This is a genomic window from Bradyrhizobium ottawaense (genome assembly GCF_002278135.3).
Classification (GTDB): Bacteria; Pseudomonadota; Alphaproteobacteria; order Rhizobiales; family Xanthobacteraceae; genus Bradyrhizobium; species Bradyrhizobium ottawaense.
Genome location: NZ_CP029425.2, coordinates 911,574 through 1,023,925 on the forward strand (window position 1 = coordinate 911,574; position 112,352 = coordinate 1,023,925).

At 61.2% G+C, this 112,352-nt stretch carries 102 protein-coding genes, 16 pseudogenes and 1 riboswitch (1 of these 119 only partly in view); of the genes and pseudogenes, 70 read left to right on the forward strand and 48 right to left on the reverse strand.

Annotation, left to right across the window (positions count from 1 at the left end; translation table 11 throughout):
- From CIT37_RS04245 to CIT37_RS40145, 3 genes are all read left to right on the forward strand, one after another.
- On the forward strand, positions 1 to 125 hold the 3' portion of the coding sequence (locus tag CIT37_RS04245; protein ID WP_011082908.1) for a hypothetical protein. Its footprint begins 1,687 nt before the window's first position; 125 of the gene's 1,812 nt are visible here — the last part of the coding sequence; its start codon lies beyond the left edge, outside the window; its stop codon occupies positions 123 to 125.
- Between the two features lie 115 nt (positions 126 to 240).
- On the forward strand, positions 241 to 795 hold the full coding sequence (locus CIT37_RS04250) for a restriction endonuclease (RefSeq protein ID WP_011082907.1): 555 nt from the start codon (positions 241 to 243) through the stop codon (positions 793 to 795).
- 5 nt (positions 796 to 800) lie between these two features.
- Positions 801 to 1,028 (forward strand): restriction endonuclease, encoded by a 228-nt coding sequence (locus CIT37_RS40145; protein WP_071908403.1) that lies wholly within the window; start codon positions 801 to 803, stop codon positions 1,026 to 1,028.
- On the opposite strand, the gene CIT37_RS04255 is transcribed toward CIT37_RS40145, so the two are convergent.
- The 4 genes from CIT37_RS04255 to CIT37_RS04270 all read right to left on the reverse strand — a co-directional run bounded on the left by CIT37_RS04255 (position 995) and on the right by CIT37_RS04270 (position 4,280).
- Complete coding sequence (locus CIT37_RS04255; RefSeq protein ID WP_109866622.1) at positions 995 to 2,284, reverse strand: SAVED domain-containing protein; 1,290 nt, start codon at positions 2,282 to 2,284, stop codon at positions 995 to 997. The genes CIT37_RS40145 and CIT37_RS04255 overlap by 34 nt on opposite strands.
- Complete coding sequence (locus tag CIT37_RS04260; RefSeq protein WP_202557271.1) at positions 2,277 to 2,726, reverse strand: type II CBASS E2 protein; 450 nt, start codon at positions 2,724 to 2,726, stop codon at positions 2,277 to 2,279. The genes CIT37_RS04255 and CIT37_RS04260 overlap by 8 nt, the downstream gene beginning before the upstream one ends.
- A gap of 6 nt (positions 2,727 to 2,732) precedes the next feature.
- On the reverse strand, positions 2,733 to 3,983 hold the full coding sequence (locus CIT37_RS04265) for a nucleotidyltransferase domain-containing protein (protein WP_011082904.1): 1,251 nt from the start codon (positions 3,981 to 3,983) through the stop codon (positions 2,733 to 2,735).
- A 75-nt stretch (positions 3,984 to 4,058) separates the two neighbouring features.
- Positions 4,059 to 4,280 carry a DUF2188 domain-containing protein gene (locus tag CIT37_RS04270; RefSeq protein WP_011082903.1) on the reverse strand — a complete coding sequence of 74 codons (222 nt, stop codon included), beginning with the start codon at positions 4,278 to 4,280 and terminating at the stop codon, positions 4,059 to 4,061.
- Positions 4,281 to 4,414: 134 nt separating this feature from the next.
- Here CIT37_RS04270 and CIT37_RS04275 point away from each other — a divergent pair, with 134 nt between their 5' ends.
- From CIT37_RS04275 to sbcB, 3 genes are read left to right on the forward strand one after another with little or no spacing between them, the layout of a single operon-like run.
- Complete coding sequence (locus CIT37_RS04275) at positions 4,415 to 4,810, forward strand: helix-turn-helix transcriptional regulator (RefSeq protein WP_011082902.1); 396 nt, start codon at positions 4,415 to 4,417, stop codon at positions 4,808 to 4,810.
- The gene (locus CIT37_RS04280) at positions 4,807 to 5,328 is read left to right on the forward strand and encodes an ImmA/IrrE family metallo-endopeptidase (RefSeq protein ID WP_011082901.1); all 522 of its coding nucleotides are present in this window, start codon (positions 4,807 to 4,809) and stop codon (positions 5,326 to 5,328) included. The genes CIT37_RS04275 and CIT37_RS04280 overlap by 4 nt, the downstream gene beginning before the upstream one ends.
- A gap of 7 nt (positions 5,329 to 5,335) precedes the next feature.
- Positions 5,336 to 6,742 carry an exodeoxyribonuclease I gene (gene sbcB / locus CIT37_RS04285; protein ID WP_011082900.1) on the forward strand — a complete coding sequence of 469 codons (1,407 nt, stop codon included), beginning with the start codon at positions 5,336 to 5,338 and terminating at the stop codon, positions 6,740 to 6,742.
- Between the two features lie 267 nt (positions 6,743 to 7,009).
- Here the strand turns inward: sbcB and CIT37_RS04290 are convergent, their stop codons facing one another.
- Both CIT37_RS04290 and CIT37_RS04295 read right to left on the reverse strand, forming a co-directional pair.
- Positions 7,010 to 7,225, reverse strand: coding sequence for a helix-turn-helix transcriptional regulator (locus tag CIT37_RS04290; protein ID WP_011082899.1), 216 nt, complete (start codon positions 7,223 to 7,225; stop codon positions 7,010 to 7,012).
- Between the two features lie 361 nt (positions 7,226 to 7,586).
- Positions 7,587 to 7,745 (reverse strand): hypothetical protein, encoded by a 159-nt coding sequence (locus tag CIT37_RS04295; protein ID WP_016839828.1) that lies wholly within the window; start codon positions 7,743 to 7,745, stop codon positions 7,587 to 7,589.
- A gap of 382 nt (positions 7,746 to 8,127) precedes the next feature.
- Here CIT37_RS04295 and CIT37_RS04300 point away from each other — a divergent pair, with 382 nt between their 5' ends.
- The 4 genes from CIT37_RS04300 (at position 8,128) to CIT37_RS04315 (ending at position 13,961) form a co-directional block, all read left to right on the forward strand.
- The gene (locus CIT37_RS04300; protein WP_026192137.1) at positions 8,128 to 9,324 is read left to right on the forward strand and encodes a hypothetical protein; all 1,197 of its coding nucleotides are present in this window, start codon (positions 8,128 to 8,130) and stop codon (positions 9,322 to 9,324) included.
- Between the two features lie 172 nt (positions 9,325 to 9,496).
- Complete coding sequence (locus CIT37_RS04305) at positions 9,497 to 11,590, forward strand: ParB/RepB/Spo0J family partition protein (protein ID WP_014490278.1); 2,094 nt, start codon at positions 9,497 to 9,499, stop codon at positions 11,588 to 11,590.
- A 62-nt stretch (positions 11,591 to 11,652) separates the two neighbouring features.
- Complete coding sequence (locus tag CIT37_RS04310) at positions 11,653 to 12,705, forward strand: DUF7146 domain-containing protein (RefSeq protein WP_014490277.1); 1,053 nt, start codon at positions 11,653 to 11,655, stop codon at positions 12,703 to 12,705.
- Between the two features lie 326 nt (positions 12,706 to 13,031).
- On the forward strand, positions 13,032 to 13,961 hold the full coding sequence (locus tag CIT37_RS04315; protein WP_011082895.1) for a DUF2493 domain-containing protein: 930 nt from the start codon (positions 13,032 to 13,034) through the stop codon (positions 13,959 to 13,961).
- 75 nt (positions 13,962 to 14,036) lie between these two features.
- Here CIT37_RS04315 and CIT37_RS04320 read toward each other — a convergent pair whose 3' ends face one another.
- On the reverse strand, positions 14,037 to 14,705 hold the full coding sequence (locus CIT37_RS04320) for a hypothetical protein (protein ID WP_011082894.1): 669 nt from the start codon (positions 14,703 to 14,705) through the stop codon (positions 14,037 to 14,039).
- 295 nt (positions 14,706 to 15,000) lie between these two features.
- Here CIT37_RS04320 and CIT37_RS04325 point away from each other — a divergent pair, with 295 nt between their 5' ends.
- Positions 15,001 to 15,423, forward strand: coding sequence for a hypothetical protein (locus CIT37_RS04325; RefSeq protein ID WP_014490276.1), 423 nt, complete (start codon positions 15,001 to 15,003; stop codon positions 15,421 to 15,423).
- Between the two features lie 48 nt (positions 15,424 to 15,471).
- Here CIT37_RS04325 and CIT37_RS04330 read toward each other — a convergent pair.
- Positions 15,472 to 16,241: pseudogene (locus CIT37_RS04330) on the reverse strand (class I SAM-dependent methyltransferase).
- Between the two features lie 434 nt (positions 16,242 to 16,675).
- On the opposite strand from CIT37_RS04330, the gene CIT37_RS04335 reads away from it, so the two are divergent.
- On the forward strand, positions 16,676 to 16,882 hold the full coding sequence (locus CIT37_RS04335; protein ID WP_014490275.1) for a cold-shock protein: 207 nt from the start codon (positions 16,676 to 16,678) through the stop codon (positions 16,880 to 16,882).
- Between the two features lie 31 nt (positions 16,883 to 16,913).
- Here CIT37_RS04335 and CIT37_RS04340 read toward each other — a convergent pair whose 3' ends face one another.
- Positions 16,914 to 17,255, reverse strand: a complete 342-nt coding sequence (locus tag CIT37_RS04340; protein WP_011082890.1) for a hypothetical protein — start codon at positions 17,253 to 17,255, stop codon at positions 16,914 to 16,916.
- Positions 17,256 to 17,962: 707 nt separating this feature from the next.
- Here CIT37_RS04340 and CIT37_RS04345 point away from each other — a divergent pair.
- Entirely contained in the window at positions 17,963 to 18,289 is a 327-nt protein-coding gene (locus CIT37_RS04345) for a DUF736 domain-containing protein (RefSeq protein ID WP_011084751.1), read from the forward strand.
- A gap of 116 nt (positions 18,290 to 18,405) precedes the next feature.
- Here CIT37_RS04345 and CIT37_RS04350 read toward each other — a convergent pair whose 3' ends face one another.
- Both CIT37_RS04350 and CIT37_RS04355 read right to left on the reverse strand, forming a co-directional pair.
- Positions 18,406 to 18,816, reverse strand: coding sequence for a hypothetical protein (locus CIT37_RS04350; protein ID WP_011082888.1), 411 nt, complete (start codon positions 18,814 to 18,816; stop codon positions 18,406 to 18,408).
- A gap of 163 nt (positions 18,817 to 18,979) precedes the next feature.
- On the reverse strand, positions 18,980 to 19,213 hold the full coding sequence (locus CIT37_RS04355; protein ID WP_016841283.1) for a helix-turn-helix domain-containing protein: 234 nt from the start codon (positions 19,211 to 19,213) through the stop codon (positions 18,980 to 18,982).
- A gap of 231 nt (positions 19,214 to 19,444) precedes the next feature.
- On the opposite strand from CIT37_RS04355, the gene CIT37_RS04360 reads away from it, so the two are divergent.
- From CIT37_RS04360 to CIT37_RS04435, 16 genes and pseudogenes are all read left to right on the forward strand, one after another.
- Positions 19,445 to 19,708, forward strand: a complete 264-nt coding sequence (locus tag CIT37_RS04360; protein ID WP_011082886.1) for a hypothetical protein — start codon at positions 19,445 to 19,447, stop codon at positions 19,706 to 19,708.
- A 119-nt stretch (positions 19,709 to 19,827) separates the two neighbouring features.
- Positions 19,828 to 20,037: a transcriptional regulator domain-containing protein gene (locus tag CIT37_RS04365; protein WP_014490272.1), complete on the forward strand. Its 210-nt coding sequence runs from the start codon at positions 19,828 to 19,830 to the stop codon at positions 20,035 to 20,037.
- 61 nt (positions 20,038 to 20,098) lie between these two features.
- The gene (locus tag CIT37_RS04370; RefSeq protein WP_014490271.1) at positions 20,099 to 20,614 is read left to right on the forward strand and encodes a DUF2285 domain-containing protein; all 516 of its coding nucleotides are present in this window, start codon (positions 20,099 to 20,101) and stop codon (positions 20,612 to 20,614) included.
- A gap of 203 nt (positions 20,615 to 20,817) precedes the next feature.
- Positions 20,818 to 21,069, forward strand: coding sequence for a helix-turn-helix transcriptional regulator (locus tag CIT37_RS04375; protein ID WP_014490270.1), 252 nt, complete (start codon positions 20,818 to 20,820; stop codon positions 21,067 to 21,069).
- Positions 21,070 to 21,082: 13 nt separating this feature from the next.
- Positions 21,083 to 22,198, forward strand: coding sequence for a replication initiator protein A (locus tag CIT37_RS04380; RefSeq protein WP_014490269.1), 1,116 nt, complete (start codon positions 21,083 to 21,085; stop codon positions 22,196 to 22,198).
- On the forward strand, positions 22,195 to 22,833 hold the full coding sequence (gene parA / locus CIT37_RS04385) for a ParA family partition ATPase (RefSeq protein ID WP_011082882.1): 639 nt from the start codon (positions 22,195 to 22,197) through the stop codon (positions 22,831 to 22,833). The genes CIT37_RS04380 and parA overlap by 4 nt, the downstream gene beginning before the upstream one ends.
- Positions 22,830 to 23,096 carry a ribbon-helix-helix protein gene (locus tag CIT37_RS04390; protein WP_011082881.1) on the forward strand — a complete coding sequence of 89 codons (267 nt, stop codon included), beginning with the start codon at positions 22,830 to 22,832 and terminating at the stop codon, positions 23,094 to 23,096. Before parA ends, CIT37_RS04390 begins: the two co-directional genes overlap by 4 nt.
- The gene (locus CIT37_RS04395; protein WP_011082880.1) at positions 23,083 to 23,601 is read left to right on the forward strand and encodes a DUF2840 domain-containing protein; all 519 of its coding nucleotides are present in this window, start codon (positions 23,083 to 23,085) and stop codon (positions 23,599 to 23,601) included. The genes CIT37_RS04390 and CIT37_RS04395 overlap by 14 nt, the downstream gene beginning before the upstream one ends.
- A complete protein-coding gene (locus CIT37_RS04400; RefSeq protein ID WP_011082879.1) occupies positions 23,598 to 24,143 on the forward strand; it encodes a S26 family signal peptidase in 546 nt (181 codons plus the stop codon). The genes CIT37_RS04395 and CIT37_RS04400 overlap by 4 nt, the downstream gene beginning before the upstream one ends.
- Before the next feature lie 34 nt (positions 24,144 to 24,177).
- Positions 24,178 to 24,513 carry a DUF736 domain-containing protein gene (locus CIT37_RS04405; protein ID WP_011082878.1) on the forward strand — a complete coding sequence of 112 codons (336 nt, stop codon included), beginning with the start codon at positions 24,178 to 24,180 and terminating at the stop codon, positions 24,511 to 24,513.
- A gap of 316 nt (positions 24,514 to 24,829) precedes the next feature.
- Positions 24,830 to 25,426: a lytic transglycosylase domain-containing protein gene (locus tag CIT37_RS04410; RefSeq protein WP_077231079.1), complete on the forward strand. Its 597-nt coding sequence runs from the start codon at positions 24,830 to 24,832 to the stop codon at positions 25,424 to 25,426.
- A 468-nt stretch (positions 25,427 to 25,894) separates the two neighbouring features.
- On the forward strand, positions 25,895 to 27,634 hold the full coding sequence (locus CIT37_RS04415) for a relaxase/mobilization nuclease domain-containing protein (RefSeq protein ID WP_018269524.1): 1,740 nt from the start codon (positions 25,895 to 25,897) through the stop codon (positions 27,632 to 27,634).
- Positions 27,635 to 27,675: 41 nt separating this feature from the next.
- Positions 27,676 to 29,658: a conjugal transfer protein TraG gene (locus tag CIT37_RS04420; protein WP_018269525.1), complete on the forward strand. Its 1,983-nt coding sequence runs from the start codon at positions 27,676 to 27,678 to the stop codon at positions 29,656 to 29,658.
- 7 nt (positions 29,659 to 29,665) lie between these two features.
- Positions 29,666 to 30,106 carry a ribbon-helix-helix protein, CopG family gene (locus CIT37_RS04425; RefSeq protein WP_011082874.1) on the forward strand — a complete coding sequence of 147 codons (441 nt, stop codon included), beginning with the start codon at positions 29,666 to 29,668 and terminating at the stop codon, positions 30,104 to 30,106.
- Positions 30,103 to 30,204, forward strand: a pseudogene (locus CIT37_RS04430) (P-type conjugative transfer ATPase TrbB); the annotation flags it as partial. The gene CIT37_RS04425 and the pseudogene CIT37_RS04430, both read left to right, overlap by 4 nt.
- Positions 30,205 to 30,740: 536 nt before the next feature.
- Positions 30,741 to 31,136 carry a GFA family protein gene (locus CIT37_RS04435; RefSeq protein WP_014490264.1) on the forward strand — a complete coding sequence of 132 codons (396 nt, stop codon included), beginning with the start codon at positions 30,741 to 30,743 and terminating at the stop codon, positions 31,134 to 31,136.
- Positions 31,137 to 31,464: 328 nt separating this feature from the next.
- Here the strand turns inward: CIT37_RS04435 and CIT37_RS04440 are convergent, their stop codons facing one another.
- Positions 31,465 to 31,704: an AAA family ATPase gene (locus CIT37_RS04440; RefSeq protein WP_011082871.1), complete on the reverse strand. Its 240-nt coding sequence runs from the start codon at positions 31,702 to 31,704 to the stop codon at positions 31,465 to 31,467.
- A 166-nt stretch (positions 31,705 to 31,870) separates the two neighbouring features.
- On the opposite strand from CIT37_RS04440, the gene CIT37_RS04445 reads away from it, so the two are divergent.
- Entirely contained in the window at positions 31,871 to 31,993 is a 123-nt protein-coding gene (locus CIT37_RS04445) for a hypothetical protein (RefSeq protein WP_256379488.1), read from the forward strand.
- Between the two features lie 109 nt (positions 31,994 to 32,102).
- On the opposite strand, the gene relB is transcribed toward CIT37_RS04445, so the two are convergent.
- From relB to tnpA (CIT37_RS04470), 5 genes are all read right to left on the reverse strand, one after another.
- Positions 32,103 to 32,384, reverse strand: a complete 282-nt coding sequence (gene relB, locus CIT37_RS04450) for a type II toxin-antitoxin system RelB family anti-toxin (RefSeq protein WP_011082870.1) — start codon at positions 32,382 to 32,384, stop codon at positions 32,103 to 32,105.
- Between the two features lie 257 nt (positions 32,385 to 32,641).
- Positions 32,642 to 32,998 carry an ABC transporter permease subunit gene (locus CIT37_RS04455; RefSeq protein WP_011082869.1) on the reverse strand — a complete coding sequence of 119 codons (357 nt, stop codon included), beginning with the start codon at positions 32,996 to 32,998 and terminating at the stop codon, positions 32,642 to 32,644.
- Positions 32,999 to 33,010: 12 nt separating this feature from the next.
- Entirely contained in the window at positions 33,011 to 33,313 is a 303-nt protein-coding gene (locus tag CIT37_RS04460) for a transporter substrate-binding domain-containing protein (protein ID WP_014490263.1), read from the reverse strand.
- Positions 33,300 to 33,656 (reverse strand): IS66 family insertion sequence element accessory protein TnpB, encoded by a 357-nt coding sequence (gene tnpB, locus CIT37_RS04465; RefSeq protein WP_011082867.1) that lies wholly within the window; start codon positions 33,654 to 33,656, stop codon positions 33,300 to 33,302. Before tnpB (CIT37_RS04465) ends, CIT37_RS04460 begins: the two co-directional genes overlap by 14 nt.
- Positions 33,653 to 34,078: an IS66-like element accessory protein TnpA gene (gene tnpA, locus CIT37_RS04470; protein WP_011082866.1), complete on the reverse strand. Its 426-nt coding sequence runs from the start codon at positions 34,076 to 34,078 to the stop codon at positions 33,653 to 33,655. Before tnpA (CIT37_RS04470) ends, tnpB (CIT37_RS04465) begins: the two co-directional genes overlap by 4 nt.
- Before the next feature lie 78 nt (positions 34,079 to 34,156).
- Between tnpA (CIT37_RS04470) and CIT37_RS04475 the strand changes: the two are divergent.
- A pseudogene (locus CIT37_RS04475) lies at positions 34,157 to 34,311 on the forward strand (TrbI/VirB10 family protein); the annotation flags it as partial.
- Between the two features lie 179 nt (positions 34,312 to 34,490).
- On the opposite strand, the gene CIT37_RS04480 reads toward CIT37_RS04475, so the two are convergent.
- Entirely contained in the window at positions 34,491 to 34,724 is a 234-nt protein-coding gene (locus CIT37_RS04480) for a polysaccharide deacetylase family protein (protein WP_011082865.1), read from the reverse strand.
- Positions 34,725 to 35,018: 294 nt separating this feature from the next.
- On the opposite strand from CIT37_RS04480, the gene CIT37_RS04485 reads away from it, so the two are divergent.
- Positions 35,019 to 35,204, forward strand: coding sequence for a hypothetical protein (locus CIT37_RS04485; protein ID WP_011082864.1), 186 nt, complete (start codon positions 35,019 to 35,021; stop codon positions 35,202 to 35,204).
- Between the two features lie 82 nt (positions 35,205 to 35,286).
- Here the strand turns inward: CIT37_RS04485 and CIT37_RS04490 are convergent, their stop codons facing one another.
- From CIT37_RS04490 to CIT37_RS04505, 4 genes are all read right to left on the reverse strand, one after another.
- The gene (locus CIT37_RS04490; protein WP_014490262.1) at positions 35,287 to 35,526 is read right to left on the reverse strand and encodes a recombinase family protein; all 240 of its coding nucleotides are present in this window, start codon (positions 35,524 to 35,526) and stop codon (positions 35,287 to 35,289) included.
- 64 nt (positions 35,527 to 35,590) lie between these two features.
- Positions 35,591 to 37,171, reverse strand: coding sequence for a recombinase family protein (locus CIT37_RS04495; protein ID WP_011082862.1), 1,581 nt, complete (start codon positions 37,169 to 37,171; stop codon positions 35,591 to 35,593).
- Between the two features lie 92 nt (positions 37,172 to 37,263).
- On the reverse strand, positions 37,264 to 37,551 hold the full coding sequence (locus CIT37_RS04500; RefSeq protein ID WP_011082861.1) for a hypothetical protein: 288 nt from the start codon (positions 37,549 to 37,551) through the stop codon (positions 37,264 to 37,266).
- Between the two features lie 96 nt (positions 37,552 to 37,647).
- Positions 37,648 to 38,490, reverse strand: coding sequence for an acetoacetate decarboxylase family protein (locus tag CIT37_RS04505; RefSeq protein WP_011082860.1), 843 nt, complete (start codon positions 38,488 to 38,490; stop codon positions 37,648 to 37,650).
- Positions 38,491 to 39,672: 1,182 nt separating this feature from the next.
- On the opposite strand from CIT37_RS04505, the gene CIT37_RS04510 reads away from it, so the two are divergent.
- Together CIT37_RS04510 and CIT37_RS04515 are read left to right on the forward strand one after the other, a co-directional pair.
- The gene (locus CIT37_RS04510; protein WP_011082858.1) at positions 39,673 to 40,431 is read left to right on the forward strand and encodes a glucose 1-dehydrogenase; all 759 of its coding nucleotides are present in this window, start codon (positions 39,673 to 39,675) and stop codon (positions 40,429 to 40,431) included.
- Positions 40,432 to 40,476: 45 nt separating this feature from the next.
- Positions 40,477 to 42,237, forward strand: a complete 1,761-nt coding sequence (locus CIT37_RS04515; RefSeq protein ID WP_011082857.1) for an oleate hydratase — start codon at positions 40,477 to 40,479, stop codon at positions 42,235 to 42,237.
- On the opposite strand, the gene CIT37_RS04520 is transcribed toward CIT37_RS04515, so the two are convergent.
- Positions 42,238 to 42,663 carry a hypothetical protein gene (locus CIT37_RS04520; RefSeq protein ID WP_223153801.1) on the reverse strand — a complete coding sequence of 142 codons (426 nt, stop codon included), beginning with the start codon at positions 42,661 to 42,663 and terminating at the stop codon, positions 42,238 to 42,240.
- A gap of 318 nt (positions 42,664 to 42,981) precedes the next feature.
- Here CIT37_RS04520 and CIT37_RS04525 point away from each other — a divergent pair.
- A pseudogene (locus CIT37_RS04525) lies at positions 42,982 to 43,206 on the forward strand (ATP-binding protein); the annotation flags it as partial.
- A 675-nt stretch (positions 43,207 to 43,881) separates the two neighbouring features.
- Here the strand turns inward: CIT37_RS04525 and CIT37_RS04530 are convergent.
- Positions 43,882 to 44,991, reverse strand: a complete 1,110-nt coding sequence (locus CIT37_RS04530) for an IS630-like element ISBj5 family transposase (RefSeq protein ID WP_011082855.1) — start codon at positions 44,989 to 44,991, stop codon at positions 43,882 to 43,884.
- A gap of 156 nt (positions 44,992 to 45,147) precedes the next feature.
- The gene (locus CIT37_RS04535) at positions 45,148 to 45,438 is read right to left on the reverse strand and encodes a hypothetical protein (protein ID WP_011082854.1); all 291 of its coding nucleotides are present in this window, start codon (positions 45,436 to 45,438) and stop codon (positions 45,148 to 45,150) included.
- Positions 45,439 to 46,465: 1,027 nt separating this feature from the next.
- Here CIT37_RS04535 and CIT37_RS04540 point away from each other — a divergent pair.
- Positions 46,466 to 48,466: a c-type cytochrome gene (locus CIT37_RS04540; RefSeq protein WP_011082853.1), complete on the forward strand. Its 2,001-nt coding sequence runs from the start codon at positions 46,466 to 46,468 to the stop codon at positions 48,464 to 48,466.
- A 124-nt stretch (positions 48,467 to 48,590) separates the two neighbouring features.
- The gene (locus CIT37_RS04545; RefSeq protein ID WP_011082852.1) at positions 48,591 to 49,823 is read left to right on the forward strand and encodes a cytochrome P450; all 1,233 of its coding nucleotides are present in this window, start codon (positions 48,591 to 48,593) and stop codon (positions 49,821 to 49,823) included.
- A gap of 1,270 nt (positions 49,824 to 51,093) precedes the next feature.
- Here the strand turns inward: CIT37_RS04545 and CIT37_RS04550 are convergent.
- Positions 51,094 to 52,223 (reverse strand): IS3-like element ISRj2 family transposase gene (locus CIT37_RS04550; protein WP_109866565.1). Its coding sequence is split into 2 segments (ribosomal slippage): positions 51,094 to 51,971 and positions 51,971 to 52,223, totalling 1,131 coding nucleotides; the frame shifts between segments, so codons are not numbered across the junction.
- Between the two features lie 132 nt (positions 52,224 to 52,355).
- Here CIT37_RS04550 and CIT37_RS40340 point away from each other — a divergent pair.
- Positions 52,356 to 53,019, forward strand: a pseudogene (locus tag CIT37_RS40340) (transposase); the annotation flags it as partial.
- Positions 53,020 to 53,142: 123 nt separating this feature from the next.
- Here the strand turns inward: CIT37_RS40340 and CIT37_RS04560 are convergent.
- Positions 53,143 to 53,442: a hypothetical protein gene (locus CIT37_RS04560; RefSeq protein ID WP_028144341.1), complete on the reverse strand. Its 300-nt coding sequence runs from the start codon at positions 53,440 to 53,442 to the stop codon at positions 53,143 to 53,145.
- 98 nt (positions 53,443 to 53,540) lie between these two features.
- Between CIT37_RS04560 and CIT37_RS04565 the strand changes: the two genes are divergently transcribed.
- Entirely contained in the window at positions 53,541 to 53,864 is a 324-nt protein-coding gene (locus CIT37_RS04565; RefSeq protein WP_014490252.1) for an ATP-binding protein, read from the forward strand.
- A gap of 282 nt (positions 53,865 to 54,146) precedes the next feature.
- Here the strand turns inward: CIT37_RS04565 and CIT37_RS04570 are convergent, their stop codons facing one another.
- From CIT37_RS04570 to CIT37_RS04580, 3 genes and pseudogenes are all read right to left on the reverse strand, one after another.
- Positions 54,147 to 54,680: a transposase gene (locus CIT37_RS04570; RefSeq protein ID WP_011082845.1), complete on the reverse strand. Its 534-nt coding sequence runs from the start codon at positions 54,678 to 54,680 to the stop codon at positions 54,147 to 54,149.
- Between the two features lie 334 nt (positions 54,681 to 55,014).
- Positions 55,015 to 55,398: pseudogene (locus tag CIT37_RS04575) on the reverse strand (recombinase family protein); the annotation flags it as partial.
- Between the two features lie 140 nt (positions 55,399 to 55,538).
- Complete coding sequence (locus CIT37_RS04580) at positions 55,539 to 55,718, reverse strand: recombinase family protein (protein ID WP_277996271.1); 180 nt, start codon at positions 55,716 to 55,718, stop codon at positions 55,539 to 55,541.
- Here CIT37_RS04580 and CIT37_RS40285 point away from each other — a divergent pair.
- From CIT37_RS40285 to CIT37_RS04610, 6 genes and pseudogenes are all read left to right on the forward strand, one after another.
- Positions 55,635 to 56,090, forward strand: a complete 456-nt coding sequence (locus CIT37_RS40285) for an ATP-binding protein (RefSeq protein ID WP_018647508.1) — start codon at positions 55,635 to 55,637, stop codon at positions 56,088 to 56,090. The two genes, CIT37_RS04580 and CIT37_RS40285, sit on opposite strands and share 84 nt — an antisense overlap.
- Positions 56,091 to 57,358: 1,268 nt before the next feature.
- Complete coding sequence (locus CIT37_RS04590) at positions 57,359 to 58,000, forward strand: GNAT family N-acetyltransferase (protein ID WP_043900134.1); 642 nt, start codon at positions 57,359 to 57,361, stop codon at positions 57,998 to 58,000.
- A gap of 435 nt (positions 58,001 to 58,435) precedes the next feature.
- Positions 58,436 to 58,582: pseudogene (locus CIT37_RS04595) on the forward strand (transposase); the annotation flags it as partial.
- Between the two features lie 125 nt (positions 58,583 to 58,707).
- A riboswitch (cobalamin riboswitch) is annotated at positions 58,708 to 58,878 on the forward strand.
- Between the two features lie 104 nt (positions 58,879 to 58,982).
- A complete protein-coding gene (locus CIT37_RS04600; protein ID WP_014490246.1) occupies positions 58,983 to 60,926 on the forward strand; it encodes a ribonucleoside-diphosphate reductase subunit alpha in 1,944 nt (647 codons plus the stop codon).
- The gene (locus CIT37_RS04605; protein WP_014490245.1) at positions 60,917 to 61,990 is read left to right on the forward strand and encodes a ribonucleotide-diphosphate reductase subunit beta; all 1,074 of its coding nucleotides are present in this window, start codon (positions 60,917 to 60,919) and stop codon (positions 61,988 to 61,990) included. Before CIT37_RS04600 ends, CIT37_RS04605 begins: the two co-directional genes overlap by 10 nt.
- Positions 61,991 to 62,277: 287 nt before the next feature.
- Complete coding sequence (locus CIT37_RS04610; RefSeq protein WP_014490244.1) at positions 62,278 to 62,535, forward strand: hypothetical protein; 258 nt, start codon at positions 62,278 to 62,280, stop codon at positions 62,533 to 62,535.
- Positions 62,536 to 63,279: 744 nt separating this feature from the next.
- Here CIT37_RS04610 and CIT37_RS04615 read toward each other — a convergent pair.
- From CIT37_RS04615 to CIT37_RS04625, 3 genes and pseudogenes are all read right to left on the reverse strand, one after another.
- Positions 63,280 to 63,873, reverse strand: coding sequence for an outer membrane protein (locus tag CIT37_RS04615; protein ID WP_011082835.1), 594 nt, complete (start codon positions 63,871 to 63,873; stop codon positions 63,280 to 63,282).
- A 1,293-nt stretch (positions 63,874 to 65,166) separates the two neighbouring features.
- Positions 65,167 to 65,418, reverse strand: coding sequence for a DUF7662 domain-containing protein (locus tag CIT37_RS04620; RefSeq protein WP_014490241.1), 252 nt, complete (start codon positions 65,416 to 65,418; stop codon positions 65,167 to 65,169).
- Positions 65,419 to 68,657: 3,239 nt separating this feature from the next.
- Positions 68,658 to 68,954: pseudogene (locus CIT37_RS04625) on the reverse strand (integrase core domain-containing protein); the annotation flags it as partial.
- Positions 68,955 to 69,721: 767 nt separating this feature from the next.
- On the opposite strand from CIT37_RS04625, the gene CIT37_RS04630 reads away from it, so the two are divergent.
- Positions 69,722 to 70,003 (forward strand): DUF3892 domain-containing protein, encoded by a 282-nt coding sequence (locus CIT37_RS04630; RefSeq protein ID WP_370057846.1) that lies wholly within the window; start codon positions 69,722 to 69,724, stop codon positions 70,001 to 70,003.
- Positions 70,004 to 71,757: 1,754 nt separating this feature from the next.
- On the opposite strand, the pseudogene CIT37_RS04635 reads toward CIT37_RS04630, so the two are convergent.
- A pseudogene (locus CIT37_RS04635) lies at positions 71,758 to 72,166 on the reverse strand (IS21 family transposase); the annotation flags it as partial.
- Between the two features lie 140 nt (positions 72,167 to 72,306).
- Here CIT37_RS04635 and CIT37_RS04640 point away from each other — a divergent pair.
- Entirely contained in the window at positions 72,307 to 73,818 is a 1,512-nt protein-coding gene (locus CIT37_RS04640; RefSeq protein ID WP_011084703.1) for an ISNCY-like element ISBj12 family transposase, read from the forward strand.
- Positions 73,819 to 75,329: 1,511 nt separating this feature from the next.
- The gene (locus CIT37_RS04645; RefSeq protein WP_244611394.1) at positions 75,330 to 75,830 is read left to right on the forward strand and encodes a reverse transcriptase domain-containing protein; all 501 of its coding nucleotides are present in this window, start codon (positions 75,330 to 75,332) and stop codon (positions 75,828 to 75,830) included.
- Positions 75,831 to 76,409: 579 nt separating this feature from the next.
- On the opposite strand, the pseudogene CIT37_RS04650 reads toward CIT37_RS04645, so the two are convergent.
- Positions 76,410 to 77,477 (reverse strand): annotated as a pseudogene (locus CIT37_RS04650) (recombinase family protein); the annotation flags it as partial.
- Positions 77,478 to 77,617: 140 nt separating this feature from the next.
- Positions 77,618 to 77,872 (reverse strand): ribbon-helix-helix protein, CopG family, encoded by a 255-nt coding sequence (locus CIT37_RS04655; protein ID WP_223153759.1) that lies wholly within the window; start codon positions 77,870 to 77,872, stop codon positions 77,618 to 77,620.
- Between the two features lie 194 nt (positions 77,873 to 78,066).
- On the opposite strand from CIT37_RS04655, the gene CIT37_RS04660 reads away from it, so the two are divergent.
- The 3 genes from CIT37_RS04660 (at position 78,067) to CIT37_RS04670 (ending at position 80,938) form a co-directional block, all read left to right on the forward strand.
- Complete coding sequence (locus CIT37_RS04660) at positions 78,067 to 78,723, forward strand: group II intron maturase-specific domain-containing protein (protein ID WP_233465599.1); 657 nt, start codon at positions 78,067 to 78,069, stop codon at positions 78,721 to 78,723.
- 352 nt (positions 78,724 to 79,075) lie between these two features.
- Complete coding sequence (locus tag CIT37_RS04665; RefSeq protein WP_011084757.1) at positions 79,076 to 80,422, forward strand: IS5-like element ISBj5_B family transposase; 1,347 nt, start codon at positions 79,076 to 79,078, stop codon at positions 80,420 to 80,422.
- A gap of 237 nt (positions 80,423 to 80,659) precedes the next feature.
- On the forward strand, positions 80,660 to 80,938 hold the full coding sequence (locus CIT37_RS04670; RefSeq protein WP_011091019.1) for an HU family DNA-binding protein: 279 nt from the start codon (positions 80,660 to 80,662) through the stop codon (positions 80,936 to 80,938).
- Here the strand turns inward: CIT37_RS04670 and CIT37_RS04675 are convergent.
- A complete protein-coding gene (locus tag CIT37_RS04675) occupies positions 80,935 to 81,090 on the reverse strand; it encodes a hypothetical protein (RefSeq protein WP_018646329.1) in 156 nt (51 codons plus the stop codon). The genes CIT37_RS04670 and CIT37_RS04675 overlap by 4 nt on opposite strands.
- A gap of 1,318 nt (positions 81,091 to 82,408) precedes the next feature.
- Here CIT37_RS04675 and CIT37_RS04680 point away from each other — a divergent pair.
- The 3 genes from CIT37_RS04680 to CIT37_RS04690 all read left to right on the forward strand — a co-directional run bounded on the left by CIT37_RS04680 (position 82,409) and on the right by CIT37_RS04690 (position 85,678).
- Entirely contained in the window at positions 82,409 to 83,884 is a 1,476-nt protein-coding gene (locus tag CIT37_RS04680; RefSeq protein ID WP_016842696.1) for a coproporphyrinogen-III oxidase family protein, read from the forward strand.
- Positions 83,881 to 85,092 carry a hypothetical protein gene (locus CIT37_RS04685; RefSeq protein WP_095424573.1) on the forward strand — a complete coding sequence of 404 codons (1,212 nt, stop codon included), beginning with the start codon at positions 83,881 to 83,883 and terminating at the stop codon, positions 85,090 to 85,092. The genes CIT37_RS04680 and CIT37_RS04685 overlap by 4 nt, the downstream gene beginning before the upstream one ends.
- 82 nt (positions 85,093 to 85,174) lie before the next feature.
- Positions 85,175 to 85,678 (forward strand): GNAT family N-acetyltransferase, encoded by a 504-nt coding sequence (locus CIT37_RS04690; protein ID WP_011091014.1) that lies wholly within the window; start codon positions 85,175 to 85,177, stop codon positions 85,676 to 85,678.
- A gap of 413 nt (positions 85,679 to 86,091) precedes the next feature.
- On the opposite strand, the pseudogene CIT37_RS40150 reads toward CIT37_RS04690, so the two are convergent.
- Positions 86,092 to 86,586 (reverse strand): annotated as a pseudogene (locus CIT37_RS40150) (transposase); the annotation flags it as partial.
- Between the two features lie 9 nt (positions 86,587 to 86,595).
- On the opposite strand from CIT37_RS40150, the pseudogene CIT37_RS04700 reads away from it, so the two are divergent.
- Together CIT37_RS04700 and CIT37_RS04705 are read left to right on the forward strand one after the other, a co-directional pair.
- Positions 86,596 to 86,824, forward strand: a pseudogene (locus tag CIT37_RS04700) (ISL3 family transposase); the annotation flags it as partial.
- Between the two features lie 174 nt (positions 86,825 to 86,998).
- Entirely contained in the window at positions 86,999 to 87,451 is a 453-nt protein-coding gene (locus tag CIT37_RS04705) for an RNA polymerase sigma factor (RefSeq protein ID WP_018646330.1), read from the forward strand.
- A gap of 324 nt (positions 87,452 to 87,775) precedes the next feature.
- On the opposite strand, the gene CIT37_RS04710 is transcribed toward CIT37_RS04705, so the two are convergent.
- The 7 genes and pseudogenes from CIT37_RS04710 to CIT37_RS04735 all read right to left on the reverse strand — a co-directional run bounded on the left by CIT37_RS04710 (position 87,776) and on the right by CIT37_RS04735 (position 98,607).
- Positions 87,776 to 88,705, reverse strand: coding sequence for a DUF2493 domain-containing protein (locus CIT37_RS04710; RefSeq protein ID WP_011091010.1), 930 nt, complete (start codon positions 88,703 to 88,705; stop codon positions 87,776 to 87,778).
- Positions 88,706 to 89,428: 723 nt separating this feature from the next.
- Positions 89,429 to 90,331: an IS110 family transposase gene (locus CIT37_RS04715; RefSeq protein WP_018646331.1), complete on the reverse strand. Its 903-nt coding sequence runs from the start codon at positions 90,329 to 90,331 to the stop codon at positions 89,429 to 89,431.
- Positions 90,332 to 90,692: 361 nt separating this feature from the next.
- Positions 90,693 to 91,760 carry a DUF7146 domain-containing protein gene (locus CIT37_RS04720; RefSeq protein WP_011091007.1) on the reverse strand — a complete coding sequence of 356 codons (1,068 nt, stop codon included), beginning with the start codon at positions 91,758 to 91,760 and terminating at the stop codon, positions 90,693 to 90,695.
- Positions 91,760 to 93,820 carry a strawberry notch C-terminal domain-containing protein gene (locus CIT37_RS40155; RefSeq protein ID WP_354267522.1) on the reverse strand — a complete coding sequence of 687 codons (2,061 nt, stop codon included), beginning with the start codon at positions 93,818 to 93,820 and terminating at the stop codon, positions 91,760 to 91,762. The genes CIT37_RS04720 and CIT37_RS40155 overlap by 1 nt, the downstream gene beginning before the upstream one ends.
- Before the next feature lie 105 nt (positions 93,821 to 93,925).
- Positions 93,926 to 96,086, reverse strand: a pseudogene (locus CIT37_RS40160) (strawberry notch-like NTP hydrolase domain-containing protein); the annotation flags it as partial.
- 272 nt (positions 96,087 to 96,358) lie between these two features.
- Positions 96,359 to 96,772 carry a hypothetical protein gene (locus tag CIT37_RS04730; RefSeq protein WP_011091004.1) on the reverse strand — a complete coding sequence of 138 codons (414 nt, stop codon included), beginning with the start codon at positions 96,770 to 96,772 and terminating at the stop codon, positions 96,359 to 96,361.
- Between the two features lie 98 nt (positions 96,773 to 96,870).
- Positions 96,871 to 98,607, reverse strand: a complete 1,737-nt coding sequence (locus CIT37_RS04735) for a hypothetical protein (protein ID WP_011091003.1) — start codon at positions 98,605 to 98,607, stop codon at positions 96,871 to 96,873.
- On the opposite strand from CIT37_RS04735, the gene CIT37_RS04740 reads away from it, so the two are divergent.
- Together CIT37_RS04740 and CIT37_RS04745 are read left to right on the forward strand one after the other, a co-directional pair.
- A complete protein-coding gene (locus CIT37_RS04740) occupies positions 98,564 to 99,721 on the forward strand; it encodes an ABC transporter ATP-binding protein (RefSeq protein WP_223153799.1) in 1,158 nt (385 codons plus the stop codon). The genes CIT37_RS04735 and CIT37_RS04740 overlap by 44 nt on opposite strands.
- Before the next feature lie 112 nt (positions 99,722 to 99,833).
- Entirely contained in the window at positions 99,834 to 100,130 is a 297-nt protein-coding gene (locus CIT37_RS04745) for a hypothetical protein (protein ID WP_016847010.1), read from the forward strand.
- Between the two features lie 401 nt (positions 100,131 to 100,531).
- Here the strand turns inward: CIT37_RS04745 and tnpB (CIT37_RS04750) are convergent, their stop codons facing one another.
- Both tnpB (CIT37_RS04750) and CIT37_RS04755 read right to left on the reverse strand, forming a co-directional pair.
- Positions 100,532 to 100,885: an IS66 family insertion sequence element accessory protein TnpB gene (gene tnpB, locus CIT37_RS04750; protein ID WP_011091000.1), complete on the reverse strand. Its 354-nt coding sequence runs from the start codon at positions 100,883 to 100,885 to the stop codon at positions 100,532 to 100,534.
- Positions 100,866 to 100,981 (reverse strand): annotated as a pseudogene (locus CIT37_RS04755) (IS66-like element accessory protein TnpA); the annotation flags it as partial. The gene tnpB (CIT37_RS04750) and the pseudogene CIT37_RS04755, both read right to left, overlap by 20 nt.
- Positions 100,982 to 101,059: 78 nt before the next feature.
- On the opposite strand from CIT37_RS04755, the pseudogene CIT37_RS04760 reads away from it, so the two are divergent.
- Positions 101,060 to 102,012: pseudogene (locus CIT37_RS04760) on the forward strand (IS481 family transposase).
- 119 nt (positions 102,013 to 102,131) lie between these two features.
- Here the strand turns inward: CIT37_RS04760 and tnpA (CIT37_RS04765) are convergent.
- Positions 102,132 to 102,369, reverse strand: a pseudogene (gene tnpA / locus CIT37_RS04765) (IS66-like element accessory protein TnpA); the annotation flags it as partial.
- Between the two features lie 241 nt (positions 102,370 to 102,610).
- Between tnpA (CIT37_RS04765) and trbB the strand changes: the two are divergent.
- Genes trbB through CIT37_RS04820 form a run of 11 tightly spaced genes read left to right on the forward strand, consistent with a single transcriptional unit; the run spans position 102,611 to position 112,295 of the window.
- Positions 102,611 to 103,609, forward strand: coding sequence for a P-type conjugative transfer ATPase TrbB (gene trbB, locus CIT37_RS04770; RefSeq protein WP_011090996.1), 999 nt, complete (start codon positions 102,611 to 102,613; stop codon positions 103,607 to 103,609).
- Positions 103,606 to 103,947: a TrbC/VirB2 family type IV secretion system protein gene (locus tag CIT37_RS04775; RefSeq protein WP_011090995.1), complete on the forward strand. Its 342-nt coding sequence runs from the start codon at positions 103,606 to 103,608 to the stop codon at positions 103,945 to 103,947. Before trbB ends, CIT37_RS04775 begins: the two co-directional genes overlap by 4 nt.
- Complete coding sequence (locus tag CIT37_RS04780; RefSeq protein ID WP_026312513.1) at positions 103,947 to 104,222, forward strand: VirB3 family type IV secretion system protein; 276 nt, start codon at positions 103,947 to 103,949, stop codon at positions 104,220 to 104,222. Before CIT37_RS04775 ends, CIT37_RS04780 begins: the two co-directional genes overlap by 1 nt.
- A gap of 7 nt (positions 104,223 to 104,229) precedes the next feature.
- Positions 104,230 to 106,668 (forward strand): conjugal transfer protein TrbE, encoded by a 2,439-nt coding sequence (gene trbE / locus CIT37_RS04785; RefSeq protein ID WP_011090993.1) that lies wholly within the window; start codon positions 104,230 to 104,232, stop codon positions 106,666 to 106,668.
- Entirely contained in the window at positions 106,665 to 107,423 is a 759-nt protein-coding gene (gene trbJ, locus CIT37_RS04790) for a P-type conjugative transfer protein TrbJ (protein ID WP_011090992.1), read from the forward strand. Before trbE ends, trbJ begins: the two co-directional genes overlap by 4 nt.
- A gap of 43 nt (positions 107,424 to 107,466) precedes the next feature.
- A complete protein-coding gene (gene trbK-alt, locus CIT37_RS04795; RefSeq protein WP_231088586.1) occupies positions 107,467 to 107,754 on the forward strand; it encodes a putative entry exclusion protein TrbK-alt in 288 nt (95 codons plus the stop codon).
- Positions 107,751 to 109,112 carry a P-type conjugative transfer protein TrbL gene (trbL, locus tag CIT37_RS04800; protein WP_011090990.1) on the forward strand — a complete coding sequence of 454 codons (1,362 nt, stop codon included), beginning with the start codon at positions 107,751 to 107,753 and terminating at the stop codon, positions 109,110 to 109,112. Before trbK-alt ends, trbL begins: the two co-directional genes overlap by 4 nt.
- A 3-nt stretch (positions 109,113 to 109,115) precedes the next feature.
- Positions 109,116 to 109,805, forward strand: coding sequence for a conjugal transfer protein TrbF (trbF, locus tag CIT37_RS04805; protein WP_011090989.1), 690 nt, complete (start codon positions 109,116 to 109,118; stop codon positions 109,803 to 109,805).
- Positions 109,802 to 110,881 carry a P-type conjugative transfer protein TrbG gene (trbG, locus tag CIT37_RS04810; RefSeq protein ID WP_011090988.1) on the forward strand — a complete coding sequence of 360 codons (1,080 nt, stop codon included), beginning with the start codon at positions 109,802 to 109,804 and terminating at the stop codon, positions 110,879 to 110,881. Before trbF ends, trbG begins: the two co-directional genes overlap by 4 nt.
- Positions 110,872 to 112,074, forward strand: a complete 1,203-nt coding sequence (locus tag CIT37_RS04815) for a TraB/TrbI/VirB10 family type IV secretion system protein (RefSeq protein ID WP_011090987.1) — start codon at positions 110,872 to 110,874, stop codon at positions 112,072 to 112,074. Before trbG ends, CIT37_RS04815 begins: the two co-directional genes overlap by 10 nt.
- Positions 112,071 to 112,295 carry a DUF2274 domain-containing protein gene (locus CIT37_RS04820; RefSeq protein ID WP_011090986.1) on the forward strand — a complete coding sequence of 75 codons (225 nt, stop codon included), beginning with the start codon at positions 112,071 to 112,073 and terminating at the stop codon, positions 112,293 to 112,295. The genes CIT37_RS04815 and CIT37_RS04820 overlap by 4 nt, the downstream gene beginning before the upstream one ends.
- The last annotated feature ends 57 nt before the right edge of the window (positions 112,296 to 112,352 follow it).

Here is a 112,352-nt window from a genome sequence, read left to right on the forward strand (position 1 = left end):
TAAAGGAAGTCGCAGCCGGCCAAGCGCCAGACCCATACTTCGTTCAGCTCTATTGGCTGTTGATGTCATTCTTCTCGGCGTGTACCGAAATGAACGCACATGGATACGTGATCTGTCAAACTTAGCAGGCGCTGATCACGGAGTCGGTATTCGAAACTGCGATTTGGCTATTCCGGCTGTTAAGGCCCGACAGCCGGCTGACTGCTAACCTATGCGCAGTTGTAGTAAAGAGCGCGTGCCATGCTTACTTTGCAGCAGATGGAAGAGGTAAGGGTTCGCCTAGCGCAGCAACTGATATTCTACATGCCCGTTAAGCTGTTTCCTATTGCGCAGAAATTAGCGTTTCCGATTCTTTTAGAGTTCACACGACTAGTGGATTTTAGGAATCTGGAAATTCCACCAGAGAAGATCAAAATTACTGACTTGATCTACGAAGACAGGCTTCCGTCAGTGTTCGAGTCGTTTATCGCTCGGCGGTTTTCCGAGGGGAATAAGCAAGCGGAGTTGCGAGTAGCGGGAATCATTACACCAGATCACAAGATCGTCCTGGCAGATCGTAAAACGGCAGAGGGATTTCTAATAAAGGCAAACTCAGCGGTTTGGTATGAAATTGTAGCAAGCCTGCAATCGGATTGGAGCCAAGCGTATTCACTTTCTGCGACGCGTTGGGAAGAGATCGTCGCTGGTGCCTTCGATAAAGCGGGGTTCGACGAGGTGACATTAACGCCACGCTCAGGGGATCACGGACGGGATGTCATAGCTGTTCGAAGGGGGTTGGTTGCATCAAGATCATAGGATCGGTGAAGGCGTATAAGCCGAGGAACGAGGTTTCATATGATGACATTCGTGCATTGCTGGGCGTACTCAGCGGGGAGCAGAATGCCTCTAAGGGAATCCTGACTACAACGTCGGACTTTCCGCCAAGGCTAATATCTGATCCGTTCATAACTCCCTTTCTGCCGACGCGTCTCGAATTGATGAACGGTGACAGCCTTCAAAAGTGGCTTGGTGGCCTCCTGAAAAAATAGGCTTCTCCCGTTCGGATACATGCCTCTACGAGAGAGGGCTTGGGTCCGGACTTAATTGATCCACCAGGTAATCGCAGCGGCGAGGAGGATTGCGGACAGGAAGATGTCCGCGCGCTTGTCGCATCGGGTTTAGGGAATATCGAAGGTCCGTATGAACCCGTGCGATCGATTGTGTCGTAGAGCCGGAGGGAAAGATCCGATTTGGGCATCCAGACGCGGCCGACCTCGACCGCCAGGGAGGCGGGAAGCGCGGGAAAAACATGCAGCAGCGTTCCCTCGCCATGCCGAGCCTTGATGCGGTCGTAGAGCCGTCGGAGTTCGCGCCGAAATGCGGCCTGATCGTCAGCTCGCCGCAAGACGTCGTTGTGAGGTTGATCCGCGCAGAGCGACCAGATCGCGGCTTCGTCGCCGAGAACCGCCTGGAGTCGCGCGTCGGTCACGGTAGCGCTGACACCGAGCTTTAGCGCGACCGAGCCTGACAGCCCGATATCCGGTTCGGTGACCTGGAATGTGATCGGGGGGCCATCGGACGCCCATCGCCAACTCGCGGGTTCGCGATGCCTTTGATGAACGACGGCCGGAACGATATCGCAGAGCAGCCGGCCAAGCTCGATCAGCAGCGGCTGCGGTGCGAGTGCGAATACGCTTAGATGCCTAATCTCCTGTCGCTCTACGCGGCCTCGCACCTTCGCTTCGAACTGGCGTCTCAGGTTCTCGCGCTGGACCGTCCAATAGGCAGGCTCGTTGTCTCGAAACGCACAGCCTACCATTTCAAGATCCAACCTCTGGCCGCTGGCTGGGTGGCGGTCGGGCGGCATCGCCGAAAAGATCGCCTGCGTCGATACAAGCGCCTCGTTGTCACAAATGCTCGCCCCAAACCTGATGACGTGAGATGCCCGGTCTTCGTCGATGCCGGCAACGATCGCGATCCGGCCCTCGTGCTCGGCTTTCATAGTTAGCAGAACAGATTCCGGATGATCGGCGACGGCGTCAAGATCGATCAGCTTGTGATGTCGGGCGCACATCAACATTAGATTTTCCAGACTACGCGCGAGCTGAGTCGACCGGATCGGATCGCCGCGCGGGCCGCCTTCGACGTCAGCCACGATGTGTGCGATGAAGCCGAAGATCCCGTCTTGCCGCCCGGCCACCAGGTCGCCGACCAAATCAGTATTGCATCCACGATATTGGCAGCGGCCAGCAGCCCGCGCCCACAGCGCCGATTGGACCTTTTGCGGAATGCTGCTCTTAGACACCGACGCCACCTGCTACGACGTGGCGGCCGCTCGCTGTCCATTGACCCGTTGCGCGCCAGCCCTCGTAAGCGGCAAGCCACTCGATCACCCAGGGCACAGTTGTCTGCGAGAGGCTGTCGAACGGCGACCAATCGTCGGAATCGGGATCGAGCATGCATAGCGTCACTTCGCCATCCGAACCGTAGTACACGTGAGGGAGCCTACCCTCCGGGTCGCCCGGACGGTGCCGTAACGGCGGTGACAAGACTTTGACGCGTGGCTGGAGAATGCGCACGTCGAGCCGTTCGATCACCAGCGGCGCTCGATAAGTGATCTCGACCTGAAACGTCTGAAGCAAAGGCCGGAGAGGGCCCTGCCACGCCGCGATTGCGCCGTGGCGGCCGATGAGTTTCAAGTTCGGCCACAAGGAAGCCATGTCAGTGATCTGGGCGTCGACCGTCATCACCACTTATCGGCGCTCTCCCATGTTGGTGTGTGCGCGAGCCGCGACTGGCGCCAGGCTGGTCGCCGCGCCGATGATCGCCGGCGCGGCGGGAACGAACAGGCCGCCGGAGCGCGTATAACCATGCTGCCGTGATTGAACTTGGCGCCCGAGCCGCTGGTTGAAAGCTTTGACAGAACGCGTGACGACCCGGTCCCCGAACTGCCCGCGCAACCACTCCTGCAAGTCCTCCAGCTGCACGTCGCCGGTGCGGGCGGCTTCGAGCCCGTTAGCGAGGGTGTGCAGGTGGCGAGAATAGGTTGTCTGTTGCAGCTGAGATTCTGGCCAACGGTCGGTGAAACGCTCGACCGGAAATTCGGGGTTGGGCACGACCAGGAGCTGGCCGCGCTTCGCGGCGTCGTCGATCGCGCGGGCCGTCCAGCGCGCCTGCCGGATCAGCATTTCCGCAAGCCTCATGCCCGGACGGGCGGCATGGCCGGCATGGCACGACAACATCACCGATGGCGGGATCCGGCCCGTCTCGGTCGCGTAGGCGATGTTGCGGTGCCGCTTGATTAGCTGCAGCGCGACCGTCGTCACGCTCTTGATGATGAGCGGCGTTTGCGGCGGAACGTCCTCGACGTCCGCTGCGGCGAAGGCGATTCCGGCCTGTTCGTACAGCTGACGATTCAGCGCCAGCGCGAACCGCTCCTCGGTAGGCGTTCGGGCGCAATACCACTTCCCGAAGGCATATGAGTTCATCGGCACATAGCGCGCCGGGTCGCTGCGAGTCCCCTTCTTCGCATGCGGGATCTCGCCTTCCTTCTCCTTCGGCGCCCGCCGCCGCGACGGCGTAATGTCAAGATGCATGCCGTCGGCGTAGTAGAGCGTGATGCACCGAGTTTGGCGCACGACCTTGCTTACCGGGTAGCTCTCGAGTGCGGCTTCCAGGTCATCCAGCAGCGCCTCGGGACCGAGGTCGGGGCCTTCGATCTCGGCGACGATATCGAGATCGTACTCGTCGTCCGTGCCGCGGGTCGACGTGGTTGCGTCGATTGCCATGGAGCCCTGGGGATAGAAGCAGGCGACCCTGCCTTCGAGCGGACTACCGGGTCGTTCGATGTAGCGTCGGACCGCCTCATATCGCTCGACCGCCTTGGCATGCAGGCCGGGCGGAAGCTGAATATTGATGGCAAGCTCGGCGAGTACCGCGTCCAGCGGGTCGGCAAAGGGATCATCAGGCCGATCATCGCGGCGCAGGGACGGAAAATTCGACATCGATATTGGTCCTCTTCTTTGAATGACCTCCGCGCGCCGATCCGACCGGATCGCCCTGGTGAGCGATCCGTTGGGTTATCCTTTCGGCGGGAAGGGATCGTTTCCGTAGGAGTTGGCGTCGCGAATGCGGCCATCGGGACGGTGGATGACGACTTCGCCGTGCTCGCGAAGCGCAGTGCTACGCGCCGCCTCCGTCGCCTCGGCTTGGGTGTGATGGGTGGACCCCACCCGCAACGCCCCCTCACGTCGGGTTGCCCAACCTGATTCGTGCGGCACGACATGAATGCGCTTCGACATCTCGGTTCCTTCGCCTCGTCGGTGAGCGTCGCGCTCTCCGGCGGGATATGGATTCCTGAGATTGGCCAATATGTCAAGTAATGATCACACTAGTAAGTTTGTAATAAGCACATAATGTTTGCGGGATTGACATTATGCCCGAAGCAGCGCAAACATCGGCGATGGCGGGCAATCCGGTCTATATAGCGTTCGGCAACGCGGTCTCGACGCGGCGCAAGGCTCTTTCGCTGACCCAGGCCCAGTTGGCGAGCAAAGTTAAGATGTCTCGCGCGTCGATCGCCAACATCGAGAGCGGCCGGCAGAACATATTGCTGCACCATGTCTATGCCCTCGCCACCGCGCTTGATTTCGCGAAGGTCGCCGACCTGCTGCCGCCAATGCCGCATAAGTCCATCGGGGAGGAATTGAAGATGACGCTGGTCAATGAGAAGCTTTCGAAGGAGTCGCTGTCCGAGAACGCGGGCGCCCAGGTCGCTGATTTGATCAGCAGCGCGCTCGCGCCACGCCGCGGCTCTAAGGTCGGATCGTGAGGGACGCTGATCCAGGTCGAGCGCGCGAAGCTGCGCGCTCGATCCTTCGGGAGTTCGGCGTTTCAGCGCCGCCCGTCCCTGTCGAACGCATCATTAAATCGCGCAAGATCGTCCTTCAGTACGCACCGCTGGAGGAGGATCTTTCGGGCATGGCCTATATCAAGGACGGCATCGGCATCATCGGCGTCAATGCGCTACATCATCCCAACCGCCAGCGTTTTTCCGCCGCCCATGAACTCGCCCATCATGTGCTGCACGACGAAGACATCAGACAAGCCGTTCACGTCGACAAGGGGATACGCGTTCTCTTCCGAGATGATATCTCAGCGCTCGGAACCGAACCGATAGAGATCGAAGCCAACGCCTTCGCCTCAGAGCTGTTGATCCCCGGCGACCTCTTAGCCGCCGTCTTGGAAGGCGGTGGTGTGGATCTCGAGGACGAGGCAGCGATTGAGGGTCTCGCGCGCCGGTTTAGGGTAAGCCCGGCGGCGATGCGTTTCCGGTTGACTCGTTGGTAGCACACCCATGAGCTTCGTCTTTTTCGACACCGAGACGACGGGGCTTAAGCGTGGCTTCGATCAGATTCTCCACTTCGCCGCTGTTCGCACCGATGAAAACCTGAACGAGGTGGCTCGGTTCGAGACGCGCTCGCGCCTTCAGCCACATGTGCTTCCCCATCCTTCGGCGCTTCGGACGAACGGATTGCCGATCGAGTCGTTGACTGATTCCAGCCTGCCGTCGCACTACACCATGGTAGGAGATATTCGCCGGACCTTGATTTCCTGGAGCCCTGCGGTTTTCGTCGGCTTCAACTCCATCCGCTTCGACGAGGAGATGCTGCGCCACGCCCTCTTCCAGTGCCTATATCCGGCATATCTGACAAGTAATCATCGAAACTGCCGCGCCGATGCGCTCAGTCTGGTGATGGCCGCCGATGCCGTGTCGCCTGCGCAACTAGTTGTGCCGGTCAGCGAAGAAGGGCGGCGGACATTTCGCTTGCAACAGTTGGCGGCGGCAAATGGCGTCGCACATGCTCGGGCACACGACGCGATGTCCGATGTGCTTGCGACGCTCGAACTGAGCCGATTGGTCTATCGAAGGTCTCCGGAGTTGTGGCAGCGCTTCGTGCGCTTCTCGAACAAAGCGACCGTCGCGGATTTCATTGAGGTCGAAGACGGCTTCGTGTTGACCGAGTTTTTCGGCGGCCAAGCTTATCATACGTCGGTCGTCTGCATCGGCAGGGATCCCGATCAGGCCAATGGCCGGCTTTGCTTGAGTCTCAACGAAGACATGGGCCGGCTTGCCGCGATGAGCGATCTCGAACTGCAAGTTCATCTGACGCAGAAGCCAAGTCCGATTCGTCGCTTCAGGATCAATGCCGCGCCCACGCTGACGGCGTTCTACGACGCTCCCGAGCATATGCTGGATGGCGGTTCGATGGGCGCCACCGGAGACCGGGCCTGTCTCATGAAGGCGGACACTGGTCTGTGCGCGCGGCTTGTGGCTGCTTACATGGCTGCGCGCGAGCCCTACGCATTATCTCCGCACCTCGAAGAGCGCATCTATAGCGGCTTTCCCGGTCCTGCTGATGAGGCACGCATTGCCGCGTTCCACGATGCGCGATGGGAGGACCGCCTCGCGATCGTCCAGGGCATGGAGGACGAGCGACTGCGCTGGTTCGGGCTCCGGTTGATCTATTTCGAAGCGCGCTCGGTTCTCCCCGAACCTACTCGATTGGAGGTCGAGCGCTACTTGACCGATCAGATGACAGGCGACGGTTCGGGCTGCCTCACCATCGATCAGGCGATGGCAGAGACGGAAAGGGTGCTTGGCGAGTTCGCCAGTCCAGATGATCTTCTGATCCAATATCGCACGTATCTGCAGGATCGACTGGCGCGGCTTGAGGCCTATCGGACACGGCTGATTGCCTGAACCGACCGGTTCGGAGCGCTCAACTCAACGTCGCCTTCTCTGCGCTGAGTATTTGGTCACGGACGGAGTGCCGCGAGGACATGGCGTCAGTGTTGAGCCGACTTATGATGAAAGCGGTGGTCTGACGGTGCACCGCTGAACAGGGGAAACGCAGCGCGGTTCGCGATTTTAGCTCCCTATCATTCCGAGCACAGCAACCGAGTCGTTGTCTCGAGCGTGCCAGCGGATTGAGTCATCATATTAGAGCGCGATTTTGTTTTTCTCAAGCTAGCTCACGTTCAGTTCTTTCGACGCACTACAAATCACCAGATTTCCCCGATCCCATGCGTCAAGCTCGTCCACCGGGTATAAGACGGCTTTGCCGATCTTGATGTATGCAGGCCCAGTTCGCATTGCGCGCCAATTCCGCAGCGTACCCACGGAGACCTCGCCACGGTATCGTGCAGACACTTCCTCCGGTGTCAGGAATTTGGACTCCGTCATTCGTCTTCTCCATCACTCCGCCGCACGAAACGTCACGGTCGAGATGACTGAGATGTTGGCACCCAGAATGACGGAAGAAAACGATATTCTCGATGACCCCGCATAGCTCGCGTCAAACGCGAGCGAGTTAACGCGTCAGCCTGCGTTGATAGCCGCAAGATAGCGTAACGGAGCGTAGCAAAAATACTTGCGGCTCTCGGCCGCAGGTACACTGACCAATCGCGAAGATCGGAAGGTCGTCCTTGTAGGAAGTGTCTTTGGTTAGAAATGCCTTGAGCTGATCGTCTCCCAACCCGTATCCGTTGTCTTTGCAGGAAACGATCATGGACTCTCGGTCGTCGAGCATGTCAGCTCGAATAAATTAGACGTCGATTTCAACCAGCATGTCCGTTTCAGAGGCGTCTTCGTGCTTGCGGATAAGGAATGAGTCGGTCGCATTTGAGATCGGTTCCTCAAAAACGACATACAGGTTCGAGCTGATCTTCGTATTCTTGATGCTGCCCCTGATATCGAACGTCATTTTCGTTTCAATCGCTGACGTTGTGGTCTGTGGAGGATCGTTCTGCCGGTGTGTGGGACGTCAAGTCAAGCTGTCGTATGAAAATGGCGAAAGCACCCGCCAGTTGGCTCCGATGTTCAGTTCCCCTTGTTTGCGCGCGCACTAACTTTCCGAGCTGGTCCATCGGGTTACGCAGCCTGTTGCTCCGATGATATGGCGAATTCCGGCGGTGCGCCTTTGAGGGGAAAGCCTTCCCCCTGGTCGGCGCCGCGGTCGCCGACGCACCCCCTTCTGCGGGGAGACCCCGCAACGCCCCCATTAGAGTGAGAGGACGGATCGGCTTCGCCGTGACGGGTTGATGATCGGAGGAGAGGCCTCCGGCGCCCGTCATGGAGATTGTCCCATGACCCAAGCAGAAGTTTTGATCGCTGCCCACGACTGCGCCGGCGGCTACAAGGTGGATGTGAGTCGCGGCGAGCGCATCGGCCGCGTTTCATCCGAATGGTTCTCGCGGCCGGCGGACGAACGCTATCTGTCCTTGTCGGATCTCTACTCCGCCGTGCGCAGCCGGAGCGAGCGCAGCCGGACCCGAACGGTCGAGAGCACCGCGATCCGAGTGGAGGCCAACCGCGACGATGCCGAGCGCCTGACGCTGATGCTACCCGGTTGCGACGCGCCGATCGCGCCGACTCATTGGAGCTTCGGTCAACTTGCCAGCTTGGTCGGAGCGCCGGCGGCTTACCTCCGTCAGCTTCCGGCACCGCTCGCTGGCATCAACCTGCAGTTCGGCCTCAGCTTTCATCGAGCCGAGCAGATAAAAACGCTTGAGGTGCAGGGCAGTCGCCTCGAGCTTCGCGCCGCGACGGGTCCGGAATATGGGCGTATATTTGACCACGAACTCGTGGCAGCTGTTCAGCGCATCGCCGGCAATGGCACGGGTGACACGCGCTGGAAGGTCCCAGGCGTGCTTGATTGGTCGACTGGCGTTTACAACCCGCGCGTCGACATCACCCAGGATACGACGACGCTCTACGCCTCCGATCGCGATGTCTTCCTGTTTCTGGTCGACGACCTCAATCCGATCGAGGCCGGCCGGCTGCCCGACGGCTTGCCGGACCTCTACTTCCGCGGCTTCTACTGCTGGAATTCCGAGGTGGGCGCGAAGACGCTCGGCATAGCGAGCTTCTATCTTCGCGCCGTCTGTCAGAATCGGAATTTGTGGGGTGTTCAGGATTTCGAGGAGATCACCATCCGCCATTCGAAATACGCCGCGACGCGCTTCGCCCATGAGGCGGCGCCGGCGCTGACACGCTTCGCGAACTCTTCGCCGATGCCCTTCGTCAACGGCATCAAATCGGCGCGGGAGCGGATCGTCGCCCGGACCGACGAGGACCGCAGCGAGTTTCTGCGCAAGGGCGGCTTCTCCAAGACCGAGACGGCGAAGATCATCGACACAGTTCTGTCCGAGGAAGGCCGGAAGCCCGAGAGCGTGTTTGATTTCGTCCAGGGCATCACAGCCGTCGCGCGCGACAAGACTCATCAGGACGCACGACTCGACATGGAGGCACGGGCGAAGAAGCTGCTCGACCGCGCGGCCTGATTCCCGGACAACCGGAGATACGGAACGGTGCTTTTCCGGTTCCGAGGCTTTCCGTCTTTCCTGTTCGTTGGCTTTGCGACGCCGCCCTCCAAAGTGAGAGGGCGGCGCTGCGCTTCGTGACGAGTTGATGTCGAGAGAGAGGCTCTCGGCGCCCGTCGCGGAGTATCATCCCATGGCGACTACCGTTCGCAAGATCACCCTTTCGCCCTCGCGCGATATCCCCTTCAACAGGCTCGTGCTGAGTCAGTCGAACGTCCGGCGCGTGAAGGCCGGCGTCTCGATCGAGGAGCTAGCAGAGGACATCGCCCGCCGGGGCCTTCTGCAGGGCCTCAGTGTCCGGCCCGTCGTCGACCAGGTCGGCGCCGAGACCGGCGTGTTCGAGATCCCGGCTGGCGGCCGGCGCTACCGCGCGCTGGAGCTGCTCGTCAAGCAGAAGCGCCTCGCCAAGACCGCCCCGGTGCCCTGCGTCGTCCGCGATAGCGGCATCGCTGAGGAAGACTCGCTCGCCGAGAACGTCCAGCGCGCTCCGCTTCATCCGCTCGACCAGTTCCGGGCATTCCTGGCGCTGCGCGAAAAGGGCCAGTCGGAGGAGGAGATCGCTGCCGCCTTCTTCGTCTCCGTCAACGTCGTCAAGCAACGCCTCAAGCTCGCGTCGGTTTCGCCGACGCTGCTCGACGTCTATGCGGAGGACGGCATGACGCTCGACCAGCTCATGGCCTTCGCTGTATCTGGCGACCACGAGCGTCAGGAAGTTGTGTTCGAGCGGCTGAAGGCGTCCCACGACAAGCAGCCCTACGTCATCCGCCGCATGCTGACAGAAGGCGCGGTCCGCGCTTCCGACAAGCGGGCGCTGTTCATCGGGGTTGACGCCTATACTGCCGCCGGTGGCACGGTGCTGCGAGATCTGTTTCAGGGCGACGATGGCGGCTGGATGCAGGATGTCGCGCTCGTCGACCAGATGGTGGCCGACAAGCTGAAGGCGGAATCCGAGACGATTGCCGCCGAGGGTTGGAAGTGGACCGAGGTCGCCCCCGATTTCGCTTACGGCCACGCTTTCGGTCTGCGACAACTTCGCGGCGAGATCGTCACCCTCACTGCCGAGGAGGAAGCGGCCCGCAACGCCTTGCAAGCAGAGTTCGATCAGCTGTCTGAGAAACACGCGGACGCCGATGAACTGCCCGACGAGGTCGACGAACGGTTGTCCGAGCTGGAAACAGCTTTGGAGGGGCTCGAGAGCCGGCCGGTTGTTTTCGACCCGGCCGAGATCGTGCGCGCAGGCGTCTTCGTCAGCATTGGCGCTGAAGGCGAGCTTCGTGTTGAGCGCGGCTACGTCCGGCCCGAAGACGAACCGTCGGCGGAGCCGGAGCCCGGTCTTGCTGAAGAAGATGGTGAGGCCGAACGGGCCAAGGCCGCGAGCTACGAAGGCGGCGAGCGCAACGTGTCGGTCGAGCCCGGCGCCGAGCAGGAGGAGGACGAGGGCCTTTCGCCCATCTCCGACCGGCTGATGACCGAGCTCACCACCCATCGGACACTCGGCCTGCGTCATGCCCTCGGTGAGCAGCCGCAGGTCGCCTTTCATGCGGCCCTGCATGCTCTGACATTGAAGACCTTCTACCACTACGGCTCGGATAGCTGCCTGGAGCTGGATCTGAAGAGCGTGAGTTTCGGCGCCCAGGCGCTCGGCCTGAACGACAGCGCCTTAGCCGAGGCGATCCGCGCTCGGCACGAGCGCTGGGCGAAGGCTTTGCCGAAGGAATCGGCCGACCTCTGGGACGCACTTCAGGCGTGGGACGGCGACAGCCAGGCGATGCTCTTTGCCCATGTCGTCAGCCTGTCGGTCAACGCCGTGCATGAACCCTGGAATCGGCGGCCGCGTGCGCTCGCTCACGCCGACCGTCTCGCCCGGGCTGTCGATCTCGACATGGCTGCGGCGGGGTGGAAACCGACCGTAGACAACTTCTTCGGTCGGGTGACGAAGACGCGAATCCTCCAGGCCGTGGTGGAGGCAAAAGGGCAGCGCGCCGCCGATCGGATCGAGCATCTGAAGAAGGGTGACATGGCTGCCGAGGCGCAGACCTTGCTCACCGACACGGCCTGGCTGCCCGAACCGCTTCGCACGCTGGGCCGAGCCATTGGCGACGAACCGGCGGTCGAATCTATAGTCGAGGAAACTCCAGAGCAGCCTAGCGAAAACAAACTGGAAGACGAAGAAGAGCGGACCGCCCACAATCAGCGAGCCGGTGAGCAGATTATGGCAGCCGAATAAGCCGTCGAGAGCAACAACAAGGTCCGCTGGCGACGGCGGACCTTTTCTTTTTGGGGATGACGATGGCCGATAACGCACACGATCTCGCACGGCGTCTCGGCCGGCAGGCTGAGTCCGTGTGCCGTCACTACCTCTCTGCCGGACGACGGGAAGGTAGCTATTGGCTCGTCGGCGACGTCCGCAATACGCCTGGCCGCTCAATGTTCGTGCGGCTCAAGCAGTCGGCGAAGGGAGCCGCCGGCAAATGGACCGATGCCGCCACCGGGGAACATGGCGATTTGCTCGATGTCATTCGCGAGAGTTGCCGCCTGGTCGACTTCAAGAACGTCCTCGACGAGGCGCGCTTGTTTCTCAGCTTGCCGCATCCAGAGCCCGAGCCCAATCAGCCGCGGCTCCGCAATTCCAGCGCGGCACGAGGATCGCCGGAGGCCGCTCGTCGGCTCTTTGCCATGTCGCAGCCGATCGAACGCACACTCATAGAAGCGTATCTCCGCAATCGCGGCATTACGTCTTTGCACGAAACCGGAAGCCTGCGCTTTCACCCACGTTGCTACTACCGGCCCGACGACCACAGCCCGACCGAGACCTGGCCGGCGATGATCGCCGCCGTCACCGATCTGTCCGGCGAGCTGGCTGGCGTACACCGCACCTGGCTCGACCCGCATGGTTTCAGCGAGGCGACGCTGGGCAAGGCGCCAATCGACACGCCAAAGCGGGCGATGGGCGACCTGCTTGGTCACGCTGTTCGATTTGGCGTCGCTGGTGAAGTCATGGCGGCCGGTGAGGGCATCGAGACGATGCTGTCGCTCCGCTGCGCCCTGCCGACCATGCCGATGGTCGCAGCTCTCTCGGCAGCGCATCTCTCCGCCGTCCTTCTTCCGGATACGCTCCGCCGGCTCTACATCGCCCGGGACGACGATCCTGCCGGTGACGGCGCCATGGCGACCTTGATGGATCGGGCGCAGGAGGCCGGCATCGAGGCAATCGTGATCTCGCCACAGCTTGGCGACTTCAACGAGGATCTTCGCCTGCTCGGATTTGACGCCCTTCGGGCCGCAAGCCGCGTACAGATCGCGGCGCAGGACGTCGCGCGCTTTATGGAGCTGGCGGCATAGCCGAAACGGGATGAGGGGCGACGCGGCCGCTTCGTTACCGCACGGTCGGTGAACGTGTTTCCCCTCGGCGCCAGAGGACTGCCCCACGGCCTTCTGAGAGGGCGATCGGGCGGCAGGCGGCCCGGACCGGCAACCTCGTGGGCCGACTATTTTCCGTCGGCGGCAGAGCCGCCTTTACATCGCGAGACAAAATAGTCGGCCCCCTTCGGTCCTCCGCCAAGGCTCCGGCCCTCCGCTGCGCTGCGGGTGCAAGTCCGTTCCGCCTGCCGCTTTCGTCGCCATGAAGGCCGCGATGGGCGCGGTCGATCCGACGAGGGAAAACCGCAATGACCGCCGACCACGACAACGATTTCGAGCCGCACCACAGCTCATCCCCGACCGACCAGGTCCTCCAGGAACTCCAGCTCCATGGCTACCGTCCCTTCCACGATGATCCCGATCCCCGGGGGCTTCCTGAAGCGCGAATCCTCGCCGGCAGCGTCGCCGACATCTTCGATGCCCTGGTGGTGGCGCTGTCCGATACCCGTCTTGAGCCCGACCTCGACGACCTGCTCTGGTCGATGGTAAACGTCTTCCATCGTGCGATCGACAGGATCGAGCGCGAGCTCGACGATAACGAGCTGGCCCAGCAGCGCTCGCAGCGGGAGCAGGACGGCAGCGAAATCAAATCCGTCGAGCTGGAGCGTCTGACGGCAGAAGGGCAAACGCTGATCGAGCGACGCAACGCCTTCGAGCTGATGCGCGACCAGGCCGCCGACGAGTTCGAACGCCACGCCCATTCCGCATGGCGGCCGCGCAACGGATCGAAGGTCAACCACCGCAATCTGACGTCAGCGATGATCGACAGCCGCGATTTCCTGGCCGCGAAGAAGCGCGCCGAAAATCAGGTGCTCATGCCACGCGGACCGAAAGTCGCGCTCACCGGTGGACTCGACTTCAACGACTACCGGCTAATTTGGGCTAAGCTCGACCAGGTGCACGCCAAGCACCCGGACATGGTGCTGCTGCACGGCGGATCGCCCAAGGGCGCCGAGCTGATTGCCGCCAAGTGGGCCGACAATCGCAAGGTCCCGCAGATCGCCTTCAAGCCCGACTGGACAAAGCACGCCAAGGCCGCGCCGTTCAAACGCAACGATGCGATGCTGGAGACGCTACCCATCGGCGTGATGCACTTTCCTGGCACCGGCATCCAAGACAATCTCGCTGACAAAGCGAAGAAGCTAGGCATCCCGGTCTGGAGGTACGGCGGCTCGTGAGCGCCGCCGTACCTTGTCGTGCAGAACGACAGACGAAATGAGAGCCCAATCGTGCCATGAAATGCCTAGCTGCCCTCAGGCGTCCTGATCATAGTAATGTGAGTCATCAATGGCGCCCGACGTCTCCAGCTCCGGCCGCATATAGCCGGTTCGACCGGCCACACGCTCAAATGTTATCATCGTCGTGAAAGCGATCGAATCCCCGTGGAACGGCTTATCCGGATCGTTCTCTCCATTGAGAGAACCTGAGACATTTGCCACGAGCACATCGTCTCCGACGTCTAGGCTTACTTTGTCTATGTAAAGCTCGTCAAAAAAAGCATTCGTCATAGCCATCTCACCCGAGAGAGCGTCCTCGATCATCATGGGATCTTCTTGAATGAAGGATACATCGATATACTCCTCGAGATCTCGGGTGTACCAAACCTCACCTGAAAAGTAGCCGTTTGCGTTAAGAAAGCTCGAGAGCAGCGAAGCCAGCTCGTCAACATTGGGTAGACCTGCAGGGAGACCATTGAGGTGCTGCACGCGCTGATCCATCAAGCGCAGATCAGGCATCAGGATCGCGGCTTTATCCAAAGCCGCAAGCTGATACTTCGGCTCGGCCCTTAGAGCCGCCGCGGTACCATAGCCGAAATACGCAGCCACGATCTCGTGGGCGTGACCTGATCCGAGCTTGCCGCCGGCCAGATCGTTGAAGGTCATACGCAGAAAGTCTGCGCACTTCTTTTGGATGGTAGACATGGCAAATCCATTTCACACCGGCGTCTTAGTGGCAGTCACAAGCGCTTCATGACCACCGCGCGCCGGCAGAATGGTTGCCGTTCGGGTGTTCGATTGGGAAATCGAGATGCCGCCTTTTGGGTCGCTTGCAGCCCGGGCGATCGGCTCCTGACGCTCAATATGGTCATTTTGTCATTCGCCCGCAACCGGATTTGTGACGATTCCGGTCGCTGGCATTTGCTGCTATACTGCGTTTGCGCCGTGGTGGTGGTGGAAGGCGCGACCGTCAGACCCCTATCTCACGGAGCCCACCACCATGATTGCCTTGGGACCACTGCTTATTTTCCTCGCCATAGGCTTCTTCGCCTGGCTACTCTTCACGCTTGCGGTCTTCGCGGTGCCCGTCTTCGCCGGCGTGACGATTGGTCTTCGGGCCTTCCACACAGGGGCTGGCGCTCTGGGCGGAATCGCGGTTGCGTTCGCGGCTGGCGCCGTAACCTTCGGCATCGGCCAACTCGCGCTCGCCCTCGTGACATGGGCTTGGCTGCGGCTCTTAATCATCATCCTCTATGTCGCGCCCGCGACCGTCGCCGGTTACAGCGCGACGCATGGAATCGCCCAGATGGCGATGTCTTCGCCCACCTGGCAAACGGTCTTCGCGATCGCCGGGGCCGTTGCGGTCAGCATCACGGCCTTGGCTCGCTTCACCGGCATGGCCGCAGACGGGCCGGCAAGATAGCGCTTGACGCCGGGCTGATATCAATACCGGGGCGGGCCCGGCAGGAACCTAATCCGGCCGGATATCACGAAGGCTTCGAAGCTTACCGCCGATCGATGTGGACGCAGATACAATCAGCATCATGGGGCGAGTTCTTCGGCCAATTGCGGCATCTGCTGGATCTGCTCGCGTGTTGGGGCAAACTCCTCGATCCGCCGAATTTGAAGGCCTGCGCCGATCAGCGTATTCAAGGTAGTGCCAAGTGTCCTGTGGTATTTCAGAACGCCCTTGGCAAACCAGTCCGTCCGACGTTCGCCCTCGACGGAATATCGATTGACCGGCCAGGTTTTGCGGCCCTCCTCATCGGAAATCCAGTGCGGATGTGCCGCGGCCATGAAGATCGGATGCTCAATCGTAAAGACGAAATGCCCGTCAGGAACGAGCGTTTTGCGGATCACATGTACGAGACGGCCAAAGTCCTGAACATAGTGAAAGGTCAGTGCGCTGTAGGCGAGGTCGAAAGCCGCCTCAGGGAGGTCCAGTGTGTCGAGATCGGCGATGCGATACTCAATGGCCGTATCCGCTGTGTCCGCCCTGGCACGCTCGATCATGTTCTGCGACAGATCGAGACCCAGAACCGAGGCCGCGCCCTGCTCGCGCATCCAGCGCGAGGCCCAGCCGAAGCCACATCCGAGATCAACGACACGTTTCCCGACCAAATCGGGCAGCATGGCCCGGATCGCCGGCCATTCAGGAGCGCCGTCCAGCCCATGCACCTGCCGGGGCAATTGGCTGTAGCCAGCGAAGAAATCGGGATTGTCGTAGATATTCTGCGCCATATCTGCCTGCTATTCGGCTTTTCGCTCTGTGCCGCTCCGGATGATTCTTACGCATCCAAGTCGAATTGTCGCAGTGGGCTGCGCCATTTGACGAGCCTATCCGGTCAAGCTGCTTCTCGCGCCGGAAACGAAAAACCCCGGCATGAAAGCCGGGGCTCCCGTGATGCCACGACGTACATCCGGCCGCGACAAGCAGGCGACAGTTAGCACGGAGTTTTCGAAGAAAATGTGACCTTCGCCTCGTCGTTCTTGAATGCCGGCCGATTTCAGCGTGCTCGTTCATTTCATCGAGTGGGGCACTCTATTTCTTCTGTCCAAGACCTACGAACGGGCGGGACAACGGATCCCATCGAGCCGCTTTCGCGCGGAGACTTGCGATCGGCTCGTTCAATGATTTAGATGGGAAGGTGTTTTTTCTTTTTGGAGCAAATGACGTGGCGTTAGGGACTGTTAAGTGGTTCAACCCGACCAAAGGCTATGGGTTCATTGCGCCGGACGACGGTGGCAACGATGTTTTCGTGCACATCTCGGCGGTAGAGAAGGCCGGCTATACCTCGCTTGTTGAAGGCGCGAAGGTCAGCTACGAGCTGGTGATGAACCGCAGCGGCAAACAAGCCGCAGAAAATCTCCGCCTAGGATAAGGCGCAGCTCGACGTCCTGGCATACTTTGAGCTAGCCTGAATCTCGTGGTTTTGAGACCTTTGGAAGATATCCTAGTTGGCGCTCGAGGGCGGCCAAAGTCGAGTGGGCTGAATCCAAACGTGCGGTCGCCTCAGTTAGGTTGGCCCACGCTTCGTTCTGCCGCGAGACAGCTGCCGAGCCGATCTTAATGCTATTCTTAAGACACCGCGTGTCTTGGCTGCGTAAGGCGCGCCCCAATTCAGGCAGTATCCTGGTCACCGCTCGATGCGCGGAACGTTCTTTTCGCTCCAGGCGGCCGACCACGGCGAAGGCCTCACGATAGTTCCATATCGCTTCGATGGCTCTGTTTTCAAGATCGCTTTTGTCGCTCATCCGGTTCTCTTCTCACTCGAGCTCTTAGCGGTCATCATTTGCGCGAGATCCTCCTCTGGGTCCGCGCGGCGAATTGTCGTAACCCCTGTAGGGGCGGGAAGGCCTGGCGCAAGCCGGCAGCGTCCATTGGAAGGGGCTGACTCGATCAGACATCCAGCGTGCTCGCATTCTAGTCTGTGAGCTTCACACAGAGCGGCCAAGCATCGAGACACGACCGATCATCGCAGAGTGGCAGTTTCGTGGCAGTCGTTGTGCGGCATCGACCAAACGGTGACGGATCACAACTACGGCCAGCCGCTCTCGTGAATGGGGCGTGCTGCCGACGCGCGATCGCGGAAGCGGAGATCCGTCCGTCTCGATTACAGAGGGCTAAGCAGCATTGGATTCGTTGGGCCAGCTCTCTCGGTGGGCTCCCAAATCGCCACGTTCTCCTTGATGTCAGCTCTGTTTGGATCGAGCGCACCAACGGCCTCTTCGATGGATGGATCTGGCCGAAGGACGGCTGAAGCCTCGACCGCCTTTGGCGCAACAGCGGCGTCACAACTTTCTTCCCCTGCCGGCTGCGCCGCCATTCCTCGCGCGAGACAAGAAAGTTCCTCCTTTGCTGTCCAGCCCCTTCGGGGTGCGCCGTCGATCGCCTCCGGCCTGTCGATCACCATCGAGGCCGCAAGGTGCGGGCTCGAAAACAGAGATCAAGGAGAACTACCATGGCGACCATCGGCACCTTCAAGAAGACCGGCAACAACGAGTTCAACGGCGAGATCGTCACTCTCTCGCTCCAGGCGAGGAACGTCCGCATCGTCCCCGAAACCAGCCGCTCGGGCGACAACGCCCCCAGCCACCGGATCTATGTCGGCCGGGTCGAGATCGGGGCCGCCTGGTCCAAGCGCTCCAACGAAGGCCGCGATTATCTCGGCCTCAAGCTCGACGATCCGAGCTTCACCGCCCCGATCTTCGCCAACCTCTTCGCCGATGAAGAGGGCGAGGGCTTCAGCCTGATCTGGTCTCGCCCCAACCGTCGCAACGGCGACTGAGCCGATCCGCAATGCCCCGCCCGGCTGGCCCGGGCGGGGCACCGCCACGCTGAGGAAGCGCGAAGGCACCTCGTTTGCCGTGACGGCGCAAGCGGCAAGGGCGTAACCGATGCCGATCAGCGGCCGCGTGCCGATTTGATTGGACGTCTTTGGTTGGCCTCGATCACGCTCTCGACGATGTCTTCCCAGTCCGGACAAATGGCGACGAGACGATCCAGCACTGTGGGATCCCGTTCGATCTGGCCAAGCGCCTGAGCGCGCCACTGGTCGTTGAAACTAATGCTCATCAGTCCCAGGCATTCGACAACCGAACTGTCGGGGAGCAAGTGCTCCATCGTTGCCGTCACTATGCCGGTCCACTGTTGGATCAGATGCCACGGCTCCGCCTCGCGCCGCGCCTCCAACTTCTCTCCGAGCAGGCCAATCAGCGCAAAGAACCGCGTTGGCCAAGGTTGCGGCCTGAGTTCCGTGACCAGAGCATCCACTGTCTCGCGAATGTCGGCTGGCAAGTGCTCGTACAGAGTCATGAGGCCTACTCCATCTCCCCAGCATGCTCGTCCGTTTCTGAACTAGGCATGCGCTTTGGAGACAGATCAGATTTACGTAAAGCCGACTATCAACTTATGCGTGAGGCAATGCGGAGTTGATTCACGACGTGCCGGTGTTGCGGTGGGGCACAAAATTGTCGCGTCATCGAGCCCGATGGGAATGAACCGTCGTTCGCTTGACGAGATCGGTTGCTTCGACGCCGAGCGCCTCCGCGATTCGGCCAAGCACGGTCACGCTGGCCGACACATCTGCGCGTTCAATTGCGCCGACGTAACGGACGCTTAGTCCAGCGCCATCGGCCAACTCTTCCTGCGTCATTTTCTTCACATGACGTATCCGACGCAGATTGACCGCCATGACCTCCTTGAGATCCATGGCAACAAGGGAACTCACATCGGAATGATCGTTCCAGGAACGATCGTTCCGATTCGTGCGTCACTGTGCTATTCATATCGTCTGGCTAGGCCCTGGTGTGCCGCTTCCGGGGAGCGCCGCGATGCGATCTGCGCATCACGGCACAATTCGAGTGTGACGATTTCCCAGCTTGCAAAGTTCTGGAGCTTAGATGAATTCTAATCGCTGCATCAATGCTGAGGGGCAATTGCAATGAACGGCGCGCCATTCCAGGACCGGCCGCCAATAACGGATCGCGTCAACGCCTATGACGAGAAACATCTTGCTATCTACGTTCGGTTGTTGATGGCCGAAGAGGAGGGCGCCGACTGGCGCGAGGTGGTCAGCGTGATCTTCGGCCTCGACCCCACGCGCGAACCAGATCGTGCCAAAAATGTCCATGATAGCCATCTCGCCCGCGCGCGATGGATGGTGGAAGCCGGATATCAGGGCCTTTTGGAACCGCGGATGCAGTGATTTGCGCCCCAATCACGCAAATTGCGATCTCGCGTGATGCAACCTCCGGGTCTGGTCTCTTGTAGCGTCTTTAGGGATCGTGGTGCGGGGCACAGAACAAAAAGACGAGAAGACAGACCATGCCGACCCAGTACTGGCGCTCGCCGGAGACCATCGAACGCCTGAATCGTCTTGAGCGCCCGGGTTTTGCCCTCGAATTCCTTCGTCGCAATGCCGACTACCGCCGCGACTTCGCCCGCACTGAGCGACAGATCGCGCGCGGCGAATCCGATCCCAACACCATCCGAACCAGTTTCGCACGTCGATGGAGGTTGCGGTGTCGCCCATGACCCCGCCTCTCCGGTTTGGCCCGAACCAGCCATTTGGCTGCCCGAGGCATCACCGGGAACATTGATCCTGACGCCCGCGCCGCCGGACTTCGAGACCGTTCATTCGATTGATCGCAACGCTTTCGGACTGTCGATCGTCGGGCGGACAGATGCTGACGGTCGCGAGCTGGTTGTCGCCGACGGCTCGGGTGAGCTCCATGTCAGTTTGCGCGACGAGCAGGCCGCGCGCCGTCCCGCCGTGCTTGTGCCGCTCGACGGCATGGGCGAACTGCGGGCCGACGTGGCGCTACACTTCGTGCGTCGCCTCAGCGGCCAGCGCACCGGTCTTCTCCCGGCGGCGCTGCGGCTGACGTCGTTTCAGAAACGGCGACTGATTCAGCTCCTGCACGCCTTCGACGTCCACGACCTGGGTGGCGGCCCGCGAGACGTGGCAGCGAAGGTGCTCGCCTCCGACCACGCTCAGCGCCGCTCGGTCGAGTGGAAGGATTCTCATGCCCGCCGCAAGGCGAACCGGCTCATTCACGATTCAATCGCTTTGGTCGAGCGCGGCTATCTGAAACTTCTACGCGGCCTCTGATCGGCTCCCCGATTCCTTCAAGCCATCGACCTGATGAGTTAGTTGCGCCCCGGTAGTACGCCTGGCTTCGCCTGGTTGCGACGATGGGGGGACACAAACGTACGTCAATTTTCGTCCACCCCCAACGCCTGAACTCTCCGCCACTCTGGCCCGGACATGCCGCGACTTGGCCGCGGCACTTCGAGGCAAGACGGAGATCTCCCATGCTCGACAGGCCTGCGCAACTCGCCACCCGTTACGTGCGCACCCCCGAGGCCGCGCGCCTCCTCGGCATCTCGCCGCGCACGCTTGAAAAATATCGCTGCCATGGCAATGGCCCGACTTTTCGCAAGCTCGGCGGCCGCGTTGTCTACGCCATCGGCGATCTCGAAGCCTGGGCCGATCAGGCCGCCTGCAGCTCAACGTCGGATCCGCGCTACCTCGAAGCGCGCGCCGCCGGCAACGCGCATCGCTAAGGCAACGCTCGTCATGTCGTCGCGTCGCCTCATCACACCCAGCGAGCGAAGCAAGCTCGACCCGTTCGTTGTCGCCACCGGTGATGCCAGCCCGCGTGATCAACGCGACCTGATGGAGCGCCCGTTCTTTTCGCTCGCCAAGGCCAAGCGAACAAGACCGATCCTCTACCAGACCGGCGACGTGTGTGTCGAAGTCTATGCAGTTCCTGAGCACGGTATGGCGACCATTTGGGATGCCGACGTGCTGATTTGGGCGGCGAGCCAGATTGTCGAGGCCGAGAACCTCGGTCTGAAGACCTCGCGCTTCCTGCGCTTCACACCCTACCAGCTTCTGACCGCAGTCGGCCGGCAGACCGGCGCCCGCGACTACAAGCTCTTGAAGGGGGCATTGGCCCGCCTGCAGGCGACCGTCATCCGCACCAGCATCCGGCAGGGGGAGCATTGGCGGCGCCACCAGTTCTCATGGATCAACGAATGGGAGGAATGCGCGACGCGCGACGGTCGGGTGCAGGGAATGGAATTCGTCCTTCCCGACTGGCTCTATCGCGGCGTCATCGATCGCTCACTCGTTCTCACGATCGATCCGGCCTATTTCAGCCTGACTGGTGGGATCGAGCGCTGGCTCTACCGCGTCGCGCGCAAGCATGCTGGCCGCCAGCCGAGAGGTTGGCTGTTCGAGGTCGCACACCTCCATGAGAAATCCGGCAGCCTCGCCAAGCCTGCAGACTTCGCCTTTGATCTCCGCCGGATCGCGGCACGTCAACCGCTGCCAGGCTACTGCCTGAGCATCGAACGCAGGGAACGCCGAGAGCTATTGCGCATCCTGCCATCGAAGTCATTCACAGCTCCTGTGGACGGCGCTGTGAATCAGCTCGGGACTTCGGGCGTTCACACTATCGGGACTCCGGGCGTGCCGGTATCGGGATTCCGGGAGTGCAAACCACAGCTAACGCTTTGGCCAGGAAACACGATCGCCTGCCCTAACTTAGAGTCTAACTTAGAATCTAACTGTTGTAGTGGGGCCGCGCGTCTTGCGGATAACACCGACATCCGCGCTCAGCCGCCAACCGAGCACCCAAGCCAACCATCTCTGCCGCTTTCAGGTCGCAAGACGGGAGGCATGCGATGATCGTCGCCGTGCTCAACCAGAAAGGCGGTGTCGGCAAGACCACGCTCGCCCTGCACCTCGCCGGCGTATGGGCGCTGCGCGGAAAGCGCGTGACGCTGATCGACGCTGACCCCCAGGGCTCCGCATTGGACTGGTCGCAGCAGCGTGCGCGGGAGAATGTCGCACGGCTATTCGGCGTCGTTGGCCTCGCGCGCGATACGCTCCACCGCGAGGCGCCGGAAATCGCACGCACCGCCGATCATGTCGTCATTGACGGACCGCCGCGCGTCGCGGGACTGATGCGTTCGGCGCTGCTGGCGGCGGATCTCGTGTTGATCCCCGTGCAGCCGTCGCCATTCGACGGCTGGGCCTCGGCCGAGATGCTCGCTCTGCTGCGAGAGGCTCGCATCTATCGTCCGCAGCTTCCTGCTCGCTTTGTGCTCAACCGCTGCGGCGCGCGCACGATCATCGCCCGCGAGACTGCCGAAACTCTCGCCGACCACGATCCGCCGGTGCTCGCCAGCACCATCGGCCAACGCGTTGTCTTCGCCGACGCCGCTCAGTCCGGACGGCTCGTCTTCGAGTTCGTCGAGCAGAGCGCCGCCGCCCGCGAGATCGCCGCGCTCGCGGCAGAAGTTGCGAGGTTCGCGCCATGAGCGACCGCTCTATCAAACGCGGCTTCGCCTCGCGTCCGGGCGATGCCGAGAGCTGGATCAAAGCCAGTGATACGCCGCCACGCAGCGTGAATGATGCTGCCGCATTCACCGCGCGCCTGACGATTGACGTCACGCCCACGCTGCGCGGCCGCATCAAGGTCGCCGCGTTCCAGCGCGGCGTGACCGTCGCCGACATGCTGCGCGAATTGCTGGCGCGAGAGTTCCCCGCTGACGCCCCGGAGAACCGTCATGAACGACAATGAAGCCTTGCCGCCGCGTGCAGTGCCGCCCTCGCATCGACGGGATGTCGCGCTCACCCATGTCGAGCTGACCTGGATCGAGAAGCGGATCGAGCACTGGCTGCGCTTCGGCCGCCGCGCGGAGGAGAAGATTCTCGACCGTCGCCGCAGCATCTCGAGCTTTGAGCCGGGCAGCATCTTCGGCTTCGTCCGCTGGGCATCGAACGACTATGGCACCGTGGTGTCGCGCATGGACATCGTGCGTGCCGTGGAAGCCGGGCAGCGCTATCAGACGCTGCCCTTCGTCCGCCCCGGTGGCGAAATCCTGCTGCGCGTTGATAGCTGGCCGAAGGTCGAGCGCGTGTTGCAGGCCATCGACGCCATCGAGGCGCTCTCCATCGATCCGGCTGACGCCGCACCCGAATACTGGCGGCATCTCCACAACCGTCTCGCCGCCGACCATGTGCCGCGCGCCTACACGCGCGAGCAGCATATCGCCTGGCTCAAGCGCCGGAGCGTCACGCCATGACCCGCTTCGGCTATCTCATGTTGACCTACCTTGCGGCGCTGGTCGCCGGCGCCCTGGCCCTCGTTCATCCTGCGCCGCGGCTGATTTGGAACGCTACCGCGAGCACGCCAATAGGGCTCTACGCGCTGCATCCGCTCGGAGAGCTGCGCGACTTGGAACTGGTCGCGGTACGGCTGCCGGAACCGATCGCCAGCTTCCTTGCCGATGGCGGCTTTCTTCCAAAAGGTCTGCCGCTGCTGAAGCGTGTGATGGCGCTGCCCGGGCAAACCGTGTGCCGGTCGGGCGATGCCATCACGGTCGATGCTGTCGATGTCGGCGCCGCACACGAGCACGATCATCGCGGCCGTCCGCTGCCGCGTTGGAGCGGTTGCCATACCCTCGAACCGGGCGAGGTCTTTCTCATGAACCCGACCGTCCCAGACAGCCTGGACGGCCGCTATTTCGGCGCGCTCCCCGTCAGCTCGATCGTCGCGCGCGCAGTCCCGCTTTGGACGGACGAAGCCGCCGACGGCCGTTTCGTCTGGCGCGCCGCCACTCATTGACCCGTTTCCAACCCAGCAACCCAGGAGCTTTCCCATGGCACAAATCGGCCAGTTCACGCGCGATAAGTCCGGCTTCACCGGTCGCGTTGAAACGCTGTTCTTCGAGCGGATTCTCACCCTCGTCCCGGCCGAATCCTCGGATGCCGAGAACGCGCCGGACTACCGTATCCGCCTCGGCGATGCCGATGGCCCGGAGATCGGCGCAGGTTGGAAGCGGACCGGCGAGAAGGCCGGCGATTACGTTTCGCTCGTCATCGACGACCCGGCGCTGCCGCGGCCGATCCGCGCAAATCTCTTCCAGTCGGGCAACGACAAAGCGGCCTGGACGCTGAACTGGAATCGTCAGCCCCAACGCGCCGAGCGGGACTGATTGCATGCAGGATCCTGTCGCGCGTGCCGCCAACCAGGCGCATCAACGGTCCACCCCCTTGTTCGGGGAAAAGCCCTCTCATAACTCGGGTCCACGCAACCGTCGGGCGGCCGCCACGCACAGCGGCGGTCAAACCGGTGGTCCGTGCGCACCGCCGGTAGGCAGCAAGACGCCTCGCCATGATGGCGGAGACAGGGCGAGCCTTGCCGTTCTCCTCCTTACCGGCCTGCTGGTGATTGGCGGGCCAACGGCAGCAGTGTCCGGGCAGAGAGCACCGGCACGAAGTCAACCGGCGAGCGATCACTACGCATCTCATGTGGCAGAGGCCGCGCAGCGCTTTGGCATTCCGGCTGCATGGATACGAGCCGTCATGCGGGTCGAGAGCAATGGCGATCGGCGTGCCGTCTCACCCAAAGGCGCACTCGGCCTGATGCAACTCATGCCCAAGACTTGGGCGGACATGCGCGCGCGCTATGGTCTCGGGCGCGATCCCTTCGATCCCCGTGACAACATCCTCGCCGGCGCCGCCTTTCTTCGCGAACTGCACGACCGTTACGGCTCGCCGGGCTTTCTCGCGGCCTATAATGCAGGTCCCGGCCGCTACGAGGAGTTTCGGGATAGACACCGTCCACTGCCCGCGGAGACGACAGCCTATGTCGCGGCCATCGTCCCTTTTGTCGACGCGGAGGGAGCGCCAGGACCTCTTCTCCTCGCGGCTTCTTCTCGTTCATCCTGGACGCGGGCGCCGCTGTTCTTCGACCACGCTGACGGGCCGTCCCCTGGCGCGCGAGCGGCGCTCGATCAACCCGCGCACGGCGGCTCAGTCGGCACTACGGTGCACGATATTTCGGCGATTGCGCCGCAGTCGGAGGGCCTGTTCGTCGCGCTCTCGGCCATGGGGCGATCGCAATGACTGCACGGCATCTTCAACGTCAATGCGCGGATCGCGGTACGTCTGCAGGCACCCTTGTTGCGGCGGCTGCACATCGGGCAGCTCGCGATATCAGCTGTCAGTTTCCAGGTTCGCTGGCGCCCCTTGACGAACATTCGGTTTGCATTCGAAACGCTGCAACACAGTCATACGGGCGATGCCTTCGGCCCGCGCTCTACTCGTCGCTTCGCTCCTCACCGAGCCACCCTACGGGTGTCTCGGCCCTTCGCGTAACGATCGCTATCGCAAACACTCGCAAACAGTGGGGGCTTCCGCGAGTACCGACCGAACGATGGCGAGATAAAAGGCCGCAATGTGCGGCTCGGTTGGTTGGTTGTTTGTGCTGCTATTTTTCCTCGGGTCCGCAATGTGCGGCTTCGGCGCGCAATGTGCGCTCGACTATCAACCCGTTGCAGGGATTCTGCATTCCGCACATTGTCGAGGCTGGCCATGGCTGAAGACAGCGATTTTCAACCACGGCCCGGCCGCATCCGCTCCTCGAGGAGCCAGCGGGCCAAGCCCTTCATCGCCCAGGCGCTTGCCGCCGCTCAACGCGCTGGCGGCGGCATTTCGCGAGCCGGCCAGCTCGTCAGCCACCGTCATTCGCGCTTCGGCCGCGGCCGAGCCGCCAGCGTGCGGGCAAACCGTCTGCTCACCGGCCGCTCGCGTCTGGTGACCATCAAGACCCGGGTCGTCCGGCACAGGGCGAGGTCGGCGCCGCTCGCGACGCATCTCGGCTATCTCCGGCGCGAAGGCGTGACCCGGGACGGGGAGAAGGCCCACCTGTTCGGCCCGGGCACCGAGGATGCCGATCCCAAGGCCTTCGCCGAGCGCTGTCAGAATGACCGCCACCATTTCCGCTTCATCGTCTCCCCCGAGGACGCGCCTGACATGGCCGACCTCAAGGGTTTCGCCCGCGAATTGGTCGGCCAGATGGAAGTGGATCTGGGTACCAAGCTCGACTGGGTGGGGGTCGATCACTGGAACACCCAGCACCCCCACGTCCACATCATCGTGCGCGGCGTCGCAGAGGACGGCCAAGACCTCGTCATCTCCCGCGACTACATCAAGGAAGGGATGCGCGCCCGCGCCCAGGACCTGGTCACCCAGGAACTTGGACTGCGCTCCGATCTCGACATTCGTCGCTCGCTCGAGAGCCAGATCGGAGCCGAGCGCTGGACGCAGCTCGATCGCCAGCTTGTTCGCGATGCAAACCAGCACGGTGTTATCGACCTTGCGCCGCGTCCCGAGCAGCAGCCCGATCAATTCCATGCGTTGAAGGTTGGCCGGCTGCGACACTTGGAAAGTCTTGGCCTCGCTCATCAACTCGGGCCCGGCCAATGGTCCATGGACGAGGCCGCCGAAACGACCTTGCGCGAGCTCGGCGAACGCGGCGACATCATCAAGCGTATCCACCGCAGCTTGACCGAACGCGGCATCGAGCGCGGGAGCGCGAGTTACGTGTTATCAGGCGAAAATCTTGACGTCCCCGTCATCGGGCGTCTCGTTGATCGCGGTCTCGACGACGAGCTCAAGGCGACCGCCTATGCCGTGGTCGACGGGGTCGACGGCCGCACCCACCACATCCGGCTGCCCGACCTCGACGCTGCCGGCGACAGCGCGCCAGGCTCAATCGTCGAGCTTCGCAAATTCGATGACGCAAGAGGGCAGCGTCGCGTGGCGCTTGCCGTCCGCTCCGATCTCTCGATCGAAGCGCAGGTGACCGCGAGCGGCGCGACATGGCTCGATCGGCAGGCCGTCGCGCGCGACCCTGTGGCGCTTGGCCAGGGCGGCTTCGGCGCCGAGGTCCGCGACGCTATGGAACGGCGGCCCGAGCAGCTCATCGGGCAGGGGCTCGCCGAACGCCAGGCGCGTGGACTGGTGTTCGCGAAAAACCTTATCGGCACGCTGCGCCGTCGGGAGTTAGAGGATCTCGGCAAGCAGCTCGCCGCCGAGACCGGTCAGCCGTTCAACCCGTCGGCTAGCGGCGAGTATGTGGCAGGCACCTATCGGCAGCGCTTCGCGCTCGCCTCCGGCCGCTTCGCCATGATCGACGACGGTCTCGGCTTCCAGCTCGTGCCTTGGACGCCCTCACTCGATAAACAGCTCGGCCGGCATGTCTCTGGCGTCGCGCGCGCGGATGGCGGCATCGATTGGGGTTTTGGGCGCAACCGGGGGCTCGGCTTGTGAGTGATCCTTCCAATCACCGACGTCAGGAGAGGGCGGCCGCCATGTCGGCGACCAAGATTCTTTGGGGGCAGGTCATCATGGTCTTCGGCATCGTCCTGCTCACGATCTGGGCCGCGACGGAATGGACGGCTTGGCGCCTCGGCTTTCAGCCGCAGCTCGGGCAGCCCTGGTTCGAGCTGCTCCATTTTCCGTTCTACCTTCCGCCTGCCTTCTTCTGGTGGTGGTATGCCTACGATGCTTACGCGCCCTCAATCTTCACCGAGGGCGCCTTCATCGCGGCATCCGGCGGCATCATCGCTGCGGCGGTCGCGATCGGTATGTCGGTCTGGCGCGCCCGCGAAGCGAAGAATGCCGAGACTTATGGGTCCGCGCGGTGGGCGAAGGCAAAGGAGATCGAGCAGGCTGGATTGCTTGGACCCGACGGCGTGGTGCTCGGCCGGTTCGAGCGCACCTATCTTCGCCATGATGGACCGGAGCATGTCCTGTGCTTCGCACCCACGCGATCGGGCAAGGGCGTCGGCCTCGTCATCCCTTCGCTCTTGACGTGGCCGGGCTCGGCTATCGTCCACGACCTCAAGGGGGAGAACTGGCAGCTCACTGCCGGCTTTCGCGCCCGACACGGCCGTGTCCTTCTGTTCGATCCGACCAACGCGAAGTCGTCGGCCTATAACCCGTTGCTCGAGGTGCGCCGCGGCGAGTGGGAGGTGCGCGACGTCCAGAACATTGCCGACATTCTGGTCGACCCGGAGGGCAGCCTCGAGAAGCGGAACCATTGGGAGAAAACCAGTCACGCCCTGCTGGTCGGCGCGATCCTCCACGTCCTCTATGCCGAGGAAGACAAGACGCTCGCCGGTGTCGCAGCCTTCTTGTCCGATCCCAAGCGGCCCATTGAGACGACGCTTGCCGCAATGATGCGAACCGCGCATCTCGGCGAGGCCGGTGTTCATCCCGTCGTCGCGTCCGCTGCCCGCGAGTTGCTGAACAAGTCCGGCAACGAACGCTCCGGTGTCTTGAGCACCGCCATGTCGTTCCTGGGCCTTTACCGAGATCCCGTGGTGGCGGAGGTGACGCGGTGCTGCGACTGGCGGATTACCGATATCGTTGGCGGAGAGCGAGCGACCACGCTGTACCTTGTCGTGCCGCCCTCCGACATCAATCGCACCAAGCCGCTGATCCGTCTGATCCTCAACCAGATAGGCCGCCGCTTGACCGAGGATCTGCAAGCCAAGGCCGGCCGGCGCCGGCTCCTCCTGATGCTCGACGAATTCCCGGCGCTCGGCCGGCTCGACTTCTTCGAGTCTGCGCTGGCCTTCATGGCCGGATACGGCATCAAGAGTTTCCTGATTGCTCAGTCGCTGAACCAGATCGAGAAGGCCTACGGGCCCAACAACTCGATCCTTGACAACTGCCACGTCCGGGTCAGCTTTGCGACCAACGACGAGCGCACCGCAAAGCGCGTGAGCGACGCGCTCGGCACGGCGACCGAGATGAAGGCGATGAAGAACTATGCCGGCAGCCGGCTGGCGCCTTGGCTGGGCCACCTCATGGTGTCGCGGTCCGAGACCGCCCGCCCGCTGCTCACGCCCGGCGAGATGATGCAGCTCCCGCCCTCCGACGAGATCGTCATGATGTCGGGCCTCCATCCGATTCGGGCGAAGAAGGCGCGCTATTACGAAGATAGACGTTTCCAGGAGCGCATCATGGCGCCGCCGATGCTGACGAAATCCAATGGCGGCCGGTTGGACGATTGGAGCTCAAGGCCATTGCCGCCGCGCCCAAGGGCATTGGAGACGTTGAACGACGACCAGACGGATGACGAAGATCCAAAGGCCGCCGACCGCAGGCAGCAGCCGGAACTCGATCGAGACACGGTGGAGAATAAGGAACCACTCGAGAACGAGTTCGCTTCGGACCTCGTGGATGAGCTCGATGAAGATGTCCCGCGGATCAGGCGCATGAACGACATGATGCAGGGCGTGGCGCGCCAAGCCTCCCTCGATCCCGGCGACGATCTCGGATTGTGAGGTAGCCATGATCGGGACAAAAAAGAAGGCTCAGCTGTCGGTCTATCTCGATCCTGATGTCATGAAGGCGCTATCGGCCTACGCCGCCCGGCGCGAGCAGTCGCTGTCGCTTATCGCGGAAGCCGCGATCGCTTCCTTTCTGTCGCCGGACGCCGATGAACGGCGAGAGGCTGCTACTGCCAAGCGTCTTGACCAGATCGACCGCCGGATCGCGCGCCTTGAGCGGGATGTCGGGATTTCGGTCGAGACTATCGCTCTCTTCATCCGCTTCTGGCTCACGACAACACCATCACTCCCCGAACCCGCCGCCAAGGCCGCGAGAGCACAGGCCGGAGCGCGTTATGATAATTTCCTTGCCGCATTGGGCCGCCGGCTCAATCAAGGGCCGAAACTGCGGCAAGAAATCCCGGAGGATGCCCAGCAGACTGACTCGTCCCCAGGCGAGTGATGCTCAACCCCGACGGTCGGCTCTGGATCGATTGGCTGTCTGGCGGGTTGGAGGATAGCGGACGAACGATGTCCGCCGCCGACGGCGAGCGGATCGTGGACCATCCAAAAAGTGTTAGGCGACCCGCGTGCTCAACTGCGAAATGCATGCCCTCCCCTGGATCAACTCGATCAGAGGCGACCCCCTGGCCCCGTATGCGACCGTCTGATGCGAGCTATATCCCTCGACGGCCTGCCAGGATCGACTGCGACCTAGCGAGTGATGTCAACGGGATGAGGGGGGATCCTGTGTTTGCGACAATTGTACAAGCGTTGCCAAGATTGCCTCAGTCGAAGACACGGATAGTGTTCGCACATTCACGCTCGATTTCCCAGACTGGTTAACCAATGACCTCGCCATTGAAGCGGGCGTATCTTTAGACGGTGTGTGTCTCAAGGCGACGACTGGCATTTCTTCCACCCGAGTTCTTCTCGACTCCAATCGAGCGAGTAAGCCAGGAGCCAATCAGCGCGCCGCGCCCGTGACTTGCTGGCGGAGTTGCGGCTATTATGTGTTTGCGAACAGGATCAACGAGATTTTGTCAGGCCCCATCCGTTGATCTATCTTCGGTCGGGCTTCTAGAGACAAACCGCCGATGATGAAGACGTACACCGGCTCGTGTCACTGCGGCACCGTCCGTTTCGAGATCGACGCCGATATCGACCATGTGCGGGTTTGCGACTGCTCTATCTGCTCGAAGCGTGGCGCGCTGATTTATCGCGTCGCCGAGGGCGACTTCCGGCTCCTGACGCCCCTCCAGGAGTTGTCGGTCTATCGCTGGGGTTTATTCACTGCGGCTGACTATTTTTGCCCGGTTTGCGGTATTTTGCCGTTCCGCAAACCAAGCCAGCCCACCGCAGCAGAACGCGAAGCCGGCATTCGGCCGTTCGACGGATGGGCAGTGAACGTGCGTTGCCTGAAGGACTTCGATCCGTTTTCAGTGCCCGTTCGGCAGATTCACGGCAGCAGGCTGACAATTGATTCGCCATAGCGGCCCTTGCCATGGACTTTCCGTTCGACTGCACGTGTTTATAATTGGTGATGTTCGTTGGACGTCGGCACTCAAAGAACGAAATCGGCCCTTTCCACCACGCTGAGTTTGGGAGTAGTGCCACTTCATAGCCGAGCATCGGGAAAACCTTCAGAAGATGCTCGTTTTCGACAGGCATCCTCGAAATCATGACGCGTCTCTTGATCGGTCGCGTGGATGGCCGGCCAAGGCGGAAGCGATGAACACGCGTCGATGATAGTGGCGTGCCTGTCCGAGTTCCTTGTCGCCGGCTCGCCTGTCACGCGTTCGAGACCCGCTGCGGCGTCGATCAGGCCGCGATCGAATAAACCCAGCCGTCGAACGCACTCGCTCGCGTCAGGTTTTCAAGGGAAAGATCAAACGCACTGTGCAGGCGCGCTTCAATACCTGTCCCGGGCAACGCGGGAACGCCCGACTCCAATTCCTTCCTTACGACCGGGCGTCCAGGCTCATCTATCGTCGCGTAGCCGCGTCGGCCGAGTTCGGTCAGCAGCGTGGACTTCCCACAGCCGGGGCATCCCGAGATCACGGCGAATCGATCAGATATTCTTCAAGCTCAATTGGCGCTCCAATAGACTTGCCTGATGAGGCGTAATCTCCGCGCCTTTGCGCCTCCGGACACATCACACGTGGACTACGAAAGATCGCCCCAGTGGGGATGAACCCGGTTGCCGTGGTCAATCGGCTGCGTACAAATGGTTGAAAAAGTCGAGGCAATTGCGATTATCGAAGTCTCCTCTTCCGATGCGACCGCGCCCGCCAATGCATTTCGCGAACCTGCATCCGGCAACCAGTCGTCACTCACTCCCGTGCTGTGAAACGCACTCCAATTTAATCACAGCCCTGTTCGGCCGGCAAAGAAGGCTTGTCGGGCGAAATTGGTGTTCTAAGTCCCTCAATTGGCTACGTAGAAGCCGTTGAAATTCGCTATTTTTTCTTGCGACGTGGACCCGCTGGCTTGCGGCTTTTAGGCAAGGTCTTCGGAGACCTAGCACCTTTGGGCGGCAGAACAAAGAACTCGGACAACTGCACGTCCAGCGTTTCGGCGATGCGGTCGAGAAGATCAATCGTCGGGTTCTTCGATTGCCGCTCAAGACTACTCATGTAGGAGCGGTCGATCCCGGCCTTCCAAGCCAATTGCTCCTGCGAGATACCCCGATTCACGCGAATCCGACGCACATTCCAGGCTACAATCGCACGAGTTTTCATACGTCAACTCATGCCATGGTGCTAGGCCTCAAAACACTGGCTATAATCCCGCTATTATTTCTTGGTCGGTGTTCCTCGACGTGATCTAGCCTCAAACGCGGCCGGGACCGTGATCGATGCACGTGGGCAGTCGGCGTCCCACGCGCTTCGCACGATGCCCGCGGCTTAGGATGTCGACAGTGTATCGGGGTATTTCGCCTCTAAGCTTTGGCCTATCTCCGAAAAAGCGCTCAAGACCGCATCGATCTGATCCCGTCCTATTCCAGCGTAGATGACCAACCGTACGTATCGATCGCCATAAGGGACGACAAGCACGCCCAATCCCGCTTCACCCAGCGTCCAAGATTTGAGGGCAGGAGCTCCGGAAAGACGTAGAACCACAGGAACATCTGGATCAGCAATGGCACGTTCCGAAAGAGAGCTGTGTAGACGAAGCCTATTCCACGCACCGCTCTCGATCGAGCAGTGCGGGCTGTACCGACTAAGGTTCCGATCGCAAGCGCTAGGAGGAAGCTCACCACCGCCATGACTATTGTGAGACGCAGACCTTCCAGCAGCCATCCAAGCTGCGGCTGCTGGAAGAGAATACTCCAGTTCCAATTGTAGGAGAGCATTCGACCCAGCCGCTATTGAGGGACTGCTTGCGCTTGCAAAACGGTCTCGAGCTTCTCGCTCAGTGGAATTCCAAATTGGTCAAACCACTTGTGGTAGAGAGATGTTATCTCTCCCGAGCGAAAGAGCTCGGCCAGCGTCTTGTTGACAGCCAAGCGAAACGCAGAGTCGTCACGGCGCATCATTAACCCGTACGGCTCGAAGGAGAGCGGGCGGCCGACGACCTCCAGACGGTCGCGAGCCGGCTTTTGTCGCAAAGTGTAGAGGATCGCGTCGTCCGAACAAAACGCGTCGGCGCGATCGCTATCGACAGCCAAGAGTCCTTCTGAAAAATTCGAGATGTTTAGGATTTTCACGTTTGGGACCTTTAGTTTCTGGACCCATCTGCGCCGCCGAGATCGATACTGCGCCGTCCGACGCCGAAGGCCATATGAACTTGCCGCGATCCAGGCGCTTGGCGTAGAGCGACATGCCCAGCCCGTCATGCCAGAGGATCTTGACCAGATCGCCGCGGCGACCCCGGAAGATGTAGAGATCGCCAGCATGAGGATCGCGCTTCAGGCTCTCCTGGACCGCAAGCGCCAGGCTTTGCATCCCGCGGCGCATGTCGGTGTGGCCGGTGGCGATCCAGACCCTGACGCCGCTCGGGATCGGGATCATCGCCGTCTCAGAAGCTCAAGAACCCGCTGCAGCGCCTCCGCGTCCACGTCCCGGTCAACGCGCACGCGACAGCCGCCCCCAAGCTCGATCTCGATAATGCCGGCCCGTGCACGTTGCGCAGGCGGTGAAGACACCGGTTGTGGCGCGCCACTCGAGATCGGAGCCGCCGCAGGCGTCATCTCAACCGGAACAAGCACCGGCGCGGCATCCCCGCTCAACTTGCCTTCCCGCGCCAACCGGCGCCACGTGAACAATTGGCTTGTCGACAGCCCGTTACGTCGTGCCGTGACCGACACCAGACGTGGCCCGCCATAGCTCTCGGTGACGATTCGCTGCTTTTCTTCCAATGTCCAACGACGTCGAGCGCCTGTCGAGACGACTTCAAGTCGGGAAACCTTCGGCATAGGCATATGGTCAGTCATACGCCTATGTCTTCATCCTCCATCAAACCGCACAAGGCGGTCCTCCCCGGAGCGATACGTCGTCTATGCCGAGTCGCTGGACGACCTAGCAGCATCAGCCAGACTGGCCAGCAGATCTGCAGCGCCAGCTCAACATCCAGCCGACGCTGACCATCCGGCCAGGTTTCCCCGTGCGGGTCATCGTTACCCGCGATTTGGTATTGGCACCCTACGGCAAGGGAGGAACGCCATGACGAAGCTCAAACTCGGTCCGCTACGCGACATCCCGGTCTGGCGTATCTTGATCCATCATGCGTTGCCGAACGCGGCCGTGCCATATTGACGGTGCTCGGGTTGCTTGTTGGGGGAGTGGTCACGGGCTCAATCCTTGTTGAGACGGTGTTTTCGTGGCCCGGGATGGGCAATCTGCTTATCACGTCGATCGGCAGCTGTGGTGCGCTACGGTGTGGCCCTGGGCGGCCATACGCCGCACGAGCTCGGGAAATTCCGCCGAGGATCGGCCCACCAGAAAGAACGTGGCTCGCGCGCATTCCTGTGCGAGCGCAGCCAACACCTTATCCGTGTTCGGCGGCCGCGGTCCGTCATCGAAGGTGAGGACGACTTCATAGTCCGCCATCTGCGAGTTCGGTTTGATTCTACGCTTCATCGCGCGATTCAAACACGGTGCACCTTTGTGTGTCGATATAATTAATGACTCAATACGTGTTATACAAAAGAATACAACTTAAACGTTGACATGGCCGAATGGTATTTCCTATCGTCGCATCCAGAAAACCTCGTACGGCAGGCGTAAGCCATCTTGCGCGCCGGCAGTTTGCCGAAGGCGTAACTGACGATCGTAGAGCGCTCCGTAGGGAGCGCTCTACGTATTTGAGCAACGCGGCCGGCAAAAGCCGGCATCTGATGGCCCCGGCACGCTCCGAAAAGGTGGTAATAACCCGTGCGAGACCTGATCATCGAAGCCTTTGACAGCGTCATCCGCTGCGAGATCGCGGAAGCAGACGACGTTCGCAAGGAAATCGCCCAGCGCGGCGCCTACTGGGCCGGCGACGAGATATGGAAGCTGGGCCGCCAAGTCGCCGCGCTGCGCAAGCGTATCGCCGAGCTGGAAGAAACCGACGCATGATCTCAGCAGACCGCGAGTATCTGCTCGATGCCCCTCTAGAACCGTGGCTTCAATCGCTTCGAGCGGCACCGTGCGCCGGTTATCACAGAAACCAGTTTCCTTCATGCGCGTGCAGATCGTTTGCCTCAGCAGTCATCCACTGCTCGCGCGGGTTTTCGCGGCTGATGCGCTTGCCGGTCTCCGGGACCTTTATGAACCTTTGGCGGTTCCAGATGATCCGCCCGGCGTACTGAAGGATGCCGTTCAAGCGCTTGCGGCTACCGTCAATGGTCGAGGCGTTCCAGGCGCCGCCACGTGGCCCGGGTACGCCTTTCTTGTTCAAGGCAGTTGCGATGTCGCGTGGCGAGTTGCCGCCTTCAACGGCTTCTTCATCTGCGGTGTTAGACTCACGAAGGCTTTTCCTTGCCGACGCATTCGATGAGGAAGCGTGACAGCGCTTCGAACGTGTCAAATCGGTTTATGGTGCGGCCCTTATAGACTTCCTTTGAGAACCAGAACATGCGACGACTGAAGGTGAGCCACGCCGAGGGCATCAAGACATAGTCGAAGATCGCTTCGTTCTTCTCGTCCAGCCGAACCGCGACAACCCATCCCTTCGGCCACCTCACGCGGTATTGCAGCGTCCAGCGCAAGGGCCGGTTTTCATAGTTGCGGCATCTCGCGACCCGAAAGACGACATTCACGACATTGTCGATTCGAAGACATTCAGTCGAAGCATTGAGGGTGGCACTGCGACCAAGTCTCTCGAAGGCGTCTCGAAGGCGAGCAGCATTGCTAAGCTGAAGGGCGGCCCACCGTTGGTGCGACGCGTATTTGTCAAACCATTCTTGATTGCCGTTGTACCCAATAAGACGGTAGATGTTCCGCAGCGCGCCGAAGTGCAAAACATACGATGACATGGACGGCAGTCCCGGACTTGAATTGATAATCGTCTTACTAAGCTTGCCTTTCTTCATCAGGACCTTACGGAGCCGAAGCAACATTTCCTCTTCGGGAATGCTGACGCGCCCCTCACCCATAATCTTTTGCGCGCGCCGGAATGCGTCGCGATGGACGATAGGTTCGATGGCATTCTCTTTTCTGATCCAGAGCTCCCTTGGGTTGCGCGTCACCTTGGCGCCAAGTTTTCTGCTTTTGCGATTGTAGGTCAGAACGCCGATATAAGCTTCGTTCCGGAGGAGGTCACCGACAGCCTTTCCAAGCCACGGTCTTCCCTGGCTATTCAAGATCCCTCGCTGGTTGAGCTCTCGGGCAATGGTGGCCTGCGATTTGTGACGGAGATATTCGTGGAGAATCCAATTCACGATCTCGACTTGATCGGGCGCACCGGGGATGAGCTTGACATGGTCGGTAAGCAAAGATTTGCGCTGGCCGATCGTTAAAATGCCCTTCGGTCTGCATTGATCGTCGACGAGACGTCGTTGGAACGCGTAAGCCGTAGGGCCGCCCATTTTGAAGCCGCGATGCGTCAGCCGGACTGACCCTGCGAAAACTTTGGCGGAGAGTTCCCGACTGAACTCAGCCGCCATCACTCTCTTAATATTCTTCATGATGCTGGCGAGAAGGCTTCCGTCATTGTCGAATTGCTCCGCGCAATAAGCAACCTCGACGCCCGCCCTGCGGCAGATGAACTCGTAGTGCGCGCTCTCGTCAACGTCCTGAAAGCGTCCCCATCGGCTCACGTCGAAGACAAGCAGATGAGCGAAGTCAGCGCGTCCCGATTGCACGTCTTCAACCAGTTCGGTAAGGCCCCCCCGGTTTTCGATTCTGAGGCCGCTTTCTCCCTCGTCACGATAGGTGTGGACGATGGTTAGCTTGTGAAGTTCGGCGTAGGTCGCGATGACCACTGCCTGATTCTCAATCGAGTATTGCTGGTAATCCGTCGACATGCGGACATACTGCGCCGCCCGTCGCGCTTTCTGCGACTGAGGCAGACGTTTCGCGTGTACAACAAGGGTGTTCCCCATGTTGCCTCCCCGCGGCTATATCGCGCCGCGCTGTATTGCGCATCGCAAACCATTTAGGCGCATCATCAAGTCCGCGCCATCGGAAAGTGTATTCAGAAAGAGTCAACTGCTATGTCGTTTTTCTTGAAAGCACGTTGCGGCGGGCGAAGCGAGCTGCAGAGAAATGCGGGTTTGCGCTTTTGGGCCCGTAGCCGACATGTCCGGCGCAGCTCTTTCGTCTGCTTCTGACGAGGCAACCAGCAGGATATCGTCGTTGTCCTTGTCGATGATGTTGAACGCCCATCCATCATGGCTGTGGCGATCGCCACGTCGGCCTTCTTCTCCTTATTGCCGCTATTCTTGTTGTAGACGTGGGTCTTGAAGCCGGCCTTGTCGACCATCTTCCAGAATGAGTCGCCGGGGAGGTGAACCCCACATACCGCCCGTCAGCTGGCAAACCGACAGCGCTGGCAGCAATTTAGGATTGGATGAATTCTTCAAGCTCGTCGATCATCGTTTACCGGGTTTGATTCCTCCGAAAGGATATCAATGGCCTCGAGCCTTGCGTCATACTCCTCGTATGTGCCGAGCAGGGCTTGGCCAACTGTCAAGTTGTGCACGGGATCGATAATCGAGGGGGAGTCGTAAGTTAGGGAGGTTGGTCCAGTAAATAGAACTTCTTCGCCACGCTCGTCGCGTCGCAACGTTCGGTCCGTACACCATTTGACGAGTTGCGTGACCTCTCCCTTCCCGGACTCAATGATGGGCGGCAGCTGCCGAACCGAGTAGAAATTCGTCCGCGCAGAATACATCTGCCGCGAATCCGAGCTCATGCGCTCGTCTGGTTGAGCGGTAAGGGTCAGCAGGCGCTTGCCTTTCGGACGCTCGAGCGTACCCTGAATTAGACCGCCTTCTCTGATCAGTCTAATGTGCGCCAGCTTTTTTGGAGCACCAAGAACCTCTCGTCCCGAGGCGAGAGCTGCATCATTTACCGTCACGTAAATGTAAGGGATGTAGTAGCCAGTCTCGCCGTCGGGATCACGAACTTGAATTCCTGAATAGCACTCCAAGTATGGCCCGACAGTGCTTGAGCGATAGCTCGCGACCCCCACAATGGCGATTGCAGGGTTTGCTGCAGGTGCTAGTTCCTTCGGCAATAAACAATTCGCCTCGTGCCCCACGCTGAACATAAGGTTTATGGCTTGGCAGCCGAGAAACGCACCGCCACGATTTTTGCCCCCATGGTAAAGAGGCGCATCAAGCGGAATGCCTTTGACGTCGGGCATCGCATCCTCCTTGATCTCAGAACAATTCGCGCGGTTGGAGATTGAGCTATTCATCTCACCGCGCCTCTCCGGTTGTTGAAGCGCCCCTGAAGCGACTGTACTGCGCTGGCAGCGATGTGGGTTCGGTAGTCCGTGCGGCACATCGATCCGGTGATAGCGATCTTCGCTACGCGAGGCCGCAGTGCCGTTTCTGCGCCTTGCACCTCAATCCGCCGGATTAAACGATCCGAAAACATCCGACACGCTTGACCTTTTCCATTCTAGAAGCCGGCAGCTGTCCTGTGCTGCCGGATGCGCCTGATTGTGCATCCATTCCGGCGGAGCCTGCTCACCGATGATGACGTCAAGGCGAGTGGGTGATTCCTATTTGTCTATCAGTCGTTATGCAACGTCGATGCCAGGCACCTCGTGCGGTTTATACGGCTCACTGGCTGACGTCAAATTGGGTACGAGTGACCCGACAACTTTCGACCCTTGTTCTGTTGCCTTCCTCGCTTGTCCGATTGACGACGCGATGTCGAAAGCCCGACATGATCAAGTATCCGGACAGAAAGTCGATGAGGCTCTCTCACGAGTTTTCGCAACAGCCTCGATTAAACCAGATCAGCGTAACATTGTCGCTGCGCATGGTCGAAAACGCAGGCCCTGACATCGCCGTCTCGGTGGAGAGTCGGAAGACCTCCGGCGCCTGTGCAAGAGTCACGTGAGGCTGACTTCCCATCAGAGTCTCGGCGCGCCGATTGCACGGAATGGATACTCCAATTCGCAAGACTAAGGAGAACCTCATGCGTTCTGCGCCCCACTTTTCGATCCACAAGGAGCTCAGCACCGTTCGGCACCGGTATCGCTCCGCTCGCGGGTACCGATCCTATCTCCGAAACCGGAGGAAATTCGGTCGCAAATTGTCGGCGTCTAGAAGGCGGGGTAGTTCGGCAAAGCCAATGCAATAATCCAAAGGATGGCTAACGCCTGAGCGGCGGAAGCATGTTCGCGACGTGAAATCGTTATCGAAGTGCTTTAGCGCCAATTTACACGGGTACTGCGCACAGGCTTTGGGAATCAAAGATGATACGTAGCAGAGGGCAGATCGCCAAGAGTCCGGGGCGTGGTGCAGACCGCAACTCTTGGCTTGCCCGACTTTCAATGCTCGTTCTCAACCATTTTGATCAACACGCCCGTCATCCTTTTTGATGCTGAAAACCCCTGCACCGCCACTGATCGAGGGAACCAAGAGTTATGGGACGTGTGAGCGAAAAAGTCATTTTGGTAACCGGCGGGGCTCAAGGGATGGGGGCCGCTCATGCGCGCCTGCTGGTAGCCGAGGGCGCGAAAGTCGTGATCACCGATATTCTTGACAATGAAGGAGCGACTTTCGCGGCCGAACTTGGCCCATCCGCGATCTATGTGCGTCAAGACGTCGCTCAGCCAGGGGAATGGTGCCAGGCGATTGCGGCTGCGGAGGGCAAGTTCGGCGCGGTGCACGGCCTCGTCAACAATGCAGGCATAGCGAGTATGGCTCCCATCGAGCGGTTCCCGCTCGAGCAGTGGGAGAAGACCCTGGCTGTCAATCTCACCGGTGTATTCTTGGGAATGCAGACTGCCCTACCTGCGATGCGCCGCGCGGGCGGAGGCTCGATCGTCAACATCTCGTCGGTCGAGGGGATGAGGGGTAGTCCTGGGCTTCACGCCTATGTTGCTTCCAAGTTCGGCGTGCGGGGCATAACGAAGTCCGCTGCCTTGGAGGCCGCCGCGTCCGGCGTTCGCATAAACTCTATCCATCCGGGCTTCATCAACACTCGGATGACAGAGAACATCGATCTTTCCAGTTTTCCAATTCCGCTCGCGCGGCCAGCCGAGCCGCAGGAAGTGTCACAGGCAGTCTTGTTCCTGCTTAGCGACGAGTCCTCTTATCTTACCGGCTCCGAAATCGTCGTCGATGGCGGTCTGACGATCGGCGTCCCGCAGAAGGGTCAGGCGGTCGAAAACATCTTCTGACTATCAGCGGACGGATTGTCACATCAAACGAGATCGAATGTCGCGATGTATTACACCAGTGGAAATTACGAAGCTTTTGCTCGGCCCCGCAAACCCGCCGGCGTGGATAGCAAGACAGCATGGTTCGTTGGTTCGGGGTTGGCTGCGCTCTCCGGCGCGGCCTTCTTGATCCGCGACGGGCAGTTGCGTGGCGACCGTATCACCATCCTCGAACGACAGACGGTTCCGGGGGGCGCGTTGGACGGTTGTCAGGATCCGGAAAGGGGATTCGTGATTCGAGGTGGTAGAGAGATGGAGGATCATTTCGAGTGTCTCTGGGATCTGTTTCGTTCGATCCCATCGCTCGAACTTGAAGGCGCCAGCGTGCTCGATGAGTTTTACTGGCTGAACAAGGATGATCCGAACTACACACTACGGCGGGCGACGGTGAAGCAGGGGCAGGATGCCCATACCGATGGCCTCTTCACACTGAGCGAACAGGCCCAGAAAGAGCTGATTGCCCTTTTTCTTGCCACTCGTAAGCAGATGGAGACCAAGCGCATCGACGAAGTGTTCGGAAGAGATTTCTTCAACAGCAATTTCTGGCTCTATTGGCGGACCATGTTCGCCTTTGAAGAATGGCATTCAGCCCTCGAGATGAAACTTTATCTGCATCGATTCATCCACCATATCGGCGGCCTGCCGGATTTCAGTACGCTGAAGTTTACCAAATACAATCAATATGAATCGCTCGTTCTGCCGTTATCCAAATGGCTGTTGGCGCAAGGCGTCAACTTTCGCTACGGGGTCGGAGTCACCGATATCGATTTCGACATAAAGCGTGGCCGCAAGCAAGCCACAGCCATCCGCTGGCTGGAGAATGGCATTGAGGGCAGTCTCATTATTGGCGCCGACGATCTTGTTTTCATGACGATCGGGTCGCTGACCGAAAACTCGGACATGGGGGACCATCACACGGCCGCCAGGCTCAACGAAGGACCGGCGCCCGCCTGGGATCTGTGGCGGCGTATTGCGGCCAAAGATGCGGCCTTTGGACGCCCAAATGTCTTTTGCGGCAATATTCCTGCAAGCAAATGGGAATCGGCGACGATCACGACCCTGGACAAACGCATTCCAGCATACATCCGCAAGATCGCCAAACGCGATCCGTTCAGCGGCAAGGTTGTCACAGGAGGCATCGTTACGGTGAAAGATTCGAGCTGGTTGCTCAGTTGGACCACAAATCGCCAGCCGCATTTCAAGCGCCAGCCCAGCGATCAAGTCGTCGTCTGGGTCTATTCGCTATTCGTCGATAAAGCCGGCGACTACGTGAGGAAACCGATGCAAGATTGTACGGGCGAGGAAATCACGCAAGAATGGCTTTATCACCTCGGTGTGCCGGTTGCGAGTATACCGGAACTCGCCGCTGGGGCCGCCAAGACGGTCCCGGTGATGATGCCCTACGTCACTTCCTTCTTCATGCCGCGGCAGGCGGGCGACCGGCCAGATGTTGTGCCGAAAGATGCGGTCAATTTCGCCTTCATCGGCCAGTTCGCGGAGTCGGGTGAACGGGATTGTATCTTCACGACGGAATACTCCGTTCGGACCGCGATGGAAGCCGTGTATATCCTCCTCAAGATTGAACGTGGCGTGCCCGAGGTATTCAACTCGACCTATGATATTCGCAAGCTGCTTGCAGCAATGGGTAGACTGCGCGACGGCAATGAAATTGAGATCCCGGGACCTGCGTTCCTGCGCGAGCTCATTCTAAAAAAGATTGAAGCGACTGAGCTTGGCGAACTACTCAATAAATATCACCTGAGGTGATTAAGGCAGCGGACGCTGCGGCTTCGCTCGGATAGAGAAGCGCTGTCCTGCGCCGTGACGGCTCGGACTCGCCAAGGCGCGGATCAAACGTTCGCGCCGATCTTCCAGGCAACCTTTAGGCGTACTCTGGAATTCGGTGTTCTTTCGGCTTGATGTTATTCTCGCCACACGCATCCGATTAACCTCTTGCCACGAGGTGAGGGCGAAACTAGCTAGTGGCTCGTCACAGTGATCTTGATGGTTTGATACCGGCCAGCTTAGGATAGGCAAGTTTTCTGGCGGCACAAGGACTTCGATGCTTCTGGGGATGCAGGATTCGGCGGGTGGCCGTCCGGACATGTGCGAATAGGTATAGATGAACGCCAGATAATGGCCCTGCTTCTCGGTAAAGCGTGCGCCTGGTTTTTGACTCATGGATCGATTCATCCGTGCCTCCTTAGTCGTCCGTGAAGAACAGGTAAGGGGCTGATCTGGAGTCGTTGTTTTTCGGCTGCGGCGATTTTGTGATTGCAGGCTTTGACAGTGCGGTAGCTCGGAACCTGCAATTTGCAGTTTGAGATTCCCTCGAATCGCACGGCATGATTCGGCGCTCGTATCGGGAGGAGCCGATGCGACCGAAGAAGCCGAAGGCGACGGACGAAGGTGATCTGTTCCGGGCCAGGCTCAAGCAGGTCATCAACATGGAGCACGAACTGGTTCAGCACGCCGGCAAGATCAATTGGGACTGGATCGACTATCGACATGAAGGCGCCGCGCGGGCTCGACAAGCCGCTGTTCCAAAAGCTCGTCGCCGGCGAGTGGATCGACCGGCATCAGAACCTGCTCATCATCGGCCCGACCGGCGTCTGCAAGAGCTGGATTGCTTGCGCCTTGGGCCACAAGGCCTGCCGCGACAACCGCTCCGTGCTCTGTCAGCGGCTGCCGCGGCTGTTCGAGGCGCTTGCCCTCGCGCGGGGCGACGGCCGATGGTTGGGTTGCCGATGAGCTCCGCGCTTTGACTTCCTTGTAGACGTTGCTGATCGACATCGCGGATGTTGCGACACCGCGCCATCGACGAACCGCGTTCGGATGCGAGATCGGCGTGATAGCCATCGATCTTGGCGAGCATCTCCTGCACGAGCGCCGGATCAAAGTCGATAGCGACTGCTGCTGACTTTGCCGTCGTTTGTCCCTGTTGCGTTGCTTGGCCTCGGCGAGCTCTCATGCGCTTGACCTTGCCGATGATGGCGTTGCGAGATACGCATCGCCACCCCTCGCAGACACCGAGTGGCCCGCGCTCCACATGCATTGCAGAAGCGACACCTCCTCAGAATCCCATGCCGATGTGGCTTGATTGACCATCGTTCGTCATCGTCACGAGCACGAGTCGATGGTCGTTTTGATTGTCGCCAAAAGCAGTGCGTGTCGATGTTTACGCTTGTTCGCCGCTATTCGATGTTCGGAAAGGTTTTTGGCTGCGACGATCGGCCTGCCTTATAAAATAGGCAGACGAACGTGTATTTATGCCTGCGGTTGCATCGTGTCCGGAAAGTTGATCCGCTTACGTTAACGGCTGTTGACAACATGCGTTAACGGCGTTGCAATCACCAGCACGACAAACGGCGGTGAGTTTACCAACTAACAACAGCAGCTAGTCACATGAATCTAAAGTTCGCCACATAGAGTCTGCTGGGCTTTGTGGCAAAAGCGTTTGACGGAAGCCAAGATCTGGTCTGCGGACTTGGTCCATTTGAAGGGCTTCGGGTTGTTGTTGTGCAATTCGATGAAGGTACGGATGTCGGCTTCGAGCTGCCTGACGGAGGTGTGAACACCTCGCCGGATCTGCTTTCTGGTGAGTTCAGCGAACCAGCGCTCGATCTGATTGATCCACGACGCGGAAGTCGGCGTGAAGTGGACATGATAGTGCGGCCGGCGAGCGAGCCACGCTTTAATCTTGGGGGTCTTGTGGGTAGCGTAGTTGTCCATGACGATATGGACAGCGAGCCCCTCAGGGATTTGAGCGTCGATCTCTTTGAGAAACTTCAAGAACTCGAGCGCCCGATGGCGCTTGTAGCATTTGCCAATGACGAAGCCGGAAGCGACATCGAGCGCGGCAAACAGCGTGGTCGTACCATGCCGCACATAGCTATGCGTGCGACGTTCCGGCACCCCAGGCATCATCGGCAAGACCGGCTGCTCGCGATCGAGTGCCTGGATCTGGCTTTTCTCATCGACACTGAGGACAACGGCTCGGTTAGGCGGCGACAGATAAAGCCCGACAATATCGCGCACCTTATCGACGAATAGCGGATCGCTCGATAGTTTAAATGTCTGGCTGCGGTGCGGCTGCAAGCCGAACGCCGTCCACATTCGGCGGATCGTGGTGTGAGAAAAGCCAGTATCCGCAGCCATCGAGCGGATCGACCAGTGCGTTGCGTCGGGCGGCGTCGTACGCAATGTCCGCTCGATTACCTCGGCAACCTGATCATCGTCGATGGTTCGAGGGCGGCCCGGGCGGGCTTCGTCAAGCAGGCCATCACAACGATCCTTCAAGAATCGGCGGCGCCACTTGCCGACGGTGTGTTCATGGATGCCAAGTTCGGCAGCCACAGACTTGCTTGGCAGACCAACTGCACACCGCAGGATCGCGCGGCATCGCTCAGATAGCGATCGGGCTACACGATGACGACGAACTTGCCTCTCCAAGTACGCCCGCTCCTGCGAACTCAGCACCAACGGCGCGATCGGCCGGCCTTTCACACCTGCATTCGCCACGAGCGCTCTCCTCTCTAGAGATCCGAGCGATCAACTAATGTCACGAACTTCCGTTCCAGATGACTAGACCACGACGGCGTTACTGCTCGCACACGGCTACTAGCGTGGGTACCCGAGCGTTTGCGCGGAAGGATGGGCCATGCAGTCGATCCCTTGCTAGGTGTCGTCGGTGCCGGGGATCGTGCCGTTCTCGGAATACTGCCAGAGCTTCCGGTGCCGCGACGCCGACGTCTCCGGAGGTGACGATGCTGACGTCGACTCGACTTCAACCATTTCAACAGCGACGATGCAAACTTGGTCGCTTGGATCAGCCCTGCGGGCAGCAGGCCGCCGGAGCCGCCGCCGCCGCCGCCGCGGATGGTCGAGCAGCGCCTGGACGGCCTCGTGCAGATCGTCGAGCGGCTCAAACCCACCTTCGAGAAGGTCGTTCAATTCGAGCCGCAGCATCTCGTCATCCCAATCGGTGCGTCGAAGGCCTCGAAGAGACGCGACCAAGCGCGAAGCTCGAGACAATACCCGAGAGTGTACCAACAGCAACGGGACAGCTCGCAGAGATGGAAGCAAAAGTAAAAAGATCAAACAGCGTCATAGCAAGTCCGCCGATCTGGAAGCTAAGCGCGCGCTGAACCGCCTGAAGGAGGTTGACCCGGAGGGATATGAGGCCTTCCTTCGTAAGCGCGAGAACCGCGGGGACACTGGCGGTTTCGGCCCGGCTGGACGGGCGAGGCCATAGTCACCACCACATTCCTCGCCGTCGCATTCGCACAACTCTGGCGCGTCGTCGCCATGCGCAGCAGCCGCTCCGGTACCGTTTTCAACGAGTTCACGCGCAATCCATGGGTCTGGCTGCGCTCGGCCTGTACGGCCCTCTGCTCGCAGTCCCTCTCTACTGGCCGCCGATGACAGAGGTCTTTCACGTCTGCCACCGACGCTCACGATGTGGAGCATTGTCGCGGGCTACAGCCTGACGCCGATGCTGCTAATTCAGGTCAGCCGCGCCGTCATCGTGCTTGCCAAACGAAGCCGTTAAATGGTAGCCGCGTTGCTTGGCTCGAATTCGCCGTCTGCATCATCGTGATCGGCGTGGCCGGATGTATGCTCATGGTCATTGCGCCCTACGGAGTCCTGATCTCCGAGTGCGAGCCTATTGCCCTCAGGCGCCCGGCCAATTCCGTTCGCTCGCGTTCCCGCGGATTACAGCCCCCCGATCTCCCACAGCGGACCCAACGTCACTGCAAATTCGATCGCGAGGATGGGATGGCGGCTCGAACAAGAGCTCGTCCGAACGCTCTAGATGTTCTTGTTATGCGGTCAAGTTCGCCCATTCCACAGACCACCGATTGTGACGTCAGAAAGAATAGTGATCGCGTCTCAAGGACGTCAACAGCAGGGGTAAGCCTACAAGATCATGTAGTTGTAGTATTACTGTTTGCACGGCTCTCTGCTGGAGGCCGTTCGCTGACACGGGGGAGCCATGTCGACAGTTACCAGCGCAATTCGGCGCCTTTGGTGGCGACGCTTTCTTGTTCTTCTGGCGATCATCGTGGTCATTGCTTTGATCGCAGTCATGACCAGCTCCCAGCTTGGCGCGACAATCGAAGCTCTGACGCCGCCTGGTCTCCCTGAACCGGTTTCCGCGAGCGAGCAGGTTTCGCTCGATCAGGGCTGGAACGCCGAAGACGCCGATCGATTCCATCATAAAGCCCAGGGCACGCAGACCTTACCGATCCCGCTGTCATGGTTTCTCGCCCTGGAAGCGCCGCTGAACTCGCCTTTCGCTATCCCCTTTTTCAAACGAGAACGGTTTTCTGACAACCGCTATTTACTGCGGTTTGGATTCATAGAGTCTGCCGAAAGCGAGAACAATGAGTACGGTTTGCCGATCGGCTTTGCATATTCGCCGTTTCAGTCGATCCGCGGACTTTCGCGTAAGGAGACTGCCGTTGGATTGACCTGTGCCGCGTGCCATACCGGCCAACTGATCTTCAAAGAGAAGCGCTATGTCATTGAAGGCGGCCCCGCCGTGACCGATCTCGGTCAATTGACAAATGCGCTCCGCGCTGCGCTCGCACAGACCGCTTTGTCGGCAAAGCTACCCTTCTTCGACGGTCGCTTCGGGCGGTTCGCGAAGCGCGTTTTAGGAACCGAGTACAGCGATCTTACACGCGTCCAACTGTCCAAGGAGCTCGATGGAATACTTGGTGCTCTGATCGATCAGCCCGCTGGGATCGACGTCACGGAAGGGTTTACCCGCCTCGATGCGCTCAATCGCATCGGCAACCAGGTGTTCGCACTCGACCCCAAGCGCTACGGCAACTACGTCAACCTCAACGCCCCTGTCAGCTACCCGCACATCTGGACATCGTCATGGTTCGATTGGGTGCAGTACGACGGCTCGATTATGCAGCCATTGGTGCGCAATGCCGGCGAGGCGATGGGGGTTTCGGCGGAGCTCAACCTCACCGCCCCGCCCAAGGGGGGACGTTTTGCCAGCAGCATCCCCTTCGATAATCTGCACTGGATCGAACAACAGCTCGCTGGAAAGGACCTGCCGCTGGTGGCGAAAGCCTTCACCGGACTGAATGCGCCAGCCTGGCCCGACAGCTTTCCTGCGATCGACAAAGCCAAGGCCGCCGTGGGAGCCCAACTCTACGACAAACATTGCAGCGGCTGCCATCTTCCAGCGCTGACGCCGGACATCGTGCACGGCAAGGCCCCGGACGCGGAGTTCTGGAAGAACTTCGGCCCTATCCGCTGGCGCGGTCGCGATGGGCAGGAGAAGCAGACGAGGGAATCCGTACTCAACGTCAAGATCATCAAGCAAAGCCATATCGGCACCGATCCGGCCCAGGGCGACGTGCTGCGCAATCGCACCGTGGACACCGCCGGCAGCGAACTGGCCAGGGCGGGCCAGAGCAGCCCAGGGCTCGGCCTCGACATCGATGTCTGCCAACGGAAGGCTGACAACACGCTGGATACGATCCACCTCTCGGACCATGCGATGCAACTCTACGCGCTTGCGCTCGGCGCCGTGGTCCAATCCGGCATCGACGAATGGCTTCGGTCGACCGGGACGGTCCAAGCGGAGATCGAAGGCGATCGGCCGAACTGTCTAGCGGCAGGTTTCGGCTATAAGGCGCGTCCGCTGAACGGCGTATGGGCGACTGCGCCGTTCCTGCACAACGGCTCGGTGCCGACGATCTACGATCTGCTCAGCCCGGTTGCGGAGCGCCCACAAGTCTTCCTGCTCGGTGAGCCCAGCTTCGATCCTGTCCGCGTCGGTATCGTGACACGGACGGTCGCTCCTGAAGGCAGGACCTACGACAGCAAGGGCTACTTCATCATCGATACGTCGAGGCCCGCCAATCGCAATACCGGCCACGAATTCTCGAACGAGAAGCATGAGGGCGTCATTGGCCCTGCGCTGTCTCCGGAGGAGCGCAACGCAATCATCGAGTTCCTCAAGTCGATCTGAAATTGATTGGGTCAGCTCCAACTGGAGCAATAGCGAAGACCATCTCGCTCCCGCAGGGGAAAGGTGGACGGAAGCCCGGATCGACCGACCAGGCGAAGCTTTTCGGAGTTAGGGTGCGGCAGCAATGGCGGAACAGAAACAGGGGCCGGCGGCGAAGTTCCTGAAATGGATGATCGCCAAACATCCGGATGCATTGTTCGCATTCATCCGGCGCGTCAGGCCCAACCTGGCGTTGGGCGCCGCGGGGCCGGTGTTCATCACCCGCTTCCCCGACGTGCAGGAAGCGCTGAGCCGCCCCGACATCTTCAACGTCACCTATGCGCCAATGATGGACCCTTCGGTCGGCCCCTTCATGCTCGGCCGCGACTGCACCGAAATAAACCAGCGCGACAAGGGTATCATGCGCGCCTTCATGCGCATGGAGGATCTGCCGGCAATTCGCCAGAAGGTGCGCAGCCTCGCCAATGCGTCTGTCGAAAAGCAGATCTATACCCAGAACCAGATCGAGGTGGTCAGCACGTTGTCGCGCCTGGTGCCCATTCAGCTGACCCGAGAATATTTCGGCTTTCCCGGCCCCGATCTGGCCTCGATGTTCCGCTGGTCGCGCGCGACGCAATATGACATGTTTCACAACCTGGACAAAGATCCGAAGGTGCACCAGGACAACATTGACGCTGGGCAGGAGATGCGCGCCTATCTGACACAACTGCTCCCGCAGCGGCGCGAGCAGCTGAAAAATGGGGCGCCGCTCGAGGACGTGTTCAGCCGCCTGCTGAATAGCCATTTTGACGATTCGATCGGCTTCGCCGACGAACGCATTATTACCAATATGATGGGCACACTGGTCGGCGGGATTGAGACCACATCGGCGGCCATCGTGCAGCTGCTCGACGAGTTGTTCAAGCGCCCGAGGATCCTGAAGGAGGCCATCGACGTCGCCAGCAGCAACAACGACCATCTGATGTATCGCTATTGCTGGGAAGCGCTGCGCTTCAACCCGATCAATCCGTTCGTGGTGCGCCACTGCCGGACCGATTACCGGATAGCCAAGGGCTCGCTGCGCGCGACGACAATCAAGGCCGGCAGCACGGTGCTGATCTCGACCCGGTCGGCGATGCGCGATGGCTTGCAACTGCCGGCGCCGTCCAGCTTCGCGATCGACCGGCCGGAGTCGGTCTACATGCATCTGGGCTACGGGATGCACACCTGCCTCGGCGACCAGATCAGCCGCATCCAAGTTCCGGAAATCGTTCGCCGCATCCTGCAAATCCGGGGCGTCCGTCCCGCCGCGGAGATTGACTACGCAGGAGGGCCGTTTCCAGAGCGTTATCCCATCACCTACGACACGCCGGTCTGAAGGCCGGACTTCCCAGCAACGAGCCGCGAGTACCGATCCGGCCGCTGGCGTGGCGGCCTCTGGCGTCAGCACTAGGTCGGTCGTCGCGAAGTCTCCGTCACGCGATGCGCGTGAGATGCGTGAGGCAATAATCAATCGTGTCGGTGGTGTGTTCCGCTTGCGAAACACATCAATAGATGAGAGGCAGAGCTTCGCATGCGCGGCTACTACATTGGCTTACCGAGGAAATGGTTTAAGCGAACGGAAGCCGTACGCTGAAGCGGGCCTCGGCAACCGGCAGTTATGCACGAACATCGCGCAATCAGCGCAACAGCAATGATACGCTCAAACGGCACCTGCAGGATCACCATTACGCACGACGCCGACGACTACAAACAGCGCATAGCATCGAGCGCTGCTTCTGCTCGCTGATACACTCTTTCGACGCTTGGCACCCGTTATGACAGGCGAATAGGACAGGCGAACCGTAATTTTACCGGCTTCTTCATCGATCTCGCGGCCGCATTGGTCTGCGGTTGCACGCGTTTCCCCGTAGCTGTCCGGATTGGCAAGTGTTGGAACACGGTGTTCTACTTGAAAGAACACCGGCTGAGGGATTTTATACTTAAACTGTCTTTTCACTAAATTCCGGTGGCGAGGCCGCGGGACTGCATCGTCTCGCGGCCCCATTGATTTTTCGTCGTTGAGGTCCGGGCGAGCTCCTCCACCGAATTCCGACTCTTTACTCCCAGAAGGGGTAATCGCTTCGATCGCCCGTTGGCATTCAGACGCGTCAAATTCGGGCCGTCGGCAAGTCCTCGCTGGACAGCATTCCGGAGTATGTTGTCGTGGAGTGCACATGGCTGCTGCCAACCTGATCGACAGTAGCGACAGCGATCGTACGAAAACGCGCTCCGCATCGAACATGGCGCGTGCTGTTTGACGTCCCAAGATGGCTGGAGTTCTCCCATCGAGACAGCTTCGGCCGAGCTTGTTTGGCTTTCTGGCTCTGCCAAAGGGCAGAGCCAGACTGATACAACAAAGTCGGCTCGCTGTCGCGCGCGCCATCGAAAACTGCCCCCTCGACGTCACGAGGAATTGCCCCCTCCTTGGATAGCCGAGGAGAGAGCGAATGAACGAGGAACAGAGCTGGCCCCGGTTGTTTGGACAGCGCCCCGCTGGATTTAAGTGGATTCCTGCCGGGTTATGCTGAACGCGGGGCTTTACGATTTTGTCGTTGCGTCGGGAGGGCGTAGCCCGACCAGAGCGACGACAAAATCGTCGGCGACGGTCATGCGGCCATCACCATAGCTTGCGTGCCGAAGTAAGCCTCGTCGGGCGTGCGCCCGTCAAGGCTCGAGTGAGGGCGTCCCTGATTGTAGAAGGCCAGATACTTGGCAATTGACGCTCGCGCCTCGGACACGCTGTCGTAGGCGCGGAGATAAACTTCTTCGTATTTGACCGTGCGCCAGAGCCGCTCGACAAACACGTTGTCGCGCCAGGCGCCCTTGCCATCCATGCTGATGGCGATCTTCGCGTCCAGCAGCACATCGGTGAACTCGAGGCTGGTGAACTGGCTGCCCTGGTCCGTGTTGAAAATCGCGGGCCTGCCGTGCTTCGCCAACGCCTCCTGGACCGCTTCGACGCAGAAGGCCGCCTCCATTGTGATCGAGACGCGATGGGCCAGGACCCGTCGGCTGAACACATCGACGACCGCCGCGAGATAGACGAAGCCACGCCGCATCGGAATGTAGGTGATGTCCATTGCCCACGCATGGTCGGGCCGCTCGATCTTCAATCCGCGCAACAGGTACGGGTAGATCTTGTGACCCGGAGCCGGCTTGCTCGTGTTCGGGCGACGATAGACCGCCTCGATCCCCATGCGCTTCATCAGCGTCGCGATGTGGCGGCGACCGGCGTATACCCCCTCCCGCCGCAGCAACGATCGCAGCATACGCGCTCCCGCGAAGGGATAATCGAGATGCAGCTCATCGAGCCGACGCATCAAGGCAAGGTCCTCGGCCGAAACTGGCCGAGGTTCATAGTAGACCGTGCTGCGAGCCAGCTTCAGGACCTTCGCCTGGCGCACGATAGAAAGATCATGACCGCGGTCGATCATCGCTTTGCGCTCAGCAGGCCCGCCTTGGTGAGCGCGCCGGACAAAAAATCGTTTTCCAACGCCAGCTCGCCGATCTTGGCATGCAACGCCTTCAAATCGACCGGCGTCTCGGCCGATGTCTTGTCATGCCCAAACACGCCGGCGGCGCCTTCCAGGAGCTGGTTTTTCCAGATCGTGATCTGGTTCGGATGAACATCAAACAGTTGCGCCAGCTCCGCCAGTGTCTTGTCTCCTTTGACCGCAGCCAAAGCAACCTTCGCCTTGAATGCCGGAGAATGCGTCCGGCGGCTCTTCTTCGTCATCTTCGCTCCTGATTCGCAGCAAGAATCCTCGCCGCTGTCAGGCAGAAAATCCACTCAAGCTACTGTCCGAATTTGCGGGGCCAGCTCTAACGAATCAAAGGCTTGTCGTGGAGTAATTCACAGGGGCAGGTGATGAATACGCCGGATGACGTGACGGAGATGTTGCACCTGAGGGTGTGTGGGTGAGGTCTGAAGCGGATTGCGCGCCAGCTGGGCTGCAGACGGTGAAGGACTACGTGGCGCGGGTGGGTGAAGCCTTCAAGTCGCCTGAGCGGGCGAAGCGGGTCATGGCCTTGAAGGCTGGCTGCGCGAGAGGTTCATTCGACATCGCGGCAATGCGGATGCGGTCCGTCACGACCTGTTGGCCGAAAACGGCTTGGCGGTCAGCCGGCGAACGCTGCGACGCGCCGTGCAGCCCTACCGCCAGGCACTGAAGGCCGAAGCTCTGGCGACGACCCGGTTCGAGACGCCCCCGGGGCGGCAGCTACAGATCGACTTCGGCGAGCGTCTGGTCGATATCGGCGGGGCGAAGGTCAAAGCATTTGTGTTCGTGGCGACCCGCGCCGAAAAGCAAGAGCACTGGTTCGCTGGGCTCGAGAGCGCATTCACGACCTTGCCGGAGGAAGTGCTGAAGGACAATCCACGCGCGCTCGTGGTGCGCCACGACAGGTGAGCCGGTCGGTTCAGTTTGACGACAAGCTCATCACGTTCGCGAAGCATTGGGGCTTCCGTCCTCGCGCCTGCGCACCGTATCGGGCGCGCACAAAGGGCAAGACGGAGAATGGCGTCCGCTACGTGAAGAAGAGCGTGATCGCGGGGCATTCCTTCGCGAGCTGGGAGGCATTCGAGACGCATCTCGCCGAGTGGGAGGGCGGGGTGGCGAACGTACGTATCCACGGCACGACGGGCGTGGCGCCGATCACTCGCTTTGCGTGTGACGAGGTACACCGGTCGAAGCCGCTCGGCGTCGCTCGGATCGCCGCGCGAACTGGCCCGCGTCGTCGGCAACGATTGTGCTGTCGAGATCGATACGAACAACTACGGTACCCTGGCGGCTGATCAGCGAGCGCGTGGCGGTGACGGTCGCGGCTGGCGAGGTGCGCATCCACCATGGCATGCGCGAGGTTGCGGTCACAGGCAATCGGAGGATCGCCGGCTGCGGATCGTCGAGTTCGCCCACCTCGACGGGGTTGCCTGTCGCGATGGCGCGGTCTGCCAACCAGCAACCGCGACACCGACAGTGCCGGCGCCTTCACCACTGCCCTCGTTGTTACGTCCTCTTGCCGAATACGAAGCTACGATCGGAGGGAGCTTCTGATGGTGCGTACAAAGAAGGTCACCGAAGCACCAATCGATTGGCTGGGGGCCATGCTGGCGCGCTCGCAGCTCTCCGGCATCCGCGACCAGCTCGACAACCTGCCCGACGAGACGGCGCGCGTGAACCTGTCGGCGCGTGAGACGCTGATCCTACTGTGCGAGCGCGAGGTCGTGCGCAAGGATCATAGACGCAGCCGTCGATCGACCGAAGCAGATCCGCGACCTGGCCGCCGTCACGTTGGATCGCCAACGGCGAGAACGTGCTGCTGCTCGCGCGCTCGAGTCAGGTTCATGCTGCCCACCTCGCTACCCCCTTGGAGTTGAGTTTCTTTTTGACCCGGATCGCCAGACGATGGCCGCCGGAACCGCCGCGCCCTTGACTTGGGGATGTTCCAGATCAACCGCTTTGACCATCCACGGTGCGCCTTTGCACAGCTGCTGCGCAGGCAAGCTCTGTTCTTCGATCAGACGGCGAGCCGTCGAAGGACTGACTTTCAACGCAGCTGGGCGCGCTCGTCCTCTCGGTAGGCCGCGATGGCGTGTTGGTTGCGCAGACTGCGAACGCGGACGCGGACGCGGGCCCAACTGTTGCCACGCCCTGTCGACCTACTGGCGCGGTTGAGAACCGCGGCGATGATGCTGTCGGGCATCTGACGCGCGAGGACACGAACGAGATCGACCACATCCGCCGCGGTGCTCGCCGGTGCGGTTCCTCCTCACCTGCAATGCCGTGTGATCGCCGCCATGCCAGTGGACAATCAAGTCCAGCACCTCGTCGCGCATGCGCACAACGATCTCATTGATGAAGCTTCGGATGATCCTGTTGCGCGTCGCAGCTGTTGCACCCGGACTTTCCCAAGCTCTCTTGAGTTCGGAATCAAGCGCAAGTAACCGATCGCGATCGATGTCGCTCAACGTCATCTCCGGCGTAGCCAACAACGTGTCGCGCTTGCCCTCAAGCTCGCGGACAGCGACCAGGCGTTCGTTCCAGCGCCGCTCCAGCTCGCCGGCAACAAGGCGATTGTCCGAATCGACAGCCTCGTATCGCCGAGGAGCGCGAGTTGCCTCGTAGCGTGCCTGCTCCAGAGTCAACTCGAGCTGACGCAGCTTGTCGGCGTGTTCACAGCCGCGCGCTTCCATGGCCGCCAGCGCTGCCTGTATACCCAGCGGCTGCAGCCGCGCGATGACCTCCGCGCTGATCGCGCGATCCGCGCGCAGACCGCCTAATGAGATGCACGGGTCTCCACCATGGTTGATCTGGCTACCGCGGCAATGATACCGCCCGACAGTACTGTGCGTACCGCTGTAGGTAACGTGAAGTTTGCGGCCGCAGTGGCCGCAACGAAGAACCCGCGAGCCGGCCTTCGCCGCTGCGAACCGAGCCTCGACTCATGAAGCGTTTTCCGTTGGCGTTGTCGGTGATCAGGCCCTGATTCTTCTCGAACTCCGCCCACGTAATGTAGCCCTCATGGTGGTCCTTGATCAAAACCTCCCAGTCGTTGCGCTCGCGCCGGAAGCCCCGCACGATCCTCTTGCGGCCGGCCTCGATCGTCACCCGACTGCCCGAGCGCCCGAAGACATAGGCGCCAGCATAGGCGGGATTGGTCAGGATGTGGTAGATCGTATTGTACACTGGTAACTTCCATTCGACGTGGCGGCCCTCGGGGCCATGGCCGCCCCCCGGGCAAAGTGATTCGCTCCTGCCGTAAGCAGAGGTGGACCTGGCGCGGTGTCTGCATCTCGGCAAACTTGGTGAACACGAGTGCGAGCGCCTCCTGAATGCGCCGATCAGGGTCCTTGTCGATCCGATCGTTGGAGACCTTGAGATAGCCGATGGCGACGTTGAGGAAGAGCTCACCCCTGCGTGCCTTCTGCTCCAAGGCTTCAAGCGAGCGTTGCCGAACGATAGACAGCTCCATCTCGCTCATCGTGCCTTTCATGCCAGCAGAAGGCGATCGTTGGGATGGCGAGGATCGTCGACGCCATCCTCATCGACGATCAGTGTTCCAACGAGCCCGTAGAACTCCAGGAGCGTATGCCAATCCTGCCGTTGCGCGCCAGCCGAGAGGCCTCACTCGAGACCACAGCGCCAACTTGCCCTTCGCAAATGGCGGCGAGCAGCTTCTCGAAACCGGGACGCGCGGTGCCGCCACCAGAGCGACCGAGTTCGTCGTCGATTGCGGCCACCTCGCTCCAGCCCAGCTGCCGGGCAAGGTCGGCCAAGCCGTACTAGCGGCGCTCGCTCTCGCGGTTGTTGATGACCTGGTCTGCCGTCGACTGGCGAACGTAGACGACGGCCTCAAAGCAGATCCGCCGCTTCCGGTGGATCGTCTACTGGAGGCGCGTCTTCTTGCCGCGATCCTCGACCGGCTCCTGCACCACCGCCACGTGCTGACGATCCGCGGCGACAGCTACCGACTCCGCGCCAAGAGTGGCTTCATCAAACCGCCGACCGCCGGTGACGGCCGTCCGGTCGGCTCCGCCTCCCTCCGTCCCGTCACCGGCGGAAGCGACCATCAAACGTCCGATGGTGGGGGCAGTTCTTCATGACGAAAAGGGGGCAGTTCCGGATGGCGTTCGACAGACTATGCTCAAGGTTGAACCCGGGCCAACTCAGCATCAAGGGCGGATAGATCCCTACCTATTCTGGGGAGGTCTTCGCTACATTGCCTTCTGATATGCTGCCCCGACGACTACAGTTTTCCAAGACAGAACGAAACAACATGACTCACCACGTGGATCTCGGACCTGGTGTGGCAAGCATACCAGCGCCAAGAAATCTTCCAAACCGTTCCGATCAGGGAGTGAGTTGGAACAAGTCCTACGAAGCCATCAACGCTTGTGGCCAAAAACCTCTTTTACGAGAGTTACTCACGCAACTACGTCAGCCTGCTGTCTTTCCCACTATGGCAAGGATCGCGGCGGATACAACTGACCTGGGCGTCAAGTACGACGAGGGCACGACAGCAACGTTTTCGCTCGATAGAGCTAACGCCGTTGTGCGAGCGATCGACACGCCTGACGATCAATCAATGCACGAAAGCTCTCGCGCGATCCCAAGTTGCGTTGTTCAGTAGGTCGACGGCGGCAGCGTCGTGGTATCCAGTCCCGTTGCCTTGATCCGACAATCGCGAATCGCGGCGATGATGCGCCGAGACAAGAACATCAAGGAGCGCGGACAACATGCGATAATTGGAAAGCCGCTGTACTACGCATATGAGTCTCGCAGACGAAAGCTCTCTCTGCCGGTGACCGCGGACACGACGTTGGCAATGGAGGTTTCGCACTTAGCATGTGTTTTGACCAAGAAACTTACGAGAACCGCTCAATACGAGACGAGGTGATGATTCCTTGCCTAGTCTGGACCTCGACGCGCGACACTTGGCTGGCTGTTTGCTCGTGCCGGAGCCCGGTTCAGGCAGCCATCGCCCGATGTTCGCCATGCCCTGACTTCTTCGCACTTGCAATATCAAAGGCGTCCTCATGTCATTCCCTTCGCGGACGGTTGCAGGCTGCCGAACCGTGTCGACCTTGAGAACGTCGGAGCTTCCTTGGGAAGGGCGGGGCGGGTTCCAGATAGGGCGTGGAAGCGCAGAAGCCCGCCAGGAATATGTAGATCCAAGCATTGCCTACCAAGGAGCCTTCGTCCGAAGTGGCCGTCAAAGTCAGCCGTCTGAGACAGGCGGAGATCTCGGAAGGGAAACCAAATGCACCCGGCGAGTCCCCGTCGGTGCATCCATTCCGCTCACCGTCAGATGTGTCGATGCCATGCTCCTCCTTGGAAGGCCAATGCCAAAACAGAGCCCCGAAACGACTTCATGACAGAAGAATCAGATATCAGATCTGCGAACGCAAACATTCGTGCAAGCACTGTCTGGACAATTGTGCTCGGCTTTGCCGCGGATCCGTTGATGCGTTGGAGCTGGCCTGACCCAAGGCAATACCTTAGAAGCATGCCTCAGTTCATTGACGCCTGTGGGGGCCGAGCATTTGCACATGGCACAGCCTACGTCGCGGGAGAGATTCGTGGCGCGGCCCTGTGGCTGCCTCCCAACGTGCAGCAAGATGAGGAGGCATTGGATGCAATCATGGCGCTATCCCTGCGCCCGGAGATTACCGAGGATATGGCACACTTGCGGCGGAGAATGGCCGAACATCGTCCCCACGAGCCACATTGGTATCTGCCACTCATTGCCGTCGATCCGAACTGGGTCGGAAAAGGGCTTGGCACGTTGCTGATGAACTACGCCCTTCAACGATGCGATGAGGACGGCATTGTTGCCTACCTCGAAAGTTCGAACCCTGAAAACATTCCCTTTTACCAACGTCACGGCTTCAAGGTCGTTGGTGAGATACAACACGGTTCTTCGCCGCCGCTCACGCCAATGTTGCGAACGGCTTCATTCCGACCCAGCAAGGCCGCGCCGCCGGATCGGCTCGTCACCCAGACTCAAGCATAGCTCCGCCTCATCCCGTTAGGATTGATTGCCAATAACCTGACATGACCGCGTTCGGTCAGGACGGCTTATGTTCGCGGCCAGACAACTGAGCACGTGAGGCGGCTCGCCGGGCCTGCGAAAAGCATACCAATCGTCTCTTCGGCAAAGTTGGCACGTCTGATGTGAGAGCTGGCGGGGTCAAATCCACTAAGCTGGGATATTGCCACGGGCGGCTGCATCGATTTGCGGTCGGGCTCCAGACAATTTTTGATCTAAGGCCACAGAAAGCGATGAATGGCGAGACGCGTATGGCTACCGAAACCCGATCCGGCCCAACTCAATTCGCGGACCGCGAACCGATCGATGCCAACATTCAGGATGTCCAGGGTTGCTGTTCCCCTGTTGGAGAATTTGCGACGCCACTTCCAAAGGTTTGAGCACATCTTGGCCGATCGCAGGCGCTGGGTCGTCGAGCGCACCTTTGCGTGGCTCGGCAGATGTGGGCATCTCTGCAAAGACTTCGAAGGTTCCGCCGCTACCGAGCTCGCCTGGCCGCTCGTCGCCCATCTGAGGCTCCTAACTCGCCGATTGGCCAGGCCTTGAGACATCTATGTTTTTTGAGTGAGGCTCTCAGGACAGGCGCTCGGCGAATTTCGAACCTCGACCTCGGGGCTGCTCCAACTGGTTAACTTGACTGTGCCGTCTTGACGAGTCTGGGCAAAGGCTTCTATATGTGGTGTCGTAGTGGTTTTAAATTCGCATATATGGTGGCACGGTGTTAGGGGGGAACCCATTGTGTCGGCAGCGGCTATTCCGAGGCATTAGCGCGACAGCGCTGGGAAGGCCGACAGCCGCAGCGACCCGCGAGCCAGGAAACCTACCGCGACAGAACCCATGTCCTCGGGCGGGGTGCCCGGTGGGTCGCTTGCAGCCGGGGACATTTGCCCGGTCCCCTCGCAAGTCGTCCGCACGGTCCCAGCCCCCAAATATCACGGGGTTGCCGATGTCGGCGTCTTACGATTTCGATCAGTATGGTCATCTCATTGAGCTGCCGAGTGTGCGGCAGCCCTCAGCGCAGGCAAAGCCTACCACACCTGAACTGTGTCTTGTGCAGCCCCCAGCATTGCCGGCTCCCCTGCCGAGGCCCCCCGCGCGATCGCCAACTCCGTCTGACCTTTCGCTCGATCGGTCGCGCGACGACCTGCTGACCTCGTTTGGTAGGCTGACGCTGACCGACCGCTATCTGCTCGCCGGCGAAGGCCTCCAGGACATGTTCGCCCGAGTGTCTTGCGCCTTCGCGGACAATGTTGCGCATGCCCAACGTCTATATGATGCGATGTCTCGGCTGTGGTTCATGCCGGCCACACCGGTGCTCTCCAACGGCGGCACGACGCGCGGCCTTCCGATCTCGTGCTTCCTTAACTCAGTGTCGGACTCGCTCGAAGGCATCGTCGGCACCTGGAACGAGAACGTCTGGCTTGCTTCCAATGGCGGCGGCATCGGCACCTACTGGGGTAATGTTCGCTCAATCGGCGAGAAGGCGAGGGGCGGCGTCACCTCGGGCATCATCCCGTTCATCCACGTCACGGACGGCCTCACGCTGGCGATCAGCCAGGGCTCGTTGCGGCGCGGCTCGGCGGCGGTCTATCTCGATATCCACCATCCCGAGATCGAGGAGTTCCTCGAGATCCGCAAGGCGTCTGGTGACTTCAACCGCAAGAGCCTCAACCTACATCACGGCATCAACGTCACCGACGAGTTCATGTGTGCCGTGGGCGCCGGCACCGCATTCGCTCTGCGCAGCCCGAAGACTAACGAGGTCGTCCGCGAGATCGACGCCCGCCAGCTGTGGCAACGCATCCTTGAGAACCGGCTGCAGACCGGCGAGCCTTATCTCTTGTTCATCGACACCGTGAACCGTGCGCTCCCCAAGCACCAGCGCGAGCTCGGCCTCGAGGTCTCGACCTCCAACCTGTGCAGCGAGATTACCCTGTCGACCGGCATCGATCATCGCGGCGAGGAGCGCACCGCGGTTTGCTGCCTGTCGTCGCTCAACCTCGAGACCTGGGACCAGTGGAATGAGGAGCCCGGCTTCATAGAGGACGTCATGCGCTTCCTAGACAACGTGCTCACGCACTTCATCACGGTGGCGCCGGACGGAATGAAGCGTGCCCGCTACGCCGCCCTGCGCGAGCGCTCCGTTGGCCTCGGCGTCATGGGCTTCCACTCGTTTCTCCAGGCCAAGGGCATTCCAATGGAGGGTACCTTGGCCAAGTCATTCAATCTGAACATGTTCCGAAAACTCCGTCGCGAAGCCGACGCCGCATCCGTGGCGCTCGCTCGCGAGCGTGGCCCGTGCCCGGATGCCCTGGAACGCGGCGTGATGGCGCGCTTCAGCCACAAGATCGCAATCGCGCCGACCGCCTCGATCAGCATCATCTGCGGGGGCACCAGCGCCTGCACTGAGCCGATCCCGGCCAACATCTACACCCACAAGACGCTATCCGGCGCCATCTCGGTGCGCAATCCGCACCTCGCTAAGGTGCTGGCCGCGAAAGGCGCCGACACCTCGGCGACCTGGGAGTCGATCATCGCGCACGACGGATCGGTCGCCCATCTCGACGTCCTGTCGGAGCACGAGAAAGCGATCTTTCGCACCGCCTTCGAGATCGACCAGCGCTGGATCGTCGAGCTTGCCGCCGACCGCGCCGCGTTGATTTGCCAGAGCCAGTCGATCAACCTCTATCTGCCGGCCGACGTCGATAAGTGGGACCTCCACATGCTGCACTGGACGGCGTGGAAGCGTGGGGTGAAGAGCCTCTACTACTGTCGATCAAAGTCGATCTCGCGCGCGGCGTTCGCCGGCAAGATTGCCGGGGATGCAACGCCGACGCAGCAGCCGGCGCGGCAGCGCACCGACTATGAGGAGTGCCTCGCATGTCAGTGATCGATCTATCGCGCGCCGATCCGCGCACGTTGATCGGCAAGGGACGCGTCGGCCTCCTTGACTCGACCGGCAGCTACGACGTCGATCGCTATGCCTGGGCTTACGAGTTCTGGAAGCGCCAGCAGCAGACCCACTGGATGGGCGAGGAGGTGCCGCTCGGCGCCGACCTCAACGACTGGGCTTCGGGCCGCGTCACCGACAGCGAGCGCGCGCTGCTCACCCAGATCTTCCGTTTCTTCACTCAGTCGGACATCGAGGTCGGCGACAACTATTTCAAGCGGTACATTCCGATCTTCCAGCCACTCACCGTCCAGATGATGATGGCCGCTTTCACTAACATGGAGACGGTTCATATCGACGCCTATGCCCTGCTACTCAAGACGCTCGGTATGCCTAAGACCGAGTTCGAGGCATTCCGCGGCTATGCGCAGATGCGCGCCAAGGCGGACTACATGCACGAGTTCGGCGTCGACAGCGTGGCGGATGTCGCCCGTACCCTGGCGATGTTCGGCGCCTTCACCGAAGGCATGGCCTTGTTCGCCAGCTTCGCCATGCTGCTCAACTTCCCACGCCACAACAAAATGAACGGCATGGGACAGATCGTAAGCTGGTCAGTGCGCGACGAGAGTCTCCACTGCGAGGGCATCATCAAGCTATTTCACGAATGGCACCGCGAAACCGGCGCGGTGACGCGCCCCGTCCGCGACGACATTGTCGACGTAGCCAAGACCATGGTGAAGCTGGAGGAGAACTTCGTCGAGCTCGCCTTCGGCCTTGGCAAGATCGAGGGGATGCTGCCTGAGCATATCCACGCCTACGTCCGCTACGTCGCCGACTGGCGACTGGCCCAACTCCGGATTGCCCCGGTCTTCGGCTTCTTCGAGGCGAAGGAGGGCGGGTTCACCCAGCTCAAGGCGCATCCGCTGCCGTGGCTCGTCGAGATTCTCAATGGCGTCGAGCACGCCAATTTCTTCGAGCAGCGCGCCACGGAGTACTCCAAGGCGGCGAGCCGCGGCAGCTGGGACGGCGAAGACGGGGTGTGGGCGACTTTCGGCCGTATCTAGCCCATTTTATTCATGCTAGCGGCATTGACAGCGGCAGGCGCCGATAGTCGTCGCCGTCACCCGCCAGCATGACAAAGGCATAGAACCGGACCTCCTCATCGTGGCGTCTTGATTGCAGCGCGACAAAGCCGGACACACAGATGGTTTGTTGGGTTAAGCCGGTACATGCGCTCCATTGCTGATGGCGGCTAGGGTTTACAGTATTTCCGCAGGTCGGTGAGGTGGGTCTCGTCAACCACCTTCATGAAGTCAATCAGCGCAACACGGCTACGCCCTTGAGCAGACGAATGTTCTCGATGATCGCCACGGCCGCCCCCCTCTTAGGGCTAGAGGGGATTACTATCACGCAATCGGAAGTTGTAAAGAGGGGCAACCCTGTCAAAGGGGGTCATCTTCATTGCAGCCCGGTCGGATCAGGCAAACCGATTTGTTCTTCATCCCCCTTCGCGTTTGATTTCGTCGCCGACCCACTGGCGGTCTTCCTCGGCCGTGGCTTCGCGGAGGTGATCTACTACGAGCAGACGCTGGCAATGCGGCTCGGATGACAGCCGCGTTTCTGTCCTAACACAAGAGTTCCGCTTCAGCGCTGCCGATCCACCTCTCGAGATTTTGCATCCGCTCTCCGAGGCGCTCCCAATTGATCCGCGCCAGCGGGGGTTCGGCAGGCTGATCGGGCGCAGAGATCGGCAGCGACGATGACGCAAGCCATCACGTCGTCGACGTTATGTCCCACCCTCGCACGAGCGCCGCTTCGACCGCTCGTCGGCCTTTCGTCCGAGGTGGCCAGTGCGGCCTCGACCTGGTCGACCAAGTCGTAGCACGAAGGTGCGCCCGGCTCGCACCTCGGCTCGCATTTCAGTGCGCTGCCTGTGCGATGAGCGTGCTGCGGCCGACCGGAACGATTGTAATCGATGACCTGTGTCTCCCTAAGCGAGGGCCGGGTTAACTACGACGGTCGACAAAACTATTTTTTGCCTCATCATTCTCCGACGGCCGGAAAGCCGACGGTGATGCAGGTGGAGGCACGGGGCCGGGAAATCGGCGCAGCCAGCCACTAAGCGGCTGGCGTTCGACCACGGCAGCACGCTTGAGTTCGCCGCGATCTCGCCGTGGCGCTGCGTCATAACCAGATCAGCCAGATTCCTTTGAACCACGCCTAACCAGCTCGAGCCGATGTACCGACAAGAAGCCGATAGCGCTATTGATGCGAGTCCCTGTTGCCAAGGTTTCTATGCCGCGATGCGGCTCAGGATATTGGTGCGAACCCGCGCCATTTTGGCGAAGATCGATCAATAGGTCGTGGCGATCACGCCACCCCACCGGTAGTTCACACGGACCAAGCCGATATCGACGTCCTGACCGATACGGGCAGTCCCTGCAAAAGTGCCCACCGGAACACCCACGAGTCCGGGTGAAAAAAAGAAATCCACATCCCGACGACCCATGAACAGGTGGTCGTATTCAACGCCGATGGACCAGTTCGGAGCAAAGCCAAATTCAAGGCCCGCCCCTACCGTGCCGCCCCAACGAGTTTCGCTGCCGTTGTCGATAGTGAGCCCGGTCGCAAAATCGGAGACCCGGTATTTGTCACGGACGACTGCAGCCCCACCTCTTACATAGAGCAGCACGTTATTCCAAGCATAGCCGACTTGGCCCGTGAACAGGCCGAATGCATCAAGCGTGGAGTCATCCCGGACGCCTGCGAAAGCAAGGTTCGCGTTGGAGCCCTTGAAATCGGCCCAATTGCCCTGCGTCTCCAGACCGAACACCGAGTTCGCTATTTGCCAGCGGTAGCCGATGTGACCGCCCACCGTGCCTCCCGTCGCATGATGGCGCCCCATGCCAACGGGCGGAGCGACGACCACGCCGCCGGCGTTGACCACGTCCCAGCACTGCCGACGTAGAAGCCGCTCCAATCATAGATCGGAATGACCGCCGGAGGCGCTTTGAAGTAAGGCCGCGCGGCCGGATCAACGGCAGAGGCAGGAGCAGCCAGCGTGTTGAGGGCTACCGTGCCCGCTAGCAATTTTTTTATTCTTCTGAATCCCAGTTTCGAATTCGACGCCCCCGACGGGATATTGACGACGATTGCCACGTTTCCGCCACCTCCATCAACTGCAAGGGTTGGTAGTTGACGGGGTCGCAAGCGCCGCCTGAGCGGCCGGTCGATGGGCAAAGTGCATGTCGGGTCGGTCGCGGATGCTGTCCGCCGACTGTTGATTAAGTGGCTTGACCCGAAAATGTCTAATCGCGGTTACCCGTCCTGCGCGGCTTCGAGCACATCAGCATGACAAGAGTCAGCGCATCGACAGCGAGTCAGTTTCCTGATTGCAGCTGCTCCGCGTGTCCTCGTTCCGCCCGTATCGACCGTTCGTCGGCCATTGGATGCAAGTGTTCCCGCTTACGGCGAAGCTTCGACGGACGAGCCGCATTCAATCCATTTCGTTCCGGGCGGACGATGCATCCGCAGTAAGACGGAGGCGTGTGTAGGGGCCGGCGATAAGGCTCGGCGCCGCATCGAGTTAAGAGTCCAGAATTTCTTGCTGCGGCTGGCCTTCTCGATCACGGCCAGTACCCTCTTCGATACATGAAATTTGAGCCGCGAAACAGGCCGAGCGACATCCCGAGAACTGGCTATTCCAGGAGCTCTCACAGAACTCCCAGCCGAGTTCGGTATTGAACGACTGCGCTCGGAGCGGCCGACTACGGCACCCATCTCCAACAGCCACGTGAGCCGGTTGCTGGAAGACCGGGCGCCGTGTCGTCTTCGCCTTCATCGTCACCGAGTTCGATGCAGAAGCTGCAACGGCGCAGTTCGGCAAGGTCGCCGATCCGCTCCGTCCCAAACTCGAAGCGGCGATGATCCCTGAGTGCGCTCTCGCGCATCCGAAGCTGAGCAAAGGCGTCAAACGAACGGCGCCTTCGAGAGCTATCGCACGCTCGATCCCGTGGCTCTGCTGGCGGAGATGAGGGACGCCAAGATCGAGCTCGGCACGCGTATCGGCGCCCGGCCGCCCCTTGCTTGCTGCCAACGGAGGGAGAGGCTACTGCGATAAGAAATATCATGTCTTGTCGATACGGGCTTAGTCGTGTCGCGTGATCATTTTCATTCACGACGCATCCTCGATTGTCGAATTAGCGAACCAGGTTCAAGGCATTCGCTTTTGCGGAAAATGCTACCCCCTGCGCCGAAATGTTACTGTCCGCTGCAATCGATTTGGTTCGGCTTGATACCCCGGAACTGTCCACGCAAGGCTGTGACTGTGATTTGTTTTGACGGGGTCTTCGTTGGCCCACCACGCATCATATTCATACGCTGATTTCGGGAGGGAGCGACCGATAAGCATCTCGATGTCGGCAAAGGTCATCTTGAGCGAGGCAGAGCTGTTTGCGACCAGCTTGTCTCTCAAAGGGTTATAGATCGACATCGGGCTCCCCCATCCAACGATCTCATATTATATAGCCAATCCGGACTTTTCGTCACCAATTGCGGATTTTGTCCGATATTTGTCGGTTTTCGTTCGCAGCGGCACTGACGCCGCCGCGACATCATGTCGAGCAGCAGCCACGTCTGCGCCGAAGGCAGGCGGACGTACCACCTTTTACGGCCCTGAACATCGGCCTGAGCGGCTCTCGAGCAATGAAGCTACCGAAACGATATAGCCTATCCGGAGACTTTCGTTCATCTCGATGTGTTAGGCCCGCTGGCATTGGCATATGTTCGAAGAAAAGCGCGAAGCCGTGCCTGCCATTGAGATGCCGGTTTCGGCTCTTGTGCTACAGCATCGCAAGTGGGCCGCCGGTCGGGTGGAGATATCCTCCGGTGGCCCTGACGGTCAGTTTCAATGCGCTGTCATGCTTTTAAGCGGCTAGCGTGGCCGCCATGGATCCGACAGGTGCATGCAGACGCTCGCCCCGCAGCACAGGGGAATTGCGGCTTTACCAGAATTAAGCAGCGCCTCGATGAGGCGACCCAAGCCCAGCAACAGGAACGCTGGTGCTTGAAATCGCCCTCAGGCCTCGGAGCTTCTCGGCGGCGCTCCAACTACTGAGAGCCTCGTGTGTTAGATACGTCGCGGCCAATTCATTCCAGGATCTCACGACCTGATTCCAGCTCTCTTTTCGGGCGGGCAAGAGCTCAAGCATCCTTTGCGCCTTGCGGGCAGCGGCAAACCTCCCGTCTCGCGTAGCGTCTTTCAGAATTCTCCGCACCAACACTTCGGTTCGCTTCCATCCGGCGCCCGTCGATCTATCCTCGGCCAAGGAAGCGAAGTACACTCGAAAGGTCAGGGCACGTTCGGCGGCGATGCCCGATGCCAAGCTTGGCTCGTTCAACCATCGGTAAAGAGACTCGAGCTGCTCCGAGTCGCCGAGCGTGAAAGTGTCATCATCCCCGAAAACCAAGAATGTCGCGAAACCGGCGATCTCAAGTTGCATGCCCAAATCTTGTGAGTCCAGCCAACGGGTGATTGCTTCTAGTGGAGACATAGCTTTGCTCTCCTGTGGGGTTGATCGCGATTCAGCCCGGAGGACACCGCGCGGGTCAACTACAAGAATTTGTAGCTGACGGAAATAAAGAGCTGTCAGGCGTGCCGCCGCTATGGTGTTTCTGCATTGAACGGAGGGATTTCCGAAGGACGGCTGAGCAGCGCCACCCCGCGCCGACGACTTGCAAATTCCGAGCCTCGTTACTCCAAGAGGCGCTTGTTCGATTGGAGAAGATTCGGCGGCTTGCGATATCCGTTGGAACATCAAGGACGAGCCCAACCCCGACCAGCTCGAAGGAATTGACGCTCTGAAGCACGGTCGCTAGGGCAAGGTTGTAATCTTTGAGGCGATCAGCGAACATGACGGATGTGCGGATTGACACTTCGACGTGGGAGCGCGAGTACGGGAAGAAGCCAAGCGGGCGCCGCTATCGGCGCTTCCGGATCATATCGCCCAGTATTGCAGTCAAAGACTATTAATTAAGAACGGAGATCCCAATGACGTTCCCCAGGGCGTGCAGGGGGGCAATAGAAAGGGCGCGGCAACGCGGTTCGGCTCAAATCGTGCTGCTACCGTGAGGGACCCTGACGAGTTTGACGATCGAACGCATGTTTTCCCGAGGGCTGAGACGGAACAAGAGCTTGGGATCACGGTCATAATGGAAAAGTGGATCGTCTCCCAATCCGTCATCAATCCAGCCTTTGACTCTAACGAGAGAGAAAAGACTGGCTAGCAGCTAGGCGACATCTCGCTCTCGACACTCGATCTCGCCGATTGCAGCCGCGATCGCTCGTGAATAAGGGAAGCGACCAAGGCCCGGCAGTTGGTCTCCCCGGTCACAGCAACAGTCCAGCCCTATCACTACAAGGCGCTGCTCCTTCCGAGCCCACCAAATTCGGTAGTTGAGGCGACCGCGGCAGATTTGCAGAGTAAGGCCATCTGTCGATCACAGGGGCGAGGCCGGAGCAAGCTTTATGGCTGGCGTTCAATACTTCGTGTCGCGCCATAAAGGCCGGTGGAAGGTTGCGCTCAATTTTGAGTACTCCGGCCCCTACGCCACTGAGGAAGAGGCGACCGCGTCGCCGTCGACGCCGCGGCAGGGCACGTCGCTCAGGTTCTCGTTCAAAGGGAAACCACCAATTTAGAATCGAGTGGACATATGGCCACGACCCATACCCCCACCAGCCAGCTAATCGCTGACCACATGAGATCGGCGCCGACCTTTCCCGCCACGCCCGCCCCGCAACACCAAAGCGCGTGGCATCAGCAGGGCGGAATCTCACACCGAACACTTATCCACTTTCCGACCGCGCTTCTGAGGCCGGCCCTGTCGAGCGCTGCCGTGCCAGGTTCTGCAGCGGGCGTGCCCTTGGTCTGCGTGGGGAACAAGGCGTTCGTCGCAGGTCAACAAGATCGGCGGCGTCAGCGACGCCAGCATCTACAAATGGAAGGCCAAGTTCTTTCAGCGTCGAGCCTTGCAACGGAAGCGCGCGGTTTCGTCGCGCCTAGAGTAGAATATTAACATTGCAACCGTCTAGGTTGTGTGCGACCATAGGCTTGGGTCTCAGAAACCGAAGACAGCATCAGTGGCCATCAATGGGCCAGCGTGCTAACAGCCCCGTTCGGCGGGGACGGTGCGCCCGTGTCCAAGGGCACCCCAAAAGCACATTGGCCGGTCACGATTACGGTTTCTGAACCCCGGCAGCCAGTCCGCTACCGGCATCAGAGCTAAAAGCAAAATCCATGAACCATCAGCGAATCTCGCGCCGCGTCGTGGCGATCGCTCGCGTCTGTAGTCTCGAAGTTCTGCACGACAACGAAACATCTCAGCAGAGGGCCGACCGGTTGATGGCACCGCACAAGCGGGGCAACCGTTGTCCGTTGTCAAATGATTTGAGGCTGATTAGGCGGCTGGCGAAAGGAGCGTCGGGCTCCTCAGGGGCTAGAGTTTAAGCGGCCTGCACTCGATGCTGCAAGCGAAGGTTGCGTCTCATCGGCGCTATCCTGCTCGAGCGGCGCCCAAGTTGAGCACCCGCAAGCAAGAGTCGCACGGGCGCATGTCCGTCGTCACGACGATACCCAAGGAAAAGGCGAAGGGGTTTGTTCGCAGGCTCGCTGAAGCTCTTTCCGGCAATCATAGTCAACGGCCCCGGGTTTGCCGGAGGCCATTTGGTTTAAGTTATGCCGCCTTGGCTGGTTGTTCCAGCATGGCGTAGTAGCGTTGCTCGGCTTCGGCCGGCGGGATGTTTCCGATGGGCTCCAGGAGCCGCCGGTTGTTGAACCAGTCGACCCATTCGAGAGTGGCGAACTCGACGGCCTCGAAGCTGCGCCATGGCCCGCGCCGATGGATCACCTCGGCCTTGTAGAGACCGTTGATGGTTTCGGCAAGAGCGTTGTCATAGGAATCTCCGACGCTGCTGACAGACGGCTCGACGCCAGCCTCAGCCAGGCGCTCGGTGTACTTGATGGATACGTACGTTAAAGTGCTGGTCAAGAAAGCTGACGTTTCATCGAAATGACTTTGGCTACCCTACAGGACATGAATTGCCGGAGAGCTGCCTAGTCGAACTCCTTCGCCGCTGATGTTCACGAGTTTAAGTAGGCCTTGTTGACCAGACCGTCGCCGAAGACCGGGGCTGACCGCCTTTGTCCCCGAGAGAGTCGTGCGGCACTCAACCCTCCCACTCTAGAAGCGCGCGTATGCGTGCAGCGATCCGCCGCGCGTCGTTCGGCCTAAGATTGGGCTTCACGCTGTCGAGGATGCCTAACACTGCCCGAGCCTCCTCGGCATCAAATGTCGCGACTTGGCGATCTGCCAGGCTCAAAGACTGATCGGCCGCCCGGGCCTGATTGGCTGTAAGCACCTCAAGCGCTTGCGACCGTAGGGCCGTGATGTGCCGCTCGAATATATGCATCCTTTGGCCCCATGGTTGGGAGTTAGCGGCCACGTGGCTCGGCGCTCAATCTGAGAGAAGAAGAAGCGCTGTCCCTACCACGCGCGCCGCTAACTCCACCGCCAGCTTCGGGAGGGAAGAAGGCTGTCGGTAGGATACATCCACCGCAAAAAGCCGTGGCACAACTACCAGAACTGGTTGCCGCATCACAGTCACGGTCGCCTGGCAATGGGGGCGCGACTCGGCGCCGAGAAGGATGCAAGGCAACCTACTGGGATTGGTCGGCACACTAACCCACGGCCGAGGTCCACACTGAGGCTCTTTTTTCTTGCAGATGGGAGAGACCCGAGTGACCAGCCGCATACGAATTCAATGCATCAACAAGACTGACAGGCAGAACCCTCACGAGCGAATCAAAAACGTTGGCGGAGTAAACCCGGACGGGTCTAGGTGGAAGCAATCCGTCGATCACACGATCAAAGAAATCGAAAACGGTGTATGGGAGTTCTATGTCGAGGAAAAGCGCACGGCCGATGTGATTGTGGCCGTCCACAACGGGCACAAGTACATCAAGACGAAGGCCGACGGCATTCAACCGGACAATTTGCTTTCACTCCCTGAGTGCCCCTAATTGTCGCAAGGATAAAGTTCATTGGCGATCCGGCTGATCAGTAGTATAATTTTGATAGAGCGCCTCCCGAGAGTCACTTGAAAAGGTTGGACGTGTACGCTCCTATCTGCCAGCCTTCCGTTCTGAGGTCAGCCAGGCTGGGAGCGGATCGCTCGATGCGGTCTCCCCGGTAGGCAGACCGGACGCCCGGTCCAGATACCAATCAATCGCCTTGCGATCCCAACGCTGAGTGCCGGGGATAGCCTCCGGTACCAAGCCCTTCTTAATCCACGTGTTGAACGCGTCCTTGGAGCACCCGCAATAGGCGGCTGCGTTGGCCTTAGTGAGGCCCCGAGGTGCGATCTGATCGGCGCGTAGTATCCGCTCCGAACGTCTCAGCTCTGCGGGCGAAGGTCTGTCACGCTGATGATCACCGTCCATTTGGACCTATGGTAGAAGTTAGCGGCAACGTGACTCCGCGCCCGAGCTGGAATGAGAGGCGCTGTCCCTACCACGCCCCGCCAACTTCAACATGGCCAGCGTCAAGCGACTGAAGCTGACGGCGGAAAGTATCGTCCGGGAAAGCCCGTGGCGCAACTACCAGGACTGGTTGCCGCCAGACGCTTGGGCGATCAGTCTCAGCGACCGGAAGCAACGCGGGCACGGCTCGGCGCCAGGTCAGGATAAGAATCGGGCGTTGTCCCTACCGCGCCCGCGCTGCAATTGAGATTAGCGGTGACGTGACTCGGCGCTCTAGCCCCCTCGCGTACACCGGGGCACGCACTGTCCCTGCCACGCGCCGCTAAGCTCAATGGCTGAGTATTCGGGCTAGCTTTCCAAAAGCTGACAAAGATCCGCGCGGAAAATTTACAAACGAAAAGCGGCCCGCTTGGGCCGTTCAAAGCTCAATCTGTTGTGGGCAATCATGCAGCCACGCAAAGACGCTCGCTAGACTGTAAGGCCGTGCGACTTCATGGCCGTCAAGCTTAATGGGGTGATCTTCGATAAGATAGAATTGCCCGTCGGCTGTTCTGACCATCCGATCTCTTAGCTCAAACCACACGCCCGTCGGCCACCTTTTATAGGATACTCGCGTCGCGAAATGGACCGCTTCAGCAATGTCCCGCGCGCGCAAATGCCTTAAAGGCTTAGCCTTTGGTGCCATGATTTCCTCGTCGGCTCAAGAGCCGCGCGGATGCGACTCGGCGCCTTTATCGGCTGGGGGGCTTAGATAGAGGCGCTATCCCTGCGGCATCCGCACTGCCCCGTGAAGTTAGCCCCTCGGATCATAAAGGCTAACCCACACCCTGCTTTCCCATGAACCTTAATCCGCTGGGAGCTGAAGTGCGGTTTAGCGAGAAAGCCGCCGTGCGTGGCCTACCTAAATTGATAGGCCAGACTGAGCGACTTAACGCCGCTCAGCCTGCCAGTATTTCAGCCTCGGTCTTTTGCAGATCGATCAGGCCGCATTAAAAAGGCGTTCGGCCCGCTTACGATCAGTGGCAGCCGCATCACGACGGCGGGTCGGATTGGCGCTCAGCCAATCTATTGCCCGCTTACGGCCGATTGGCGTCACGATTTCAGACACTCCCGGCTCCCACGTCTCTTCGACCAAATAGACTCGCCCGCCCGCCCGCCCGACCAACGGATTCGTTCGGCCTAGAAGGTTCTTAGTGTTGTTTGAGAGTGTAGGGGCGACGGCGCGTGCGGGAGGCCCATCTATATTGGTCCCAAAGCCGTTGAGCTATGCTCTGGTGCGTGAAGACGCGTTCCCCGCTCTCGATCGAGCCGTTCTCATGTGCGATGCCCGCATTGTTGCGCGTTGGCGCCATGCCATAGTGGCCCATCAGCCCGGCGTAGCGCTGCGTCAGATCCTCCCGTGCGTCGGCGGCCAGATTGCGGAACGCTGCCGACAGGCTGTCGCTGCGATGCTCCCGCGGCACGCCGCCAAGCGCCCACAGCGCGTTCTGCAAGCCCGCCGTTGAGCGCCCGCCAGGCGTTGATGCGCCGCTCCAGCGTGCGGCGGATGTTCGGGTTCAGGTCATGATGCCGTCGGCGCAACTCGTCCAGCACGCCGATCACGCGGATGCCGGGCGCAGCCTTCAGGATCGGAACGATCTCGGCCTCCCAATACTGCGCGAGCGGATCGGACCGGCGCCGGCCCCTCGGCGTCTTCTTCTGCGCGCCTGGGTCTGTCCGACTTCACCGATGGCGGGCGACAATCGCCCTCGATTCCGCATTGCCTCGCCTTAATTGTTACCGGATCCTAAGCCGTTGCCTCACGTAAATTGCTCCCCTGGACCGGGAACGAGCGAGGGGCGGAGATGGGGTGGCTAAGCATGGCAACGCGGAAGGAACTGACGGCGGCGGCAGGCGTGCGCTATCGGCGGTCGGATCGCGCGAAGAAGGCGCGGATATTGGACGAGTTCGTCGACATCACCGGATTCCATCGGAAGCATGCGATGCGTCTACTTCGAAACCAGGAAGGCGTACATCCGGGCCGACGGGCGCGACGTCGGATATATAATGAAGCAGAACACACCGCACTCGTGCTGCTTTGGGAGGCGTCAGACCGCATCTGCGGGAAGCGACTGAAAGCATTAATGCCCGCGCTGATTGAGGCGATGGAACGGTACGGGCACCTCGACCTTGCCCCTGAGATTCGCACCAAACTTTTGGCGATGAGCGCTGCGACGATCGACCGCGCCTTGGTGCGGGTTCGAGAAAAATTGGGTCGCAAGCGCCGGCGGCACGCGGGGCATTCCCTGCGTCGCAGTATTCCAATACGGACTTCGGCAGATTGGAATGATCCGGCGCCGGGATTCGTCGAGGCCGACCTTGTAGCGCATAGCGGTCCATCTGCGCGCGGCAGCTTCATCCAGACCCTCGTGCTCACCGACATTGCTACCGGCTGGACAGAGTGCGCACCTCTGATCGTGCGCGAACAGACGCTGGTGAGCACGGTGCTGACGGAATTGCGCAAGCAATTGCCTTTTGCGCTGCTCGGCTTCGACACGGACAATGACACCGTGTTCATGAATGAGACGTTGAAGGCCTACTGCGAGGCGGCCAACATTGTCTTCACGCGTTGCCGTCCCTACCGGAAGAATGACCAGGCGTTCGTCGAGCAAAAGAACGGCGCCGTCGTGCGCAGGATGGTCGGCTATCGTAGGTTCGAAGGCCTGGAGGCGGCCAAGCTACTGGCGGAACTCTATCGGTCAGCGCGGCTGTTCGTAAACTTCTTCCAACCTTCGTTCAAACTGTTAGCCAAGCAGCGCGACGGTGCTCGTGTACGTAAGACATACAGCGCGCCGGCAACACCCCACCAGCGCCTGTCAGCGGACGCCCGCACGCCTGATGCGGTCCGCCACCATCTCCAGGAAATCTATACCGCTCTCGATCCGGTCACGTTGTTGCGCGACATCCGCGACGTGCAGGAGCGCCTCGCGGCGCTCGCGGATATCCAACCATCCGCCCATCCTGCTGCGGCATCACAATCGATTGATCGCTTCCTGGCAAGCCTGCGAACGGCCTGGAAGGACGGCGCCACGCGCCCGACGGATCGGCCAATCGTGAAGGCTAAAAGGGGCCGGCGTCGTCCCGATCCGCTTATCCGGGCAACGTCAGATTTGAGAAAATGGTTTGAAGCCGAGCCTTGGCGGACCGGCAGCGAACTGCTCTCGCGCCTGCAGGTGGAATATCCTGGAGACTATCCGAACAAGCTTCTTCGAACCCTTCAACGTCGGTTGAAATCCTGGCGCAGCGAGCAAGCGAATGCGCTGCTGTTTGCTTCAGAAAAAATGCCGCCAGGGCATGAGGTCACAACACCCCAATGACGTGCGAGGTGCCAGCGGAGGAGGCCGGGCGCTCCGAAACCCCGGCCATCTCCGCACCCGGCCTCCTCCTCAACTCAGGCCAGGAGCAAAATAAATGAGGCAACTGATCGCGCCCGGGAGCATCGATATGTGAGGCAATACGTCTTCCCACCCAGATCGTCGCGCTATACCGAGAGCCCGGCCCAACGAACTCAATGGTGATTGGCTCTCTGACCCGGCGATTGCGAATCTCCGCTTCCGCGATCAAGCCTCGGCAACACGCCGCGCTCACGAGAGTCGTTGGCCGTGTCTGTGATCCGCCGCCGCTTGGTCGATGCCCCTCACAATGACCGCCACGAACCTGCCTGTCTGCGATGATCGGTCGAGCCTCGACGCTTAGGTCGCTCTCAGTCCAGCTTCAAAGACGAGGACCGCGAGCACTCGGGGTGCCTGATCCAGTCCAGCCCCTTCGGTGTGACGCTAGCAGCTCCGCGGCAAGATCTGCCCTGTTGGCTAGGGCGCGGTCAGCCCGTGAAGTGGATGAACGCCGTGGTGCTGACGGCAATCGTGCAGACGGCCGCAGATATTGTGTACGAAGTCGGTGAAGGCATCGCCATCTGGACGATTCCATACGTGACGCCGTGCCGGCGTCGGTGGCGGGCTCGACGTAACCTCACGAATACCCTTCGTGACACGGATATCTTATACCGGACAGGGTGAACGCGCGGATGGAACAGTGTGTGATCGCGATTGATTGGCGCGACATTCAAGAGCGACGGCCGCAAAAGGTCACATTTTCTTTAAGAACCAAATGCAATCTGTCGCCTGATCGTCACGGCCGGATGTACGCCGTGGCATCACGGGGCCCCGGCTTTCATGCCGGGGTTTTTCGTTGTGTGCCGAGTATGAGCGACAGCTTGGAGGTGGAAGTCCTCTATCCAGCCTGATGGCGGCGAAGGATTAGCGAAGCGCAAGGGCGTCATCGTGAGGTGGGGTCTGAAGAAAGCGTGGAGCAAAGCCGCGGCCCGATGGACAAACACCGGATAACGAGGCCTACCCGGCCGGACGAGCGAGCAATTGATCGCGAAGTCCAAGGTCATCAAAGGTCGGGGTGGTAAATTCGGCGGGCGTGCGGTGAAGGCGGTCGGTCTTACCTCGGGAGGTCTGCGCTGTGTCTCGGCAACGAGACTGAGACCGTCGCAAGACGGCCTGACCGCAGCGCAGAAGTCAGCCGAGGGCGTAGTAGGCGGCAGCGCGCCGCTGAAGGCCTGAACGGTGGAAGTGGTCAGTAGAGCGGCGATCTCGTGCGAGCCATGCGGCAGAAGAATCAGGTCGAGCTGAACTTGAGCCCCGGAGCGGAGGGTGAAGCCCGAAGCGCCGGCGCCCGAGAGCCTGAAGCGCGTGCGGCGGAAGTCTGTCTCGAACGCCCGGCGGTCGCAGGACCGTCGATGGAAGACGTTGTCGAGAGTGAGAATCTGAAGGCAGCGTTGGCGCAAGTAAAGCGCAACAAGGGCGCGGCGGGCGTCGACGGGATGACCGTCGGCGAGCTGTTAGCCCACCTGAAGGAGCACTGGCCTGCGATCCGAGCCCAGTTGCTTGACGGCACCTACAAGCCACAGCCGGTGCGGCGGGTGGAGATACCGAAGGCGTCGGGCGGCCTGCGGCCGCTCGGCATTCCGACGGTGCTCGACCGCTTGATCCAGCAGGCGGTGATGCAGGTGCTGCAGGCGGATTGGGATAGGACGTTCGCCGAGACGAGCTTCGGCTTTCGGCCGGGGCGCTCGGCACATCGGGCGGTGGAACGGGCGCAGGCGTACATTGCGGCCGGCCACAGCATCGTGGTGGACATCGACCTGGAGAAGTTCTTTGACCGGGTCAACCACGACATCCTGATGGGACTGGTTGCCAAGCGGGTTGCTGACAAGCGCATCCTGAAGCTCATCCGCGCCTTCCTGAATGCGGGTGTGTTGGAAGGAGGGCTGGTCAGTCCGACGGAAGAGGGCACGCCGCAGGGCGGTCCGATGGTTCCCTGAACGCAAAAGATAACTTTGCGGTGGGGGAGCGGTCACGGAGCTATTGGCGGCGCCGGGCGCCTTTCCACCGGGAGGGGTGGGTGGGAGGGGGATGGAGTGGCGGATGACGATCTTGTCGTCGCCAACGAGGACTTCCTTCACGAGAAGGCGCAGCACGCGTTGGCGTTCGATTATATCGAGCGCGCCGACGGACGAGCGGAGGCGCTCGAGGAAGCTAGTCACGGATTCAGCGAGACGCAGACAAACCTCCTGCTCCTGCGATTGGTCTTCGATCGCCTGCAGCGCCGACAAGCAAGCCTGTTCGCGGCTACGCAAATCGGGCATGCGACTGCGCAGCTCTTCAAGTGAGAGAAGGCTCTCTTGATAGGCCGTGAGGAGACGCTCGATGCTTTTCCGGGAACGCGCAAGATCGCGGCGAAGCGTTTCCTCCCGGCGCTGTGTGGGATCGGAGTTGCGCGCCGCCTTGAGCCGGCGCTCAAGTTCGTCTTCGATGAGCTGTCGGTCTTCAAGTAAACGCGCGATCTCTTTCCATACCACCTCGTCCAGCAAATCCTGGCGCGTCGGGCGACTGTCGCAGACCGGCCCGCCGAGCCGGCGCCAGCCATCCGAGCCCAAGCAGCGGTAGTAATGGATGGTTCGAGCGCTCGACCTGGTCGAGGTGCGATAGAGCCCATAGCCGCATTTGGCGCAGCTCAACAATCCTTGCAGGGCGCTCGGCGTGATCGTGCGTCGCGGGGCATGCTTCTTGTTGGCTTCCAAAAGCTCGTTCGCCAATGCGAAGGTCTCTTCGCTGATGATGGTCGGCACAGGGATTTCGATCCACTCTGTGCGAGGAAGCTCATGATTTGCGCTATTGCGAGGAGCGACGCCGCCGCGCAATCGCAACGGCCGCGTCACACGCATGCGCGGCGCGATCCGCGTCTTGCCAAAGCAGGCCGTTCCTTTATACGCGGGATTGCGCAGCATCGCCCAGACCGTCGAGCGCTCCCAGCGGCCTGTTTCTTTGGCTGTCGGAATCTGGCGCTCATTGAGCAGGCGCGTGATGGCGCCGATGCTGTGGCTTTTTGCGGTGTAAAGCTCGTAGACCCAGCGCACGATACCGGCCTGTCGCTCGTCGATCTCATAATAGGCGGCAGAGTGATCGGTCTTGCGCTTGTAGCGATAGCCAAACGGAGCGCCGGAAAGCACGCTCACTTGGCCTTGAAGGGCGCGATGGCGCTTCCCTCGCCGCGACCGTTCCAGGATTTGCGCGCGTTCATATTCGGCGATCATGCCCTGAAACTGCAGCAGCAGCTCGTCTTCCGGCGTCGCTGCCCGTCTCGAGCGAATGAACAAGACTTCGACGCCGGCGCGCGCGAACTCTTCGATAAGAAGGATTTGATGCGCATAGCGCCGGCTCAGCCGATCGGGAGCGTAGACGAGCACGGCTTGGATCCGCCCTTCTGCGGCGAGGTCGCGCAGTCGTTCAAGTCCGGGGCGCAACAAGCTCGCGCCGCTATAGCCGTCGTCTTCGATCACCCATTCCGCCGGCACGTCGCAGTTCTGCTCGCGCGCGAAAGCGATCAGCGCGCTCGTCTGACTGGCGATCGTGTTCTCCTCCTTCTGTTTGTCCGACGACACTCTGGCGTAAATCGCGGCGGTCTTCATCTTCGCCTCCCGTCACATCGGCGCCAGCGCGCGCGAAGCGCACCTGATCTGGAACGAGAATTTCGTAAACCTGTTCAAGTTTGACGGCGACGAGGCGATCGAACGCAAATTCGAGTCGAACGTCGCGTTTTTTTCGCCGCTCAGCCATCTTCGCGGACAGACGCGAGATAAGCGGCCACCGCTCGGCGCATCACCTCGCTTGCCGAAAGCCTGGAAGCCGTCGCATGCGTCTGGAGTTTTTGGGCAAGATCGGCCGGCATCTTCAGGGAGAGCGTCACTGATGGCTGCGGCGCGGGAAGGAGCCGCTCCCTGCTTTTGGCCACTTCGAGATAGCGATAGGCCTGCCGCAGCGACAAGCCGCTTTCGCGCGACAGCACCAAGGCCGCCTCCGCCATGCCGATTTTCTTCGCGAGCAAGCGTCGCGCCGCCCTCAGCCGCTCGGCTTTCTGCGCTTGCGTCGATCGAATCATATGACATAACGGTATTACCTTTTGCGTCTCAAATCAACAACGGCTCTATCACGCCAGCCGACGATGACGCGTTCAAAGCGGAAGTTATCTTTTGCGTTCAGGGAGCCCTCTCGCCGCTGTTGTCGAACCTGATGCTGGATGTGCTGGACAAGGAACTGGAGAAGCGCGGCCACCGCTTCGTGCGTTACGCCGACGACTGCAACATCTACGTGCGCAGTCAGCGGGCGGGCGAACGGGTGCTGGCTGGCGTCGAGAGGTTCCTCGAAAAGCGCCTCAAGCTCAAGATCAACAAAGCGAAGAGCGCGGTTGCCAAACCGAGTGTTCGCAAGTTCCTGGGCTTCAGCTTCACCGGCGGGCAAGAACCGCGGCGGCGCATCGCGCCGCAGGCACTCGCCCGCTTCAAGGCGAAGGTTCGGGAGCTCACGCGACGCACGCGTGGTCGATGCCTCGTGCAGATCGCCAAAGAACTGTCGACCTACCTGATTGGGTGGCACGGCTACTTCGGCTTCTGTCAAACCCCGTCGGTGTTGCGCGTGCTTGACCAGTGGATCAGGCGACGGTTGCGCGCCGTTGCCTGGAAGCAATGGAAGTATGGACCCGCTCGCTTTGCCGAGTTGCGACGCCGCGGCGTCGGCCGGGATCTGGCGGCGCAAACCGCCGGCAGCCCACGTGGCCCTTGGCGGCTCGCGAACAGCCCCGCGCTCACCATTGCTCTGCCAAACGGCTTCTTTGCCTCACTCGGCTTGGCTTCCGTCGCGGCACGGCGACCCGCATAATCCGCTGAACCGCCGGATACGGACCCGTATGTCCGGTGGTGTGGGAGGGGCGGAGCCGCGAGGCTTCCCCCTATCCCGATTTCAGGGAGTTCGAAAGTCTGCCACTGCAAGACATTTTGGATTGGCCGTTGAAATCGAACTCGCCGATGCCAAACGCGCGCTACAAAAGAGCCGCGCTAATTAGTCGTCCGTGAAGAAGGACTAAGCCACTGATCGGGAATCTCGATTTGGGCTAAGGGGCATTTCCAGATTGCAAGGTTTTGATGCTTTGGGCGTCAGAACCTTGCGATTTGGTTTTCGTGGATTCCCTCGAAGCGGGAAGCATGATTCCTTGTCTGCATCGGAGGGAACGATGCGGCCGAAGAAGCACAAGACGACGGGATCGAACGATCTGTTCCGGGCTCGGCTCGACCAGATCATCAATATGAAGCACGAGCTGGTTCTGCTCGCCGGCAAGGTCGATTGGGACTGGATCGACGGCGAGATCGCGCCGCTCTACAGCGAGAACGGCAGGCCCGGGATCGAGACGCGCTTCATGATCGGTCTGCTGTTGCTCAAGCACATTTACGGGCTGTCCGATGAGGAGGTGTGCGAGCGCTGGGTCCATGACCCATACTTCCAGTTCTTCACCGGGGAAGAGTTCTTTCAGCACACGTTCCCGCACGAGCGCTCGGACCTGAGCCATTGGCGCAAGCGGCTTGGCGACAAGCTGGAGTTGCTGCTGGCCGAGAGCTTGCGGGTAGCGCACGAGGCCGGTGCATTACGCAGCCAGGACCTCAAGCGGGTTACGGTCGACACCACGGTGCAGCCGAAGGCCATCACCTTTCCGACCGATGCCAAGCTGCTGCATGCGGCCATCAAGGGGCTCAACCGCCTGGCGATCAGGCACGGCGTCAGGCTGCGGCAATCCTATGCTCGCATCGCCAAGGCCGCCGCGATGATGGCCGGCCGCTACGCCCATGCCAAACAGTTCAGGCGGCATCAGCGGCAGTTGCGTATCCTGCGTAGCCGGCTGGGCCGGATCATCCGCGACATCCGCCGCAAGATCGAAGGCCAGCCAGCACTGGAGCAGGCGTTCGCCCTCCCGCTCGGCCGGGCCACGCAGATCCGCTCGCAGCAGCAGCGCCAGCGCGGCTGGAAGCTCTATTCCTTCCATGCCCCGGAAGTGGAGTGCATCGGCAAGGGCAAGGCCAGCGCGCCTTACGAGTTCGGCGTGAAGGCCTCCATCGTCACCAACAACCGCCGGGCTCCCGGTGGCCTGTTCGTGCTGCACGCCAGCGCACTGCCCGACAACCCCTACGACGGTCACACCTTGCGGGACGTCATTGACCGCACCGAGACACTCACCGGCTGTCCGATCGAGCGGGCCTATGTCGACAAGGGATACCGCGGCCACGACGCACAAAATCCCCGTCGCGTCTTCATCTCCGGCCAGAAGCGCGGCGTTTTCGGTGTCATCAAGCGCGAGCTGCGCCGCCGCTCCGCCATCGAGCCCATCATCGGACACCTGAAGGCGGAAGGCCACCTCGGGCGCTGCTACCTCAAAGGCCGCGCCGGCGATGCCGCCAACGTCGTCCTCTCAGCCGTCGGACACAACTTCCGCCGCATCCTCGCCTGGCTGAGATATCTCTTGTGCCTGTTCCTGGCCCAGCTATGGCGCACGCTCGCCCGGCCAGCCTCGATCAATCCGGCTTCTTAACGGACGACTAATTATGACGAGTTCGCTCCGGCCATCACCCAGAAGAATGCAGCCAATCGCCGGCTTGCGCGCCAGACCCGTTCGCGAAAGCTGCTCACGTAAGCCGAATCCATGGGATAATTCGCGCAAGCGGCCAGGCCGCGTCTTGACGTGGCTGCGATGCGCGCTCCTCTATGCTTAGAGCGCCGAGGCTGCGCGCAGCCAATTGCAACCGACATCCCCGAGGAACGTCACACCATGACCACCGCCACTGAAATCGCCGACGAGATCGCCAAGGCGTACAATCTGCCAAAGGCGCAAGCCAAGGCCATCGTGGACGGTGTCTTCAAGTCTATCGCCGATGCAGCAGCGAGCGACGCTGAAACCAATGTGCCGGGCTTTGGCAAGTTCAAGGTGAAGCACACCCCGGAACGCGAAGGCCGCAATCCCTCGACTGGCGCGACGATCAAGATCGCGGCGGCGAAGAAGCTGACGTTCGCCCCGGCCAAGGCCCTCAAGGATGTGCTGAACGGCTAAAGGCAGGAGCGCAGGCCGGCCCCCTTGTCCGAGGGTTCTCGATGCGAGACGGGCCGTGCCTTGACGTTGAAGGCGAGCGTGCGGATCGGACCGGTCAACTCGTTGTTGCCGGTCTTCCGGAAGATGCTGATGGTCGCCACGGTGTCCTCCATGATCTCTGTTTCCGAGCTCGCACCATCGGCGCTAAAGCCGCGGTTAGCGCAGGCTCGATGATGAAGGCTTGGTGCCAGTCTGGATGCCTGGAGCGGCCCCACCGTCCTACCGATATCAGCCGCGCGTCAAGCGGTGTTTGGCTGGTCCGCCTGCGGCCATTCCGGTGAGTCGGACGAAGGCCGTGATGCTGACGGCAATGGCCCCGACGACCGAGAAAATCGTCTGCGAGGCGGGTGAAGGTATCGCTATCTGGGCGATTCCACGAGGCCCACCGCGATGCCGCCGTGCAGCGCTTAGTGGCGTCCGGGTCAGGGGATGATTGGAGCGATCTCGTCATCCTGTATAGCTATCAGCTCATCGGGCCCAAGCCGAGCCTTTGCAACTGTTCCTCTTCGATCGGGCAGTTTAGGGTTGCAGCCTTGGCGCCGCAGTCTTTCATGGTCAACTTCCCGGCTGCCAACGGATCGGTGGCCGCAACCGCGCAAGTTACGTGCCTGAATTCCTCTTCGTCGTCGTCGCTGCCTTCCTTGAAGATGGCGACCGTCGGATTGAGAGAGACTAGTCGCCGTCAGTCACGATAGGCGCTGCACAGGTGTGTCTGGTTCAAGCTCTTTTGTTCGAGACTGGACACCGAAGCGCAAGCCTCACCTCCTCGCGGTCCGGAGCGCGTGTTTGCGCCTGTTTTCAAGCAAGCGTTGCCCATCTTTGATGGCACGTCGCTTGCTGGAACACGGTGACCGATCCGCCCGACCGTGGCGGTCTCTCCGTCGTCGGCCCAGGGATTTAGATGAGACTTGCTCGACTGATCAGAATAAGTGCAATTGCCGCGACAACGTGGAGTTGGGGGCGGCCCGAACTTTGCCGGGCGCAACGCCGGAGTCGTTGCCGTCATCCAAATTGGCTGACGCTCAAGACGATCGGATCGACCTACCATTCGGCTCAATTAGTCCCGAGCAGGCCCGAACCAGTGTGGCTGGCTGGAGCTGTCATGCGGCATGCGGAGGATCCTGCAGGGGCAATCTCGGCATCGCCCAAGAGGCAAACGAGGTTTGGCGCCCTGCGAAAGTGGCGGCTGCGGAGAAAGGAGCGAAGGGAGGTCGCGCGAAAGCTTCGTGGCTCGGAGCGAATTCGCCGAGACCACCTCCGCTTCCAACACGTCTGTGGGGAGCGCATCATTCTCTCGACGAATGCTCGCGCCCGTCGGCGCCGCCGCGCGCACAATGTTCGCACCGACAGCGACATCCTTACGTCGTCGCCGAACGAACAGAACTGCCATCGCACCTTTGCCTTAACGCAAAATCCTAAGGAGCACGAAAGATGAGTACGCCGACCTATTCCGAGGCCCTGGAATTCGCGATCGACCGCTCGTACGACATCAACATTGACATGTTAAGGTCGCGCAATTTGCACCTCGACACGTTTAACGATTACCTGGTCGGCACATATCCCCCCCTTAAGGCCATGGGGGAGATCAATCCAGACATATTGTTGGATCGCATTGCGCCGTCGATTGACCTCTATTTCCACATCCCCTTCTGTCATCAGAACTGCACCTTTTGCCACTTCGGCAAGGAGATCAATCCTCCTCCCCGACGAGTCGAACGCTACTTGGCGGCCCTGGATAAGGAGATGAGTTGGTCAGACGCGGCGCTGGCCGGCAGCGCAATTGAGACAGCCTTCATTGGAGGCGGCACTCCCTCATTCTTGACGAACAATCAGCTCAAAGCATTGTTCGGTATGATTGGGAAGCGCTTTGACTTGTCCAATTCGGAGGTGAGTTTCGAGTTACATCCGTCTCTTGCCAAGCAGGCAGACGCTGCCGATCGCATATCTACTCTCCTTAAAGGCGGCGTAAACCGCTTCGTGCTGGGTGTTCAGACTCTAGATCGAGATATTTTGCGGATACTCAACCGCGGGCATGGTGTGGACGAGGTGATGCAAACCGTAAAGTTGCTGAAGGGGATGGGTGTCGAGAACCTGTCGCTCGACCTGATGTACGGATTGCCGCAGCAGACGCTCCGGAGCTGGTACGGCTCTCTGATCGGCCTCCTCGATATGGAAGTTGAAAAGTTCAATATATTTCCATTGATGTTCAAATCGACCGACCCCATAGCTCGTCACTTGGCGCGCGGACGATATCAATTCGCCGGGGCGAAGGAGCGCGTCATGATGCATTTTATGGCCGAGCATATGCTCACGAGTCTCGGCTACCGCCATGGACCGATTTTCTATTGGACTAAGATGTCGCAACCGCACTCCTTTCAACAAGCCCGAAAATACGATTCCTGGAACGATAATAATCTGGTCCCGTTTGGGGTCAGCGGATTTGGTTTCATGAGCGAGTGTCAGTTCTACAACGAAGTGGATTTGGATCGCTACTTGTCCAGGGTCGAAGCGGGCGAGAAACCGGTGTGGAAAGGCGTCGTCCTATCGCAGGATGATCTCATGCGCAGGACGTTAATGTTCGCCCTGCGAAGCAGCGGCGTGTTGCTCTCCCGCTTCGAACGGGAATTTGGCGTATCCCTTGAAGTATACTTTGCTCGCGAGCTAAGGGCCTTGAAGGAGGCAGGACTCATCTGCATTTCGAAGGATGGCGTCCTTTCGTTAACTGATGCCGGCACTATCAATTCGGGTGCAGTGTCACTGCTGTTCTTCTCGAATAATGTGCTTGAGCAGGTCGCATACAATGACGGTCGGATAGCAGACAAACGAACGGATCTTATCGAAAAACATGATTACTCGCCGGCGGCGAGATACGGCTCAAGTGTTCAGATGAAAGAGGTCTTTCAATGACATCGGTGGTGCGCCCGACTGCGGTCGATAGTGGTTCGCCAGTCGCCCCTGAACGGTCGCCCAACCGTTCGGAGGACATTTTTTCTCATCTAACTGATAGCATTGATCGAAGTGAACGAAAGCGTCCGCTTGGACCAGTGAGCAACTTTACCGTCGAACAACTGCCGCATTGTGTTGCGGAGATCCAACGTAGTGAACGACCAAATGGAGCGATAAAGGCGTTCGGGCGTAGCGTCAACGCAATGATTGGTGAGGCAGACTACAGCGGGCTGCTGTTGAGGCTGCCGCAGTGCGATTTCGAAATAGCCAAAACAGACATCCAGTATCTCGTCAATTGCACTTATCAGATGTCGGCCTTTGCCGGCCTCGATCCTTCTGACGCCGAATTGACCGTGGGAGCGGAATTAAGCCGCCTGGCGAGCTTGACGTGCCAGCGTCAGCCTAGCGTTGGTGTCCTCTCCTACGAAGACATGATCCTTACGAATCCGGTACAGAGCGACCCCCGCCTGTATTGCCTTGGCGCAGTTGGCGTCGAGGAGCGTGATTTTTGCGCCGGCCATCAACTGATCGAGAGCGAATTGCAGTCAGCAATGGATGCGCTGCTCGACTTGCGAGACTTAGGTGGCGCGGATGCTTCTCGATGTCTTACGCAATGCGTGGCGCGGCTTGAGTCCGCACAAGATGTTTTGACGCGTTTCGAGGACCATATGTCGCCAGAACTGTTCAGCCAGTTTCGCGCGTTCTACGGAAAAAATCCTTATAGGAATACGCTTGGTCCAAGCGGCCGTTTCTCGGCTCGCGTTGTCGCGGTCTCGGTTTTGCTGGTCGGCGAAGAGCTATTTCGTCAAAAACCTCAATTTTATTGGGATCTATATCGGCTGTCCGAATACTATCCGCAGACGAGCATTGGCAAGGTGTTCTGTTGGCTGTCGCCAGACAACATGGATGCATGGCTCAAGCCAGCCTGGCTCGAAGGGAAAGCGGACTTTCCAAGGTCTGCAACCATTTCGCCCGTGGTCGAGCGCGGCGGCCGTGAAATCGAGAGACTACACGAGGCCTGTGTTTGCGCGCTGGACCGATTTACCCGGATGCATCGTCGTGCGGCCCTGAAGCACACGGTTGAGCCAGGTCGACCACTTGTCGGAGTTGAGGCGTCGGAGAGTATTGAGGTCGTGCTTTGCCAGCGGCTATTGACACTGCCTCCGTAGGCCGAGGATTAGTATCTGCTCGGAAGAACCCGGGATCGTGTCGGAGCACCGGCGTCCGATGCCAAAGGATAAAGTATCATAGATGTCTAAGGACGAAGTGATCTTTCGTCGGTTCGCGCCAGCGGACACCGATAATGTCTGGCATCTGCATACAACCGCGTCGCAGGATGTTGGTGTATGTAGTCCGGAAGGGACATGGGGCGATGATCTACGGAATATCGGGGAGGTCTACATCAAGTCAGGCGGCGACTTCATGGTTGCGCATATCGGTTCCGATTTCGCTGCCATGGGTGGCTTGAAACCGCTTGACAATGACGTCGTAGAATTGAAGCGCATGCGGGTCCATCCCTCCTTTCAACGACGGGGGCTTGGAAGACGGATTCTTCGTGAGTTGGAATCGCGAGCCGTTGCGCTGGAATTCAAGCAGATCGTGCTCGACACGACAACGATCCAGGTAGGGGCTCAAAGACTCTATGAGAGCACTGGCTATGTTCGCCGCAGAGAAGGGATACTGGACGGATATGCGGTGATCTTTTACGAGAAGCGGCTCACCGGTCGGGACGAGTTCTCTATGCCAGGTAAGTAAGGCTGGCAGGCGCGCCGGCCCCCAGTGCTATCGACGGCTTCCTAGCGCAATACTATCATTCGGCCCTTTAATTTGCAGTTCAATGTCAAGCAATCCTTCTGGATTCGCCTGCGGCACGACGGTAGCGCTCGCGCCGTTGGCCGGGGTTGTGGAGATGGTGCGAGCGCAGCTGATACATGATCGTCGGCCAAGCATTGCACGCGCCCTGGACCTGCGGATGCCATCGCTGAGATCATGGTCCTTTCCGAGGTCGCGCAGCACCTCATGATGAGGTCCGGGGCGGACGCCTCAACGTCTGCAGCGGAGTACGGTCGAGCCGCCACCAGCCGAATGAATGAACGAGGTCGTCACAAGCACCGTCCCAGCGGGACATCGCTAGTTCGGCGGACCGTACCAGGAGCTGACAAACCGGGTCAGGCTTCCTTCGCCTGACCCCAGTCGAACGATGTGCCATTGACCCAGATGCAGTGAAGAACTATGGCGATCTTCCGCGCAATGGCGACCTTTGCCTTCCTCATGCCGATCCGCTTTGCGAGCTTCATGCCCCAGGCGTTGAGGGAGGACCATTTCTTCGTTCGATAAAGCAGGACGGCCGCGGCTTCAAACAAGTAGGTTCGGGGAAGCCGGCCACCCCATCGAGAGATCTTGCCAATGGTTGCGCCGGGCTGACTGCGCCGCGGTGTAAGGTCCAGATAAGCGCCGACGGCTGATGCCGATCGAAGGTGGGATGGGTCATCAATCGTATGTCGGATCTTTAAGGCCGTCACCACGCCGACACCAGGAACCGTCATCAGGCGGCGTGCGGTCTCGTCCAGTTTTGCCAGTCCGCGGACTTCGTCGTCGATCTTGTGGATCAACAGCAGCGGGGATATCACGCCGAGCAGTGGATGATCGCCACTCAAGATCTCGCGACCTGATACGCCAGCATCATCTGTAACCTGGAAAGGCACCGGATCGTCACCCTGCTGCCGGATCCAAGCCCGGCTCGCCCTCATCCCACGATCGCGATCGCGGCGGGGGATATGGCGAAGCTGCGGCAAAGGCCCTGCCGCACGCGGTTCAGGTCGCAGATCGTTGATGGAGAACGCCAGTCGAGCCTTCCTCGATGCCGTCCACAAATCGATGCGCCAGATCCGCAGCGCAATCGGGGTCACCGTCTCCGAACACCATAGGCAATTACCGCGGCAAAAAGAGAGCCTCGGATTTGTGAGGCTTGCCCTGATATTATTCAGGAATTGCGATTCTTACGGTAGCTGACTTCCCGCCTACGACTGCAGCCTCGAGGTCGTCACGATTGTGCGAGCCTCAACAAAAACACGCATGCTGCCGGGAGGAGTTGGCTGGAACGACATCCTCCACGAGGCGATCGCACGCGTTCTCGACGGCTCGCGCCCCTGGCCGCCAGACGTACCCATTCTTGCGTTTCTGTCGGGTGTCATGCGCAGTATCTGCAACGACCATTGGCGGCGTGCGCGGCTCGAGCAAAGGCTGCTTGTGAGCCGAGATGATCCGGACCAGAGAAGCTGGCCCGGTGACGAGGCCGATGAGGAGCCCGATCCGGAGCGGATCCTGGCCGCCGCCCAGAAGTTGGCCAACGTCTATCGGCTGTTCGAAGCCGATCCCCGGGCGCTGAAGATCATTGCGGGCATGGCCGATGGCCTGACGGCCAGAGAAATCTGCAAGGTCCATGATATGTCCGAGCTCGACTACGACACGACGCGACGGCGGATGCGGCGCACCCTGCTGCGCCATCAACAAAACTGGAGTAAGTGACACGCTAGCACCCCAGTCTCGATCTGGCCCGCCTGCTCGGAGCGCTGAGCGAGGAAATCCTCGCCGCGAGCGATGAGGAGGTACGGCAGACCTCCGCTCTGCAAGGATGGACAATTACCAACACCGCCCTCGACGTCGGAGAGGTGATCAAGGCCGCGCGCGGGGACGAGAGTGGGGGCCTTGCTCGAAATTGTGATCTGAACGAAGATCCGAGCAAACCCGGTGCAAGGCTGCGGCCGACGCGTCGGGGCCGCAGCTCAAATCGCACAATCAGCCGCATTGAGCGAGCCGCAGGCTTCTAGCCGTTAGTGTTTGCGGCAGCGCTTACGCGCCGCCAAACCTCCAGACCGGGATGCCGAGCTTCTTCGCCTTGTCGGCCAGATTGTCCTGGATACCGGTACCGGGGAAGTGAATCACGCCGATGGGTAGCGTCTCCAGCATCGCATCGTTGCGCTTGAACGGCGCGGCCTTGGCATGCTTCGTCCAGTCGGGCTTGAAGGCGATCTGCGGAACCTTGCGATTGCCGGCCCACTTGGCGGCGATCAACTCGGCGCCCTTGGGGGATCCGCCGTGCAGCAACACCATGTCCGCATGCTTGGCGTGCACCTGGTCCAGCTTGGCCCAGATCAACCGGTGATCGTTGAAGTCGAGACCACCGGTCAGCGCGACTTTCGGTCCGGGCGGCATGAGCACCTGATTGTCGGCGCGCTTCTTCGCGACCAGGAAGTCGCGGCTGTCGATCATCGCGGAGGTCAGATTGCGGTGGTTGACCCTCGACCCGTTGCGCGGCCGCCAGACGGAATGGGTGTGGCGTTCGAACTCGTCGGCGGCCTGGTCGCGCATCAGCTCGAAGGCGTTGCGTCGCTCGATCAGTGTTTGACCTTCCGCCGTCAGGCGCTCCAATTCGACGGATTTCACCTCGCTGCCGTCCTGTTCGCGCTGGGAGCGCTGCTGGGCCAGTTCATTGCCGTCGAGCTCTCGTTCGATCCTGTCGCTGGCGCGGTGGAAGACGTTCACCGTCGACCAGAGCAGGTCCTCGAGGTCGGGCTCAAGACGGGTATCGGACAGCTCCACCACGAGGGCATCGAAGATGTCGACGATGCTGCCGGCGAGGACTCGCGCTTCAGGGAGCCGCCGGGGATCGGGCTCATCGTGGAAGGGACGGTAGCCAAAGAGCTGGAGTTCCTGGAGCACTTGGTCGGTTGGGGATGAGCTTTGGTGCGGCTCGAGATCGTCGTCGTGGTCGGTGGTCATTGCGGCTTTCCCTGGTCGGATCGACCGCGCCCATCGCGGCCTCACATGAGAGTTGTTTGGTCAAGGCAAGAATGAGCGGTGGTGAACTCGAGATTATTGTGGAGTACAAATCGGACGCTTGGTGCCGGTGTAGGAGCCATCTTCGCCGTGATTGAACGTACCGATCTGAGCCATTTTCGTTTCTCCTGACTGTTCCTCGAAGCCACCCGATGCGGTCTCGATGGCGGTCGAGAGGCGATGGACGGCCGGCTTGCACCCGGAGGGCCGCAGCACAGCGGAGGACGGCGATAGCCGAGCTTCTTGTCTCGCGAGGAAGGCGTGGCACACGCCGGGGAAGAAGGTCGGCGAAGCCGTTGCTGGCATAGGCCGGACAGCGCCAGACCAGCCAAGAGAGAGGCCGCACGGTGGCTTCGTCGGCAAGTCTGCCGAGAACGACGCTGGCATTGGGCGCACCTCGATATCGTCGGCGCTGCCCCTTACCGGCCTGCTTCCCGCTCTCGAACCCAAGGTCTGAGCCGATCTGCTGATCCGCGCCAATGCACGTATCAACCTCACATCCGGTCGCCGCGCATGCGGCCGCACCAAAATCCCGCCTACGGCGGCAAAGGCTCAAGAGGACGAGACCATTCTTCGTGACGGCGTGCGAGCCAAGCCGCGATCCGGTCGTCCACCCTGGTTCCGGGCGAGCTGATTAGGCCCGGACCGAACTGGGAAGCGATGTTGTCATGGCCGAACGATGGCGCCTTCGATCACAACTCCGGCGCTAACGTATTTCCACAGAGCCACGATGAGCTTGCGCGCCAATGCCGTGATCATGACTTTCTTGAAGCGGCCGCCATTCTGGGCGACACGCTCGTTGAACCATCGGCTGAGCGCCGAGCCGGGCTGATGACGCAACCAAAGCCAAGCCATCTCCAGCAGTGTGGAGCGCAGGCGCGTGTTTCCGGACTTTCCGATTCCTTGATCCCGGTCGAACTGGCGCTTCATATGCTGCGGGAGATCTCGTCCATCACCGGTTCGCACAGCCTCGAACCGCTCGCGCCGACCACGCCGGAGTGGATCGTAATCGGTGACGCCCTGCGAGAAGAGAAGGCCCTTGATTCGGTTGCTATGCTGGATTCGCTCCTGCATCAGCACCATGCGTTCGCGTGTTATGCGGCGACGGTCCTCGTCGTCGGGCGAGGGCACACGCAGCATCGAGCAAACACGCGGCTCGCCTCGCTCAAAGGCCAGCAAGGCTCGGATGAGGGTCTCTCCATCCAGCCGGTCTGTCTTGATCCGGCGACGACGCCGCGAAACTGCGATCGAGGCGGCGTCAACAATATGGCTCTCGTGCCCTTGGGCCTGCAGAACCCGATGGACCCAAAAGCCGTCGAGTCCAGCTTCTTGAATGACGATGATGGGATAGGATTGGTCGGTTCTGTCCAATGCCTTCTGCTTCAGTCGGGCGAGACGTTCCAAAAGCCCCGCAATGTCACCACCCATCACTGTGTGACGTGACAGCTTCTCCCCCGTTCCCGGCACCAGCGATGTGACGAGCCAAGTCTTCCGGCTCAATTCGACAGAGACGAAGATTGCGTTCAGTACTTTGTTCGTCGTCTTGTTAGCATCTCCATTTAATTTCATCTGATCGCTCCCTTTTCGACGATTGGCAATGCCGATCGTATCGAAACGGACCGCCGTCGCCACTCATAGGATCTTCATGGCGACGAAAGCGGCGGGCGGAACGGACTTGCACCCGCAGCGCAGCGGAGGGCCGGAGCGTTAGCGGAGGAACGAAGGGGGCCGACTATTTTGCCTCGCGATGTAAAGGCGGCTCTGCCGCCGACGGAAAATAGTCGGTCCACGAGGTTGCCGGTCCGGGCCGCTTGCCGCCCGATCGCCCTCTCGGAAGGCCGTGGGGCGGTCCTCTCCGGCGCCGAGGGGAAGCAGGACCACCGGCCTCGCGATAACGAAGCGGCTGCGTCGCACCTCATCCCCGTTCCGGCTATGCCGCCAGCTCGATAAAGCGCGCGACGTCCTGCGCCGCGATCTGCACGCGGCTCGCGGCCCGAAGGGCGTCAAATCCGAGCAGACGAAGATCCTCGTTGAAGTCGCCAAGCCGTGGCGAGATCACGATCGCCTCGATCCCGGCCTCCTGCGCCCGATCGATCAAGGTCGCCATGGCGCCGTCACCGGCAGGATCGTCATCGCGGGCGATGTAGAGCCGGCGGAGCGTGTCCGGGAGAAGGATGGCTGAGAGATGCGCCGCCGATAGGGCCGCGACCATCGGCATGGTCGGCAGCACGCTGCGGAGCGACAGCATCGTCTCGATGCCCTCGCCGGCCGCCATGACCTCACCCGCTAGGCCAAATCGAACGGCGTGACCAAGCAGGTCGCCCATCGCCCGTTTCGGCGTGTCGATCAGCGCCTTGCCGAGCGTCGTCTCGCTGAAGCCTCCGGGGTCAAGCCAGGTGCGATGCGCGCCGGTCAGGTGGCCGCGGAGATCGGTGACGGCGGCGATCATCGCCGGCCAGGTCTCGGTCGCGCTGTGGTCGTCGGGCCTGTAGTAGCAACGTGGGTGAAAGCGCAGACTTCCGGTTTCGTGCAAAGCCGTAATGCCGCGATTGCGGAGATACGCTTCTACGAGTGTGCCTGCGATCGACTGAGACACGCCGAAGAGCCGCCGCGCCGCCTCTGGCGATCCGAGGGGCGCGGGCGACGTTCTCGACCGGAGGCGATTTGGCGCAGGCTCCGGTTCTGGACGCGGCAGGCTCAGAAAGCGTCGTGCCTCATTGGCGACGTCGCGAAAGTTCGTGAAACAGCAGCTCTCGCGGATCACGTCGAGGAGATCGCCATGCTCGGCCGAGGCAGCATCTCGCCAATGCCCAGCGGCGCCGGGTCCGGATTCCGGTCCGCTGAGCCGGACGAACATCGACCGGCCGGGCGTATTGCGGACGTCGCCCACCGTCCAATATCGGCCCTGGCGCCGCCCGTTGGACAGGTAATGGCGGCACACGGCCTCGGCGTCACGCGCAAGACGGCGGGCCAGTTCGGAGGCGTTGTCGCGGGCCATCAGGCGGCCTCCCGCTCGCCGATGCGCACGATCGGATAGTGGTCGAGCACCTTTGCCAACACGGCGGCGCCGGTCGCATCTGATGGCACGAACATGCGCAGCTTCCACGAGATGATTTCGCTGAAGAGGCCGTATGCGCGCAACCGGTCACGCATCACATCTGTAAAGCCGGACAGTTCGAAGCGATGGGCGCCCATCACGCGGACACGACGGAGCTGCAGATCCTCGGCGAGCTCAAGGACGGTGCGCCCCTCCATCAGCGCCGAGAAGGCTTCGTTCGGGGTCAAGCTGCAGGTCGCGGTCATGCAAGCGCTCGCGGCCCAAGCTGGCGAGACCCTGCGACCGATGATGCGCTCGCCAGCATCGGTCTGGAGCCGATAGACGCGCGTCGACTCGTTCGGCAACCGCTTCCAGATCGGCAGCAGCAGACCTGCGACGATGTGGAGCGTGCTCTCAGCGAACTCGGGAACGTCGACGACTTCGCCGTTCCATGCCGCGGCGAATGTCTCGCGATCCGTAGGCTGCCAGTGGCTCTCGTCCATCATCTTCATCGAAGCATGATGGTGCTCCATCGGACGAATCAGCCGCACCCGACTTTCGATCTCGCCGTCATCGAGCATGAAGCTCGGCGCCGGAATCTGCACCGCGGCGCGACCCGAGCGCTCGTTGACCAGCAGCACCGCCCGAGCATCGGCGAGATAATCGAGCGCTTGATCCAGCGTCATGGGACGGTTGCGCCGGCGTTCGGTGATCGTGAGCAGCCGGGTTTCCGCGCCGGTCGCAGGGTGCGTGTAGATCGGATGCCGACCGGTGACGACGAAGCTGTCGGCCTGTAGCGTCTCCAGGCCAATGTCGTAGACGCCGCTAGCAATGGCGCCTTCGACCTTGGCGTTCAGCAATTGCTCGAAGGCCGTGAACAGCAAAGCTTGCAGGCCTATCGTGAGCGCGAGCAGCCGGTTCAGGAACGTCGTGATCGGCGGTAGCTCGTCCTTGATGCCGTTTTCGTCGACGAGCTTCAGGCCCGTGGCGTCCTCGAACATCTCGAGCGAGCAGCCTTCGACCTTGCCGCGCACGAGCAGCAGGTAGAGCTGGCGCAGCGCATCGCGGGCGTAGTGGCTCTCGAGATTGTCCTCAGGCCGAAACAGGCCTTGGCCGCCGGTCTGGCGCTGGCCGCGCGTGATGGCACCCAGCGTGTCGAGCCGGCGCGCGATGGTCGAGAGGAAGCGCTTTTCCGCCTTCACGTCGGTCGCAATGGGGCGGAATAGAGGCGGCTGCGCCTGGTTGGTGCGGTTCGTTCGGCCGAGACCCTGGATCGCGGCATCGGCCTTCCAGCCCGGCTCGAGCAAATAATGGACCCGAAGCCGGCGATTCCGCGCCGAGAGTTCGGCATGGTAGCTGCGGCCTGTGCCGCCAGCCTCCGAGAAGACACGCACGCGCTTCAGGTCATCCATGAAGGCGGCGGTCTCTGCGAGATTGGCGGAAGCTGCACGGTTCTCGACGGTAAGGCGGTCACATCTGCGCACCACGCGCCGCGAACGGCCGGTCACTTCCGCCACGAGGTCCGTGCCGAAGCGCTGCACGATCTGGTCGAGCGCGCCGGGAACAGGCGGAAGCGACGCGAGCCGCTCGATCAGCTCATTGCGGCGGGCGACGGCCTCGCGGCTCTCGACCGGCTGGCCGTCGCGGAAGACGGGCCGCGACGAGAGATTGCCCTCGGTGTCGGTGAAGGGCTCATAGGCCTGCACCGGGAAGGAATGGGCGAGGTAATCCAGCACGTATTCGCGGGGCGTGATGTCCACGCGCACGTCGTTCCATTCCTCAGGTGGAATCTCGGCGAGCCGACGCTCCATCAGCGCCTCGCCGGTCGATACGATCTGGATCACCGCGGCATGGCCCTCGGCCAAGTCCCGCTCGATGGAGCGGACCAGGGTCGGCGTCTTCATGCTGGTGAGCAGATGACCGAAGAATCGCTGCTTGGCCGATTCGAAGGCCGAGCGCGCGGCCGACTTCGCCTGGCGGTTGAGCGTGCCGTTCTCACCGGTAATGTTGGCGGCCTCCATTGCCGCGTCGAGGTGATTGTGGATGACGCTGAAGGCAGCGGCGTAGGCATCATAGATCCGGCGCTGCTCGTCGGAGAGCTGGTGCTCGACCAGTTCATACTCGACGCCGTCGTAGGAAAGCGAGCGGGCGGTGTAGAGACCGAGCGAACGAAGATCGCGAGAGAGCACCTCCATCGCAGCGACCCCGCCCTCCTCGATCGCCTCGACGAACTCGGCGCGGGTGGCGAACGGAAAATCCTCGCCGCCCCACAGCCCGAGGCGCTGGGCGTAGGCGAGATTGTGGACGGTGGTGGCGCCGGTCGCCGAGACATAGACGACGCGGGCATTGGGCAGCGCATGCTGAAGACGCAAGCCTGCACGCCCCTGCTGCGAGGGCGCGACATCGCCCCGCTCGCCCTTGCCGCCACCGGCATTCTGCATGGCATGGCTCTCGTCGAAAATGATGACGCCGTCGAAGTCGGAGCCCAACCATTGAACAATCTGCCGGACGCGCGAAAGCTTCTCGCCGCGGTCGTCGGACCGCAGCGTAGGTTAAAAATAGGACGCCCTCGGCCAACCGGATGTCGTACCCTTGAGGGAAGCGCGAGAGCGGCGTGACCAACAGACGCTCCATGCCGAGCGCCGACCAGTCGCGCTGCGCGTCCTCGAGCAGCTTGTCGGACTTAGAGATCCAGACCGCCTTGCACCGGCCCTGGAGCCAGTTGTCGAGAATGATGCCGGCGGACTGGCGACCCTTGCCGGCGCCGGTCCCGTCACCGAGCATGAAGCCGCGACGGAAGCGGACGGCGTTCGGTGCGTCGTCGCGGGCGGCCGCGACGAGGTCGAAGGTCTCGTCTACCGTCCAGGCGCCAGCGAGATAGTTACCATGCGCCTCGCCAGCATAGATGACCGTCTCAAGCTGGGCGTCGGACAGAATGCCATCGCTGACGAGGTTTGCCGGCAGCCGTGGCCGATAGCTCGGCTTCGGCGGCGCGACCGAGGCCATCGCGGCCGACTGCACCAGCTTGGTCGGATGCGCCTGCGCACCGTGGATCCGGATCGATTGGAGCCGGTATTCTTCGTAGATGGCGTCGCTGAGGCGCGCGCCCTCGGGCGGCGCCCAATCTGTCGCCTCATAAGCGAGGTCGACGGCTTCGGGATCGGCGACCGACGCCTTAACCGGCTGTGCAGCGGCGCTCGCGAGATAGCCGCGCACGGTGCGACGCGCCGGCGAGGCTGACACGGGAAGCACACCGGTCGATGCGACGCTCAGACGAGGTGGAACGTGTTCGCCGATCCAGCGGAGCAGTGTCGCAACGTCGGGCGCCATTCCCGGCGACGCCGGGAACGCGCTCGGATCCGCGGCAGGCACTTTGTCGATGACGGTGAGACGCGTCTCGATCGTGGTGCCGTGCTTGGCATAGACCGCGCCGGCGATCGCCGCAGTGAACACCACGCGGCCGCGTTCCTGCAGTCGGGCGAAGGCGTCATGCCAGGCTGAGGCTTCGGGTGAGACGTTTGCGCCTGATATCGTGACCAGCCGGCCGCCATCGGCGAGACGCGCCAGGGCCGAGGCGATGTGACGGTACGCGGTGTCGGCCATCCGGCCCGAAACGTTTGCCATCGCCGAGAACGGCGGGTTCATCAGCACGAAACTCGGGACCACCGTGGGATCGAGGTGGTCGTCGATTTGGGCCGCGTCGAAGCGCGTGACGGAAACGGCCGGAAAGAGAGAAGAAAGTAACACGGCCCGGGTCTTGGCCAGTTCGTTCAGCACAAGCCCGCTGCCGGCAATCTCGGCGAGGATGGCGAGCAGCCCGGTGCCGGCGGACGGCTCCAGCACGCGATCCGCCGCAGTAATGGCGGCCGCAGTCAGCGCAGCCAGGCCGAGCGGAATCGGGGTCGAGAATTGCTGGAAGATTTCGCTCTCGGCAGAGCGGCGCGTGTGGGTCGGCAGAAGCCTTGCGATCTTTTCCAAAGCGGAAAGTCGTGAAGCCGCAGAATCAGCTTTGCGGAAGAGCGCCTTTCCGTATTTGCGTAAGAACAGGACGGTGGCGACCTCACAAGTGTCATAGGCCATCTTCCAGTCCCAGGCGCCCGTCGCATCGGATGCGCCGGAGGCCACTTCCATTGCGGCGCGGAGAAGCGCGGCGTCGATGCGTCGGCCACGCTCGAGATGCGGAAGGAGATGACTCGCGGCAGCGATGATGATACTGGCGCCCTCGGGAGCGCGAACAGGCGAGATCGGAGCGGCCGGGTCGGCCGCGATCGGGGAATGGTCATTCATGGAGGAAGCCTTCAGGAGAGCGGGAATGGGCGAGCCGATCGGCGCTCTCTCTGACCGCGCCGGCTCAAACCCGTCCCGGCCGTCCTCTCCCTCTCAGCATCAAGGCGGTGCCCGACATGAGAAACGGCGCCCCACCGGGTTGGCGGCGCGCCGTGTACAAAGCGTTCGTCAGTATCCGAACTGCCAGGACGGCTACGCCTGGCCTTCGTCAGCGGCGCCCGCTTCCGCGAGGTAGCTCGCATCGCCTTCGACGACGGTGACGGCGTATTTCGTCACGACGCAGCTCCTTCGATCGGATCATTTTCGCCCGCGAGAATGGCCTCGGCCTTCGCGATGGCGGCGTCTGCCCGCCGGCGCCAAAGCTCGACATCCATTGAGCCTTCCTCCGGAACGTGGATGAGTATTTTGAGCAGACCGAGCAGCAACTCGAAATGGCCGGCCTTGCGCTGGACCTGCTCGCCGAAACGTGAGGGAAACGCCAGGCGTGGGCCGCTATAGGCAGCGTCGCGGCCTTCCCAGGCACCGGTAACATAGGTATCGCCAGACGTTTCAACGTCCGACCTGTTGTCGTCCCAGCCCTCGTCGGCGATCGCAAGATCGCAGGCTTGGTCGAGCGTTTCGGCTTCGTAGGTTCGCTGCCGATAGATCGGCAAATGATAGGTCGTCTCGATGGTGAAGAAGGGCACGATAGCCTCCAGAATGCAAAAGCCCGGCTCGCGCCAGGCTTTGGTGTGAATGGCAGTGAAAAGACGCGGGACGGCCGAAGCCGCCCCGCGTGCTCGAGCTATTCGGCCGCGATCATGCGCGACTCGTCTGCTTCATCGGCCGGAGTTTCCTCGTCGTCGCCGGCGAGGAATTCCGGCAGCGCCTCGCCATCGCCCTCGGGCTCCGCAGCATCGACAGCCGCCGCCAATTGGGCGTCGGGCATCCGCAGGGGCTCGGGCAGCCAGCCGGCCTCGGCGAGGAGGCGCTCGGCCTCCTTGGCCATGTCGCCCTTCTTCAGATGATCGATGAGCTGCGCGGCCCGCTCGCCGGCCCCCTCCCGCACCGCTTCCAGGATGCGGAGCTTCGGGACGCGGCCGAGATAGTTCTCGACGGTCGGGCGCCAACCGGACTCCACCATGTCGAGGTCGACGGCCCGGGCGATGCGATCGGCCTCAGTGATCCGGTGCTCGACGGTGTGCGGCGTGATGCCGCCGCCGTAGCGGTCGCCCTTCTCGTAGAGCGCGTTGATGCCGAATGAGGCGCAGTGCGCGAAGAGCGCCGCCTGCTCGTCGCCGGTGAGGCCGGTCAGCCAATCCCAGAGTTCGGTCTTCTCCTTGGGCAGGCGCTCCTCCCACGTCTTGTGGCGCGCGTCGATCGCCTTGGCCGCTGGCGTGTCCTTCAGCCCTTGCGCTTGCACCGGGAAGCTGACGCTGCGCACCGAGACCTCCATCGCCGTCCCGTAGGAGGAATAGCGGGAGAAGACGTCGAGGCAGAATTTGTGCAGCACCGCCTGGAAGGCGACCGAAGGCGTGATCGCCAGCCTGTCGCGCAGCGCCAAAGTCCGCTCCGCCGTGAGCTCGGTCAGCAGGCGATCGGGGAGCGGCTTCACCGCATCATCATCCTCATCCTCTGCCTCCGCGAGCTGCCCGCCGATGGTGATGACGGCGCGCTGGATTCCCGGCGCTGATGGTTCGGCGCCGTCGAAGGTCGCGGCAGCGGGTTCGCCATCGCTGCCCTGCTCTGGCTCGGCCACGGGTAGCTCGTCCTCAGGGCGGACGTAACCGCGATCAACCAAGAGCGTGCCTTCGGCGTCGATGCCGACGAACACACCCGCGCGGGCGATGTCGGCAAGCTGATAGTTGATGGGTCGATCGTCAAAGACGGCGAGAGCCGTCTCGATTTCGCCAAGTCGCTGGTCAACCTCGTCGGGCAGCTCATCCGCGCCGTCATGCTCGGCTTCCAGCCTGGCAAATTCGGCCTTGAGCGCCTCGATGGTCGCCTGCTCTTCGGCGGTGAGACCGGCGGATACGCTGTCCAGCTCGCGCAAGCCACGCGTGTGGCCGTAGGGGAAGTCGATCGCGACCTCGATCCACTTCCAACCTTCGGCAGCGATCGTTTCTGCCTCCGCCTTCAACTTCTCGGCGACCAGGCGGTCGAGCAGAGCGACGTCCTCGAGCCAACCGCCGTCGTCGGACTGGAACAGGTCGCGCAGCACCACACCGCCAGCCGCCTCGTAGGCGTCGAGGCCGACAAACACGGCCCTCCGGTCGGAGGCGCGCGCCGTCTTCTCCGTCAGCATGCGGCGGATCTGATAGGGCTCCTTCTGCCAGGAGCCGGAGATGGCCTGCCAGACCTGTTCCTGGCGTCCATGATCCGCGGTGACGGTGAAGGCCATCAACTGCTCAAGCGACATGCCGTCCTCGGCATAGATGTCGAGCAACGCGGGCGAGACCGAGGCCAGGCGCAAGCGCTGCTTCACCACATTGACCGAGGTGAAGAAGACCGCAATCGCGATTGCATTGACCTGGAGTTCCACGCGTCAGGCACGCGCGCTCCTGGATGCGGCGATCGAAGCCGGACAGGAGAATGCTCGGTTCGTCGGCAACGTCATGAACGCGATGGACACGTTGCGCCATTTCGGCAGTCACTCCTGGATCAACGAGTGCTTTATGATAAGGGCGCGGGAGGTGCGTGATAACTGGCGAGCCTACGTGTTGCAACGACTGGCCTACATCGCCGTGCTCGGCCTTGCCGTCGCGCTGCAATTTGCGGTCACGCTTCTCCTTCTTATACCTGAATATCACGCCGGCGCGATCACCATTGGCGATATGGTGCTATTCAATACGCTTCTGCTTCAGCTCAATATGCCCTTTGAGACGGTCGCGAGGGCGATCTCTGACGTGGCGCGGTCGCGAGCCGACCTCATCCCTCTAGGTAGACTGTGGGCCGCACCAGAAGAGCGGCAAGCATCTCATGCTCACGATTTCAAGCCCTCCGCTGACCAGCTCTCTTTCGAGAGCATTGGTTATGCCTACGACAACGGTCGCGGCGTTACCGACGTCTCGTTTAAGGCCGGGCGCGGCGGGATTACTTTTCTTGTCGGTGAAACCGGATCGGGGAAGTCCACGATCTTTAAGCTCGCCCTGAAATCGATTGAGCCCGACTACGGCCGAATTCTCGTCGATGGAACGGATATAGCGAGCGTCGATCGCGCGGATTGGTATGCCGCAGTTGCTCTCGTGCCGCAGGAGGTGATGTTGCTCAATGAGCCGCTAGCTGACAACATTTTGTTAGGACGGCCCCGCGACGAGGTACGCCTTCGCGATGCGTCGAAAGAAGCCGCTATTCTCCCGTTGATTGAGGCGCTACCGGAAGGATTTGAAACAACCGTTGGAGAACGCGGCTTGAAGCTTTCCGGCGGGGAGCGACAGCGCGTTGCTATTGCCCGCGCGCTCTATGGACAGCCGGCGATCCTTCTTCTCGACGAGGCTAGCTCCGCGCTCGACGAACGAACCGAACGGGACGTTATGGACCATATACGCACGCTAGCTGAGGATGTGACTGTGCTAGCGATCACTCATCGGAGAGGTGTCATCTCCACGAGCGACGTCGTGGTCGATCTGACCGACTGCGCCTTGTCAGTGACTTAGACGAAGAGTGCCGCAGCCGTTTCGTAAGACGCCCAGTTTCAGGCACCCGGCATGCCCACGAGCACGACCGGCCGCTCGCCGTGCGCTGTCGGATGCGATCATTGTTGTCGTAGTGAATCTGTCTGTAGATTTCAGCGACAAACTCGCCGAGGGAAGAGAAGCGGACCGGAATCGCGAGGTCGATCTTGAATTTGTCGTAGAAACTCTCCCGGTACCCATTCTCCCAGTGACGGTCTTTCTTCGAGCGGGAGATGGCGATATTGAGCGACACAAGGAAGGCGCGGGCGGCTTTCGCGTTGTACTCGGCACCGTTGTCGGGGCGGAAGATCGCGGGACGGCCGTGCGCAAGGAGCGCATTGCCGAGAGCGGGTCGCGCAAGAATTCCTCGATCTGCCGCCGGAGCGCATGAGCGCATGGTCGCGCTCCGGCATCTTGCGTTTGTAGTACAGCGCAGGGGCTGAAACGGCGAGCGATTGCGCGCGCCTCGCGTGCGGCCACGCCGGCGTCTCTCATCTCTTTTTGGGCCTCGTTAAGCTTCAGGGTGACGAGGCGGACCATCCTCAGGAGCTCGTCGTTCTCCCCTCGGAGCTTGGCAATCTCCATGACGGAACGGCCACTTGATACCGTGCCCGCGATTAAAGAACGGGCCACTCATCGAGCTAGGCTCGAAAGGTGAAGCAGTAAAGAACGCGCAAAGGGCGTTGATTGAGCGTAAGCACGATTTTCCTCGCACGTTGACGCGCGGGCTTTTGACGGATGGCGTTCGTATCTGGCGATACTGGGCTGTTCAGGCCGTGGCGGCTTTGGGGCTCAGCCGGCAACCTGATATTGCCGCACCGGATGGCGGACCATCGCATCGATATCGATGCCGTCAAGGATCGAGTGCAATTGCTCGGTCGTCAGCGTGACGACCGCCTCTTGGCGGCGCGGCCATCGGAACTTGTCCTCGGTTAGCCGCTTCAGGACCAGCACAAAGCCGGACCGATCGAAGAACAGCAGCTTCATCCGGTCGCAACGGCGATTGCAGAACGCAAAAACCGCAAGAGCGAACGGATCGAGCGCCATCGTCTCCTGGACCAGAACCGCAAGGCTGTTGATGCCAGCCCGGAAGTCGATCGGCTCACGGTGCAGATAGACCTGAAGCTCACCGCCCAGTCTGAACATGGCCCAGTGCTCCGATGATCGCCGTCATGCATCCACATCGCCGCATTCCAGCGCAAGCTTCACGCCGTTCGGCAGGGACGCGCTCACTTGGGCTAGATTTGGTCTCTCAGGAGGTTGTCCATCTGGTCTGAACCGAGGAAGCTGAGGTTGCGAAGCTTCAGTGTTCCAAGGCAGATGAACGTCCACAAGAATGCGCCTTTGACGCTCAAAGGTCGAGAGGCGATGGTGCGAGGCGTGGTCGAGGGCGGGCTGAGCCAGGCTGATGCGGCAAATCAGTTCAACACGACACCGAAAACCGTGGCCAAATGGGTCAAGCGGTTCCGCGCAGAAGGCGTGGATGGTTTGCGCGACCGCTCGTCGCGACCTCGTTCATCGCCGAGCCAAACCCCGCCGGCCACGTGCGCCGCCGTCGAGACGTTGCGCCGGCAGCGCCACACCGGCAAGCAGATTGCTGCCGAGGTCGAGGTGTCACCGGCCACCGTCAGCCGTATCCTTCGCCGCTTGGGATTAAGCCGGATACGCGATCTGGAGCCCGCCGAGCCGGTGCGCCGGTACGAGCGCGAGCACCCCGGCGAGCTCATCCATATCGACATCAAGAAGCTCGGCAGGTTCGTAAGACCAGGCCACCGCATCACACACGATCGCCAGAAAGGCGAAGCCGCGGCGCCGGCCACGAGTTCGTCCACGTGGCCATCGACGATGCATCGCGCTTGGCCTTCTCCCAGATCCGGCGGGATCAGAAAAAGGAGAGCGCCATCGCCTTCCTCAAGGAGGCCGTCACTTACTACCGCAGCCTCGGCATGAAGGTCACCGGCATCATGACCGACAACGGCTCCTGCTACCGCGCCAAGGCCTTCGCCAGAGCGTGCAGGAAGCTCGGCCTCAAGCACATCTTCACCAGACCCTACAGACCGCAAACAAACGGCAAGGCCGAACGCTTCATCCAGACAGTGCTGCGCGAATGGGCCTACGCTCGCGCCTATGACACCTCAGACCAGCGCGCCAAAAACCTGCCAATCTGGCTTCATCACTACAACTGGCATCGCCCGCACGGCAGCCTGCAGGCCAAACCACCCATCAGCCGCCTCGGCCTCCCGAAGGACGACCTGTTGAGATTCCACAGCTAGAGAACAAAAAGCTGTAGTCCCCTTGGGTTCCGACCCGCGCACTTCATCGCAAGTCGCCGGCAAATCAACCGTCGCCACGCTGTCTTGTCGCGACAGGGCTCGATCGGCGGTCTCCTCAAGCTGAACCCGGATGAACGCCGATGGTGAAGATGGCGGCAGAGACCTGGTCGCGGTGTGCTTCTTGATCCACTTCCGAAGCAGGTTCGCGTTGACCCCGTGTTCGAGCGCAAGTCTCGATACCGAAACCCCAGGCTCAAGACAGGTCGCGACAAGACGCTCCTTCGATGCCGCCTCGTAGCGCCGGCGACCGTTCCGGCCAACAAGCCTCACTCGCAATTTCTGATCATCGTCTGCCATCACAAGGTGCCCACCTATTTTGGTGGACACCTCATGCATCAGAGTACTCAAAAGCAAAAGGTGGAGGGAAATTCGCGCTTACTGTCGATCAGCATGCTTCGACGCAGCAAGTATTTTTTCGCCGCTCTACGCCCGCTTCCTACGACGCCTGAATACTTGTTGAACTAACCCGTTTCCTGCCTTTTCTATCCATCCCCGTTGCTGATCGCTTGCCGCGATTGGTACTCGACGGGGGACGATCGTGGCGGGCACTTCACTCCATTCGGAAGCCTTCTCGCGTGGCGCGCGCATGCTGCGCACCGCGCTTGGTCCCGCGATCGCCACCTTCCTGGAAGACCCCTCGATCGTCGAGGTGATGCTCAACCCCGATGGTCGGCTCTGGGTCGACCGGCTGTCCGGCGGGCTGGAGGATAGCGGACGAACGATGTCCGCCGCCGACGGCGAGCGGATCGTGCGCCTGGTCGCGCACCATGTCGGCGCTGAGGTGCATGCCGAAAAGCCCCGCGTCTCGGCCGAGCTTCCCGAGACGGGGGAGAGGTTCGAGGGGCTTCTCCCGCCTGTCGTTGCGGCGCCGGCCTTTGCGATCCGCAAGCCTGCGGTGGCTGTTTTCACCCTGGATGACTACGCGGCGGCCGGCATCATGACGGCCGGGCAGGCGGGCATGCTCCGCGAAGCCGTCGCGGCCCGCAAGAACATCCTGGTCGCCGGCGGCACGTCGACCGGCAAGACCACCCTGACAAACGCGCTGCTGGCGGAGATCGCCGGCACCACCGATCGCGTGGTCCTGATCGAGGACACGCGTGAACTGCAGTGCCGCGCGCCGAATCTGGTCGCGCTGCGCACCAAGGACGGCGTGGCGTCCCTGTCGGATCTGGTTCGGTCTTCCCTCCGCCTACGCCCCGACCGGATTCCGATCGGCGAGGTACGGGGCAGCGAAGCCCTGGAGCTCCTCAAAGCCTGGGGCACGGGCCACCCCGGTGGGATCGGAACGATTCACGCCGGCACGGCTCTGGGCGCGCTTCGCCGCCTCGAGCAGCTCATCCAGGAAGCCGTCCTCACTGTTCCCAAGGCGCTGATCGCCGAGACCATCGATCTCGTCGCGGTTCTGCGCGGCCGCGGCAGCGAACGCCGCCTCGCTGAACTTGCTCTCGTCGCCGGCCTCGATCCCGCCACCGGCGACTACCGCGTCAACTCTGCCGCGGCGGGCGGCCCATCCTCACTTCCCGGAGACCCCTCATGATCCAGTTTCCTCCCGCGATCCGTCGCGTGCGACTCCGCTTCACGGGCCTCGCCGCAATTGCCGTCATCTCCATTGCAATCGCGCCCGCGGCCTACGCCTCCGGCTCGTCGATGCCGTGGGAGACGCCGCTCAATCAGATCCTGGAGTCGGTGCAAGGGCCGGTCGCGAAGATCATGTCGGTCATCATCATCACCGTGACCGGCCTGACGCTTGCGTTCGGCGATAGTTCCGGTGGCTTCCGCCGGCTGATCCAGATTGTCTTCGGTCTGTCGATCGCCTTCGCCGCGTCGAGCTTCTTCCTGACCTTCTTCAGCTTCTCCGGCGGAGCGCTGGTGTGATGGCCGGCATCATCGATCTAGACGTGCCGGGCTTCTTCGCGCCGGTTCATCGCGCGCTCACCGAGGCAATCCTGATGGGCGGCGCGCCCCGCACGGTTGCGATCGCCAACGGCACGTTGGCCGCGGCAATAGCGCTCGGCCTCCACCTCTGGATCCCCGGCGCGCTGATTTGGGCCGTGGGCCATGCCGCGGCGGTCTGGGCGGCCAAGCGCGACCCGCAGTTCGTGGACGTCGTTCGACGCCACCTCCGCTATCCTTCTTACCTCGGCGTGTGAGACTTCCATGCTGAACCTCGCCGAATACCGCAACCGGCCCCACAGTCTTGCCGACTTCCTGCCCTGGGCCGCTTTGGTCGAGAAGGGCGTCGTCCTCAACAAGGACGGCGCGTTCCAGCGCACGGCGCGCTTCCGCGGGCCGGATCTCGACAGCGCGACGCCTGCCGAACTGGTCGGCGTAACGGCCCGACTCAACAACGCGCTCCGCCGTCTCGGCTCAGGTTGGGCGATCTTCGTCGAGGCCCAGCGCATCGCCGCCCAGACTTATCCGCACAATACTTTTCCTGACGCCGCATCAGCGCTGGTCGATTTGGAGCGGCGGGACGCTTTCGAGGAGGCGGGCGCGCATTTCGAGAGCCGCTATTTCCTGACCTTCGTCTGGCTCCCGCCGGCTGAGGACGCCTCGCGGATCGAAGGCTGGCTCTATGAGGGCCGCGCGCAGAGCGGCGTCGATCCCCACGAGCTGCTGCGTGGTTTTGTTGATCGGACCAACCGCGTCCTGCAACTTGTCGAAGGGTTCATGCCTGAGGTGGCGTGGCTCGATGATGGCGAGACGCTGACCTACCTGCATTCGACGATCTCGACCCGGCAACAGCGCGTGCGCGTCCCCGAGACGCCGATGCATCTCGACGCGCTGCTCGCGGACGAACCGCTTGCCGGTGGCCTCGAGCCGCGGCTCGGCAACCATCATCTTCGTACACTCACGGTGGTCGGCTTTCCGACCGCGACCTATCCCGGAATCCTCGACGAGCTGAACCGGCTTGCCTTTCCTTACCGCTGGTCGACCCGCGCGATCCTCCTCGACAAGACCGAGGCGGTGAAACTCTTGACCAAGATCCGCCGGCAGTGGTTCGCCAAGCGCAAGTCGATTGCAGCCATCGTCAAGGAGGTGATGACCAACGAGGCCTCGACACTGGTCGATAGCGATGCGGCGAATAAGGCCACTGACGCCGATCTCGCCTTGCAGGAACTGGGCACCGACGACGTCGGTCAAGCCTACATCACCGCGACCGTCACCGTCTGGGACGAGGACCCCGGTCTCGCCACTGAGAAGCTTCGCCTCGTCGAGAAGGTGATCCAGGGGCGCGACTTCACCTGCATGCCGGAAGGGGTGAACGCGCTCGAAGCCTGGCTCGGCTCTCTGCCGGGTCACGCCTACGCCAACGTTCGCCAACCGCCGCTCTCGACACTGAACCTCGCTCACCTGATTCCGCTTTCAGCGGTCTGGGCCGGGTCAGATCGGGATGAGCATTTCCGCAGCTCCCCGCTCTTCTTCGGTAAGACCGAAGGCTCGACGCCGTTCCGGTTTTCGCTGCATGTCGGCGACGTCGGCCACACCCTGATCGTCGGCCCGACCGGCGCCGGCAAATCCGTGCTGCTGGCGCTGATGGCGATCCAGTTCCGGCGCTACCGGAAAAGCCAGATCTTCGCCTTCGATTTTGGTGGCTCGATCCGCACGGCGGCCCTTGCCATGGGCGGCGACTGGCACGACCTCGGCGGAAGTCTGTCCAACAGCGCCGAAGATTCAGTCTCCCTTCAACCCCTCGCACGTATCGGCGATGCGGCCGAGCGCGCCTGGGCGGCCGAATGGGTGACGGCAATCCTCGCCAAGGAGGGCGTCACCATCGATCCGACCGTGAAGGAGCACGTCTGGTCGGCATTGACGTCACTGGCGTCCTCACCGGCCGAGGAACGCACGATCACCGGTTTGACGGTTCTGTTGCAATCGACCGCACTCAAGCAGGCGCTGCAACCTTATTGCGTCGGCGGCTCCTCCGGCCGTTTGCTCGACGCGGAGGCCGAGCAGCTCGGCTTTGCGTCGGTGCAGGCGTTCGAGACCGAGGGCTTGATCGGCGCAGGCGCGGCGCCTGCCGTCCTCACCTACCTCTTCCATCGCATCGAGGGCCGGCTCGACGGCCGGCCGACCCTCCTCATCATCGACGAGGGGTGGCTCGTCCTCGACGATCCAGCCTTCGCGCAACAGCTCAGGGAATGGTTGAAGACCCTGCGGAAGAAGAACGCTTCCGTCGTCTTCGCCACTCAATCGCTTTCCGACATCGATGGCAGCAACATCGCGCCAGCGATCGTCGAGAGCTGCCCGACGCGGATATTCCTGCCGAACGAGCGCGCGATCGAACCGCAGATCACCGCCATCTACCAGCGGTTCGGCTTGAACGACCGCCAGATCGAGATCATCGCGCGGGCGACGCCGAAGCGCGACTACTATTGCCAGTCTCGTCGCGGCAATCGGCTGTTCGAGCTCGGCCTTGGGCCAGTTGCGCTCGCCTTCTGCGCCGCCTCCTCCAAGACCGACCATGCCGCAATCGAACGGCTGCTTGCCGAGCACGGCCGTGACGACTTCACGGCCGCCTGGCTCGCCGATCACGAACTGCTGTGGGCCGCCGATCTCATCCCTGACCTGACAAACCTGGAGGTGCAATCATGACCGCTCTCGAAGTGCGGCGCGCTGGCTTGGCCGCTGCGACGGCTCTCTCGCTCGCCTTTTCGATCTCGCCGCTTTCGACGACCTCGGTCCTTGCGCAGTGGATCGTCTACGACCCCACCAACTTCAGCCAGAACGTGCTGACCGCGGCGCGCGAGCTGCAGCAGATCAACAATCAGATCCAGATGCTGACCAATCAGGCCCAAAGCCTGGTGAATCAGGGAAAGAACCTCGCCAACCTGCCGTTGTCGACGCTGACCCAGCTTCAGTCATCGATTGCCAAGACCCAGTCACTGCTGAGCCAGGCCCAGAACATCGCCTTCAACGTCGAGCGCGTCCAGACGATGTATTCCAGCACCTACGGCACGGCGGCGGCGACGGGCTCCAATGCAACAATGTTTGCCGCGGCTCAAAGTCGTTGGCAGAACTCGGTGGGCGCTTTCGAAGACTCGCTGAAGGTGCAGGCCGGCGTCGTCGGCAATATCTCGACCAACTCCAGCGCAATGAGTACGCTGGTTACCGCCAGTCAGTCGGCAAGTGGCGCTTTGCAAGCCGCTCAAGCCGGCAACCAACTCCTCGCGCTGCAATCCCAGCAGCTATCCGATCTCGTCGCGGTGCTCGCCGCGAAGGGACGGGCGGATGCGCTGGAGCAGGCGCGCGTAACGGCGACCGAGTCGCAGGGCCAGCAGCAATACAAAATCTTCTCGACACGCAGCGGCTATCAGCCGGGCAACGTCACCATGTTCAGCGGCAACTGAGGCACCGATCATGGAGCGCTCGGATATCTTTCGCGCAGGCGCGATGATCGTCGTGTTCGTGATTTTCCTCGCCGCGCTGCACGTCATCCATCGGCGTCCAGCCGAGCGGCCGGTATCCGACGCCCCCTCTGTCTCCGCTCCCGATGACCTCTCGGCCGAGCTGCTCCGCTGCGCCGAGCTTGGACCCCAGGATGCCGAAGATCCGCACTGCCAGGCGGTTTGGAAGGAGAACCGCGCGCGCTTCTTCGGCAGGCCGGCGCGGCCACGTCTGCCGCAAGCCGCGCCGGCCACTCAGCCGATGACGGCTGTTCCAAAGGGAGAGAAGCCGTGAACAACGTCGGCGTCATCGACACCTTTCTCAATACTTTCACGACCTACATTGATTCGGGTTTCGGCCTGATCAAGGGCGAGGTCACGTATTTGTCGTCGACGTTGATCGTCATCGACATCACGCTCGCGGGCCTGTTCTGGGCTTGGGGCGCAGACGAAGACATTCTCCAGCGACTGGTGAAGAAGACCCTCTACATCGGCTTCTTTGCCTTCATCATCACTAACTTCACCAAGCTCTCAGGCATCATCTTCAACAGCTTCGCAGGCCTCGGCCTGAAGGCCGGCGGCTCGTCGATCTCGACGGCGGACTTCCTGCGGCCCGGCCGGCTTGCGCAGGTCGGCCTCGACGCCGGGCAGCCGTTGCTCGACTCCGCAAGCCAAATGATGGGCTTCACCAGCTTCTTTTCCAACTTTGTACAAATTGCCGTGCTGATGGTGTCCTGGCTGCTGGTGCTGATCGCCTTCTTCATTCTGGCGGTGCAGCTCTTCGTCACGCTGATCGAGTTCAAGCTGACGACGCTCGCCGGCTTCATCCTCATTCCGTTCGCGCTCTTCAACAAGACCGCCTTTCTCGCGGAGAAGGTGCTGGGCAATGTCGTTGCCTCCGGCGTGAAGGTCATGGTGCTCGCCGTCATCGTCGGCATCGGCACCGGGCTCTTTTCGCAGTTCACCACCGCCTATGCCGGCGGCCAGCCGACGATCGAGCAGGCGCTCTCTGTCGTGCTCGCGGCGCTCGCTATGCTGGGCCTCGGCATCTTCGGGCCCGGCATCGCGACCGGGCTTGTTTCCGGCGCGCCGCAGCTTGGTGCGGGCGCTACCGTCGGCACGGGTCTGGCTGTTGCCGGTACAGCGATGGTCGGCGGCGCGGCGCTCGGTTTGGCCGGAAGGGGAGCGATGGCAGCCAGCTCTGGTGCTGCGGCTGCCGCGCGCGGCGGTGCGGCGATGGCGGGCGGCATGTCCTCCGCCTACAGCCTCGCATCAGCCGGTCGGTCCGGCGCCGGCGGCGTCGCGTCCGGTCTCGGCGGTGCAGGCCGTGCGGCGGCTAGTCACGCGGCAGCTCCCGTCAGACGCGCCGCTGCGCAAGCGGCAGGGACAATGACGGAGAGCTTCACTTCTGGCGCCCGTGCCGGCGTCGCCAACACGGGTGGCTCCTCGACGATGGGGACCATTCGGAGCGGCGCGGCCGCAAACGATGGAGCCGCATCTCAAGTGCCGAGCGAGAGCGGTCCGCCCGCCTGGGCCCAACGCGTCAAGCGCAATCAGACCGTCATTCACGGCGCTCAGACCACCGCGCAAGCCCTCAAATCCGGCGACAGCCATGGCGGCGGCCACTCCGTCGACCTCTCGGGAGGAGAATAACGAATGTCAGTCTTCCGGCGATCGTCGGTTCGTTACGGCCGCACGCCCGAACCAGAAACCCCCTACCAGCGCGCAGCGCAAGTTTGGGATGAGCGCATTGGATCCGCCCGGGTGCAGGCCAGGAACTGGCGGCTGATGGCCTTCGGTTCGCTGATGCTGTCCTGCGGCCTTGCCGGTGGACTCGTCTGGCAATCCACGCACGGCACTGTCGTTCCCTGGGTGGTGCAGGTCGACAAGCTCGGCGAAGCGCAAGTCATGGCGCCCGCTACCGCCGACTACAGGCCGAACGACCCACAGATCGCCTGGTATCTCGCCCACTTCATTCAGATCGTTCGCTCGCTTCCGGCCGACCCGATCATCGTGCGGCACAACTGGCTGCAGGCCTATGATTTCACAACCACGGCGGGCGCGGCGGCGCTGAACGACTACGCCCGCGCCAACGACCCCTTCGCCAATCTCGGCAAGCAGCAGGTCGCGATCGACGTCTCCAGCGTCATCCGCGCCTCGCCCGACAGTTTTCGCGTGGCCTGGGTTGAGCACCGCTTTCAGGACGGGGCGCTCGCCGGCACCACGCGTTGGACCGCGATCCTCACCATCGCGATTCAGCCGCCCACCGACGCCGATCGGCTGCGCAAGAATCCACTCGGCATCTACGTCAACGCCATCAACTGGTCAAAGGAGCTGGGACAATGACCCCGCCGATTTTCGCAAAAGCCGGCGGTCCGGCTTCGCGTTTTTCCATCGTTCATCAAAACCGGAAGGACGGCGATACGTCTTTCCGTAAATCCGCTTTGACGGCTTTGCTGATATCCGTCTCAGCCCTTGGCGGCTGCGCGCACAATTTCATCCCACCCGACATCAGCTACGACACTGCGGAGCCTGCGACGCTCACCGTCGACCCGGCGCCGCCCGTCAAAATCGTGGAGTTGCCCCAGCCGCTGCCACTGCCCGGGCAGTTGAAGCCGCTCGCCGCCGGCAAACGCGTCCCGGAAGCCGCCGATCCAAAGGTTCGCGTCAAACAGGCCAACGCCGCGGCACGGGTGCAGCCGGTCCGCAATGGTTTCATCAACGCAGTACAGGTCTATCCGTTCTCCGGCGGAGCCCTCTACCAGGTCTACACGGCGCCCGGCCAGATCACAGATGTCGCCCTCCAGGAGGGTGAGCAACTCGTCGGCTCCGGTCCGGTTGCCGCCGGTGACACTGTGCGCTGGATCATCGGCGATACCGAGAGCGGCGCGGGCGCGACCAAGAAGATTCATATCCTCGTCAAGCCGACGCGGCCGGATTTGGTCACCAATCTCGTGATCAACACCGATCGGCGGACCTATCTCCTCGAGCTGTGCTCGACGGAAAAGACCTATATGGCCTCGGTCTCCTGGCAGTATCCCGAGGACCAGCTGATTGCGCTTCGGCGGCAGAATGCGGCCGCTGAAACTGCGGCGCCAATTGCGGCTGGCGTCGATCTCGCCTCGATCAACTTCCGCTACTCTATTGAGGGCGACGACCCGGCCTGGCGTCCGCTGCGCGCCTTTGATGACGGCAACAAGGTCTACATCGAGTTCCCAAGCGGTATCGCCCAGGGTGAAATGCCGCCGCTGTTCGTGATAGGTCCAGCCGGCGGCTCCGAACTGGTGAACTACCGAGCAAACCGTAACTACTACATCGTCGACCGCTTGTTCGCCGCCGCCGAATTGCGTCTTGGCGACAAGGATAGTGAGCGGCGCGTGCGCATCGTCCGCACCGACGGAAGGCCGCGCGCATGGCGATAGACAGCGAAGACGAACGTCAGGGCGACATTCCGCCCGTCGCGCCGCCGGACCTGCGGCTCCGAGGCGAGCGGCCCCGTGTCACACGGCTCTCGCGCAAGGTCCTTGTCGGCCTCGGCGCGCTGTCTGCCCTCGCGGTCGCGGGCGCGCTCGGCTACGCGCTCCAGACCGGCAACAAGGCGCAGAGCGGCCAAGAACTGCTCAGCACCCAGAACCGGCCTTCGGCCGAGGGTCTGGCCGGGTTGCCGAAAGACTATACCGGCCTGCCGCGTCAAGCACCGCCGCTCGGGCCGCCGCTGCCCGGCGATCTCGGCAAGCCGATCCTCAACACCGGCGCTGCACCGAACACGATGGCGGCGACGTCAGATCCCGAGACGCAGCGCAGGGGCCAGGAAATCGAGGCGGCGCGGGTCAGCCGCCTCTTTGCCCAAACTGCTCAGCAACCGCAGAGCGTCGGCCAACTCATCCCGAATGCCTCCGCTGGCGCCACGGCCACTCCGGCCGCGACACCGCCCGTCGATGCCGGATCTGCCCAGAACATGCAGGACCGCAAGACGGCCTTCCTCACTGCTCCGACAGACAAGCGCACGGTCAGTCCGGAACGGCTCGAAGCCAAGGCCTCACCTTACGTCGTGCAGGCGGGCACCGTGATTCCGGCTGCGCTCATCACGGGCATTCGTTCCGATCTGCCCGGCCAAGTCACCGCACAGGTGACCGAGGCGGTCTGGGACAGTCCGTCTGGCAAATATCTTCTGATCCCGCAGGGTGCCAAACTGATAGGTCAGTACGATAGCTCCGTCGCGTTCGGCCAGTCCCGCATCCTCCTGGTCTGGACCCGCATCATCATGCCGGATGGCAACTCGATCGTGCTAGAGCGCCAGCCCGGCGCCGACACCGGTGGTTATGCCGGTCTCGAGGATGAGGTCGACAACCACTGGGGCATGCTGTTCAAGGCTGCCGTCCTCTCGACCATGCTCAGCGTCGGAGGCGAGGCGGGCACGAGCCAGAATGAGAACAACCTCGTTCAAGCGATCCGTAGCGGCGCGTCCAACAGCATCAGCCAGACCGGCCAGCAGATCGTGCAGCGCCAGCTCAACATCCAGCCGACGCTGACCATCCGGCCAGGTTTCCCGGTGCGGGTCATCGTTACGCGGGATTTGGTGTTGGCTCCCTACCGCCAGGAGGCAAGCCGATGAGCAAGCTGAAGCTCGGAACCATCCTCGACGATAAGCCGGTGAAGATCGCCGTCGAGTTGCCGGCTGCCGTCCATCGCAATCTCCTCGCCTATGCCGAGGCGATCGCGCGCGAGAGCGGACAGCCGGCACCCGATCCCGCCAAGCTCATCGCTCCGATGATCCAAAGATTCATGGCAACAGACAAGGGGTTTTCAAAGGTGAAACGCGCGGCAACAAATTGATAAGGGGACGATCGTTCAGCGTTGCCTTGCAGAAACGGCCGGGACGAAAGCCCATCA

What these genes read in the sequence shown, in the direction of transcription:
- CIT37_RS04705 (WP_018646330.1), top strand. Translation starts at nt 86,999, where the DNA reads ATGCTGCCGGGAGGAGTTGGCTGGAACGACATCCTCCACGAGGCGATC.
- CIT37_RS04545 (WP_011082852.1), top strand. Translation starts at nt 48,591, where the DNA reads ATGGCGGAACAGAAACAGGGGCCGGCGGCGAAGTTCCTGAAATGGATG.
- CIT37_RS04265 (WP_011082904.1), bottom strand. Translation starts at nt 3,983, where the DNA reads ATGTCGAATTTTCCGTCCCTGCGCCGCGATGATCGGCCTGATGATCCC.
- tnpA (WP_011082866.1), bottom strand. Translation starts at nt 34,078, where the DNA reads ATGACTGACCATATGCCTATGCCGAAGGTTTCCCGACTTGAAGTCGTC.
- CIT37_RS04605 (WP_014490245.1), top strand. Translation starts at nt 60,917, where the DNA reads ATGTCAGTGATCGATCTATCGCGCGCCGATCCGCGCACGTTGATCGGC.
- trbJ (WP_011090992.1), top strand. Translation starts at nt 106,665, where the DNA reads ATGACCGCTCTCGAAGTGCGGCGCGCTGGCTTGGCCGCTGCGACGGCT.
- CIT37_RS04425 (WP_011082874.1), top strand. Translation starts at nt 29,666, where the DNA reads ATGATCGGGACAAAAAAGAAGGCTCAGCTGTCGGTCTATCTCGATCCT.
- CIT37_RS04340 (WP_011082890.1), bottom strand. Translation starts at nt 17,255, where the DNA reads ATGAGCGACAAAAGCGATCTTGAAAACAGAGCCATCGAAGCGATATGG.
- trbF (WP_011090989.1), top strand. Translation starts at nt 109,116, where the DNA reads ATGTCAGTCTTCCGGCGATCGTCGGTTCGTTACGGCCGCACGCCCGAA.
- CIT37_RS04710 (WP_011091010.1), bottom strand. Translation starts at nt 88,705, where the DNA reads ATGACCACCGACCACGACGACGATCTCGAGCCGCACCAAAGCTCATCC.
- CIT37_RS04515 (WP_011082857.1), top strand. Translation starts at nt 40,477, where the DNA reads ATGTATTACACCAGTGGAAATTACGAAGCTTTTGCTCGGCCCCGCAAA.
- CIT37_RS04350 (WP_011082888.1), bottom strand. Translation starts at nt 18,816, where the DNA reads ATGACTCTGTACGAGCACTTGCCAGCCGACATTCGCGAGACAGTGGAT.
- trbE (WP_011090993.1), top strand. Translation starts at nt 104,230, where the DNA reads ATGCTGAACCTCGCCGAATACCGCAACCGGCCCCACAGTCTTGCCGAC.
- CIT37_RS04420 (WP_018269525.1), top strand. Translation starts at nt 27,676, where the DNA reads ATGTCGGCGACCAAGATTCTTTGGGGGCAGGTCATCATGGTCTTCGGC.
- CIT37_RS04445 (WP_256379488.1), top strand. Translation starts at nt 31,871, where the DNA reads ATGGTTGAAAAAGTCGAGGCAATTGCGATTATCGAAGTCTCCTCTTCC.
- CIT37_RS04290 (WP_011082899.1), bottom strand. Translation starts at nt 7,225, where the DNA reads ATGACGGAGTCCAAATTCCTGACACCGGAGGAAGTGTCTGCACGATAC.
- CIT37_RS04315 (WP_011082895.1), top strand. Translation starts at nt 13,032, where the DNA reads ATGACCGCCGACCACGACAACGATTTCGAGCCGCACCACAGCTCATCC.
- CIT37_RS04620 (WP_014490241.1), bottom strand. Translation starts at nt 65,418, where the DNA reads ATGTCGATCTATAACCCTTTGAGAGACAAGCTGGTCGCAAACAGCTCT.
- CIT37_RS04565 (WP_014490252.1), top strand. Translation starts at nt 53,541, where the DNA reads ATGGTGCGTACAAAGAAGGTCACCGAAGCACCAATCGATTGGCTGGGG.
- CIT37_RS04780 (WP_026312513.1), top strand. Translation starts at nt 103,947, where the DNA reads ATGGCCGGCATCATCGATCTAGACGTGCCGGGCTTCTTCGCGCCGGTT.
- CIT37_RS04715 (WP_018646331.1), bottom strand. Translation starts at nt 90,331, where the DNA reads ATGAAATTAAATGGAGATGCTAACAAGACGACGAACAAAGTACTGAAC.
- CIT37_RS04670 (WP_011091019.1), top strand. Translation starts at nt 80,660, where the DNA reads ATGACCACCGCCACTGAAATCGCCGACGAGATCGCCAAGGCGTACAAT.
- CIT37_RS04570 (WP_011082845.1), bottom strand. Translation starts at nt 54,680, where the DNA reads ATGGAAGCGCGCGGCTGTGAACACGCCGACAAGCTGCGTCAGCTCGAG.
- CIT37_RS04665 (WP_011084757.1), top strand. Translation starts at nt 79,076, where the DNA reads ATGCGGCCGAAGAAGCACAAGACGACGGGATCGAACGATCTGTTCCGG.
- relB (WP_011082870.1), bottom strand. Translation starts at nt 32,384, where the DNA reads ATGAAAACTCGTGCGATTGTAGCCTGGAATGTGCGTCGGATTCGCGTG.
- CIT37_RS04455 (WP_011082869.1), bottom strand. Translation starts at nt 32,998, where the DNA reads ATGCTCTCCTACAATTGGAACTGGAGTATTCTCTTCCAGCAGCCGCAG.
- tnpB (WP_011091000.1), bottom strand. Translation starts at nt 100,885, where the DNA reads ATGTTCAGACTGGGCGGTGAGCTTCAGGTCTATCTGCACCGTGAGCCG.
- trbG (WP_011090988.1), top strand. Translation starts at nt 109,802, where the DNA reads ATGACCCCGCCGATTTTCGCAAAAGCCGGCGGTCCGGCTTCGCGTTTT.
- tnpB (WP_011082867.1), bottom strand. Translation starts at nt 33,656, where the DNA reads ATGATCCCGATCCCGAGCGGCGTCAGGGTCTGGATCGCCACCGGCCAC.
- CIT37_RS04305 (WP_014490278.1), top strand. Translation starts at nt 9,497, where the DNA reads ATGGCGACTACCGTTCGCAAGATCACCCTTTCGCCCTCGCGCGATATC.
- CIT37_RS04275 (WP_011082902.1), top strand. Translation starts at nt 4,415, where the DNA reads ATGCCCGAAGCAGCGCAAACATCGGCGATGGCGGGCAATCCGGTCTAT.
- trbK-alt (WP_231088586.1), top strand. Translation starts at nt 107,467, where the DNA reads ATGATCGTCGTGTTCGTGATTTTCCTCGCCGCGCTGCACGTCATCCAT.
- CIT37_RS04380 (WP_014490269.1), top strand. Translation starts at nt 21,083, where the DNA reads ATGTCGTCGCGTCGCCTCATCACACCCAGCGAGCGAAGCAAGCTCGAC.
- CIT37_RS04520 (WP_223153801.1), bottom strand. Translation starts at nt 42,663, where the DNA reads ATGAATCGATCCATGAGTCAAAAACCAGGCGCACGCTTTACCGAGAAG.
- CIT37_RS04355 (WP_016841283.1), bottom strand. Translation starts at nt 19,213, where the DNA reads ATGGATCTCAAGGAGGTCATGGCGGTCAATCTGCGTCGGATACGTCAT.
- CIT37_RS04680 (WP_016842696.1), top strand. Translation starts at nt 82,409, where the DNA reads ATGAGTACGCCGACCTATTCCGAGGCCCTGGAATTCGCGATCGACCGC.
- CIT37_RS04500 (WP_011082861.1), bottom strand. Translation starts at nt 37,551, where the DNA reads ATGGTCGACAAGGCCGGCTTCAAGACCCACGTCTACAACAAGAATAGC.
- CIT37_RS04820 (WP_011090986.1), top strand. Translation starts at nt 112,071, where the DNA reads ATGAGCAAGCTGAAGCTCGGAACCATCCTCGACGATAAGCCGGTGAAG.
- CIT37_RS04260 (WP_202557271.1), bottom strand. Translation starts at nt 2,726, where the DNA reads ATGACGGTCGACGCCCAGATCACTGACATGGCTTCCTTGTGGCCGAAC.
- CIT37_RS04590 (WP_043900134.1), top strand. Translation starts at nt 57,359, where the DNA reads ATGACAGAAGAATCAGATATCAGATCTGCGAACGCAAACATTCGTGCA.
- parA (WP_011082882.1), top strand. Translation starts at nt 22,195, where the DNA reads ATGATCGTCGCCGTGCTCAACCAGAAAGGCGGTGTCGGCAAGACCACG.
- CIT37_RS04360 (WP_011082886.1), top strand. Translation starts at nt 19,445, where the DNA reads ATGAACGGCGCGCCATTCCAGGACCGGCCGCCAATAACGGATCGCGTC.
- CIT37_RS04720 (WP_011091007.1), bottom strand. Translation starts at nt 91,760, where the DNA reads ATGGCCCGCGACAACGCCTCCGAACTGGCCCGCCGTCTTGCGCGTGAC.
- CIT37_RS04345 (WP_011084751.1), top strand. Translation starts at nt 17,963, where the DNA reads ATGGCGACCATCGGCACCTTCAAGAAGACCGGCAACAACGAGTTCAAC.
- CIT37_RS04540 (WP_011082853.1), top strand. Translation starts at nt 46,466, where the DNA reads ATGTCGACAGTTACCAGCGCAATTCGGCGCCTTTGGTGGCGACGCTTT.
- CIT37_RS04505 (WP_011082860.1), bottom strand. Translation starts at nt 38,490, where the DNA reads ATGAATAGCTCAATCTCCAACCGCGCGAATTGTTCTGAGATCAAGGAG.
- CIT37_RS04435 (WP_014490264.1), top strand. Translation starts at nt 30,741, where the DNA reads ATGATGAAGACGTACACCGGCTCGTGTCACTGCGGCACCGTCCGTTTC.
- CIT37_RS04375 (WP_014490270.1), top strand. Translation starts at nt 20,818, where the DNA reads ATGCTCGACAGGCCTGCGCAACTCGCCACCCGTTACGTGCGCACCCCC.
- CIT37_RS04250 (WP_011082907.1), top strand. Translation starts at nt 241, where the DNA reads ATGCTTACTTTGCAGCAGATGGAAGAGGTAAGGGTTCGCCTAGCGCAG.
- CIT37_RS04480 (WP_011082865.1), bottom strand. Translation starts at nt 34,724, where the DNA reads ATGAAGCGTAGAATCAAACCGAACTCGCAGATGGCGGACTATGAAGTC.
- CIT37_RS04300 (WP_026192137.1), top strand. Translation starts at nt 8,128, where the DNA reads ATGACCCAAGCAGAAGTTTTGATCGCTGCCCACGACTGCGCCGGCGGC.
- CIT37_RS40155 (WP_354267522.1), bottom strand. Translation starts at nt 93,820, where the DNA reads ATGGAGGCCGCCAACATTACCGGTGAGAACGGCACGCTCAACCGCCAG.
- CIT37_RS04645 (WP_244611394.1), top strand. Translation starts at nt 75,330, where the DNA reads ATGACCGTCGGCGAGCTGTTAGCCCACCTGAAGGAGCACTGGCCTGCG.
- CIT37_RS04675 (WP_018646329.1), bottom strand. Translation starts at nt 81,090, where the DNA reads ATGGAGGACACCGTGGCGACCATCAGCATCTTCCGGAAGACCGGCAAC.
- CIT37_RS04775 (WP_011090995.1), top strand. Translation starts at nt 103,606, where the DNA reads ATGATCCAGTTTCCTCCCGCGATCCGTCGCGTGCGACTCCGCTTCACG.
- CIT37_RS04400 (WP_011082879.1), top strand. Translation starts at nt 23,598, where the DNA reads ATGACCCGCTTCGGCTATCTCATGTTGACCTACCTTGCGGCGCTGGTC.
- CIT37_RS04295 (WP_016839828.1), bottom strand. Translation starts at nt 7,745, where the DNA reads ATGACGTTCGATATCAGGGGCAGCATCAAGAATACGAAGATCAGCTCG.
- CIT37_RS04510 (WP_011082858.1), top strand. Translation starts at nt 39,673, where the DNA reads ATGGGACGTGTGAGCGAAAAAGTCATTTTGGTAACCGGCGGGGCTCAA.
- CIT37_RS04640 (WP_011084703.1), top strand. Translation starts at nt 72,307, where the DNA reads ATGGGGTGGCTAAGCATGGCAACGCGGAAGGAACTGACGGCGGCGGCA.
- CIT37_RS04610 (WP_014490244.1), top strand. Translation starts at nt 62,278, where the DNA reads ATGTTCTCGATGATCGCCACGGCCGCCCCCCTCTTAGGGCTAGAGGGG.
- CIT37_RS04320 (WP_011082894.1), bottom strand. Translation starts at nt 14,705, where the DNA reads ATGTCTACCATCCAAAAGAAGTGCGCAGACTTTCTGCGTATGACCTTC.
- CIT37_RS04685 (WP_095424573.1), top strand. Translation starts at nt 83,881, where the DNA reads ATGACATCGGTGGTGCGCCCGACTGCGGTCGATAGTGGTTCGCCAGTC.
- CIT37_RS04535 (WP_011082854.1), bottom strand. Translation starts at nt 45,438, where the DNA reads ATGCTGCGGCTCGAATTGAACGACCTTCTCGAAGGTGGGTTTGAGCCG.
- CIT37_RS04365 (WP_014490272.1), top strand. Translation starts at nt 19,828, where the DNA reads ATGCCGACCCAGTACTGGCGCTCGCCGGAGACCATCGAACGCCTGAAT.
- CIT37_RS04415 (WP_018269524.1), top strand. Translation starts at nt 25,895, where the DNA reads ATGGCTGAAGACAGCGATTTTCAACCACGGCCCGGCCGCATCCGCTCC.
- CIT37_RS04325 (WP_014490276.1), top strand. Translation starts at nt 15,001, where the DNA reads ATGATTGCCTTGGGACCACTGCTTATTTTCCTCGCCATAGGCTTCTTC.
- CIT37_RS04270 (WP_011082903.1), bottom strand. Translation starts at nt 4,280, where the DNA reads ATGTCGAAGCGCATTCATGTCGTGCCGCACGAATCAGGTTGGGCAACC.
- CIT37_RS04690 (WP_011091014.1), top strand. Translation starts at nt 85,175, where the DNA reads ATGTCTAAGGACGAAGTGATCTTTCGTCGGTTCGCGCCAGCGGACACC.
- CIT37_RS04655 (WP_223153759.1), bottom strand. Translation starts at nt 77,872, where the DNA reads ATGGCGGAGGCGGCCTTGGTGCTGTCGCGCGAAAGCGGCTTGTCGCTG.
- CIT37_RS04495 (WP_011082862.1), bottom strand. Translation starts at nt 37,171, where the DNA reads ATGGGGAACACCCTTGTTGTACACGCGAAACGTCTGCCTCAGTCGCAG.
- CIT37_RS04395 (WP_011082880.1), top strand. Translation starts at nt 23,083, where the DNA reads ATGAACGACAATGAAGCCTTGCCGCCGCGTGCAGTGCCGCCCTCGCAT.
- CIT37_RS04390 (WP_011082881.1), top strand. Translation starts at nt 22,830, where the DNA reads ATGAGCGACCGCTCTATCAAACGCGGCTTCGCCTCGCGTCCGGGCGAT.
- sbcB (WP_011082900.1), top strand. Translation starts at nt 5,336, where the DNA reads ATGAGCTTCGTCTTTTTCGACACCGAGACGACGGGGCTTAAGCGTGGC.
- CIT37_RS04310 (WP_014490277.1), top strand. Translation starts at nt 11,653, where the DNA reads ATGGCCGATAACGCACACGATCTCGCACGGCGTCTCGGCCGGCAGGCT.
- CIT37_RS04600 (WP_014490246.1), top strand. Translation starts at nt 58,983, where the DNA reads ATGTCGGCGTCTTACGATTTCGATCAGTATGGTCATCTCATTGAGCTG.
- CIT37_RS04405 (WP_011082878.1), top strand. Translation starts at nt 24,178, where the DNA reads ATGGCACAAATCGGCCAGTTCACGCGCGATAAGTCCGGCTTCACCGGT.
- CIT37_RS04815 (WP_011090987.1), top strand. Translation starts at nt 110,872, where the DNA reads ATGGCGATAGACAGCGAAGACGAACGTCAGGGCGACATTCCGCCCGTC.